Source organism: Bradyrhizobium cajani (assembly GCF_009759665.1).
Classification (GTDB): Bacteria; Pseudomonadota; Alphaproteobacteria; order Rhizobiales; family Xanthobacteraceae; genus Bradyrhizobium; species Bradyrhizobium cajani.
The window spans coordinates 1-115,343 of the sequence record NZ_WQNE01000024.1; the positions used below are offsets into that span (position 1 = coordinate 1).

83 protein-coding genes and 7 pseudogenes (1 of these 90 running past the window's edge) are annotated in these 115,343 nt (G+C 58.9%); 67 read left to right on the forward strand and 23 right to left on the reverse strand.

Features of this window, described 5'->3' with window-relative positions; all coding sequences use genetic code 11:
* Positions 1 to 122 precede the first annotated feature (122 nt).
* The 3 genes from GPL20_RS39645 to GPL20_RS25350 form a co-directional block, all read right to left on the reverse strand.
* Complete coding sequence (locus GPL20_RS39645) at positions 123 to 266, reverse strand: hypothetical protein (RefSeq protein WP_246250930.1); 144 nt, start codon at positions 264 to 266, stop codon at positions 123 to 125.
* Between the two features lie 270 nt (positions 267 to 536).
* Positions 537 to 893 (reverse strand): hypothetical protein, encoded by a 357-nt coding sequence (locus GPL20_RS39650; protein ID WP_246250931.1) that lies wholly within the window; start codon positions 891 to 893, stop codon positions 537 to 539.
* Positions 894 to 1,471: 578 nt separating this feature from the next.
* The gene (locus GPL20_RS25350) at positions 1,472 to 3,310 is read right to left on the reverse strand and encodes a hypothetical protein (protein WP_157332747.1); all 1,839 of its coding nucleotides are present in this window, start codon (positions 3,308 to 3,310) and stop codon (positions 1,472 to 1,474) included.
* 1,187 nt (positions 3,311 to 4,497) lie between these two features.
* On the opposite strand from GPL20_RS25350, the gene GPL20_RS25355 reads away from it, so the two are divergent.
* The 3 genes from GPL20_RS25355 (at position 4,498) to GPL20_RS25365 (ending at position 7,658) form a co-directional block, all read left to right on the forward strand.
* Positions 4,498 to 6,384: a UbiA family prenyltransferase gene (locus GPL20_RS25355; RefSeq protein WP_167533210.1), complete on the forward strand. Its 1,887-nt coding sequence runs from the start codon at positions 4,498 to 4,500 to the stop codon at positions 6,382 to 6,384.
* Between the two features lie 17 nt (positions 6,385 to 6,401).
* Positions 6,402 to 7,037 carry a class I SAM-dependent methyltransferase gene (locus GPL20_RS25360; RefSeq protein WP_157332751.1) on the forward strand — a complete coding sequence of 212 codons (636 nt, stop codon included), beginning with the start codon at positions 6,402 to 6,404 and terminating at the stop codon, positions 7,035 to 7,037.
* 276 nt (positions 7,038 to 7,313) lie between these two features.
* Positions 7,314 to 7,658, forward strand: a complete 345-nt coding sequence (locus GPL20_RS25365; protein WP_157332753.1) for a hypothetical protein — start codon at positions 7,314 to 7,316, stop codon at positions 7,656 to 7,658.
* Between the two features lie 1,787 nt (positions 7,659 to 9,445).
* Here the strand turns inward: GPL20_RS25365 and GPL20_RS40320 are convergent.
* The 3 genes and pseudogenes from GPL20_RS40320 to GPL20_RS25380 all read right to left on the reverse strand — a co-directional run bounded on the left by GPL20_RS40320 (position 9,446) and on the right by GPL20_RS25380 (position 13,804).
* Positions 9,446 to 10,860, reverse strand: a pseudogene (locus GPL20_RS40320) (MFS transporter).
* Between the two features lie 324 nt (positions 10,861 to 11,184).
* Positions 11,185 to 12,864, reverse strand: a complete 1,680-nt coding sequence (locus tag GPL20_RS25375) for an MFS transporter (RefSeq protein ID WP_157332755.1) — start codon at positions 12,862 to 12,864, stop codon at positions 11,185 to 11,187.
* 463 nt (positions 12,865 to 13,327) lie between these two features.
* The gene (locus GPL20_RS25380; RefSeq protein WP_254126412.1) at positions 13,328 to 13,804 is read right to left on the reverse strand and encodes an Lrp/AsnC family transcriptional regulator; all 477 of its coding nucleotides are present in this window, start codon (positions 13,802 to 13,804) and stop codon (positions 13,328 to 13,330) included.
* Positions 13,805 to 14,191: 387 nt separating this feature from the next.
* Here GPL20_RS25380 and GPL20_RS25390 point away from each other — a divergent pair, with 387 nt between their 5' ends.
* The 15 genes and pseudogenes from GPL20_RS25390 (at position 14,192) to GPL20_RS25460 (ending at position 34,505) form a co-directional block, all read left to right on the forward strand.
* Positions 14,192 to 15,472, forward strand: coding sequence for a DUF2817 domain-containing protein (locus tag GPL20_RS25390; RefSeq protein WP_157332761.1), 1,281 nt, complete (start codon positions 14,192 to 14,194; stop codon positions 15,470 to 15,472).
* Positions 15,457 to 16,773, forward strand: coding sequence for an NtaA/DmoA family FMN-dependent monooxygenase (locus GPL20_RS25395; protein ID WP_157332763.1), 1,317 nt, complete (start codon positions 15,457 to 15,459; stop codon positions 16,771 to 16,773). Before GPL20_RS25390 ends, GPL20_RS25395 begins: the two co-directional genes overlap by 16 nt.
* Before the next feature lie 100 nt (positions 16,774 to 16,873).
* Complete coding sequence (locus GPL20_RS25400) at positions 16,874 to 17,380, forward strand: flavin reductase family protein (protein ID WP_157332765.1); 507 nt, start codon at positions 16,874 to 16,876, stop codon at positions 17,378 to 17,380.
* 608 nt (positions 17,381 to 17,988) lie between these two features.
* A complete protein-coding gene (locus GPL20_RS25405) occupies positions 17,989 to 19,497 on the forward strand; it encodes an NAD-dependent succinate-semialdehyde dehydrogenase (protein ID WP_157332767.1) in 1,509 nt (502 codons plus the stop codon).
* 11 nt (positions 19,498 to 19,508) lie between these two features.
* Complete coding sequence (locus GPL20_RS25410; protein ID WP_373568292.1) at positions 19,509 to 20,909, forward strand: aminotransferase; 1,401 nt, start codon at positions 19,509 to 19,511, stop codon at positions 20,907 to 20,909.
* A gap of 650 nt (positions 20,910 to 21,559) precedes the next feature.
* Positions 21,560 to 22,426 carry a TauD/TfdA dioxygenase family protein gene (locus tag GPL20_RS25415; RefSeq protein WP_157332771.1) on the forward strand — a complete coding sequence of 289 codons (867 nt, stop codon included), beginning with the start codon at positions 21,560 to 21,562 and terminating at the stop codon, positions 22,424 to 22,426.
* Positions 22,427 to 22,795: 369 nt separating this feature from the next.
* On the forward strand, positions 22,796 to 23,935 hold the full coding sequence (locus GPL20_RS25420) for an ABC transporter substrate-binding protein (protein WP_157332773.1): 1,140 nt from the start codon (positions 22,796 to 22,798) through the stop codon (positions 23,933 to 23,935).
* A complete protein-coding gene (locus tag GPL20_RS25425; RefSeq protein ID WP_157332775.1) occupies positions 23,920 to 25,683 on the forward strand; it encodes an ABC transporter permease subunit in 1,764 nt (587 codons plus the stop codon). The genes GPL20_RS25420 and GPL20_RS25425 overlap by 16 nt, the downstream gene beginning before the upstream one ends.
* Before the next feature lie 66 nt (positions 25,684 to 25,749).
* Positions 25,750 to 26,835 (forward strand): ABC transporter ATP-binding protein, encoded by a 1,086-nt coding sequence (locus GPL20_RS25430; protein WP_157332777.1) that lies wholly within the window; start codon positions 25,750 to 25,752, stop codon positions 26,833 to 26,835.
* Positions 26,836 to 26,924: 89 nt separating this feature from the next.
* The gene (locus tag GPL20_RS25435; RefSeq protein WP_157332779.1) at positions 26,925 to 27,890 is read left to right on the forward strand and encodes a D-2-hydroxyacid dehydrogenase; all 966 of its coding nucleotides are present in this window, start codon (positions 26,925 to 26,927) and stop codon (positions 27,888 to 27,890) included.
* A 179-nt stretch (positions 27,891 to 28,069) separates the two neighbouring features.
* Complete coding sequence (locus GPL20_RS25440) at positions 28,070 to 29,800, forward strand: dihydroxy-acid dehydratase (RefSeq protein WP_157332781.1); 1,731 nt, start codon at positions 28,070 to 28,072, stop codon at positions 29,798 to 29,800.
* 50 nt (positions 29,801 to 29,850) lie between these two features.
* Positions 29,851 to 30,396: pseudogene (locus GPL20_RS25445) on the forward strand (allophanate hydrolase-related protein); the annotation flags it as partial.
* A 1,070-nt stretch (positions 30,397 to 31,466) separates the two neighbouring features.
* A complete protein-coding gene (locus GPL20_RS25450) occupies positions 31,467 to 31,922 on the forward strand; it encodes a cupin domain-containing protein (protein WP_254125808.1) in 456 nt (151 codons plus the stop codon).
* A 26-nt stretch (positions 31,923 to 31,948) separates the two neighbouring features.
* On the forward strand, positions 31,949 to 33,022 hold the full coding sequence (locus tag GPL20_RS25455) for a Gfo/Idh/MocA family protein (protein WP_157332784.1): 1,074 nt from the start codon (positions 31,949 to 31,951) through the stop codon (positions 33,020 to 33,022).
* A 424-nt stretch (positions 33,023 to 33,446) separates the two neighbouring features.
* A complete protein-coding gene (locus GPL20_RS25460; RefSeq protein WP_157332786.1) occupies positions 33,447 to 34,505 on the forward strand; it encodes an NAD(P)-dependent oxidoreductase in 1,059 nt (352 codons plus the stop codon).
* 298 nt (positions 34,506 to 34,803) lie between these two features.
* Here the strand turns inward: GPL20_RS25460 and GPL20_RS25465 are convergent, their stop codons facing one another.
* Positions 34,804 to 35,727, reverse strand: coding sequence for a LysR family transcriptional regulator (locus GPL20_RS25465; RefSeq protein ID WP_157332788.1), 924 nt, complete (start codon positions 35,725 to 35,727; stop codon positions 34,804 to 34,806).
* Between the two features lie 157 nt (positions 35,728 to 35,884).
* Here GPL20_RS25465 and GPL20_RS25470 point away from each other — a divergent pair, with 157 nt between their 5' ends.
* From GPL20_RS25470 to GPL20_RS25495, 6 genes are all read left to right on the forward strand, one after another.
* Positions 35,885 to 36,778, forward strand: coding sequence for an FAD binding domain-containing protein (locus tag GPL20_RS25470; protein ID WP_167533211.1), 894 nt, complete (start codon positions 35,885 to 35,887; stop codon positions 36,776 to 36,778).
* Positions 36,775 to 37,269, forward strand: a complete 495-nt coding sequence (locus GPL20_RS25475) for a (2Fe-2S)-binding protein (protein ID WP_157332793.1) — start codon at positions 36,775 to 36,777, stop codon at positions 37,267 to 37,269. Before GPL20_RS25470 ends, GPL20_RS25475 begins: the two co-directional genes overlap by 4 nt.
* Positions 37,266 to 39,674 carry a xanthine dehydrogenase family protein molybdopterin-binding subunit gene (locus GPL20_RS25480; protein WP_157332795.1) on the forward strand — a complete coding sequence of 803 codons (2,409 nt, stop codon included), beginning with the start codon at positions 37,266 to 37,268 and terminating at the stop codon, positions 39,672 to 39,674. Before GPL20_RS25475 ends, GPL20_RS25480 begins: the two co-directional genes overlap by 4 nt.
* A 101-nt stretch (positions 39,675 to 39,775) precedes the next feature.
* On the forward strand, positions 39,776 to 40,975 hold the full coding sequence (locus tag GPL20_RS25485) for a M24 family metallopeptidase (RefSeq protein ID WP_167533212.1): 1,200 nt from the start codon (positions 39,776 to 39,778) through the stop codon (positions 40,973 to 40,975).
* 74 nt (positions 40,976 to 41,049) lie between these two features.
* Complete coding sequence (locus tag GPL20_RS25490; protein WP_157332799.1) at positions 41,050 to 41,835, forward strand: SDR family NAD(P)-dependent oxidoreductase; 786 nt, start codon at positions 41,050 to 41,052, stop codon at positions 41,833 to 41,835.
* Between the two features lie 10 nt (positions 41,836 to 41,845).
* Positions 41,846 to 42,343 (forward strand): SRPBCC family protein, encoded by a 498-nt coding sequence (locus tag GPL20_RS25495; RefSeq protein WP_309143233.1) that lies wholly within the window; start codon positions 41,846 to 41,848, stop codon positions 42,341 to 42,343.
* A gap of 7 nt (positions 42,344 to 42,350) precedes the next feature.
* Here the strand turns inward: GPL20_RS25495 and GPL20_RS25500 are convergent, their stop codons facing one another.
* The 4 genes from GPL20_RS25500 to GPL20_RS25515 all read right to left on the reverse strand — a co-directional run bounded on the left by GPL20_RS25500 (position 42,351) and on the right by GPL20_RS25515 (position 48,052).
* Positions 42,351 to 43,340: a nucleotide-binding domain containing protein gene (locus GPL20_RS25500; protein WP_157332801.1), complete on the reverse strand. Its 990-nt coding sequence runs from the start codon at positions 43,338 to 43,340 to the stop codon at positions 42,351 to 42,353.
* Positions 43,337 to 44,347: a PdxA family dehydrogenase gene (locus GPL20_RS25505; RefSeq protein ID WP_157332804.1), complete on the reverse strand. Its 1,011-nt coding sequence runs from the start codon at positions 44,345 to 44,347 to the stop codon at positions 43,337 to 43,339. Before GPL20_RS25505 ends, GPL20_RS25500 begins: the two co-directional genes overlap by 4 nt.
* Complete coding sequence (locus GPL20_RS25510; protein WP_157332806.1) at positions 44,344 to 45,753, reverse strand: FAD-binding oxidoreductase; 1,410 nt, start codon at positions 45,751 to 45,753, stop codon at positions 44,344 to 44,346. Before GPL20_RS25510 ends, GPL20_RS25505 begins: the two co-directional genes overlap by 4 nt.
* Positions 45,754 to 47,182: 1,429 nt before the next feature.
* Positions 47,183 to 48,052 (reverse strand): LysR substrate-binding domain-containing protein, encoded by an 870-nt coding sequence (locus tag GPL20_RS25515; protein WP_157332809.1) that lies wholly within the window; start codon positions 48,050 to 48,052, stop codon positions 47,183 to 47,185.
* A 962-nt stretch (positions 48,053 to 49,014) separates the two neighbouring features.
* Between GPL20_RS25515 and GPL20_RS39190 the strand changes: the two genes are divergently transcribed.
* Together GPL20_RS39190 and GPL20_RS25525 are read left to right on the forward strand one after the other, a co-directional pair.
* On the forward strand, positions 49,015 to 49,557 hold the full coding sequence (locus GPL20_RS39190) for an aspartate/glutamate racemase family protein (protein WP_309143232.1): 543 nt from the start codon (positions 49,015 to 49,017) through the stop codon (positions 49,555 to 49,557).
* A gap of 276 nt (positions 49,558 to 49,833) precedes the next feature.
* Complete coding sequence (locus GPL20_RS25525; protein ID WP_157332810.1) at positions 49,834 to 51,009, forward strand: M24 family metallopeptidase; 1,176 nt, start codon at positions 49,834 to 49,836, stop codon at positions 51,007 to 51,009.
* A gap of 211 nt (positions 51,010 to 51,220) precedes the next feature.
* Here GPL20_RS25525 and GPL20_RS25530 read toward each other — a convergent pair whose 3' ends face one another.
* From GPL20_RS25530 to GPL20_RS25550, 5 genes are all read right to left on the reverse strand, one after another.
* Positions 51,221 to 52,264 (reverse strand): C45 family autoproteolytic acyltransferase/hydrolase, encoded by a 1,044-nt coding sequence (locus GPL20_RS25530; RefSeq protein ID WP_157332812.1) that lies wholly within the window; start codon positions 52,262 to 52,264, stop codon positions 51,221 to 51,223.
* Positions 52,265 to 52,577: 313 nt separating this feature from the next.
* Positions 52,578 to 53,414, reverse strand: coding sequence for an ABC transporter permease (locus GPL20_RS25535; protein ID WP_157332815.1), 837 nt, complete (start codon positions 53,412 to 53,414; stop codon positions 52,578 to 52,580).
* Between the two features lie 7 nt (positions 53,415 to 53,421).
* The gene (locus GPL20_RS25540) at positions 53,422 to 54,315 is read right to left on the reverse strand and encodes an ABC transporter permease (protein WP_157332817.1); all 894 of its coding nucleotides are present in this window, start codon (positions 54,313 to 54,315) and stop codon (positions 53,422 to 53,424) included.
* Positions 54,312 to 55,397: an ABC transporter ATP-binding protein gene (locus tag GPL20_RS25545; protein ID WP_157332819.1), complete on the reverse strand. Its 1,086-nt coding sequence runs from the start codon at positions 55,395 to 55,397 to the stop codon at positions 54,312 to 54,314. Before GPL20_RS25545 ends, GPL20_RS25540 begins: the two co-directional genes overlap by 4 nt.
* A 75-nt stretch (positions 55,398 to 55,472) precedes the next feature.
* Positions 55,473 to 56,579, reverse strand: a complete 1,107-nt coding sequence (locus GPL20_RS25550; RefSeq protein WP_157332821.1) for an ABC transporter substrate-binding protein — start codon at positions 56,577 to 56,579, stop codon at positions 55,473 to 55,475.
* 308 nt (positions 56,580 to 56,887) lie between these two features.
* Between GPL20_RS25550 and dctP the strand changes: the two genes are divergently transcribed.
* The 8 genes from dctP (at position 56,888) to GPL20_RS25590 (ending at position 67,231) form a co-directional block, all read left to right on the forward strand.
* A complete protein-coding gene (gene dctP / locus GPL20_RS25555) occupies positions 56,888 to 58,114 on the forward strand; it encodes a TRAP transporter substrate-binding protein DctP (RefSeq protein WP_246250934.1) in 1,227 nt (408 codons plus the stop codon).
* A gap of 924 nt (positions 58,115 to 59,038) precedes the next feature.
* Complete coding sequence (locus GPL20_RS25560; RefSeq protein WP_157332823.1) at positions 59,039 to 60,178, forward strand: ABC transporter substrate-binding protein; 1,140 nt, start codon at positions 59,039 to 59,041, stop codon at positions 60,176 to 60,178.
* Positions 60,179 to 60,437: 259 nt separating this feature from the next.
* The gene (locus GPL20_RS25565) at positions 60,438 to 60,914 is read left to right on the forward strand and encodes an Lrp/AsnC family transcriptional regulator (RefSeq protein WP_157332825.1); all 477 of its coding nucleotides are present in this window, start codon (positions 60,438 to 60,440) and stop codon (positions 60,912 to 60,914) included.
* Positions 60,915 to 60,970: 56 nt separating this feature from the next.
* Positions 60,971 to 61,165, forward strand: coding sequence for an ABC transporter permease subunit (locus GPL20_RS25570; RefSeq protein ID WP_157332828.1), 195 nt, complete (start codon positions 60,971 to 60,973; stop codon positions 61,163 to 61,165).
* Between the two features lie 66 nt (positions 61,166 to 61,231).
* Positions 61,232 to 62,317, forward strand: a complete 1,086-nt coding sequence (locus tag GPL20_RS25575) for an ABC transporter ATP-binding protein (RefSeq protein ID WP_157332830.1) — start codon at positions 61,232 to 61,234, stop codon at positions 62,315 to 62,317.
* A 392-nt stretch (positions 62,318 to 62,709) separates the two neighbouring features.
* Positions 62,710 to 63,849, forward strand: coding sequence for a M24 family metallopeptidase (locus GPL20_RS25580; protein ID WP_157332832.1), 1,140 nt, complete (start codon positions 62,710 to 62,712; stop codon positions 63,847 to 63,849).
* A 92-nt stretch (positions 63,850 to 63,941) separates the two neighbouring features.
* Complete coding sequence (locus tag GPL20_RS25585; protein WP_157332912.1) at positions 63,942 to 65,228, forward strand: NAD(P)/FAD-dependent oxidoreductase; 1,287 nt, start codon at positions 63,942 to 63,944, stop codon at positions 65,226 to 65,228.
* Between the two features lie 1,091 nt (positions 65,229 to 66,319).
* A complete protein-coding gene (locus GPL20_RS25590; RefSeq protein ID WP_157332834.1) occupies positions 66,320 to 67,231 on the forward strand; it encodes an alpha/beta hydrolase family protein in 912 nt (303 codons plus the stop codon).
* A 254-nt stretch (positions 67,232 to 67,485) separates the two neighbouring features.
* On the opposite strand, the gene GPL20_RS25595 is transcribed toward GPL20_RS25590, so the two are convergent.
* Positions 67,486 to 67,989 carry a MarR family winged helix-turn-helix transcriptional regulator gene (locus GPL20_RS25595; RefSeq protein WP_157332836.1) on the reverse strand — a complete coding sequence of 168 codons (504 nt, stop codon included), beginning with the start codon at positions 67,987 to 67,989 and terminating at the stop codon, positions 67,486 to 67,488.
* Positions 67,990 to 68,430: 441 nt separating this feature from the next.
* Between GPL20_RS25595 and GPL20_RS25600 the strand changes: the two genes are divergently transcribed.
* Positions 68,431 to 69,963, forward strand: coding sequence for a porin (locus GPL20_RS25600; protein WP_157332838.1), 1,533 nt, complete (start codon positions 68,431 to 68,433; stop codon positions 69,961 to 69,963).
* A gap of 233 nt (positions 69,964 to 70,196) precedes the next feature.
* On the opposite strand, the gene GPL20_RS25605 is transcribed toward GPL20_RS25600, so the two are convergent.
* Genes GPL20_RS25605 through GPL20_RS25615 form a run of 3 tightly spaced genes read right to left on the reverse strand, consistent with a single transcriptional unit; the run spans position 70,197 to position 72,623 of the window.
* On the reverse strand, positions 70,197 to 70,781 hold the full coding sequence (locus GPL20_RS25605; RefSeq protein ID WP_157332840.1) for an anthranilate synthase component II: 585 nt from the start codon (positions 70,779 to 70,781) through the stop codon (positions 70,197 to 70,199).
* Positions 70,778 to 72,172, reverse strand: a complete 1,395-nt coding sequence (pabB, locus tag GPL20_RS25610) for an aminodeoxychorismate synthase component I (RefSeq protein ID WP_205751204.1) — start codon at positions 72,170 to 72,172, stop codon at positions 70,778 to 70,780. The genes GPL20_RS25605 and pabB overlap by 4 nt, the downstream gene beginning before the upstream one ends.
* Positions 72,173 to 72,227: 55 nt before the next feature.
* The gene (locus GPL20_RS25615; protein ID WP_157332844.1) at positions 72,228 to 72,623 is read right to left on the reverse strand and encodes a Dabb family protein; all 396 of its coding nucleotides are present in this window, start codon (positions 72,621 to 72,623) and stop codon (positions 72,228 to 72,230) included.
* 646 nt (positions 72,624 to 73,269) lie between these two features.
* On the opposite strand from GPL20_RS25615, the gene bioB reads away from it, so the two are divergent.
* The 21 genes and pseudogenes from bioB (at position 73,270) to GPL20_RS25715 (ending at position 98,609) form a co-directional block, all read left to right on the forward strand.
* Positions 73,270 to 74,262, forward strand: a complete 993-nt coding sequence (gene bioB / locus GPL20_RS25620) for a biotin synthase BioB (RefSeq protein ID WP_157332914.1) — start codon at positions 73,270 to 73,272, stop codon at positions 74,260 to 74,262.
* A 51-nt stretch (positions 74,263 to 74,313) separates the two neighbouring features.
* A complete protein-coding gene (gene panD / locus GPL20_RS25625) occupies positions 74,314 to 74,667 on the forward strand; it encodes an aspartate 1-decarboxylase (protein ID WP_157332846.1) in 354 nt (117 codons plus the stop codon).
* Between the two features lie 232 nt (positions 74,668 to 74,899).
* Positions 74,900 to 75,906 (forward strand): annotated as a pseudogene (locus GPL20_RS25630) (8-amino-7-oxononanoate synthase).
* Positions 75,903 to 76,538: a dethiobiotin synthase gene (gene bioD / locus GPL20_RS25635; RefSeq protein ID WP_157332848.1), complete on the forward strand. Its 636-nt coding sequence runs from the start codon at positions 75,903 to 75,905 to the stop codon at positions 76,536 to 76,538. The pseudogene GPL20_RS25630 and the gene bioD overlap by 4 nt, the downstream one beginning before the upstream one ends.
* Complete coding sequence (locus GPL20_RS25640; protein WP_157332849.1) at positions 76,535 to 77,791, forward strand: adenosylmethionine--8-amino-7-oxononanoate transaminase; 1,257 nt, start codon at positions 76,535 to 76,537, stop codon at positions 77,789 to 77,791. Before bioD ends, GPL20_RS25640 begins: the two co-directional genes overlap by 4 nt.
* Positions 77,792 to 78,196: 405 nt before the next feature.
* Positions 78,197 to 79,068 (forward strand): annotated as a pseudogene (gene panB, locus GPL20_RS25645) (3-methyl-2-oxobutanoate hydroxymethyltransferase).
* Positions 79,069 to 79,081: 13 nt separating this feature from the next.
* Positions 79,082 to 79,919, forward strand: a pseudogene (panC, locus tag GPL20_RS25650) (pantoate--beta-alanine ligase); the annotation flags it as partial.
* Positions 79,920 to 80,422: 503 nt separating this feature from the next.
* Entirely contained in the window at positions 80,423 to 80,581 is a 159-nt protein-coding gene (locus tag GPL20_RS25655) for a hypothetical protein (protein WP_246250974.1), read from the forward strand.
* A pseudogene (locus GPL20_RS25660) lies at positions 80,539 to 80,865 on the forward strand (transposase); the annotation flags it as partial. The gene GPL20_RS25655 and the pseudogene GPL20_RS25660, both read left to right, overlap by 43 nt.
* A gap of 530 nt (positions 80,866 to 81,395) precedes the next feature.
* Complete coding sequence (locus GPL20_RS25665; RefSeq protein ID WP_157332852.1) at positions 81,396 to 82,721, forward strand: IS5 family transposase; 1,326 nt, start codon at positions 81,396 to 81,398, stop codon at positions 82,719 to 82,721.
* Positions 82,722 to 83,368: 647 nt separating this feature from the next.
* On the forward strand, positions 83,369 to 84,385 hold the full coding sequence (locus GPL20_RS25670) for an NAD(P)H-quinone oxidoreductase (RefSeq protein WP_157332853.1): 1,017 nt from the start codon (positions 83,369 to 83,371) through the stop codon (positions 84,383 to 84,385).
* A gap of 450 nt (positions 84,386 to 84,835) precedes the next feature.
* Positions 84,836 to 85,609: an SDR family oxidoreductase gene (locus GPL20_RS25675; protein ID WP_246250937.1), complete on the forward strand. Its 774-nt coding sequence runs from the start codon at positions 84,836 to 84,838 to the stop codon at positions 85,607 to 85,609.
* Positions 85,610 to 85,904: 295 nt separating this feature from the next.
* Positions 85,905 to 88,409, forward strand: coding sequence for a CoA transferase (locus GPL20_RS25680; protein ID WP_254125806.1), 2,505 nt, complete (start codon positions 85,905 to 85,907; stop codon positions 88,407 to 88,409).
* A 721-nt stretch (positions 88,410 to 89,130) separates the two neighbouring features.
* Entirely contained in the window at positions 89,131 to 90,735 is a 1,605-nt protein-coding gene (locus GPL20_RS25685) for an ABC transporter substrate-binding protein (RefSeq protein ID WP_157332855.1), read from the forward strand.
* 46 nt (positions 90,736 to 90,781) lie between these two features.
* Positions 90,782 to 91,738 (forward strand): ABC transporter permease, encoded by a 957-nt coding sequence (locus GPL20_RS25690; protein ID WP_157332857.1) that lies wholly within the window; start codon positions 90,782 to 90,784, stop codon positions 91,736 to 91,738.
* Positions 91,735 to 92,595 (forward strand): ABC transporter permease, encoded by an 861-nt coding sequence (locus GPL20_RS25695; RefSeq protein ID WP_157332859.1) that lies wholly within the window; start codon positions 91,735 to 91,737, stop codon positions 92,593 to 92,595. The genes GPL20_RS25690 and GPL20_RS25695 overlap by 4 nt, the downstream gene beginning before the upstream one ends.
* A 1-nt stretch (position 92,596) precedes the next feature.
* Entirely contained in the window at positions 92,597 to 94,480 is a 1,884-nt protein-coding gene (locus tag GPL20_RS25700) for an ABC transporter ATP-binding protein (RefSeq protein WP_157332862.1), read from the forward strand.
* Between the two features lie 423 nt (positions 94,481 to 94,903).
* Positions 94,904 to 95,602, forward strand: a pseudogene (locus GPL20_RS39660) (3-methyl-2-oxobutanoate hydroxymethyltransferase); the annotation flags it as partial.
* A 50-nt stretch (positions 95,603 to 95,652) separates the two neighbouring features.
* Entirely contained in the window at positions 95,653 to 95,895 is a 243-nt protein-coding gene (locus GPL20_RS40325; RefSeq protein ID WP_373568256.1) for a hypothetical protein, read from the forward strand.
* A 309-nt stretch (positions 95,896 to 96,204) separates the two neighbouring features.
* Positions 96,205 to 97,095 carry a beta-keto acid cleavage family enzyme gene (locus GPL20_RS25710; protein ID WP_157332865.1) on the forward strand — a complete coding sequence of 297 codons (891 nt, stop codon included), beginning with the start codon at positions 96,205 to 96,207 and terminating at the stop codon, positions 97,093 to 97,095.
* Positions 97,096 to 97,109: 14 nt separating this feature from the next.
* Positions 97,110 to 98,609, forward strand: a complete 1,500-nt coding sequence (locus GPL20_RS25715; RefSeq protein ID WP_157332867.1) for a 3-hydroxyacyl-CoA dehydrogenase NAD-binding domain-containing protein — start codon at positions 97,110 to 97,112, stop codon at positions 98,607 to 98,609.
* Positions 98,610 to 98,818: 209 nt separating this feature from the next.
* Here GPL20_RS25715 and GPL20_RS39995 read toward each other — a convergent pair whose 3' ends face one another.
* Positions 98,819 to 98,944: a hypothetical protein gene (locus tag GPL20_RS39995; protein WP_256557442.1), complete on the reverse strand. Its 126-nt coding sequence runs from the start codon at positions 98,942 to 98,944 to the stop codon at positions 98,819 to 98,821.
* Positions 98,945 to 99,825: 881 nt separating this feature from the next.
* On the opposite strand from GPL20_RS39995, the gene GPL20_RS25720 reads away from it, so the two are divergent.
* The 4 genes from GPL20_RS25720 to GPL20_RS25735 all read left to right on the forward strand — a co-directional run bounded on the left by GPL20_RS25720 (position 99,826) and on the right by GPL20_RS25735 (position 104,992).
* Entirely contained in the window at positions 99,826 to 101,922 is a 2,097-nt protein-coding gene (locus tag GPL20_RS25720; RefSeq protein WP_157332871.1) for an acetate--CoA ligase family protein, read from the forward strand.
* Positions 101,915 to 102,715, forward strand: a complete 801-nt coding sequence (locus GPL20_RS25725; protein WP_157332874.1) for a carnitinyl-CoA dehydratase — start codon at positions 101,915 to 101,917, stop codon at positions 102,713 to 102,715. Before GPL20_RS25720 ends, GPL20_RS25725 begins: the two co-directional genes overlap by 8 nt.
* 145 nt (positions 102,716 to 102,860) lie before the next feature.
* Positions 102,861 to 103,532 (forward strand): dienelactone hydrolase family protein, encoded by a 672-nt coding sequence (locus tag GPL20_RS25730; RefSeq protein ID WP_157332876.1) that lies wholly within the window; start codon positions 102,861 to 102,863, stop codon positions 103,530 to 103,532.
* A gap of 851 nt (positions 103,533 to 104,383) precedes the next feature.
* Positions 104,384 to 104,992, forward strand: coding sequence for a glutathione S-transferase (locus GPL20_RS25735; RefSeq protein WP_157332878.1), 609 nt, complete (start codon positions 104,384 to 104,386; stop codon positions 104,990 to 104,992).
* Between the two features lie 126 nt (positions 104,993 to 105,118).
* Here the strand turns inward: GPL20_RS25735 and GPL20_RS25740 are convergent, their stop codons facing one another.
* A complete protein-coding gene (locus tag GPL20_RS25740; RefSeq protein WP_157332880.1) occupies positions 105,119 to 105,286 on the reverse strand; it encodes a hypothetical protein in 168 nt (55 codons plus the stop codon).
* Between the two features lie 118 nt (positions 105,287 to 105,404).
* Here GPL20_RS25740 and GPL20_RS25745 point away from each other — a divergent pair, with 118 nt between their 5' ends.
* From GPL20_RS25745 to istB, 6 genes are all read left to right on the forward strand, one after another.
* On the forward strand, positions 105,405 to 106,193 hold the full coding sequence (locus GPL20_RS25745; RefSeq protein WP_254125804.1) for an enoyl-CoA hydratase-related protein: 789 nt from the start codon (positions 105,405 to 105,407) through the stop codon (positions 106,191 to 106,193).
* A gap of 202 nt (positions 106,194 to 106,395) precedes the next feature.
* Positions 106,396 to 106,590: a 3-hydroxyacyl-CoA dehydrogenase NAD-binding domain-containing protein gene (locus GPL20_RS40000; RefSeq protein ID WP_283812240.1), complete on the forward strand. Its 195-nt coding sequence runs from the start codon at positions 106,396 to 106,398 to the stop codon at positions 106,588 to 106,590.
* The gene (locus tag GPL20_RS39680; RefSeq protein ID WP_157332882.1) at positions 106,545 to 107,537 is read left to right on the forward strand and encodes a 3-hydroxyacyl-CoA dehydrogenase NAD-binding domain-containing protein; all 993 of its coding nucleotides are present in this window, start codon (positions 106,545 to 106,547) and stop codon (positions 107,535 to 107,537) included. Before GPL20_RS40000 ends, GPL20_RS39680 begins: the two co-directional genes overlap by 46 nt.
* A complete protein-coding gene (locus tag GPL20_RS39685) occupies positions 107,435 to 107,929 on the forward strand; it encodes a thioesterase family protein (RefSeq protein ID WP_157332884.1) in 495 nt (164 codons plus the stop codon). The genes GPL20_RS39680 and GPL20_RS39685 overlap by 103 nt, the downstream gene beginning before the upstream one ends.
* A gap of 587 nt (positions 107,930 to 108,516) precedes the next feature.
* Entirely contained in the window at positions 108,517 to 110,055 is a 1,539-nt protein-coding gene (istA, locus tag GPL20_RS25760) for an IS21 family transposase (RefSeq protein ID WP_167533213.1), read from the forward strand.
* 11 nt (positions 110,056 to 110,066) lie between these two features.
* Positions 110,067 to 110,810: an IS21-like element helper ATPase IstB gene (gene istB, locus GPL20_RS25765; protein ID WP_157332888.1), complete on the forward strand. Its 744-nt coding sequence runs from the start codon at positions 110,067 to 110,069 to the stop codon at positions 110,808 to 110,810.
* A gap of 1,479 nt (positions 110,811 to 112,289) precedes the next feature.
* Here istB and GPL20_RS25770 read toward each other — a convergent pair.
* A complete protein-coding gene (locus GPL20_RS25770) occupies positions 112,290 to 113,804 on the reverse strand; it encodes an ISNCY family transposase (protein ID WP_157332922.1) in 1,515 nt (504 codons plus the stop codon).
* Positions 113,805 to 114,444: 640 nt separating this feature from the next.
* On the opposite strand from GPL20_RS25770, the gene GPL20_RS25775 reads away from it, so the two are divergent.
* On the forward strand, positions 114,445 to 115,343 hold the 5' portion of the coding sequence (locus GPL20_RS25775) for an ABC transporter ATP-binding protein (RefSeq protein WP_246250969.1). 196 nt of this gene lie beyond the right edge of the window; only the first 899 of its 1,095 coding nucleotides appear in the window; it begins with the start codon at positions 114,445 to 114,447; the stop codon falls past the right edge of the window.

Genomic DNA, 115,343 nt, shown 5'->3' on the forward strand with positions numbered 1-115,343 from the left:
CTTGCTTGACGCAAGTGCTCTGTCGAGAGAGAAATTGTTGCCGGCTGCGTGAGGTCGGACATGAAATCTTTGTCGGACACCTGCCGCGACAAAGCACCCACTGTCAGCTCAAGTCCCTTCTTTTACACCTCGATCTTCCATCTCAAAGCATACCATTCGAGCTTCTCAATGACGTCGGTGCGGGAACCAACGGGCAGGTCGGTGATCAGCTTCCAATCGATCTTCTTTCTGTTTTTCGGCGTCCCGCGCTCTTCGGCATGGATCACCGTCAGGGTCAGAGCGGGATAGCGCTTCTGCTTTCCGATCGGCGGTAGGACGCGAATCTTGCGATACCTGAGTTCAAGAACGGCCTGGTCGGATCGCCGTTACTATCTTTGACTTCGATGCGATGGAGCCCTTTGACGGCGACCTCGTCCATTTCGTCCGCGATCGTGTGATCCCCATCTCCAGCCAAGCGGTGGACGCAGGTCCTGATCAGGAAATGAGTTCCGATCTCGTGTGCTGCGCAGAAGAGCTCATAGATGTCACTCTCGCGATCACCAATATGGATGCATCGTCCCGGATGATCCAAGAGTTGCGTAGACTGCTTGAAATTTTCCAACCACCGGACACTTTCCTTTTTCTCGATGGGAATCCGGCAACGCCCAGAAGGGCGCCACCGGCCTGACGCTCATCCACGTGTTGCCGGTCATCTTCATCCTGCTGCACTTAACGGCCGCCAACCCCAGCGGCACCCCCTCGATTGTAACCGCGAGGCTCGAATGCATCAGGATGCCGTAAACCGTGTGCGATCTGAGGCGACCTGCCTTATCTCGTCCACTGTTTATGCTCTTGGTGATGCCGATCGCTTCTGACTTCTCGCGTTGATAGCTGAACTCGGTATCGTGCAGCACAAGAACGAGACCTTCAGTGGCGGTTGCACGATCACGTGTCGATTGGAAATGGCCGGCCAGAATGTCCGCTTCGCTGACCCGGTCGTTAGAGAAGAAGCGGTAAGCTGCCTTGGTATTCGCCTAATCCTGGCAGGCGAGCGGAATGCTTTGTCCATGGCGCTTCCAATCTGCGAGAGCAGTTTGCGGAATCCGTCGCCGAGCCGCGCATCCCTAAACTCGCATCCACTACTCTCTCGATCAATCCAACATTCACCTTCCAAGGACCGCAAACAGCCTTTTGCCGATCGATCCCTAAATTCAGCCCCATAGAGCACCCCTCGCGGATCAGGTGCTCAGAAAGGAATCACAAGCGATTCTTTCGATTCAAGATTTCCCCGATCAGCGGATCAGCCCGAGCGGTCAAAGTTATGGGTAATTGAAAGCCGGCTTGGATGGATACGTAGAACAGGCTTTTTTGGCTATTTTGTATTGCTCAACGGACCGCCTCGCCATGGTGGCGCGGCCGTCTAAGATTTGCCTATAGCGCTTCCTTCGAGTCGTGCGGTCAGGATGCACCATCAACGCCCTTTGCTAAACGCCTAGTGCGCTCGCCAAAATGGCGGAATTTTTGCGCCATCTTGCTCGTTCTCATTATGATTTGCTGCTTTTATCCTGGCTTCACGGCAGGATTGCTCCGCCTGCACAGCCGGGCGGACGGGCTTGAGCAGAAACTGGGTCGGACCATTTGGATAAGCGGTCCCCTCAATGATAGGCGGCTCGAACGTAGCGGCGACGACGTAGTCCGCCTGCCCCGCGCCAAAGGAGGCCATAATACTGGGTTGGTCAAGATGACTCGGGGCACCCGGCTCGATTAGTACCCAGGCCTTGGCCAAATCGGCGCAGTTTTCAAGTCCGAGCGCTTGAACCGCGACCGCGTTACTGCCGGGATATCCTCCGATCAGCCATGGCGAACCGAGTGCCCGCGTCTCGAGTACATACATCAGGCTGGGCGCGAGGCCAGTAAGATAGAGGATCGGGCTCCCAACTTTAAGGCCCGCCGCACGAGCCAAGGCCTTAGCCGTGGTCAAATAGTCATGGAAAGATTGGGATAGGACTAACTTTCCGCCACCTGGCATGGGCATTACAGCGGTATTAGCGCGCAAATCTTTCACCTCACTCCATGGATTGAGGATGCCCGCATTGATGACTAGTGCAGTGAGCAACTGTGCGAACACTGTCAGGGACAATAGCATGGCGACGCCGCGCCCCCGTTGCGCTAGGGGGCTCAGAAACGCGACTACGGCGAGCATCCAGAACAAGGCGTCCATCGAACCGACGAGCCAATAATTGAGACCGGACCCCAGTGCGGACAGGTGCGGCAGCACTAAAAACGTTAGCGCCAAAGCAATGGTGGTGGGAGTCTGCGTGCGTAGAACCGATCCTTGACGATAGAACGTCGCACCAATGCACGTGAACGCCGGAACCAGGAACAGGGTCGACGGCTTGATGCCGACCGGATCGGTCCCCAACAGCGCAATTGCTATTGTTACGATTAACATCGCAGCAAAAGACAGCGAGAGGAGCAACCTATGTCTCCTCATGAGAACGCTTAGTAGAAGCGCTATGGCCGCTAACACATCGATAGCGAATTGCGCGCGGCTGGTGGGGAGCCGATCGATCCGAAACATCAGAGACAGCTCATGCCCGTCAGCCCTCAAGATTTCCATCGCAGAGCTATTGACGATGCGGGTCACGAACCCGGTGATGCCGCCGTCAATCATGTAGGCGGTACCACTCAGTAGAGTGAGAGCGACCAGCGCCGCGCCAAGCATGAGCAGCGGCGACCTCCGGCGGCAAACGGCGAAACGGAGGATAACGACGGCGGCAATAGCTGCGGCGGTGGGGGGCCTAGCCATGAAGCAACACCAGCCGCCAACGCCGACCAGGATCGACCCAACGCCCCTGTGGATGCGCCCTGGCCAATCCGCCAGCAGCAACCCGATCATCACCATTAAGATCGATTGGGAGGTTAGTGAGTAGTGGGTGGGGGTACGCCCCCAAAGCCCCCAGCTCGGACTAAAGTGGCATAAGATTAAGCTGGCGATCCCTGCCGATAGCACCGCCGACTCCAGCCAGCCCACTGCCCAGAGGCGCCGAATCACTAGCAAACTGAGAATCCAGCCCAGCACCATGTTAAGCGTGATGTTCGCCATACGGAGCACTGCGATGTCGCCACCCACTAACTCATAGAGCCAGTGATAGACGAAGCCGAAAAGGGACACTGAAACGTTGATTGCATAAAGGAATGGATTGGCAATAGAGAGGAGGTAGAATCCTTCGGTTTTGAGATCGAGACCGTAGCTGCTGTAGTATAGGAGCCGAGTGAAAAGGATTGCCGTGGTTCCGGCCGTCAGAGCCATCAGCGTGTGATCGAGCAAGACTGATAACTTCGTTTCCTTGGCAGAGTAGTTGTCTCTTCGCATAGGCCTTACCGTAGAGATGAGGCCACTTCAGTGATATCAGCCTCGAGGCGCTTCTAATTCACCGGAGCGTCGCGTTCGCCTCCCAAGATTGGTAGACCTCAGATCGGACTTGTGGCGCGGGGCGCTTCCTGCGCAGCATAGCGTCTGCGGAGATGATGAAGACACTAGCAACACCAACGGCGAGGATCTCGCCTGCGCGGCGATCCTACAGCCTACGAAAGTCGGTGCTAGACGGTGCGGGCGGGTAATCCCAAGGCTCCAACTGGTCGCTGCGGACGCTGACATTCCTTTGTGAGCATCACGACGACCGCACGAAGCTCCTGCGTAATGGACGCATCGACCAACGGCGAAGCTTCCGAGCAAGTGGCGTTCAAGCCAATGGTCGAGGCCCCCGACATGGTAATCGTCGGCGCGTCGCCAACCACAAGGAAAGACCGTCCTGCCGTGATCAGACGACTTGTTCCTGTATCCCAGGAAAATCGCGCTCTTGCGTTCGAATGAAGAAATGCCAAAAATTTTGCGAGAAGGAGACAGCAATTATGAGCACTTCCGCCGAAGACAAACCAGTGAGGTCCACGCTAGTGCCCGGGACTCCAACCGCTTGTCCGCAACCATTCACGAAAATCGGTGCGCAATTTTCTTCAGTCCGCCCTGATCCACTGGCGTTGCTTGCGCTACGGCGCGGAAACTCTTATCCGATCGGCTTTGTTACCGCTACTGCACTATCGTGAGATGTTTGGAGCTCTGTGTTCTGTACTTCTTCAGGATTGAGCAAAGGGACCACTAATCGAGATCTCCTCTGGGGTTTTGTTAGCGGGTAGCAAGTTTCGCCTGGGCAGTTGCGGCGACAAATCGCAACGACGTGATTCCGCGAACAAACGACGGCTGATGCTTGTCCGCTTTCTAACAAGATACAACGGCTGTCCGGTTCAACACACTGGCCGCAGCTTGCGACGTGCAAACTCTATTCAACGTGAAGCAGACGCTTAGTTGCTGGCGGCGCTGGCACGGCAATTGCTATCGAGATACACCAACATTGAGTGGCGATGCACGCAGACAAGACGGCTGATGCCCCCACTAGGTGCCTAACTCTGAGAGCGAGAAAGAGCTCAAGTTGCGTTGGCAATTCTTTGGAGAGCAACATGGTCCTCCGAACTGAGTCTCCGGCTCCTCCGATCAAAGTGGAGACCTGGCTGCGTGGTCAGCCTCTCACCAGTTTCCAACCAGGCAAGGTGTACATCGTCCACTTTTGGGCGCCTTGGTGCGGGTCATGTATGGCGACGATGTCCCATCTGGTACAGCTCCAAGAGAGGTACGAGGACAGCGGGCTACAGGTTGTCGGAGTTGCGGCTCTTGAACGCCCTCGAACCGCAGACGAGGACCGAACCGAGTTGGACGCCTGGCTGACCAAGAACTTCCCAAACCTAAACTATCGCATCGCTCTCGACGTAACGGGCGAAATGGACAAGCTTTGGATGGAGCCGAGTATTTCTTGCGAGAGTCCCACCTCGTTCGTTGTCGACCGTGCCGGCCGCATCGCATTTATCGGGCGTCCGACTCAACTCCATGAAATTTTACCGAAGGTGCTCAATCGCACATCGCGCACCGTCGACGATGATGGCAAGCCGTTGGTCGTAGATTTGGACGGATCTTTGCTGCTAACTGATGTGCTATATGAATCATTGTTGAACGTCTTGACTCTCGGATTGCAGCCGAATCTCGCAGCGATCCGCGCTCTGGCTCATGGCAAAGCCGCCGTAAAGCATCATTTTGCCCAAGCTTCCGAATTGGATTATACGACTCTGCCGTACAACAGTTGTGTGCTGCATCTCATCCAAGCTGCCAAAGCCCGGGGCAGAAAAGTCTATCTAGCCACAGCAGCCAATGCGAATCACGCGAAAGCCATCGCAGATCACTTGGCCTTCTTCGATGGCTGGTTCGCTTCCGACGCAAAGACGAACTTGTCGGGGTCTTTGAAGGCCAAGTTACTCACGGCGGCCTTCGGCAAGAACGGATTCGATTACGTTGGCAATGGCCCCTCGGATCTTCCGGTGTGGAACGTGGCCGATAAAGCCTATGGCGTCGACCTTTCTGATTCCGTAAAGAGTCGCCTCATCTCAATCAAGGGCACCTATGTTGCATTAACGGACGGGAGCGCGGGTCGGAAGGCGTGGCTCAAGGCTGTTCGAGTCCATCAATATGTCAAGAACCTGCTTGTGTTTGTGCCGCTGGTGACCTCGCATCAATTTACGCTGGCTAACATCACTGCAAATGTGACTGCCTTTCTAGCGTTTTGCGCTTGCGCGTCAGCCGTCTACACCCTCAATGATCTACTAGACCTTAAATCTGATCGTGCGCACTCTAGCAAGCGTGCACGACCGTTCGCGAGAGGCCTTATCCAACTTCGGACCGGCCTGCTCATGATTCCGGCGCTTCTCTTCCTTTCTCTGATACTGGCAACCACAATCTCAGCAGAGTTTACTTACGTATTGGTTGGGTATTTTGTGCTGACGAGTGTCTATTCTGTCTATTTGAAGCGCAAGATGTTCGTCGACGTTGTTGTGCTCGCAATCCTCTACACGATACGGATCTTCGCAGGTGGCGTGGCAGCTGACATTCAAATCTCGCATTGGCTCTTCATCTTCTCTATGTTCATGTTCACATCGCTGGCGCTGGTCAAGCGCTACGTTGAACTGTCGACAAGAATCGATCTCCGCCTTCCGGATCGTTCAGACCGCGACTACAGGATCGGTGACGTCGAAGTCGTTACCGCTCTAGCGGCTGCGTCTGGCTTGACCGCTATCACGATCTTTGCGCTCTATGTTGCATCACCAGATGTTCAGAGACTCTATCGGCATCCGAAGGCGCTTTGGCTGATCTGTCCAATTCTTCTCTATTGGATAGGCCGAATACTCATGATGGCGCACCGGCGTCTAATGGACGACGATCCCATAGTCTTTGCACTGAGGGACCATATCAGCGCGATTACCATCGCCTCGATCGCAGCCGTAGTTATAATCGCCATTTGAATCTCCCGCACACTGCCATGGCCCGAGCCCTCCCCGATATCTTGCCGGCCTATCCCACCGCAGGGTTTCTCCAGCGGATCATGATCCGGCATCGGCCAGACATCTGCCCGCCTTGGCCTCTCTATGAACACATACCTCAGGGAGCCTCCGTCCTTGATATTGGCTGCGGAACGGGGGCGCACCTGGTTACACTCGCGGCGCTCGGTCAGATCTCGATCGGTCACGGAGCGGATATTAGTTCGAAAGCTATTGCACAAGCTGCGCTGGCGGCAACAAATTACCCGCAATGCGACTTGACATTTCAGGCCATAAAATCGATCGACGACGTTCCTCAAAAGCAGTTCGATGTGACGATGATGATCGATGTCATGCACCATGTGCCGCTAAAGAACCGCATTGCTACACTTGCAGGATGCGTCAAACGTCTCAAGCCGCGCGGCTTCTTTATCTACAAAGACATGGCAGACGAGCCGTTCTTTGATGCCTTTCTCAATCGGTTGCATGACCTAGTCATCGCTAGAGAATGGATCCGTTATCTACCCCTCGAGGTCGCGGTGGAATGGGCTGCACACTTCGATCTCCAATTGATTCGTAGCTCCCAGTATCGGAAGTTGTTTTATAGGCACGAGCTTTTGGTATTTCGCAAACCTTAGATGGCCACGTTTGAGCGGCTTCCTGCCCGTTCAAGCATTGGGGCGAAGAATCAGATGACGGTCAGACGCAGATTACGCGTCTTCGCGCTGGCGGCGCGCTTTACCTCGAGATTGGTGAGGAACTCGCCGATGAACGTTGCATGCAGCTCGGCGAGCGACAGGGCCGACGGGGGACTTCCGCAGCCGCACATGTGTGAACATGAACAGCAGCCGGAACATGTTCCCTGTAAGGGGCGACCGTGTTCCCGCTAACATTACTGGCGCATGAGCCGGTCGGTGAAGAAGCGCTTGATCAATGTGACGACATTGCAGGCGGGTATCATCGCGTCACCCGCCGATCGAGACGCCGCGCCGCTTCATCAACTTGGGGCAGACCGCGGCGTGGTCGAGGTAAATGGACCGCACCGGGAGTTGGTGCTTGACGTCCTTGCGTTCGCGATACCAGTCGAGGAGCGTCCGGATGGCGGCGTGGTTATAGAAGCCGTGCGCGCGCGGTCCGGTACGATCACCATGGGCGCCGCGCCCGATCTCTCTCTCTCTCTCTCTCTCTCTCTCTCTCTCTCTCTTTCTCTATCTCTCTCGATCTCTCTTTCTCTATCTCTCTCTACAATCACCAGGTGACGCGATGAACGTACTGGTGCAGCAAGCGGCCTTCGTGCTCGACAACGAAGAAGGTCGAGCCGCAGCGTGTGGGATGCTACGCATGATCAGGTATTTATCGAGTGCGGAGCGCAGATTGGTAATTGCAGGCCTCCGAGCAGGGGCAGGATCGATGTTCTCAGCGTATCGGATGCCGAGGTGCGCGTAGATCGAGGTGGTGTGATGGTCTCTCGTGCCGCATCAACTGTACCATCTCCGACAAGCTCGTCCCAGCTCAGAGAAGCTCGGTACCGAGACTGTGTCGGAAGGTATGTTGTCCGCACAACCGTCGAGTCCACGCGATTGAGAGCGGCCTTGGCGATCATCGTGATCGCACATCCTGAAGCAAAGCCGACGTGTGGCACGAGTGTGCGGACGAACAGCGGTTGGCAGGACGATGTTGGGCGGCCAGTGCGCAGATATGCAACGATAGCCGCGCCGATGTCCCGCGGTATCGGCATTCATGCGCGCTGTCGGCCCTTGGCGCGAACGAGTATCTCGTTCGTGCGCCAGTCGATATCGTCGGGTGAGCGTCGCAATCTCGTCGGCCCGAGGGCCGACCTTGGCAGCAACAACAGAATGGGTAGTCGCGCCGTGATCACCGTCTCTCGGTCGCGACCTTCGATAGCCTTCCGTACCTGAGCGGCAGGCAGATAGGTCGGTAGAGTTGCGAGCTTCCATCGGCGCCTTGATGGAACGACAACCCACGAAGCGGCGCGCTCCTTCAGTTCCCGATGGGGGGTAACGGAGAAAGGCTCGGTACGATCAGCACGTCGCCTTGCCTCGTCCCGGGCTCCAGTCCCGGACGTGGCGCTCAACGTAGCAGATCTGTCCCCTTGCCTGATCTTGGACAGGGCGGCGCCGCCGGAGCACACCTCGTCCAGGAACCTGCGAAAGACCGTGAGATGGTGTACGGTGGCCTCCTGGCTAAGCCCCGCTCTGATCGCAGGTAGGCATCGACTCCTTGAAGATCCGTTTGTGCCGGGTGAGAAGCGGAAACGCAACGGCGCGATCGCGCCGTCCTTCGCGCGGCACTGGCAGGCATCGTTTGAGCGCGGCCCGGTCACCGGGTTGGATAAACCAGCTTGTAGTGACTGCCTGCGATCCAACTCAGGAGCCAGCCAACCACGTTGAGGCAGCCACGGCGGCTGGCTCGAGTGCCGCGTCGACTCGCGGGCACCCTCTTTGCGCAATCCACGCGGTGCCAGCTCCGCGGCTTCCACGCCTGTAGGCCCCTCGCTGCGCCCGCCTAGCGCCACACGCGCTTGCCTGCAGATGTAAATCGTCCATGACGGCGGGGCGTCAAACGAAATGTTTGCGATGAATTACACAGGCGGGAGCGCGCCTAAACGCGAGGCAGCGCATGCCAGGAAGGTCGACGAGGCGCTCGCGGCAGCTGCCGTCGTCATCCGGCGGCGCTTTCGCGTCCACCGCTCTGCCGATTGAGCTGCGCGGGCGCGATGGCGACCTGGGATGACGACGGGCTGAGGGTCTGTGACGGAACGACCACCTATCGACCGCCTCGCGTTGTTGTCTGACGTGCTTGAAATCTCTTCGGACAAGGTTCGGGTGATCGCGCTGCGCGATAGGCACTGCTGATCCGATTCGTACGATCGATCCCTCAAATGCCGGTAATATATGTATGAAGGTGCCGCTCTGCGACTGTTGAGAGCGCAAAGCTGTCACGGCGGGTACGCTCCGCGGAGGACTGAACAACGGCTGCGGGCTTCAGAGTTTCTTGTTAAGCAATCGAATGCTAGTGCATCCCATCAGGGCTGTAATGAGCAGGCAGTACTTTCCCTGGCGGCGAGGTCGGACACGTCGTCCTTCCAGCGCACCGATCCGAACGGGACGCCCAAGCATCCGTCGGATGCGCACGAGCTCAGGCCCGACATGAAAAGCCGCCGCCCAATTTCCAGTGCGCGCTCTGACTGCGACCAGCGGTTGCGCTGGCACAGATCGCCGAGCCATGTCGGGCAGTGATGAGCATTCTGTCCAAAGCTCGGGATCAGCAATATCGCGCGCAATCGACCAGCTGGAGGCCCATTGCGCTGACGTAAAGGTGCACCTCTTGCATAACGTTGTGGAAGGAACGGGCATGCTCCAGCACAACGCGGGTATTCGATCCCGACTGCGAACGGGCTGCTGCGGTAGCTGAGCGGGACGCACCGCGGGATCGTGCCGATCGCGATACCACCGTAAAATGCGAGCTGCCACGCCGCACGCGAGCGGCCGTCGACTCAGCAGGTGCGGAGTGCTGCACGCCAAAGTTGAATAGTGTCCACGTGAACTCCAGACGGAGCGGTCAGGATCGCCGCGGCAGCGGTCAAGATCGGCTCGCGTTGAGTGCGATCGCTGCAATTGTGCCGTTCATCGAGATAGTGCAGGCATGCACGGTAGCTTCGCCGCTCATACGCTTGCGCATTTCGCCGATGGAGAGTGCCCAGATCATCGAGCAAAATCCGAGCGCGCCAACGGCGTAGGTACGTGCCCTGCCATTTTAAAAGGTCGCGGGCGACCAGCGGCAGGGGCCCTGTGACCGACCCGCCGAGCATGTCTGCTACCAGGCTGCCAGCACTATCTTTATTAGAGCGGGAAAGTGATATACCGCACGCCCGAGATGATGGCGTGGCTCAGTTGCTCGCGCGGCAACCGCGCATTGCAACACGATTTCACAGGAATAGCGCCACAAGCAGCGGCACATATAGAAGCGCGTTGAGAGCAACGGCTGCGACTGCGCCTACAGTCGCCACCACGAAGCCACTAATCGCCGGCCCGTAGCTGCGGGCCATATTGCAGCTGATGCCACAGAGCGTCACCGCCGCTGCAAGCGATTCGGCGGGCACCTGCTCGGTTACGGAAGATTGCCAAGCCGGGCTCATCATTGCCATGCCACTGCCAACCACAAAGCAAAGTATCAGGAGTAGATTTGGCGTTGCAAGGCCGGAACGATCGAGAGCCGAGGGCCAAGTCGCCCCGCATAGAGCTACCGAGAATACATATCGCCGGCATCGCAATCAGCTGTATGGGAAGCATCAAGGCCATGTGGTCTAGCGCGATTTTGTCAGCCGACCTAGTCAGCTCTGTCATCGCTCGAGCCGCCCGACTCCCTGGATCTGGGTGCCGAGGTTGGAACAAACTCGCCAACAATTCGCCGGAACGTTGTATAGCGCGAGGCTTCCACCTCTGAGGGCTCAAGTTGGAGGCTGCTGTCATGTCGACTTCTGCCTCGCGTGCAAGGCGTTATTCTGATCCATTATAAAATGGACGAAAGACTGCTAGAAGTGGCCAATGCCTTTTCCAATCATCTTTACGGTACAAAAATGTGCTGCGCAGAACGAAGTTTCTTGAGCGGCACCCCGTTACGCCGATCCACCCATGTACTGCTGCGGATGTAATATTCACAACCAAAGCGAGCTCCTATCATTTCGCAGGGCAACTCTTACGATCCTCAGCAATGCGCTTCTCTCTTCAAGCAAACCTAAAATCTCTCTAATATTGGCGCCTGCTAATGCATCCCGCTAAATTTGGAATGGGCGGGCTCGAATTCGTTCGTCGCACGGTCGGACACCTCTTCTTTCCAGCGAACAGATCCGAAGGGGCGCTCCAGCATGCGGCGGATGCGCATTGGGCCAGGTCCGATATGGAAAGCCGCCGCCCGATTGTCCAGTGCGCGCTCTGACTGTGTCGACCGGTTGCGTTGGCGCAGATAGTCGAGCCATGTCGGGCAATGGTAGCGCTCTGTCCACAGCTCGGGATCGGCGATATCGCGCGCAATCGACCAACCATAGGCCCCATTGCGCTGGCGGTATAGCTGCACGTCTTGCATCAGATTGTGAAACGGCCGAGCGTCCTCTTGCGCGACACGATACTCGATCTCAACAACAAGCGGGCCGCTGCGCGCCTTGAGCGGAAGCTGCACCTTCGGATCGGCCAAAACCTCGGCGTCCTCATCTCGGGTGAGGATGCGCGGCATGTGCAGCCAGAATCCCAGCAGGGGCGAGGCTACCAACAGAGCGGCCGAGACCAGAAGCCCAGTATCGACTCCCGCAGCATCAGTCAGGTGTCCCCAAGCCCAACTTCCCACCGCTATCCCACCTGAGCTCGCTGTCTGGTAGGCAGCCAAGGCGCGCCCAGCAACCCATCGCGGCGCCGACAGCTGCACGCCGATGCTGAAGATCATCCACGCCATCATCCACACGGTTCCGGCCAAGATCAGCGCGCCCGCTGTCAAAACTGGCTCGTGGCTCAGGGCGACTGCCGCAACCGCTCCGCCCATGGATATTGAGCAGGCGCGTATGGCAGCCTCACCGCTCATCCGCTTGCGAATTTCGCTGATGGTGAGTGCACCTAAAACCGCGCCTAGACCAAAGGCGCTGAGCATAGCGCCATAAGTTTTCGCGCCGGAATGCAAGAGATCGCGCGCGACCAATGGCATGAGCGCTGTAATCGCCCCCCCAACTAAGCCGATCACCATGGAGCGGATCACCACGATCCTGATCGATGGCGAATTAGTAATGTAGCGCACTCCCGAAATAATGGCGCGGCTCAGCCCTTCAGGTGGCAGACGCGAGGGGCGGGAAGGGCGTTTCCAGACGAACAGCGCGAACATTAGTGGGAGATAGAGCAGCGCGTTGAGGGCGAACGCCGCCACGGCACCCCAAGCTGCGACAACGATCCCACCGATGGCCGGACCCAAGCTGCGTGCAATATTGTAGCTGATTCCATTTAGAGCAACCGCCGAAGCCAACGTTTCCGATGGCACCTGCTCGCCGACCGAAGATTGCCACGCCGGCCCCATCAGAGCCATGCCAGTGCCAACGGCGAAGCAGAGCGCCAATAAGATGTTCGGCGTGACCAGCCCCACCCAGGCGAGCACCGTCAGGACTGTTGCGCCGGCAAATGCAATGCCGAGCGAAACCAGGGTGACAATCCGGCGGTCATACATATCGGCGATAGCCCCAGCGGGCATCGCAATCAGCATCACCGGCAACATCAGGGCCGTCTGCACGAGCGCAACGTTGTCGGCCGATGGCGTCATCTCAGCCATCGCCCAAGACGCGCCGACGCCTTGAATCAGGAGGCCCAAATTGGAAAACAAGCTCGCCAGCCAGATCCGCCGGAACGTGGAATAGCGGAGCGGAGTAGTGAGGCGCTCGATGTTGAGAGTCTGAGGCTGCTCAGTCATGCGGGCTCATATTAGGTGCTCTTGCGTCCGTCGCGCTTGCGGGATTGCGCCTTATCGGTCCGTACGGCCTGCTGACGCCGAAATTCGGGAACGTCGCGGAATGAAAAACCGTGTCTCGTCGGCAAGGTTCAGGCGCTCCCGGCGCGTTTTGCTCATTGATACTCTCTGTTGCGCATCAATGGGAGGCAGGCTGTCGAATTGAAAGCCTCTGCCACAGCTGTGCTATCAAAGTCTCCCGGCGGAGACGTGCGCAACCGCTTAACCGCTTGGCCACGAGCGTCTGTCAACTGACCGGCATCAACTTGACGAGCGCGGCGCAACCCGCTCTCCCATGAGGTCTCTCGCTTAGAGAAATTAGAGTACCGGTACGGCTCTGCGGGTTTGTCGCGTTCTCATTAAATAAGCGATGAAAAAGTGCGCGAGCAGGGTGGCATGCGTTGTGAGACACCACTTTCGGCTCTCGTCAATCCTCGTCTGGGAGCTCCACGGGAATCGCAAAACCGGCCTTTACGCGGTCCATCACGACCATAGTCTTGAAGCCTTTGATGTCTGGGTTCTCATAAAAGAACCGGCGGGTAAACTGCTCGTAATCCTCCATCGTGCGCGCGGTGATATAGAGGACAAAGTCAGCGTCGCCCGTCACGTAGAATCCATTGACCACTTCGGCTGAGGCTTTGATGGCCTTCTTGAACCTGTCGATAATGTCGGCACGCTCGCGCTCCAGACTCACAAGTACAAGCATTTGAATAGGTCTTCCGACCATCTTCGCCGAAACAATCGAGACGTCGGCTTCGATAATGCCTTCCGAACGCAATCTCTTGAGTCGCCGTTGGCAAGCAGTCGCCGAGAGGCCGGCCAACTCGCCAATGACCTCTGAAGTCAGGCGGTTGTTCTTTTGTACGAGTTCAAGGATGCGGGCGTCTGTTCGGTCATATTGCACGGGCGGACCTCCGGTGAAATTCATCGCGAAACAGCGATTTGGCGTTCAAAGGCTGCGCCAGATCCGGCGAAAAGCGACGCAAATCTGTTTCAGAGGTGAGTATCTTGATTGCGGAGAAAATTTCAAGAAATCACCACGGCGCCCGGCCAATGATTGTTGAATAGCGTCGGAGGAATCTAAAGCTGTCGGCCATCTGGCTGCCAACAGAAGGGTTTTGGACGATGGGTCGTTACCCTGAAAGTCCGGCTAGAACTCATGCGGGAGCATTGGGCCAATTGAGGGGGGCATGCGCGTTATCCGGGTCGATGTTGATCGAGATGGAGGGCGGCTGTGGCAGGTTACCGATAGAAATGTTTCTGCGAAAGCGTGCGTCGAGGAGGAGAGATCTTGGTTTTGAGCCCTGAACAGAACGCTGGCGGCATCCGGCTAGCTGCTCGATTGAACGATGGTGAGTTGTTGGCTTCGGCCCAACGTTCATTCCCGGTCAGCTATAGACAAGCGAGAGGCGAGTTTCTTGCGATGCTGCCGCAGGCGCGTTCCTTCGTGCTGCCTGACCTCCGCGGCCCGGACGGAGAAGAGCTTTCCGTCGATGGCGGCTGGGTCGGGGATCCTCAAGCCGAGTGCGTCCTGGTGCTAATCAGTGGCACCCATGGCCCCGAGGGGTTCTGCGGTGCCGGGATCCAGATGGACTGGCTAGCGCTGCTGGAGGAGGGGCGTCTTCCGCAAGATGTTGCCCTTCTCTTCATTCACGGTCTGAACCCGTACGGCTTTGCTTGGGATCGCAGAGTAACGCACGAGGGGTGCGACCTAAACCGAAATTTTATAGACTTCACCATCGGTGCCCCAGCCAATCCTGGCTATGAAGAGCTGCGTGTCCATTTCGTGCCGCCGACGCTGGATGGGCCATCATTCGAAGCTGCGCGGCAGGCCATCCGGCAGTTCAAGAGCCTGCACGGCGAGCGGGCATTTCAGATCGCCCGGAAGGCTGGTCAATACACGGATCCCAATGGAATGTTCTTTGGCGGATTCGGGCCGTCCTGGTCGGCTGGAGCGCTGGATGCGATCGCTCGTGAGCACGGGCTGGCAACACGTAAATTCGTCGCGGTCATTGACGTGCATACCGGGCTCGGTCCGTACGGTTACGGCGAACTCCAGAGTGAGCATGTCGCGGCCAGCAAGTCGCAGGCCATTGCGGATCGCATGTTCGGGCCGAGCGTAACCTCCGCAGATCTCGGTACGTCCGCTTCGATCCCGATCCACGGCTCACTGCAGCTCTATTGGGAGCGTCTTCTTGGTGACGGTCGGTATCTCTATCTTTGCCTAGAATACGGTACGTTCGACACTGAAGCCGCCCAGCGGGTGCTTCTGGCAGATCAATGGTTGCACGTTCATGGTGGCGGCGATCGAACGGGAGCGTTTGGCCGCGAGGTTCGGGCGCGCATGCGGGCGCACTTCTGTCCCGACGATCCCTTCTGGAAGGAAGCAGTGCTGTTTCGGGGACGGCAGGTCCTGCGGGACGCGTTATCGGGCTTGCAGCAGATCGGAGAAGGCCGCTTCGCATTGTCGCAGGTTCCGGTGCTGGCCACCGGGCGGCTCCCCATCTCACCTCGGGCAAGGCGACTGAGCCGAATAGCCCATAAAGGAGATTCTCAATGTCAAAACGAATGATGAGCATCGGAGCGTCGATCCGCGGGCTTGGCTACAACGCATCCGCTTGGCGGCACCCTGACGTCGATCCCACCGTCCAGGAATCGATTTACTTTTATGCCGAGGCAGCGAAGAAGGCCGAAGCTGCCAAACTGGATTTCGTATTCCTTGCGGACAACCTCGCTGCCACTTCGATGGAGGATCGCCCCAAAGGGGCGCTTGGCCGCGGGCACGACAACATTACGCTCGAACCGCTGACCGCCATGGCCGCTATCGCCGTCCTGACCAATAGAATCGGATTGGTCGCTACATGCTCCACGAGTTATCAGCAGCCCTATCATGTGGCTCGTCAGTATGCTTCCCTAGATCATATAAGCGGCGGCCGGGCGGCGTGGAATGTCGTTCCTTCCTATCGGCAGACCGAGGGCGCGAACTTTGGCCTGGCGGCGCCGCTGTCCCATAGCGAGCGCTATGAGCGCGCAGAAGAATTTGTCACGGTTGTCCAAGGTCTGTGGGATAGCTGGGATCCCGACGCATTCCTCTACGATAAAAAGTCAGGCGTCTTTTTCGATCCCGCCAAAGTGCGAGCTTTGCATCACCGTGGAAAATTCTTTCAGGTGGAAGGACCGCTCACGGCCGCTCGGTCACCTCAAGGCAGACCAGCGATCTTTCAGGCGGGTGAATCGGGCGCGGGCGTTGAATTGGCAGCGAAATTCGCGGACGCGGTTTACACCGTTCCATTAGAGAAATCTGCCTCCATTCAACAGCGACAGCTCATTCGACAAACAGCGGCTAAGCACGGGCGCAGCGAAGATGCCGTCAAGGTCATTCCGGGCATTCAACCGATCGTTGCTGCAACAAGAAAAAAGGTAGAAGAGAAGCTGGAATTGCTGCGCTCGATAGCTGATCCTGTCAAGGAAATGGGACGGTTGATCATCCAATTCAAGGACATCTCGAAATTCGATCTCGACGAGATCCTTCCAGAATCCTTCGTTGAATCGTGCGTCACAAGTTCAGCAAGACCTCTTGCCGAGAAGGCCGTCGCGTCAAAGTGGAACGTCAGACGTTTATGTCAGGAGATGGCAATCGGGCAGCAACGGATTGTTGCGGGAACGCCCGAAGAGATTGCGTCGGACCTCGCTGACTGGTTTGACAGCGGGGCATGCGACGGCTTCAACGTTTCACCGTCGCACATGCCGGGCGGGCTCTTTGAGTTTTTGGACCAGGTCGTCCCGATCTTGCAAGATCGCGGCTCCTTTCGAGCCGAATACGCCGGGCGTACATTGCGGGAGCACCTCGGAGTTGCCCGCAATCTGTCGTGATCGTCGTCACTTCCGGTGCTTTCGCAACCATCAGCAATTCGCACGCCCTTAACCGCAGACGGCGTGCTCACGAGATTAACCGCACAAGGTCGAAGTCGCTATGCAGCAGGCCCACGTTTCATCGATTGACCCGCGATCGCTCCGGTATACGCTGAGCCGCTTTGCCTCTGGAATTACCATCATTACGGGGTTGGTGGACAACGTACCCACCGGGTTCACATGTCAGTCTTTTTATAGCGTCTCTTTGACGCCACCTCTGGTGTCTTTCTGCGTCATGAAGACGTCCAAGAGCTGGCCCGGGATCCGCTCGTCTGGTCGTTTCACCGTAAATGTTCTATCCGAAGAGCAGCAGGCCATTTCCGACGGCTTCGCCAAATCGGGCGCCGACAAATGTACACACGTTGACTGGGCTCGACGTCCCAACGGCAAAGTCGTCATTGCTGGAACTCTGATGTGGTTGGATTGTTCGCTTCATTCCGAGCACGAGCTCGGAGATCATTTCCTGGTTGTTGGCAAAGTCGAAGAGATGAGCCCTGTTGATTGGGATACGCAACGAAACCCATTGATTTACTTCAGGGGCCAATACCGCCAGCTTCAGAACTCTTAGATTCTTGTCCTCCTGAAAGGCTATTTGAGAAATCATCCCTGTTGCACAGGGCGCATCGCGCATTCCAGACGGCCGGATGCCAGCTCTAGCCATCTTCGTGGCGTCTTGCCTGAGCAGCGCGAAGAGTCGGGCTGCCGAGCTGCCGGTTTCCCTGAAGACGAAGCTCCTGCATCCGCAGCTGATGGTTAGGAGACTGCAATTTCGTCCAATCAGCCGGGCACCTTTGATACAAATGCACCACGCGCGAAATCATCCACTCTGACGTCTTCGCCTTTAGGCGGCGCGGGAGACCGATTGGAGTGGAAGAGAGCCGTTGTTCTCAGTCAGCGCCTCTACTCTTTTCCAAAATCTCAAGCCTTCGCCGCCCGCTAGCGTACGCTCGCCAAGTATGGCTGCGTCGGAGATGAGCCGCGAACACGCGCATCCATCCCCCGCATTCGGTCTCTAATCGAAAGGGGTGTAAGAGCTTGAGCCGAAATGTGGCGATAATCGCTGGACTAACGCAGGAAATCATCAGGACTGCACGAAAATGCGGCGCGAATGCATTCGCCATGCCTATAGCATGCAAGCGCAGGGCGTTCACGAACACGAGTTTCCGGGACTTTCAAATGACCTTTCACGGCTTTCGGTCTGCGACCACGACCGGTCTTGCTGCGCGGTGCTTGCAAGATTTGCGTCGCCGGGATTTCGTCTGTGGCGCGGCGTTGATTGATGGCTCGTGGATTGCAGGTCAGGAACGCGACGTCGTGATCGATCCGGCAACTGGCGAAGAGATAGCGGATGTCGCTCGTTGCAGCGCTGCAGATATGAATATTGCGATTGCTGCAGCCGAAAAGTCATTCGCTGCATGGCGAGGGCTGCTGCCAGCAGGGCGCAGCGCGATCCTCAGGTCCTGGGCATCGTTGATGCTTCATCATTCGGAAGAGCTCGCAATGTTGTTGACCTGCGAGCAAGGCAAGCCAATCACCGAAGCGCGCCACGAGATTGCTTATGGTGCTGGCTTCCTTGAATGGTTCGCTGCGGAGGGAGAGCGCGCATACGGAGAAACGATTCCTAGCCATAAGAGCGGGAGTCTGCTTCAGGTGCGAATGCAGCCTGTCGGCGTCGCGGCGGCAATAACCCCGTGGAATTTTCCGGTCGCTATGATTACCCGGAAGGCGGGCGCTGCTCTGGCGGCGGGTTGTCCGATGATCGTGAAGCCTGCTCCCGAGACGCCGCTCTCGGCGCTCGCGGTCGCTAGATTAGCTGAGCAGGCCGGCGTGCCGCGCGGCGTGTTTCAGGTTGTTGTCGGCGATCCGATCGAGCTTTCGGCCCCCCTGCTGAGCGACCCTCGGACGCGCGCACTTTCGTTTACGGGCTCAACCCAGGTTGGTCGGCTGCTTCTGGAGGGGGCTGCCAAAACCGTAAAGAAAGTCTCGCTCGAGCTCGGAGGGCATGCGCCATTTGTTGTCTTTGATGACGTGGCTGTTGACAAGGCTGTCAACGGTGCAATGGCTGCAAAGTTCGCGACGTCCGGTCAGGACTGTCTGGCAGCAAATCGCATCTATGTCCAAAGGAAACTCTACGACGCATTCGTCGAGGCCTTTGCTGCCGCCGTGACGCGGCTCAAGGTTGGTCACGGTCTAGATCTCGCAACAGACATTGGCCCAATGACGAAGGCCTCGGTTGCGGACAAGTGCAGGATGCAGATTGATGATGCCGTGACAAAGGGCGCGCGAGCTGTTTGTGCCAAACAAGATGATGTGCTGGGTCCAAACTTCGTTCTTCCGACGTTGCTGAGCGATGTCACGGAGGACATGCTCATTGCGCAGGAAGAAACATTTGGACCGGTGGCCGCCGTACTGCCGTTCGATACCGAAGAAGAAGTTGTCGAGCGAGCAAATGCGAGCGAAATGGGACTGGCCGGGTACATCTACACAGATAGCCTTCGCCGAGCGATCCGCATTTCTGAGCAACTCGAGTACGGAATGCTTGGCATCAATACAGCCTCGTTTACCGGGCCACCCATCCCCTTTGGTGGATGGAAGCAGTCGGGACTTGGTCGCGAGGGATCTCGGCATGGGTTGGCCGAATATATGGAACTGAAATACGTCTGCTTCGGCGACCTGGCCGCTTAGGAGAAATGAGCATGAACGAAACTAAATCCATAGCTGAAATGGATCGCTCGAGTGTTTTGCATCCTTTCACCCAGCTCAAGGAATTCGCCAGCGGCAAGATGGGTGATCCCACCATCGTGACGGGGGGGAAGGGTATTCGCATCCACGATGCGCGCGGGCACAGCTACATTGATGGCTTTGCAGGCCTTTATTGCGTCAACATCGGCTATGGGCGGACGGAGGTGGCTGAGGCCATCGCGCGGCAGGCTTATAAGCTTGCCTATTATCACACCTATGCGGCGCACACGACTGAAGAACTCGCGATCTTGTCCGATCGTCTCGTGCGAATGGCGCCTGGCAAGCCCAGCAAGGTTTTCTATGGGTTGTCCGGCTCGGACGCGAACGAAACCCAAGCCAAGCTTGTGTGGTACTACAACAATCTTCGTGGTTTGCCGAAGAAAAAGAAGATTATCTCTCGGGAGTGCGGCTACCACGGGTGTTCAGTAATTTCGGGCTCCATGACCGGGATGTCCTTCTATCATGATCACATGGACCTTCCATTTCCCGGCATTTTGCACACGGGCACGCCGCACCACTATTGGGGTGCTGAGCCCGGGGAAACAGAGGAGGCGTTTTCCCGCCGGCGTGCAGACGAACTCGAAAAGCTGATCCTGCGAGAGGGGCCGGAGACAGTCGGCGCATTCATCGCCGAACCTGTTTTGGGTACAGGAGGCATCACACCGCCCCCTGCCGGTTACTGGCGCGAAATCCAAGCGGTCCTCAGGCGCTACGACGTGCTTCTGATTGCCGATGAGGTCATTTGCGGATTCGGTCGGACTGGTGCGGACTTCGGCAGCACGCTGTACGGGATGGACCCGGATCTGGTGACGGTTGCGAAAGGTCTGACATCGGGCTACGTGCCTCTGTCGGCAGCGATCGTTGGTGAGAGGGTGTATGATGTCATGGAGGAAGCTGCCGATCGCGTTGGAGCTTTTTCGCACGGATACACGTATTCTGGACATCCGATTGCGGCTGCTGCCGCAAATGCCGTCCTGGATATTGTTGAAAAAGAGAAGCTGAGCGAGCGCGCGAGAAGCATCGGCTTGCATTTTCAAAGGCGGCTCAAGGAGCGCTTTGCACAGCTGGAGATCGTTGGAGAGGTCCGCGGCGTTGGCCTGCTTGGCGCTGTCGAGTTCGTCGCAGATCGCCAGACCAAGCGCCGCTTTGACCCTCAGCTGAAGATCGGTGCCCGCGTCTCGAAGGCTGCCCGCGATCGGGGACTTATTGCTCGAGCCATGCCACACGGAGACATTCTGGGATTTGCGCCACCTTTGGTCGTTTCCGAATCGGAGATCGATGAGATTGTTGATCTTGCGTATCGAGCGACGAAACAGGTTATGGACGAACTAGCGAAAGAATCGACGCCCGTCTAAGATTCGCCTCAGAGCATAGCTCGGTCTCCACAGCCTTCGAACGCTGGGACTTCCCAGTTCGGTGTGAGTTCGACCATGTCGATGCGTCGGAGGGGCGCCGGCAATTGCCGACGCAGCGGTGGGCGGGGAGCCTGGGGCTTGTCGATCATACCAATGCAGCCGCTTCCTGTATACCGATGACCGGCGTTTTGTGTGCGCTATAGATTATGAGCTGCGGCATGGGCGCGGGTCCCAGATACCTTTCGGGAAACGGCAGCGGGGCTCCGCTCGGCGAATACCGCGCCTATTGGATAGGCGGATGCCGCCCAAGAGCGGAGCCACTTCGCCAAATCGAGTTGGCGTTGATCGGTCCTGTTGATGCGCGGAATGCATTTCGAGGCCACTTTAGTGAGCGACAGTACCTCGCGTTCGTCGCCGGACGGTAGGTCACGACACGTCTGCCCTGAACTTTTCGCGTAGAACCGGCACGTCATCTGCCGATCGGGCTGGCGACGGCAGAAGACCGCGGAAAGCAACGTGATTACGCTGGATTTCGGCGCTACCGGGCGAATCATTGCATGTAATCCCTCGCCAAGGGGGATACCGTCGGGAAAACGGGCGAAAGCCCTCCGCCAGTGCGGACGGGGATATAAAGAACGAGGAGATCAGGGATGGCAACCTTCGTGGTCAAGCCAATTGTTCCGGACTTCGTTGGAGAAATCAGCGATTTCCCGATCCATGCCATTGACGAGCAGCTGGCCGCGGATTTGCGGAAAGCGTGGACAACATATCCGGTGTTGCGCTTCCGCAATGTCCCGATGGGCGATGCCGAACAGGTCGCGCTCACAAAGGCGCTGGGCCCCATCTTCCTTACCACAAATGTCCAGCACGGCCGGCGCGAGGACTCCCCGGAGATCTTTGTAATCGCGAACAAGAAAAATCCAGATGGATCTCCAATGGGCGATCTTGGAGACGGTGAGGTGCAATGGCACACCGATCACTGGTGGATCGAAAAGCCGCCTTCGGCCGCTCTCCTCCGTGCTTTGGAGGTGCCTCCAACGGGCGGGAACACGTACTGGGCCAACATGTACAGTGCCTATTCAGCGCTTCCGGAGTCGATGAAGGCGCGACTCCGTGGGTTGTACATTCACCATCAAGACGTGCTCGACATTTCCGGTGCTCCACGATGCGGCAAGGAAATGCCGACGTCTGAGGACTTTGCAACCTGGTCAGGCGTCGATCACCCGATTGTTGTCCGGCATCCGGATTCTGGTAAGCCTTGCCTCTATCTTGGCGCCAGTCGAGAGCGGCAGGCGATCGTCGGTATGAAGCAAGACGAGGCGAACAAGTTGCTGGAGCAGCTCTGGCGGCATGCTACTAGCCCCGCTCACGTCTGGCACCAGGAGTGGAAGCCGGGTGATATGATGATATGGGACAATCGTTGCCTTCTCCACCGTCGGGATCAGTTCGATCCGCAATCCGTTCGCCTAATGCACCGTACGACCGCCGGGGGTGAACGCCCAGTGGCGGCACTCTGAACAGGAGCATCCAGAAGCGCTCTGGACGCTCGCGTTTTAACCCCGGGCGACCAGTGCACTCATACGAGGCCGATTATCAGCTCGTAAGTACGGGGCGTTCAGAGGTGCAGGGGGGAATAGTATCGGTGCAGACGGAGGTCGGACGTAGAAGTCGCTGGCATATGTTGCCCGCAGCCCAGCGTTGGGCGACCGTCCCCTCGTTCGGTCTAGCGATGCGCGTTCATAGCGTATGCATTGCTGTCCCAATGTTAGTCGCGTCCGAACTTACGTCGACCGAGGAGCGCTACAAGATTACTACTTAGATTTACCTCGATCCGAGCGACTCCCTGGCGGGGCTCATCGGGACGGAAACCAGGAAGGGTGGTTGCCATGACTGATTTGATGAATAAAGGACTTCAGCATTCAGGCTTGAGCCGCCGCACTCTGCTGCGGGCTGCCGCCGCCGCATTGACCATCCCGGCGATCACGAAGACAACCATTGCCTTTGCACAGGAAAAGCTCGCCGGCAGTGGTGAAGTCGTGGTGTACAGCTATGGCGGCTCTTTCACCGAAGGCGTTCGGCGACTTGTCTATGAACCGTTCACGAAGGCCACAGGGATAAAGGTTGTAGATGTCGTGGCCGACCTCTCAGAACCTCAGGTCAAGGCGATGAGCCAGGCGGGCCGGATCGACTGGGATATCGCCTATGTGCAGCCGCAGAACTATCCAGCAATGCACGAAGCCGGGACGTTCGTGCCGATCGACTACAGTCTCTGGGATGAAGAGTCGCTCGCGGGCACGCCGGCTCGTACGCGTCTCAAAGACGCGGTCGCGATATTCTCCGTGGGATTGTTGCTGGTTTATGATGAACGCGCTTTCCCGAAGGGCGGCCCGCAAAACTGGGGGGATTTTTGGAACATCAAGGCGTTTCCGGGACCGCGAGGGCTTGCGGGCGCCGATCCCGTGCGCAACCTGGTGTCTGCGCTCCTCGCCGCCGGTGTCGCAAAGAAGGATATCTGGCCTCTCACCGATGACAAACTTGATCGCGCATACGAAAAGCTCAGTGAGATAAAGCCGCACATTACAAAGTGGTGGACGGCGGGAGGAGAGCCGATTCAACTCCTGATCAACCGCGAATACGCGATGACCAACGCTTTCGACGGCCGAGTGCTGGCGGCGATCCGGCAAGGCGCGCCGATCAAGATGGTCTGGGACGGGGCTTACCTCAGACCCAACTACGCAGTAGTTCTGAAGGGTGGTCCCAACACAGCTAACGCGCAAAAGCTGATCGCCTTTTTGAACCGCTCGCAGATTGCGGCCGGTTGGACGCAGGGCACCGGCTATCCCGGGCCGAATACCAATCAGCTCGATCATCTGCCGGCCGACTTGATCCCGCTGCTCAACATCAATCCGGAGAACGCGTCGAAAAGCGTCATCGAGGACGCCGCCTGGCTCACGACGAAGCGCCCGGACGGCAAGACGAATATAGATTATCTCCAGGAGCGTTGGCTGGCATGGCGGGCACGATGAGCTCAATTGCACTGAACGGTCGGCCGAACCCCGCTCGGGCCTCGGCGGCGCCTACACCGTGGGCTTGGCTGCTGCTGCCCGGAAGCATCTTCCTCGTAGTGCTCTTTGTCGTGCCGCTCGTGGGGCTTCTGTTGCTTTCACTTGGCATGCCAAACTGGACACTTGCGAATTTCATACGCATCACTGACAACCCTGCATATGTCAATGTGTTGCGCACGACGCTGGAGATCAGCGTTTCAGTGACTGCGCTCGCCTTCGTGCTGGGCTATCCCATCGCCTACGCCCTCACGACGGGCGGACCAACCCTGCGCACCTTCCTGCTCATTGCGGTCGTGCTGCCGTATTTCACGAGCGTTCTGGCGCGGACCTTCGCCTGGGTCGTCCTTCTCGGACGCAACGGTGTCGTTAACCAGATCCTGCTCGAGCTCGGCTGGGTATCTCAACCGGTCACGATGCTCTATAACAGGTTCGGTGTCATCATCGGCATGACCCACATCGTTATGCCGCTGATGATCCTGCCCATGTACACGGTCATGTCCGGCATCGATCGGAGGCTGCTGCGTGCCGCGAGATCGAATGGAGCCAGCCCGCTTGCCGCCTTTCTCACAATATTTCTGCCGCTGAGCCTGCCCGGTCTGATTGCTGGGGTTCTGCTCGTCTTCATCTACTGTCTTGGTTTCTATATCACACCTGCGTTGATGGGCGGGCTCTCAGATCTTACCATTACGATGGAGATCAGCGCCCAGGTTGTGGATCAGCTCAATTGGAACTTCGGCTCTGCCCTCTCCATGGTCCTTCTGGTAGCTGTGCTGGCCATACTGTGGATCGGCTCGCGCTTCTTCCCGATTGAGCAGCTCCTGGGATTCTCCGACGGCAAGGCCGCTTCGGAGACAATCTCGCGCCGGCAAGTGGGAACGCAGTGGCTGATGCGGCTCGGCGCTGCGGCGAACGTGCTCGATCGCTCGCTCCCTTCGTTGGGGGGGCGAAGTATCCCGGCCTTAGCGAGCTTCCTGGCCGTGCTTCTCCTACTGCCAGTACTGATCGTCGCCTACCTGTCGTTCAGCGCCTCATCCTATTTCGTCTTTCCACTGCCCGGGTACTCGCTGCGCAACTACGAGGCCTATGTTTCCGATACGCTATGGGTGCGCGCAACGTTCACCAGCATCCGCATTGCCCTGATGGCGGCCGGCATGGCGACCGCTCTTGGCAGCATGCTTGCGTTTGGCCTATCGCGGGGGCGCATTCGCGGCCGCGGCGCGATGGTCGCACTCGTGCTCTCGCCGATTATCATGCCGACGGTTGTAGTTGCGGTTGCGACCTATTTCCTGCTGGTGCGCGTGGGGCTGCAGGGCACCGAGTTTGGCTTGGCACTTGGTCACGCGGTCCACGCAATCCCCTACGTCGTTGTGATTGTGGTCGCCAATCTGCGTGACCTCAACCCGACATACGAGCGTGCAGCACGCAGCTTAGGCGCGGGCCCGCTGGCCAGCTTTCGAACGATCATCGCGCCGCTCGTCATGCCGGCTCTGATCGTTGCGAGCTTTTTTGCGTTCCTGGCCTCGTTCGATGACCTCGTGTACGTGCTGTTCCTCGGCATTGGAAAGATCACGACCTTGCCGATGCGCATGTGGGAAGGAATCCGGCAGGACATCAATCCCACCATTGCAGCTGTGGCCACGCTGCAGATGCTGTTCGCCGGGGTTGTTATCATCATCGGTGCCCTGCTTGGGCGACAGAGAAATACCTGACAGCTTCGAGTGAGATCACAGGTCAAACTAGAAATCACGAAATTCCGCCAGGGAGCCGAAATGTTGATGAGAGCCAAGGTGAGCGGCACGGATCTGAAGACCGGAGGCATTGCGCTGCACAACCTGCAAAAGCGGTATGGTAGCGCAACGGCCGTCGACGATGTCAGTCTTTCCGTATCGCCCGGAGAGTTCATTTCGTTGCTCGGTCCCAGCGGATCCGGAAAGACGACAACTCTGATGATGGTCGCCGGTTTCGAGCTGCCGGACAGCGGGCGGGTGCTGTTGGACGACAGGGACATTACGCGCCTGCCGCCTCACCGCCGCGAACTCGGCGTGATCTTCCAGAACTACGCTCTCTTCCCGCACATGACGGTCGCCGAGAACGTGGCGTATCCACTCCGGATGCGGCGGGTGGCAAAGGCGGAGGTCGAGGCCCGGGTTCGCCGTGTTCTCGATCAGGTGCACCTCGGGGCTTTGGCCTCACGCCGCCCGCACCAGATGTCCGGCGGTCAGCAGCAGCGAGTTGCGATTGCGCGCGCACTGGTTTTCGATCCGCCGGTTCTTCTTCTTGACGAACCGTTGGGCGCGCTGGACAAGAAGCTGCGCGAGCACCTCAGGGGCGAGATCAAGACCTTACACAAGGAGGTCGGCAAGACGATGATCTACGTCACGCACGATCAGGATGAGGCGCTCGCCATGTCCGATCGGGTCGCGGTGATGCACGAAGGACGGATCCGGCAGGTCTCTGCACCGCAGGAGCTCTATCGCAGACCGGCCGACTTGTTCGTGGCGAGCTTTGTCGGTGAGGTGAATCTCATCCCGGTCAAGCTCAAATCCGGCGTCGTTTACGGTGGCGCAGGCGAGAAGCTGCCTGCAGCGCCATGGCCCGATGCGGACGGCGATGCAACGCTTTGCGTACGGCCCGAGCATTTGCATCTGGACCCCAGCGCCGCCGGCTCGTCACATGGGGTTCCGGGGCACGTCGTCGGCAGAACGTTTATGGGAGATGCAACCATCTTCGAATTCCGCAGCGATTCCGGATTAAGGCTGACGTCGAAGGTACTGAACATCTCGGCTGAATCGATGCCCGATGTCGGGGATGCCTGTGCCGCCTCGTGGGCCGTATCGGACGCAACCGTTCTGACGGAATAGTCCGCCGGCATTAGACAACAGCATTTTCCGGCCTGCCGTGCCCTCAAACGGTGCGCAGGCGCCACCGACGCACAACCATAGAGATAAACATGACTCGCGAAAGCCAAGCACTTACCTTTGTCCTCAACCATCCTGCCGCAGAATCCTATGCGCGGCTTATAGGAGAGCGCTTCCCGCAAGTTCGTACGATCGTCGCCCCCGACTCTGGCCGGCTAGAGCAATACATAGGGGAGGCCGACGCGCTGCTCGCGTTCCGCTTCCCCGTCGAGGTGTTCGACAAGGCGAAGAAACTGCGCTGGTTCCAGTGTACCGGAGCCGGTGTCGATTCTATCCTCCCCGTCCGCGACCGAGCGCGTCACATCACGGTGACAAATGCACGCGGGATTCATGGAGATATCATTGCGGATTACGTCATGGCGGGTGCCACAATGTTGTATTGGGATTTCCGCAGGTTTTTGCGGGAGCAAGCGGAGCGGAGATGGAATCCACGCAGTATGGCTCCATTGGCCGACAAGTCGCTTGGCGTCGTCGGGCTGGGCTCAATCGGCGCGACGATCGCCAGGCGTGCGAAGAGTGCTGGAATGACCGTCCTCGGCTCGAAGCGTGACATATCTACGCCGGTCGAAGGTGTTGACCGACTGTTTGCTTCCGAGTCGCTCAAGGATTTGCTGCCGCTCTGTGATTTCGTTGTCGTAGCCGTGCCGGGAACGGCTGAAACGGTGGGTCTCATCGGCGCAACCGAAATCGCATGCATGCGGCGCGATGCTTTTCTGATCAACATCGCCCGCGGTAACGTCATTGCTGAGGCCGAACTGGTCAAGGCTCTGCAGGCAGGCACTATCGCCGGGGCGATGCTGGACGTGTTTGAGCGAGAACCGCTGCCGCAAGACAGCCCGCTCTGGGAGATGCCAAATGTGATCGCAACACCGCACGTGGCGGGAAGTCCCTCAAATTACACCGAACGCGTGTTCTCTTCCATCCTGGCGGACAACATCGAACGCTTTCTCAAGGGGCATCAGCTGAAGAACGTGGTGGATCTGGGACGCGGCTACTGATTGCGGCGTGTTCGTCCGCTAGTTCCGGATTGGAGCCGTCGCTCAACTGTTTCTAACCGATTCCCGGAGCGGCGGCTCATATCTATGTCGATCCATAGCGCAGCGATAAATGCTTCCGGCATGCGTTGGAGACGCAGGATTATCTGCCTTGGACCATCCTGGGCGCCAGGAGCGCAATAATGTCTGACAAGCCTCTCGGCCTGGACAACGGCCTGACGAATTATGGCGACTTCGACTTCGCCCGCTTTCTGCGCCGTTCCTTCGCGCGATCAATGGGGATCTCACGCGAGGGACTCGATAAGCCAATCGTCGGCATTGCGATGACGCCATCGGGTTTCAATAACTGCCATCGCTACATGCCTGACCTGGTCGATGCGGTCTCCCGCGGTGTGCTTGCTGCGGGTGCGTTGCCACGGCCGTTCCCAACCATCTCGCTCGGTGAGGTCTTTCTCAATCCGACGAGCATGATGTATCGAAATCTTATGGCGATGGACACAGAAGAGATGATCGGTGCTCAGCCGATGGACTCAGTCGTGCTCATCGGCGGTTGTGACAAGACGGTGCCGGCACAGTTGATGGGAGCCGCCTCCGCAAACCTGCCGTCCATCCAACTCGTCACGGGACCGATGTCAACGGGGCGGCATAGAGGCCAGAGGCTTGGCGCCTGCACCGACTGTCGTGGTTTCTGGGCCAGATATCGGGCCGGCAAAATCGATTCCGCCGAGATCGCGGCGGTGGAGGGGCGTCTCTCCGTGACAGCTGGCACGTGCGCCGTAATGGGGACGGCATCGACCATGGCTTGCATCGCGGAAGCACTTGGTATGTCTCTGCCGGGAACGGCCACGATTCCCGCCGTTCACGCCGATCGCTTGGTGGCGGCGGAACAAAGCGGTAAAGCCGCGGTAGGGTTAATCGCCAGCAAACTCACTCCACGCGACGTCATCACGCGCAAGTCCGTCGAGAACGCGCTGCGCGTTCTGCTGGCGGTAGGCGGCTCTACCAACGCCGTGGTGCATCTCGCCGCGATCGCCGGCCGCCTGGGCATCAAGGTCCCATTCTCGCGCTTTAACGAGCTATCCGACGAGACGCCTGTCCTCGTCGATCTGAAGCCGGCCGGCGAAGGCTACATGGAGGACTTTCATGCCGCCGGTGGAATGGGGGCCCTGTTGCACGAATTGCGTCCGCTCCTTCATCTGGATACTATCGATGTCGGGGGGCGCCGTCTGGGCGATCGTCTTGCCGAGCCCATCGATTGGGTTGATCGGGCTGTTATCCGTTCGCTCGATAACCCAATCTCAAAAGTCGGAGGACTCGTTGCGCTGACCGGCAACCTGGCGCCCGACGGCGCGATCTTCAAGCGGGCTGCCGCGACTGCGTCGTTATTCGAGTCCGAAGGACGGGCGGTGGTATTCACCGGACTTGAGGACCTGAGTAAGCGGATTGATGATCCGGATCTGGACGTCAGGCCCGACGACATTCTCGTCCTGCAGAACGCAGGGCCGCATGCCGCCGGTATGCCGGAAGCTGGTTATTTGCCGATCCCGAGGAAGCTTGCTCAGGCAGGCGTGAGGGATATGGTGCGAATTTCTGATGCGCGCATGTCTGGTACCGCCTTTGGATCCATCGTCCTGCACATCGCGCCCGAGGCGGCGGTGGGAGGACCCCTTGGGGCCGTTCGCAACGGCGACCGTATCCGACTCTCGATCGCTAACAAGAGTATCGACCTTCTCGTTGAAGAGGCCGAGATCAAGCGGCGTCTGGCGGGGCATCGCCCGCCGCCGGTACCCGCGCGTGGGTACAAGTCGCTCTATCGCCGCACGGTGCTTCAGGCGCCAGACGGCTGTGATTTCGACTTTCTGACGCCTTGTGAGCCCGCCCGCCATGGACGAACCCCTGGCGCGCTTGACTAAGAGGCGCGCCAGCAGCTGCAACTTGACATGACACTATTGCAGGACCGGCAGCGCCTTTCGGCATCACGCTGCTTGCGCCCGCCGGCCGCGATGGGGGCCTTGCAAGCATTGGCCGCGTCTTCCACGCCGACACCAAGCTCAGCGTCGGCGCGAAGGGCCTTGCGCAGCCTGCGCTCCCGACGCGGCCGGCCAGCAGCGGCGACGAGATTGCGATCGCGGTGGTCGGCGCGCATATGTCGGGTATGGCATTGAACGGCGAGCTGAGGGCGCTGAACGCACGGCTGATCGAAGCCACGAAGACGGCGCCCGACTACAAACTCTACGCGCTCGACACCACGCCGCGGAAACCCGGCATGCTGCGCGTTGAGGCCGGCCGGGGCGCATCAATCGAGCTGGAGATCTGGTCCTTGTCGGCGTCTGCCTTCGGCAGGTTCGTCAACGCGATCCCACCGCCGCTGTCGATCGGCACCATCAAGCTCGCTGACGGTCGCGGCGTGAAGGGCTTCATCGTCGAACCGGAAGTGCTTGGCGGCGCCCGCGACATCACCGCATATGGCGGCTGGCGCGCCTTCATGGCGGGCCGTGCGGCATCATAGCGGCTCTCTTGCCTCGGGCGCAGCGCAGCGCGAAATGGTGCGCTGCTGACCCAGTGACCCAGCGGCGCATCCTTACAAATAGAGCCCGCCCTCTGCAGTGCAGCGCTGAAGTAGCGCTGCACTGCGTCAGGAACACGGAGTGTGAACTCAACGAAGCTCGCTCTCAAAAGTCGCCCGTCAAAATGCCCATGCCCAGCCATTGAGGGTGGCGATTTTTGGCTCCCTGGTGTGAGATTGCATGCGCTTGACAAGTGAAAATGTCGAACCTGCTAAATCCGATTTGAAGAGCCCTCGAATCAGCGGTCATGATTCCGTGTTCGCAGCGGAGGGAACGATGCGACCGAAGAAGTTTAGAGGCGAGAAGGCGATCTCTTTCGCGCCAAGCTGGATGCTTCTGCACCTTTTGCGGGCACGCGATCTGCATCAGCTCCAGGTTTTCATTGTTTTATTGAGCCGGTGACGATGTGCGCCTCGCGCGATTCACTGCCTGATGCGCCGAACTGCGCGGTCGCAAGCCCAGGCCTGCAGCAGGTCACGGGCTGCTGGATGAAGAGGTCGTGAACGTCTGGATATCGAGCAATCCGCTGCACCTGATGCGGCTTGTAGGTCCCATAGGCCAGAGCTCATTCACGCAGGCCCGACAGTTCGCGGGTGGTCACCTATCCGCGCCCGCCGTACACTTGTTGCGCGTCACTTGCGCCAACGCTTTTTGGACGATCCTGCGCCCCACGGCCATCGAGTCGGAATCCTGCGTTGTCTGGCGAAAATGGCTGAATTTGTGCGTGTTTCGGCCTTCCGCATTATGATTTGCAACTACTGTTTGATTAGAAATCAGGCAGTGAAACGGTCACCTTGAGGCCGTTCGACGCCAACAGCCTGATCGCAGAATGGAGAGAGACACTATGCCAGTTTTCAGAAGCGGAGAACAGCCACCGAGCTGGTGCGAACTCAGAGGTTTCGAGTTTGTGGAGCTTAGCGGACCACCGCGGCCGATCTCGGTAGCTGACAAGAAGCAACGTCTCCTCGTTACGCGCGGAACCTGCCGGCTGACGAGCAAGAGGGGGGCGAACGTGCTCACCGAAGGTCAGTTCTGGGACATGGATGAGGCGGACGGTCCGTTTACTGCGGACGCCTGCGACCGATCCGCCCAGGTCCTCATCTTTTTCGGCAGGTGGGGCGCTGAGATCGGGGGCTGCGGCGTTTTCTTCTCGAATTACCCAAGGACGGCAAAGGGAGATCCGGTTAGCTATCCCAAGTCGACCAACTTTGACGCCCACTATCACGATAATGACGAATACTGGGTCATCATCAAAGGATCGGGCACTGTTGTGGTCGGATCGCGCACCTACGAAGTTGAGCCGGGCGATTGCATTCCCATCGGAATGGGACATCATCACGATCTCCCTCAGGTACGCTCGGACATTACGGGCGCCTATTTCGAGACAACGCTCGAAGGCAAGAAGCGATTTGGGCACCTTTGGGAGCACACGCACGGACCTGCTGATGTCCGCTCCGATCGCGTCTAATTCTCACTCAAGCCCATCTGGAAAAAATGACACGTAAAGTTCTGCATATCGGAGCTGGTGGCCACGGAGCGCGCTGGTGTGAAACGTTCTTGCCGCCGAACGTGGCGGACGGGACCATCGAGGTGGTCGGTTTGGTCGATATCAATGCGGAAGTCTTGGAAAGAGGACGGAAGCAACTCGGTTTAAAGCCGGAGCAGTGCTTCAGCTCGGCAAAAGAAGCTTTCGATTCTGTGGCCGCAGACTTCTGTACCATCGTGACTCCGCCCGCCCTGCACGAGTCCATCGTCGATCTAGCCCTCCCTCGCGGGATGCATATCCTTTCGGAGAAGCCGATCGCCGATACTATGGAGGCTTCCGTCCGGATCGCTGATAAAGCGAAAGCGGCCGGCTGCAAGATGGCGGTGACCATGAGCGTGCGGTTCGATCAGGATAAATCGACACTGCGACACGTTGTAAGTGGCGATACGCTCGGACGTGTCAATACGGTTTCGTGTCGACACTCTAGTGACTATCGCAAATACGATTCCTGGCGGCGTTTTCGTCATGAGATGGCTTATCCTACGCTCATCGAGGGCGCAGTGCATCATCTCGACATCATGGCCGATCTGGCGGGGGCGCCCTGCACATCTATTTTCGCCCGCAGCTGGAAGCCGGAATGGGCGGAATACAAAGGCGACACAGACGTCATAGCTTTGATGGAATTCGCAAACGGTGTCCATGGAGTTTACGAAGGATCCGCCGCGCAATCCACAGGGCTCAACGATTGGCATTTTGAGTATTTCCGAGTGGAAGCGGAGTCGGGCACGGCTATCCTCGACCATCGGGAGGTCGAGGTGTTCCATCGCGACCCGAAGCGAATTTATCAAAGAAACCGGCAAGGGAAAGGGCAACAGGTCTCCTTGCTTACGGGCAAGAAGTGGAATCATTCGCTGTTGATCGAGCAGTTCTGTCATTGGCTCGACGGCGGTCCGGCTCTGGCCACCAATGTCGAGGATAACCTGCAGTCCGTGGCTATGTTATTCGCCGCCATTGAAAGTGCGCGGCTCGGCCGGCCTGTCAAAGTACAGGAATTCCTGCAATCCTTCCGAAAGGGTATTTAAATTGCTTCTCAGGCCGCACCTGCGCTGCAATGACCATGACGTCTGGTCGGACTGTTGCTTCGGCGGACTAAACGGCGGCAGCCTGCCGCCGGTTCGACAGATACCTTGACCTGAGACTGCGGAGCGCATCTCCATCGGAATTTGCGGTGATCGGTTTTTGGACATGTACCAGCCCGACTGCAATGGCCTGGATAGGACCTGGGCTCAGTAACAGGCGCCTATTGCACGACAAACTTGGTGCTCCGTCTCGATCAGCTTTCTGCGCGAGCGTCAGCGGATTTTTCCAATATCACACTCTGGCGACATTGATCCCTGCACACATCAGAGAAGAATCGGTCCCCGTCGAAAAGGCGCCCTAGTTCAGCCAAGTCGACGTCTCCTCTAGCCGCCCGAGAACAAAACACCGACGGGGAAAGTCATACAAATGATACATCAGAATCTTCAAGCCATCATCTTGTCTGACGACTTGCGCGCGGATTGGGTTAAACGTGGCAGGACCTTGCTAGAGAGCAAGGTCTCGACCATGATCATCATGGTCGATAATCCGACTTGGAAAGAGGACCTGCGCGCCAATCTGCCTAGCGCTGATCTGTTGCTGGTCGCGCCGTGGTTAACACCGGACATGTTCATCGATGAAGAACTACTCGACGTTGCGCCCAAGCTGCGCGCGATCGCCGGCACATTCGATAACCGCTTCACCAGCTTCGTCTCGATCGAGTCGCTGCGGCACCGCAGAATCCGGCTAATCGACACCTCGCGTTCTATGACACCTAGTGTAGCCGAATTCGCCCTTACCCAAACTTTGAACCTCTTGCGCGATGTTCCCGCTGCGATCGCGCTGATGCGTGCCGGCGGCTGGAGGCGTCCGTGGGACACCTTCGGCTATATCTATGGCGACCTCGCAGGCAAGAAGGTCGGGCTCGCCGGCTACGGCAGCATTAACCGTCGCTACCATGAGCTCCTCAGGGGTTTTGGGTGCCCGACATCCGTGTATGATCCAACGCTAGACAACGCCGCCGCGCAAAGACTCGGACTTACATATACGTCGTCGCTCATTGAGCTCGCCGCTGCCTGTGAGATCTTCGTTGTCGGAATCCCACCACTCAAATCCTCGCTGCGCCATGTTAACAAGGCAGTGTTTGATGCCCTGCCGGTGGGTGGCATTTTCGTGCTGGTGAGCCGTATGGCGGTCGTCGACGAGCCTGCGCTGTGGGATGCAGTCAACACACGAAAATTGCGGGCGGCAATCGATGTATTCTCGACGGAGCCAGTTCCGCCCGACGCACACTACCGGTTCCATCCAAATGTGTTGACCACCCCGCATATTGCTGGAGGTGCAGTCTACTGCCACGAGCGCTGCTTTGCTGATGCCTGCATCGACGCACTCGCCGTCATCGCGGGCGGCGAGCTCCGCTTTGAGGCAGCGCCGGTGGACGCATCAATGTACAGCGGAGTCGATCAGTCCGGGAGGGCACAGCAGTAGCTGCGGCGTACTGCGGATGGCGCGAGTCGCCGCAGCGGAACATCGTGGTCGATCCTAAGAGGGATTTTCACAATCTGCGACTAGCTCGAAAACTGTGCTAACGCGGCTCTGCGTCAAGGGTGGCAAGAAGATTCGATGCTTCGTGGAGAAGATTTGCAGCCGAACGCCAATTAGCGGAACTAATGCGGACCATGGCTGTGAGGACGTGTTCCGGCGCAGCGAGACCGATGCGCCGATCGATTATCCTCCGTTGGTCTACGTGCGCCTGTGTCTCAACAATGGTGGCGGCATGGAGTTATCAGACATCAACCGTTGCTGTCGGAAGGTCGCCCTGTCGAATGGCGGCCAGGCATTCCTCGCGTACCGTCGCCGTCATGCGCCGGGCCGCAACCGTCAGCGGGCGCGTTCTCGCTGTAGCGACCTGCCAAGTTATGCTTACGTCTTCAATAGGGGCCGCGGATATTCCGTGAGTCGTGATGCGGCCTTGAACACCGCTAGACGGGAGCACTGTGTAACCGTAGCCGTCTTCAATCAGAGCGAACATCAATCCACGGGTATTCACCTCGATCACCGGTCTATAGACGAGATCGCTACGGCCCAGCGCATGTTCAACGATCCGTCGGAGGCTGTTGGTGCGCGTCGTCGCGATCTGCGGAAGGTCGGCCAGCCTTGTGGCAGGTACCGGCCGGTCCGGCGACAGGTCGCTGGAGGCCGGACCAACCAGCATCAGGGCTTCGGTAAACAACGGGCTGCAGTAAAGGTCGTTTGGCCTTTCCATGGTCGAGATGACCCCGACATCGACATCGGCCGCGATGATCCGCTCGCGCACTGCGGCCGTGGTGCCCTCGTAAAGGCGGATCTGAACCCGTGGGTAGGCCTCCTGAAAACGGCGAAGCACGCGTCCAACCATCAGCGCTGTAAGCGACGGCGGGAAGCCCAGGCTGATTTCGCCGGAGGGCTCCTCCTTCTCTTCTCGGATTTCCTCTCGGATATGGTCAATTTGCGAGAGCAGTGCGTGGACTCGCGTCCGCAACAACACTCCTGCTTCCGTTAACTGAACGCCACGGGCATGGCGGTCGAACAGCTCGGCCCCAAGCTCGGCCTCCAAGAGGCTGATCTGCCGGCTCAGAGCCGATTGGGAAACCAGCGCCACATTGGCCGCACGACTGAAGCTACGTGCGTCCGAAACAGCCAAGAAATACCGCAACCCCTTGATATCCATGTGGTTCGGTTGATCCTCTTCGGTATCTAATAGTGAGATAGTGTTTGTGCAAAGTATGCATTTGTCAAATGCCTTGGTCTCCGCTCAGCTTGCTGTAGGGCAGCAAAGCTGCCGGCGATCAAGCGAGATCCCGGACAGCAGAGCGAAGGGAGGACGCATGTTTCCAGCACCCATTCTCGAGTACTTCAGGCCCGCTTCCGTAGGCGAGGCAACACGGCTCCTGTCTGGAGGCGCGGGCGAGAATGCCCATATCATTGCTGGCGGTCAGAGCCTTATGCAGGCGATCAAGTCGCGGCTGATTTCGCCAGATGCTTTGATCGATCTTCAGGATATCAAAGCGCTCCGCAGCATTCATTTCGACAAGAATGGCTTGGTGATCGGTGCCATGACGTCCTATGCGGACATCGCATCAGACAAACGCATTCCAGCGGCTTTCGCCGCGCTTTGCGACGCAGCAGGCCACGTGGGCGATCGGCAGGTCCGCAATCGCGGCACAATCGGCGGTTCGCTATGCTGGAACTATATCGCGGCTTGTTTGCCGCCGACCTGCCTTGGTTTGAGCGCGACGCTCGAACTGCAGAATGCCGCAGGCAGACGGCGTATGGTCGAGGCCCGTGCCTTTCTAAAAGGTCCGCTCGAAACCGACCGTTCAAGCGACGAACTGCTGATCGCCATCCATCTCGGGCCAGCAGCCGCTCGTACAGGTAGCGCCTACCGCAAATGGGGACTGGTCACCGATGCGCTCCCCGTTGTCAACATCTGTGTATCACTTGAAGTCGGCGCCGATCACATCTGCAGGGAAGCGCGTGTAGCGCTGGGCGCGCGTAGCGAAGGACCGACGCGTGTGGAAGCTGCCGAGTTGGCGTTACGTGGAGTCCGCAAGGGGGACGTCCGCGCGATCGACGCGGCACTGGACGCAGCCGCCGAAGCCGCGGACTACCAGTCGGATCTATGGGCTGATGCCCCATACAAGAAAGTTCTTTTGCGCAAGATCGGGCGCGAGGCCGTGACTGTTGCCTTCGCGCGGGCAAGCGGAGAGGTGGGCAAATGAAGCGGGCGATCACGATTACAGTCAACGGCCAGGAGCATGAGGAGATGGTGGAGAATCGGCTGTTGCTAGTCGATTTCCTGCGTGACGTGATCAATCTGACCGGCACCCATGTGGGCTGCTCGTTCGAGGGGGTATGCGGCGCTTGCACGGTGCACTTGGACGGCGTGCCGGTCAAATCATGCCTGATGCTCGCTGTGCAAGCGGACGGACGATCGATTACTACCGTCGAGGGGCTTGCCAAGAATGGCGTTTTGAGCATCCTCCAGCAGAGTTTCACCGAGCATCATGCCTTGCAATGCGGTTACTGTACGTCCGGCATACTTATGAACGCGACTGAGTTCCTGCAGTCGAATCCATCGCCGAGTGAGGACGAGATACGGGCTTCGCTAATTGGAAACATCTGCCGCTGCACTGGCTACGTGCACATCGTTGCGGCTATCAAGACCGCGGCGCAGCGTTTGGCGGCAACAAGGCTTGAGGTGGCGAAATGAACGCGCATATTCGCAATGAGGGCGACTGGGTTGGCGCCAGCGTCAATCGCAAGGAAGATCGCCGGTTGACTACCGGTCAGGGTCAATATTTTGCAGACAAGAAAATTCCGGGCACGTTGCACCTTGTGTTCGTCCGCAGTCAGCAGGCCCATGCCCGGATCGTGTCAATCAACACCGACGCAGCACGTGCGCTGAAGGGCGTCGTGGCCGTGGTCACGGGTGCGGATATCCGCACCCAGATCAAGGGACTGCCTCAACCTGTGGTGGTGCCATCCTTCGCCGCGAATTATCCGGACTTCTGGCCACTCGCCGTAGACAAGGTGAAGTTCCACGGTGAACCCGTCGCCGCCGTGATCGCCCGCGATCGCTATGTAGCAGAGGACGCGGCTGCGCTCGTTGAAATTGTTTACGACCCACTACCAGTCGTGACCGACATGGAAGCTGCGCTTGCTGAAGGTGCGCCGATCGTCCATGACGGCTGGGCTTCAAACGAAATGTTCGCCATGAACTATACAGGCGGCGGCACGCCTGAAAGCGAAGCAGCGCATGCCAGGAAGGTCGACGAGGCGCTCGCGGCAGCTGCCGTCGTCATCCGGCGGCGCTTTCGCGTCCATCGCTGCGGTGTCACGCCGCTCGAGCCGCGCGGCGCGATGGCGACCTGGGACGACGACGGGCTGACGGCCTGGATTACGACGCAGCGACCACATATCGACCGCCTCGCGTTGTCTGACGTGCTCGAAATCCCTTCGGACAAAGTTCGGGTGATCGCTCCCCGCGATCAGGGCGGAGCCTTTGGCGTGAAGGCGCCATTCTACCGTGAACCGATCCTGGTGTGCCACATGGCGCGTGTGCTCGGTCGACCAGTGCGCTGGCTCGAAACCCGCGAGGAGCACCTGATGTCGGTCAGCCAGGAGCGCGACCAGATTCACAATATCGAGATCGGTGCGGACGCCAGCGGCAGGATCGTGGCCTTGCGCGACAACGCGATCGCGGACAATGGCGACGGCTGCGAAGGCGTCTACTGGGGCTTCGTCATGCCGTTCTTCGGCGCGGCTGTGCTGACCAACGCCTACGACATTCCGCTTTGCGATATCCGCATTAGGGTCGCCTGCACCAACAAGGCCGTGCTGTCACCGGCGCGTTCCTTCGGCGCCTTTGCTGCTCGCTTCGCGCTCGACCGGGCAATCGACCTCCTGGCGCGGGAGCTGAAGATTGACCCGGCTGACGTGCGCCGTCGCAACTTGATCGCCGAACTGCCCTACACAACAGCCACCGGTGTGCATCATGACAGCGGTGACTACGCCAAGGTGTTCGACCATCTGACCACCCTCGTGGACCTGAAGGGTTTTCGCGCGGAGCAGGCAAGGTCACGCGCCGAAGGTCGGCACATCGGAATCGGCTTTTCCGTCGGTGCCGAATTGTCGGGCGTGTCCTCTGCCGTGCTTGTGTCGATGGAGAACCAGCCCGGCTTCGGCGCTGCGACAGTGCGGGTCGACCCGCGCGGCAAAGTGCAGGTTTTTGAGGGCGATGCACCGCAAGGGCAAGGTCATGAAACGTCGATGGCCCAGGTTGTCGCACAGGAGTTCGGCATACATCCGGCGGATGTGTCGTTGACCACCGGCGACACCGGTACGACGCCCTTCGGCTCGGGCACGATCGGAGCGCGCGGCGGCAGTTACACCGTCAGCGCGGTCGCCAATGCCTGCCGCGCGCTGAAGAGTAAGATGGCCACAGTGTTGCTGCATGACCTCAAGGTGGAGGGTGTGCCAAGCGACGTGAGTTTCCGCGACGGGCGTGTCTTCCTGACCGCCGATCCCACCCAAGGGAAAAACTTCGCCGCATTGGCCGAGCGGATCGTCATGGCGCCTCTGGGGCTGCCTGCTGGCATGCAAGCCGGACTGGACCAGACCGAGTTCTTCGAAGCCGACGTCCCGATGCTGACGTTCGGCGCTCATGCTGCGATCGTCGAGGTCGACCCGGAAACCGGCATATTCAAGATCCTGCGCTATGTCGCATCGGATGATTTCGGCACGGTAATCAACCCGATCGTCGTGGCTGGGCAGGTGCACGGTGGCGTGGTCCAAGGCCTCTCGAACACCATGTTCGAGGAGTTTGTCTACGACGAGAACGGGCAGCAGCTGACCGCGACGCTCGAGAACTACAAGATCGCCAACGCCGCCGACATGATCAACATCGAGTCTCATCACGAAGCCGGATCCGCGTGTCCTCATACACCGCTTGGCTCGCGCGGGCTGGGCGAGGGCATCCCTGGTCCGGTGCCGGCCGCGCTCACAAACGCGGTTTGTGATGCGCTGGCGCCGTTCGGGATCGAGGTGAACCGTCTCCCGCTCCGCCCCAACACGATCTGGCGACTGCTCCAGGACAAGGCCGCAAGCAAAGGCTGAAGCTGTCCTGAGCATCAATGCACCCATCCCTGGCGCGACCGCGCCCGAGGTTTAGCGAGCGCATGCCCGCATCAATCCCACGAAAACGAGGAATGAGACATATGATCGACATCGAACCCGAAAAATTGAAGCGCATACGCGCCGAAATGGCTCGTGACAATATCGACGTTCTGGTGTGTCGCCTGGCCGAAAACGTCGTCTTCTTGAGCGGTTTCTTTTGCGTGCTAGGCTATGCCGCTGTGGTTTTCCCGCGCGAGGGCGATCCTGTCCTGATCGCGTCGAGCCGCGAGGAAGAATGGTACGGCCGGGGATGGGTGTCGGACGTGAGGACCTTCCCGATGTGGGACGCCCGCGATACGACGACGCCGCAGGCAACGCATTTCAGCTCGAGCGAGCACATCAACCGATTGCTTAAACAGATTGGCGACGAGCGCAAGTTCCCGGCCAAGCGCGTCGGCTACGAGGGCAGCTTCGAATTCATTGCGCCGCCCGTGATTGTGCCTGAGCCTGTCGTGCCGGGCGAGCCCTCAATGCGCGGACTACGAGCCGCTTTCCCGCACGCCGAATTAGTCGATGCAACGGGCGCGTTGAACCGCGCACGTGCCTTCAAAACGGCGCGCGATGTGAAGATGCTGCGCCGGACGCATGAGGTGACGGCGATGGGCCTCGAAGCCTGGAAGGCGGCGTGCCTGAATCTGTCGACGGAAGCCGAGGCCGCGGCGGCATTTCAGTCCGCAGTTACGGCCAAGGGCATTGGCCACGATGGCGCGATGTTCGCGATGGGGTGGCCCCAGGTCTTTTCGGGCCCTTACACCGAGCAATGGGTCTATCGCCCAAGTTCAACGCGTCGGATCCGCAAGGGAGATTTCGTCATCATCGAACTCGCAGTCTGCGTGGATGGCTACTATTCCGACCTGACCCGAACGCTCGTCGTGGGCGAACCAAACGACCGGCAAGTTCATTTGTTCGACACCACGCATCGGGCGCTCAAGGAAGGCCTCGCATTGGCCAAGCCAGGAGTAGCCGCAGCCGACATCGACCGCCACTGCAAGGCCACTCTCGGCGAATATAGTAAATATTTGCTGCACCATTCTGGTCACGGACTTGGCTGGAAGTATCACGAACCGATCCCTACACTAACCGGCAGTTCGAGCGATGTGCTGGCCGAGGGCATGTACTTCGCCATTGAACCTGCCGCCTACGTTCCTGGCCTCGGTGGAGTACGCAACGAACACAATGCCGTCGTGACGAAGACGGGTGTGGAAGTCCTGTCGAACATCTTCCCGGTATCAATCAACTGAGCCCTGCACGCCCCGGGGCCGGCGGCCCATAGTCCGCCGGCCCTATCTGTTCTGCATACATTGGGATACCCACGATGACCTCAGCCGGATCTATCTTCTTGCCGAGTTTCCGGCTTGATGGGCGCCAGGCGATCGTCACGGGGGCGTCTCAAGGTTTGGGGCGGCATATCGCGCTGGCGCTAGCCGAAGCCGGGGCGGACTTGGCTCTCGTCGGCCGAAGCTTGGGAAGCCTAGAGTCCGTCGCCGCAGAGGCGCATGCGATGGGGCGACTCGCGGTGTGTGTCACGGCCGATCTATCGCAGATCGACGAGGTGCGCAAGATGACGGCCCAGATTGCTGAAGTCCTGGGAAGGATCGATATCCTTGTGAACAATGCCGGCACCAATATCCAGCAGTTGGCCGTCGACGTGACCGAAGAGGCTTGGGACACGGTCATGAATATCAATCTCAAAGGCGCCTTCTTCACAGCGCGCGAGGTTGGTTTGAGGATGATCGCCCAAGGAGGAGGCGGCCGGATCGTCAACATCGCCTCGCAGATGGCCGCGGTGGGTTTTTATAAGCGCTCGGCCTACTGCGCGAGTAAGGCTGCGGTGGCGGCCTTCACCAAGGTGCTAGCACTCGAATGGGCGGCGGAAGGTATCCGCGTGAATGCTGTTGGGCCGACCTTCATCGACAGCCCGCTCGCACGAAAAGTCTTCGAGGACAAGGAGATCCACGCGGCGGTTTTGCAGCGCCTCCCGATCGGACGGCTCGGCAGAATGGAGGAGGTGGCCGCCGCCGTGGTCTACCTGGTTTCCGACGGGGCGGATCTGGTGACGGGACATACACTGATGGTGGACGGCGGGTGGACGGCACAGTGAGGCGCGCGCAATGATGAACATTGAGGGCACCCATTGCATTGCCGCCAGTCGAGAGGTCGTTTGGGCTGCACTGAACGACCCCGCCGCACTCTGCGCTTTTATTCCCGGCTGCGAAAGCATCGAAGCCCATGGGCCGAACGACATGGCCGCCGTCGTAGTCGTGAAGGTCGGTCCGGTGAGGGCGCGCTTTACGGGCCGGGTGAAGCTGGCGTGCGTCGATCCGCCGAACAGCTACACAATTGTGGGCGAAGGGCAGGGCGGCATAGCTGGGCATGCAAAGGGCGAAGCGAAGGTCCGCTTGGTATCAAATGCCGCGGGGACGGTCTTGACTTATGTCGTGACCTCGCAAGTCGGCGGCAAGCTGGCACAACTCGGCCTCCGTCTGATCGAAGGTACGGCGCGCAAGCTGGCGGGCGAATTTTTTGCGAGGTTCGCCGCGCGGCTTGAGCCCAAAGCATCAGCTGCACCACGCGAGCCGAATGGCGAGAGCCCGGTGTCCGCGCGGTGACGGCAGGTCAGCCCATGGCGGCACGCAACTGAACGTGCATGGCGATGCGCACAAGGGCGTCCGGTCCGCCAAAATGGCCTGGCTTCGTAACGATCAGGCCTTTCGAGAGAGCAGGCAAGGCGGCGCGCAGAAGCGGCGCGCCGTCGATAACCGATCGCCCGACAAGGTCCAGCCGGCGCACATCCAGAGCGCGCAGAACCACGTTGGCCGTATGGCCGCCAGTCAGAATCAGCCCGAAGGCACGATCCATCAGATGCGGCGCTAGCAGTGCAGCACATTGTCGAAAGGCGGCATCGGCATCGGCCGTTGCACCTGGGCTTGTGGCGGCCGGCATGGTTTCGATGACGACGGGACGACACGCTGACCAGGCGGAGCCAAGGCGTGCCGCCAGTCTGTGTTCATTCAGCTGCAGGACCAGCGCCCCCAGACCGCGCATGGCTTCGACCTGCGGGGCGATATTTGGCTGGTAGGAGCCGACCACGGCACCGAGCGGCATTCGATCCGTAATGCTGGCCCAGAGCAGGACCGTCATCAGGCCGACGCCGCCAACCCACAGTGTTTGTCCGGTGCTGTAACAGCTCGCTATTTGCGAGGCCGCCAGATAGGGGTTTGCCTCCTCAATGAGCACCGCGCCATGCGGGAGGTTCGAGGGCGCTGCACCGCTGACGATGACCGGTCTGGCTTCCGTAGCGGCTGCAGCGACGAGCGCCATCGGATCCCCACGCCCACGCGAATCGATCTTCAGGAGCAGGTGATCGGCGCCCCAGTCGCGCATCCGACCGATCCCAGCGCGGACGAGCGCTTGGCTTTGCTTGCTGCCGGAGTCGCGGCTGGCAAGATCGATGCCCCAGACGTCGACGCGTTCGGGCACACCGTCTTCTTTGGCATCGGTGACGATGCAGCGCATTCCCAGCTCGGCCGCCTCCGTTACGACCGCGTTCACGCCGGTCAGATCGTCCCCCAGAACGCCAATGCGATATCGAGAAAACCCAGTCATGCTCGGTTAGTAACCAGATCGGCGGCCAGATCGGCCGCTCGCAGGAAGAGGTCCGGCCGCACAACGCCCTTCCAGGCAATGTCGAAGGCCGTGCCATGTCCGCATGTTGTACGCAGGAAGGGTGCGCCAGCGATCACAGTGACATATCCGTAGCGCTTCAGGGGAATAACGCCCTGGTCGTGGTACATTGCAAGCACGGCATCATACCTGCCCTTTTCCGCTTCATAGAAAAGCGAATCCGAGGGTCGCGCTTCCGTGAAGCGCAGACCCTCCGCTCTGAGTCCAGACATAACCGGATCGATGGTGTCGATTTCCTCGCGACCGAACAGCCCGCCGTCGCCGGCGTGGCAATTCAGGCCCGCGACCCCGATGACAGGATCGGGAATATGAAAGAGCGAGCGAAGCGTCGCGTGGGCCTGTCGGGCGATACGGTCGACGCGGTCACGCGACAGCTTGTGTAGAGCATCGGCCATTGAACAATGGCCCGTCACCAGAGAGCACTTGATCTGACCGCCGATCAGCATGATATGAGCGTCTTCGGTGGTCATCCCCCAACGTTCGAGGAACATTTCGGTTTGACCGGGATAATGGTGACCCGCCAAGTTAAGGGAAACCTTGTTGGCCGGCGCCGATACGACTGCTGACACGGCACCTGCCCGCACAAGATCCGCAGCCGCAAAGATCGCACGCGCGGCTGAGCGCCCGCCTTCCGGGGTTGCGGTGCCGATCTTGAGCTCCTCCGGAGCGAGCCCGCCGACGTTCATGACCGGCACAGCGTTCAGTGGAAGCTCATGGGCCTCAAGCGGGTCTGTGATGATGCTGATAGGCCCATCGGCACCGGATGTTGAGAGCGCCGATGTCATGACGTGCGCGTCTCCCAGTACAACAAATCGGTACGTGGGAGCCGGCTGGCGGCGGAACAGATGCGCGACCAGCTCAGGGCCGACGCCCGAGGGGTCGCCCATGGTCACTGCAATAAGCGCGGGCGAGGTCATGTCTGCCTTCACTCCTTTCTCGTGAAGCCAAGCTTCCCAGGGTTGAGAATGCCCTTCGGGTCAATAGCGCGCTTCACCAAATCAAGCAGCAAGGCCGACGATCCGAGGGAGCGGTGTACGTAGCCGGTGCGCACCAGACCAGTGCCGTGATGATGCGAAATGGCCGCCCCGGACTCCAGCGCCGCCTCCATCGCCACTCTCCAGATTTCGTGCAGCCGCGCCTCGGCGGCGGCTGCATTCGCGGCCTTCCCGAGTAGGATGATGTAGAGGGAAACGCCGTCGGCGTAGGCATGGGAAAAGTGCCCGAGCACCTCGTCCGCGAGCGGCGCCATGCGCCGCTTCAACGCCGTGTAGATTTCGCTGATTCCGGACCAGCTGTGCGATACTTCGATCGTCTCTGCCACTCCGCCTGGGGTATTGAGGATCCGCTCTATCGTGGAAAAGTCGAACCGGCGCTCCATCCAGGCCAGCACGCCGCGCTCGCCGATCCTTGCCCCGCCGTGGCGCAGGCAGATGTCAAGGCACTCATTCATTTCGAGTTCCGACATCGCCCGTGAGCCGTCGGTGCCCAGGAACATCGCCGGTCGGGCGAAACTGTGGTCGACCATGGCGTGGCGCGCCTCCTCGACATCGTAAAGGCGCAGCAAAAAGGGACGCAGTCCAGACTGCATGATATCGCGCATCGCGGCGATACCCCCATCCAGCGCATCGAATGTCAATGTCTGGAACCGACGCGCCGGCGACAGTCGGAAGATGCGCAGAGTCACTTCGACCACAATTGCGAAACATCCTTCGGAGCCGATCAGCAGCTGGCGCAGATCGGGGCCTACCGCCATGCGCGGAACAGTGCCGGTGTCGAGAAGGCGGCCGCCCGGAAGAACGGCCACGAGACCGGAGCAAAGCTCCTCGATCCCGCCGTACCGGCTCGAGAACTGGCCGGTCTCCCGCGTTGCGACCCATCCTCCGATTGAGGAGCGGTGCAAGGACTGGGGAGAGTTGTTCAGTGTGTAGCCATGCTCGTTCAGGTGCGCCTCGAGCTGACCCGCATTCAGCCCCGCTTGGGCGGTAACCAGAAGGTTCTCGTGGTCGATCCGGAGAACCGCAGTCATCTTGGACAGATCGAGACTGATCCCGCCACGGATCGGAATAGGGCCGCCCACGACGGAGGAGCCAAGGCCGCGCGCGGTGACCGGAACACCATTCGCGTCGGCCCAGTCCATCACCGCCGCAACATCGGCAGTGCTCTGCGCCATTACAACCGCGTCCGGGCGATACGGTACGCTACCCTGCTGGCGCCATTTGGTCGTGACTGGCCAGCAGTCGTAGCTGTAGGCATCCAGCCTCTCCCCAGGCAGGTCGTGGATCTTGTCCGCTCCCATAGCGGCTTTGAGTTTCGAAAGTCTGGCGGCGTCGATCATTTGTGCTCCGACCCGTGCGCTTCGGGAAATCCGCCCGGACAAGCCCGAACAGACCGGGATGGCTTAGCCACATTGCGCTTGATTGAAAAATTGATTTTTGCCGGTCAGAAAATAGATCACATCACTATCCGATCTTGCCCGCGTTCGATGCGCTCGCCGACCCCCGGCAGTTTTGCGAAACGCGGCTGAAGTTTTGAGGGGAAGTAAAAGTCCACGATCATCGCTCAAATCAAGGTGCTGGGACCAACCGAGTTGAACTCCCATGCGAACAGTCATACGTGGATGGCCCCGCGTCTTTCAAGACAACTCGGCAGCTCCTTGCAACTGGAGAAAGATGCGATGCCTCTGCTCGACGGCACGGCGTCAATGAGATCGGGCGTCCTGGTTCGGGCGCCACGGGCGCTTTGTCGAAGATTCACCCAGCAGTATCGCAGTGTCGACGGCATTCAACTGTAATCGGCCAAACTCCTCTTATGTGCTGGAGCGGATAGCGAAGTGTTCACTGGTCTTCCCGTTCTCGGCGGGCATGAGGACCTGCAAGCCTGCAGGACGCCATTTCTTTTCAGGTCCCGAAATCGCACTAATCGCGGATCGCGATCATCCGCTCCTGATGTCTGCTGGTATTGCTCGGCAGGCGTTCTCACAAATCTGCCTTCACTGAAGACGATGCTGCGTGCCAGACGAGCGGCCCGCTTTGCTGTGGAGGTGCAGGCTCAGGCGAAAATTCGTTACCGAAAGTTCAAACTCTCGATCAAGATGCTCGGCACGATCGGTTCGTACACTAGAAACGCGGAGGATTGCCGGACCACTCGAGCAACAGCTCGCCGACGTGGAGGGGACGCCGCACAAGGTGAGGCGCAAAGCGCAAATGGCTGCAGCCGAAAAAATCGCGGTCACATGGTTTGAGCGGTAGCGGCTCGCCCGTTGACTACCGCTGAGCGTTGGCGCAGGAGCGCCTTTTCCGCGGCACTTGCAAACTGTCGCTACTGCGGTGACTCGCGAGTGCGCGGGATCGGGGAGGGGAGGCCCGAGATGCTGGAGCTCATTCCGCGACAGTGGAAAGTGATGGAATCGTCCGGTGAGGACCCCCACCGGAGGGCGCTGTGCGCGAGAATATGTGCAGGCGGTCGCGCCCCACACCCGATTGCGCGTGGATGTGCGACCCCGAAGCTGCTCGCTCTATCTTGGCAAGTAGGATTGGAATCTGCCGGTCGATCGTTAGAGCGCATCTGTTGCGCGGGGCGTCGACTTGATGTATCGACGCTCGGCAGAGTGCCCAGGCGCATCCTCGTGAACTTGGACGTACTTAGCGGTGGCACACGGCCAAGCTCAGCGGCCAAACTTTGCGACCCGGGACGTTTGGAATGTGGTCGCACTTGTACAGCTGATTGTGATCTACAGTTAAATGGCTTTCCAGGTATTAGAATTGCTACCGCACTTCACCGATGATCGTGGTCAACAATTCCCGAATAAGCGGAGAGTGTCGACGCTTCTTGAGACAAACCAGGCGAAGCGTTCCAAAGACTCGAAAATCCGAAAATCTAACAATCTTATATTCTTTTCGCGGCTCGATTTCGTCAGCCGACACAATTCCGATGCCGATCCCAGCAGCTACCGCGGCGCAAACGCCTTCCCGACTGCCAATTTCAAGAGCGCGACCCGGTACATAGTTGTGACGATGCAGCTGTTCTTCTGCTAGCTGGCGCGTTTCCGAACCCGGTTCACGCATCAAAAGAGTCTCTGACTTGAACGCTGCCCGGTCGATAATGCCCGCCCGGTGAATATGGTGCCCGCTGTGCGCAATAAGAACAATTTCGGGCGAGGAGAGTGGATACATATCGCATGCCGGATGGTCTTCATGAGCGCCAAGGAAGCCTACATCAATTCTGCAATCGATGACAGCCGACAGGATTTCCTCGGAATTAGCAAACGTTAGCTTGACATCCACGTTCGGGTAACGCTGATGAAACTTGCCAAGCATGTTTATCGCACTACGCGGCGCGATGGCGCCGATCCGTATGATGCCGTCCCGAAGCTTACCAGCACTCGAAAGAAGATTGCTGGCATCTTCTTCAAGTTGAAAGAGAGCCTGCGTGATCTCAAAGAGACGCTCTCCCAGTGGCGTCAGTTGAGACGTGCGTCCCCGGCCGCGAAAGAACAGCTCGACATTATAGCGGCCCTCGAGATTCTTTATTTGCGCTGTAATTGTAGGCTGCGAGCGATTCAAGATCCCGGCTGCGCGAACAAATCCGCCCCCCTTCGCAACGGCTGTGAACGCTCTCAATTCGACCAAATTCATGGTTCTGCCCCATAGAAGCGATCTACCACTACCCCCGAAATTCAATTTCCGTCAATTCGCACGACCACTGCATTGTTGGACGTTTGCCCGAGGCGAAGGACTTGGTGCGGCCCCAAGTTGGAGACGAATGGAAGGAGGGGGCAATACAATCCAACATCCAAATCGGCGATCAGTTTCTGGCGGCCGATACGCAACTCCAGCGCGCGTAAGCGGCGACCGGCCCCGTCGACGTGGCGTTAGGCCGCGGCTGACGAGCCTTTGTATGACTGTCTCCCCCGTTCGACCACGTCAAAGACCCGTTCCCGGCGCCTCAAGGACTACGAACTTGCAGGGCGGGCACATATCCTGAAGTGGGTCTGGCAACAGCTTGTCGCAACGCCTTCGACCGGAGCAGAGATGACACGCGTCGAGCCGACACCCGTCATGCCAGGGCCATTCCCGCCCCGGGGGCGGTGGTCGCAGCGATCGAACCGACCCAATCGCTCTTGTGGTCAATGGAGGCACATAGCGAGGATTCCATTACTCCTCCAACTGTTTTTTGACGCATCACGAACCGAAATGATCTCGCCCTTCGATTGGCTACGGTCTTCAGTCCCAAGCGTGCCTCGGTTCGCGTGGTCGGTTTAGGGAGTTCCCAAACAGCGGGTGAACCCCACAGCCACCGCATGCCGCGAACTGCATGAGATCGCTCAATACAGCTGAGCATTCTCTCCTGTTGCGGGACAATTCGCACAATTTCTGCATTACAAAGCGTCAAATGGGAGGAATTCGGCGGTTGGCCGAGCTATCCTCCGTCCATGGCATCGCAAACTCCAAGCTCTCTCGGGATCCTGCACCTAGAACGCGGGTTGCGGCCTGGCGCCAAGCCGCCGACGCCAGTGCCCGGGTCAATGCTGAGCCCCGCTACTTTCACCTTCCCGACCATCTCGGAGACCGTTGCGGGAGCTTGGGTGGAGAACGTCGTGCGAGGAGATCCGGCGCTCGAACCGGCCTACATCGCAGCCGCCCAGCGGCTGGTCGAGCGAGGCGCCGTTGCGATCAGCTCGACCTGTGGCTTCTCCATCCGCCACCAGCGGGCGGTCGCCGCATCGGTGAATGTACCCGTAGTAATGTCCAGTCTGCTCCTGCTGCCAGCGCTGCTCCGCCAGTCGGCTCCGCAGGCCAAGATCGCCGTACTGACGTATGATTCGGCGCATTGCGGAGAGGATCTGCTCGGGATCGATGATCCGGGCCAGCGGGCGAGGATCGTGATAGGTGGCATTGAAGGCGGCAAGTTCTGGCATGATGAGTTAAAGCGTCCGGCGCCGCCGACCGACGTCGCTGCCATTCAGGCGGATGTCGCGGCCTGCGTCGCGCGCCTCCGCTCCGCGCATCCAGACATCGCGACCATCCTTTTCGAATGCGCCGCGTTCCCAGCCGTTGCGCCGGCAATCCGCCGTGTCGTGAAGCTGCCTGTCTACGATATTACGGATCTCTGCCGGATGACGATGGCGTCCATCGCCTGAGGCCGTCGTTACATGCACCCGAAAAGGCGGATTCCGAACACGAGCTCAGGCAGATGTCCGCAACGGAGTCGGTTCGCCAAAGAAACTTCTGCGGGCACGCAGACACAATGCCACACATTGCCGCTGCGAATGTCTCCAACTGAACTCCGGAGAACCGCTCTTGCCCGCATTTGGTCAACAGAAATCTCGCGGATCGGGCTCCTCGGCTGCGCAAGTCATCGCGCGCAAGAGGAAAACAGCAGAGAATAGTCAATTGTCAATTGGAGATCCAAGCTCATGAAAAAAGAACTGCATTTCGAGCGGGCTGAGTTCGCGGCACGCGTGGCGGCCGTCAAAAGCGAGATGGGCAGGCGGGGCATCGATATTCTGCTCCTCTCGGAGCCGGCCAATCACAACTATCTGACCGGCTACAACGCATACTCATTCTATACGCCACAAATGGTGATCGTCGCGCTCAATCACGACGAGCCAATCTGGATCGGGCGGTTCATGGACCGCATCTCGGCGCTGATGACCACCTATCTTACGGACGAGAACATCAGGGCCTACTCCGACCGCTATGTACAATCGGCCTTGTCGCCGTACGACTTTGTGGCTGATGTTGCAAAGGAACTGGGCGGCGAAAAAGCGCGAATCGGCGTCGAGATGGGAGGCTATTATTATTCCGCGCGGGCGCATGCTGATCTCGTCCGGGCGCTGCCGCTCGCTCAGTTTGTAGATGCCGACGTGCTGGTCAACTGGATCCGGATTGTAAAGAGCCCGGCTGAAATTTCCATTATGCGCCAAGCCGGCCGCATAGCCGATGCGATGATGGAGAGGGCCATCGACACGATCGAGCCCGGTGTGCGCGAATGTGATGTTGCAGCTGCCGTCTACCACCAGATGATGTCGGGGACGCCCGAGTTTGGGGGCGCCTACGCTTGCACGCCTCCCTATCTTTGCATCGGCGAACGTCAGATTGCGCCACATGCCGCCTGGACGGACGAGCCGCTGCCAGCTTCAACGACAATCAATCTCGAACTTTTTGGAAACCGGCATCGGTATCAAGTCAACCTCAGCCGTTCGATCTCGGTCGGAAAGCCTGCGTCCAGCTATTACAAGCTCGCAGACGTCGTAGTCGAGGCTTTGAATGCTGGCCTTGAAAGTGTCCGGCCCGGGCGGACATGCTCGGAAGTCGAAGACGCCTTTCGGCATACGCTCGCCCGCCATGGATTTGAGAAGGAGGCGAGGCTCGGCTATTCGATCGGGGTGGGCTTCCCACCTGCGGTCGGCGAGCGCACCGCCAGTCTGCGCAAGGGGGATCAAACTCTCCTCCGTCCCGGCATGGTTTTCCACATGATGCCAGGCCTATGGCTCGATGACGTTGGAATCACCATCACCCAATCCTTCGCTGTGACTGACCGTGGACACGAGCCGTTGACGTCGACACCGCGCAAGCTGTTCGTCAAATAGTCGAAGCAGGCGGCTGAGTCTGCCCGACTACGCGCCGGCAGTGCGATCTGCACTGCCAAAGGAGCTGACAATTTGAGGCGCAAGAACTCGTCGGCTCGGCGCAGCCCTGCTGACGTACCTTGCTCGTGGGATGAGCCCCACCCAATCGGGTAGAAGCGGCTCTCGCTTATGCCGCGCAGGCAGCCGCTGAGCACCTAAAGTTAATTTTAGTTCAGAAAACTTTCGGCAGAAGAACTCTGCGATAGCTGCTAACGGAGGGCCGGCCGGAAGCGAGATGGATTTCACCGTGACCGCAATCCATAATGATCGAGAATGCTGTCTCGGTTGGCTCCTCCGGCGAGGCGGTCTTGCAAACAGCATTGGGTGCCCCCGTTTCGTCGCAGAGCACTCGCTTTACGCCCTCTACGCTCAGGCTCTCGCGTGTAAAGGCGCATTGGAGGGCCGCAAGGCGTGCAGCCGATGACGGGTAGATACCGCGTAGCGCGTCCTGATTTTCCTGTCTGCGCGTTTCGGGCAGCAATGAGTTGTTCGTGTGCAAGTGGGCCTCTGCAGCTGGCAGGAAATACGCCCCTCCGTTGGCCGACACTTCCGCGGCGGCGATCTCGCCCCTCCGATCGCCGATCAGGTAGGAACGGCCACCCATGTGAGGCAGAGCGGCAAGCGCAGCGGCAGCGGATGCGACGTCGGCCATGGCGAACACGATGCGGCGTACGACCTGGCTTGGAATGCCGGCCGCGCACCCGTTAAGGATGAGATCGTTGTTGACCAGCGCGAGACCTGCGCTGTTCATTCCGGCCCAGCCAAGGCCGCCAAACGAGGCGACAACCGCAAATTCGAAGGCGCTCCGGGAGAAGTGCAGAAAGAGAGCAAGTTCGGAGTGCTTGTGAACGGGCGCGTCCCAGTTCTGAGCGGCAATAGCTCCCGCCTTCGTCTTCAGTGCGATAGCGCTGCATCCACTGTCGCTGTTCGGTTTCAATAATTCGAACCCACTGCGCAGGACGATATCGGGCACGGACTGACATGCACCTTCGGCAATTCCCTCGATTTCCTCGGCTGTCTCAGGTGATGTCTCGCGAATTGCATCAAATGCCGCAACGGCCCGCCGGCCCGCCGCGGATCGCTCGGCTGCTGGAAGTGCACCGACATCGTGCGCAAGAACACGCGCGATGTGATCGCGGAACCTGATGCCGTGGGCGACGCCTCTTTGGTGAGGCGTGCCGGTTAGAATCACGACTGGGATTTCTGCTTTCTGCACCTAAAATCCTCCATAGTACCGCAGGTTCTGCTTATAGTATAAATTCAGCTCGTTCGTGCAAGTGCGTTTTTTTCATTTAGTGAAAAATCCAGCCGAGTCGTGTTTGCTGCACCCGCGCGGATGGGCGCCGGAAGCAATCCTCTCCAGCTCCGGGCCTCCGAGCGCGAGAAACGCGCGAAGAGCTCCGCAAGCTTCGGCGTATCCGTGTGAGCTTCGCGCGTGGCGAGTGTGCGGGCGCGGCGGCCGCAGGATGGCTGCTGTTCTGCAAGATCGCGCGTGATGCTCGCCGGCGCTCCGGCCCGGATCTTACGGCCTAACTCCGAATGTGTGCGCCACCGCGTTTCCCAACAATCGCGTCGACCGTCAATATGATCCCGATGTTGAAGAAGATCGTCAGCGCAGAAACTGCAAAAATCGCTGGACTAAAGGAAGTATTGGACTGCTGAAACAACCAGATCGACAGGGGAAACACATCAACAGTGTAAAGGAAATAGCTGAGCGTGAACTCGTTGAACGACAGAATGAAAACCAGCAGGACGCCCCAAGCGATGCCGGCCCGCATCAGCGGCAGGACGATCTCAACGAAAGTGCGCAACGGCGAGGCGCCCAACGTTTTTGCGGCCTCCTCAAGTTCCGGATCGACTCCCTTCAGCGCGGTGATGCAGTTGCGCATCGTGAAGGGCAAGAAGGTAATCGCATGCGCAGCCACGATCTGCCATAAGCCAAATTCAATGCCGCTGACGCTGACCAGAATGAGCAGCGCAATGCCGAGCACTACGGCCGGAAACACAATCGGCAAACCGAGGAGTTCTTCGACAGCCGAACGGCCCGGAAAGCGATAGCGTACTAGCGCATAGCTTGCAGGTACACTTGCCAGGACGCAAAGGAAAGCGGTCAAAGCGGCAATCGCAACGCTGACCCGAAACGACTCGGTGAGCCGCGTGAGGCTTGCGGCGTCTCCGGTCGCCATATGCCAGACCTCAAGATACCACCTAAGAGAAAAGCCGGGCGGCGGAAATTGCAGGGTGCTGGCGGCCGTAAACGACATCACCACCACAATGGCAATCGGCGCCAGGATCAGCGCGATGAGGATCGCGGTCACCGAACCGATCAGCGCCGATTCCGCGCCATGTCGGCCAATTCCTGACATTGTGCAGCTATCTCTCAAAACGCGATCTGGAGCCCATGTGCCGGTGGGCGACCTGGACCGAGAGCGCAATGAAAATCAACGCCATCGAAAGCGCGGCGCCCAGCGGCCAATTGGAAAGCGTGCCCATTTGATCGCGGATGATCACCGCGATCGTAGAGACTCGCGAACCGCCAAGAAGGAGCGGCACCACGAAAGCGCCGGTGTTAAAGCCAAACACTAGGATCGTGCCGGCGGCGATACCTGGCATAGCCATGGGAAGGATGACATGGCGGTAAGTCTGCAAACGCCTTGCCCCGAGCACGCTCGCAGCTTCCTCGAGATCGGACGGAATCACGCTAAGCGACGAGACCAGCGGCAGCACCGCGAGAGGGATCGTGGTTTGCACAAGGCCAAGCAATACACCGGTGGTGTTGAACAGGAGGCTGAAGGTGCGCGGCTCACCGGTTATCAAAAAGGCGACCTGATTGATCAGCCCATCCGGGCCCAGGATCGCAACCCAGCCGAAGCTTTGCACCAGAAGACCAACCACCATGGGCAACATGATGCAAATCAGCACCAAATCGCGCGCCAGTCTCGAGGAAGTCCGCACCATGAAGAGTGCGATCGGGAACGAAACTACCGTTGCAAGAACTGCGCTGACAAGGGCAAGCCAGATCGTGTTGAGAATGATTGACAAAAAATATGGGCTGAAGGCCTCGACAAAGGCTGCGAGGCTCCATCCATTCCACTCGGCATAGCGCGGACCGAAGCTGATGCGCAATAAGGTGAGCGTACAAACGAGCAGCAGCCCAGCCAACAGACCTGCAGGCAGCAGCAGCCAAATAATCGGACGCCGAATGGGGCTCGCTATCGCCGACGCCAAAGGCGCTGCAGCGGCTTCGCTCGTGCCGACTGTCGTCATGCCTCTACCACACGCGTGTGCTCGGGATCGACAGACACCCAGACAGATTGGCCCGTACTTGCGCTTGCCAAGTAGTCTCTGGTTGATCCGGCGGAGAGCGAGGTACCATCAGGCAGTTCCATTTGCCAATGGTAGAACCCGCTGTTGAAGCTCACCGAAACCAGCTTCGCCTGCATCCCCCCTCCTGGGTCGGCCACATCGACTTGCGTCTGGCCAGGCCGGAAGATGATTTTGCCGCCCTTGGTGAGATGCTCGCAAGCTTTCACCCTGAGCCGGCAGCCTGCTTCAACCTCGACTTCTGAGATATCCCCGTCGACGCTCAAGACCTTCCCCACCGTCAGGATGTTTGCATCTCCGACAAATTCGGCAACGAAGCGATTGGCTGGTGCATTGTAAATATCCGGCGGTGGGCCGACCTGCAGGACCTTGCCGCCGCTCATTACCGCAATCCGGTCAGACATCGTGGACGCGGTTTGCTGATCATGAGTAACGTAGACGGCAGCGATACCCATTTTTTTTTGAATTGCACGTAATTCCACGGCCATATAGTCGCGAAGGCGGCGATCGAGTGCAGCCATGGGCTCATCAAACAGCACGAGGGCAGGCTGGGTCACGAGGGTACGTGCCAGAGCGACGCGCTGCAGCTGGCCCCCGCTTAATTCGTTCGGCCATCGCGCCGCGAAATTGGCGGGCGGCAATTGCACTAGTTCAAGTACGTCCCTGACCTTGGCCCGAATAGTTTCGGAAGCGACGTTCCGCATCCTCAAGCCAAAGGCGACATTCTTTTCGACGGTCATATGCGGGAACACGGCAAGAGACTGAAAAACGAGCCCCACATTGCGCTGCTGCGGGGTAAGGCCTGCTACGTCACGACCGTGAATGCGAATGTATCCCTGGGTCGGCGTCTCAAGACCAGCAATCATCCGCATGAGAGTCGTCTTTCCACAGCCCGAAGGGCCGAGAATGGAAAGGATCTCGCCCCTCGGGACACTCAGTGAGACGCCGTCGACAGCGCGCACCTTTCCCTGTGCGAAATGGCACTTCACGTCTCCGAGCTCTAAGGCGTTGTCTTTCTCGGTCATGGCTGAAACCTTATGGTTCGGGACGAGATGCCATCAGGCATGGCAATAGGTACGTTGCTTTCCGTTCCAGGCCATCTACCCTCCAACCGCCTGAGCGTATCGGCGCACCCAGTCGTCTCGCACGGAGGCAAGAAACTTGGCGTCAAGCGTGATTGCGCGTTTGGCAATCAAGTCCGGCGATGCAATATACGGGATGGCTCTTGCTTTTTCTGAAAGCACCGCTTGCGCGTTGGTGGGGCCATACCAGACGTCTTCAGCCATTTTTCCCTGCACTTCAGGGGCTAAGGCTTTGTTCATGAGAGCATGTATCGCCGCCCGGTCACCAGGGGCCCCTCTCGGGCTCACCATGAGTTGCAAGTCCACGAAGAAGCCCTCGGCTATATCGTAGGTGCCGCTCATGTTGTATTGGGGATCGGGAATGTACTGGGTGTACAGTAGCGGAGAGTACGGCGCAGCCAAGCGACCTGAGTTGGTACGAAATAGTTCTGCTACCCGCGCTGGATTGTTAGTGATCGTAAGGATCCGATCCTTCAACTTCGCCAACAGCGCAAATCCTGCGTCCGGATTGTTCGCATCACCGCCCGCCACCTTGGCAGCAGCAATGACCAACTCCATCGCTCCGCCGCTTTGCGGGGGCACTAAAATGACTCCCCCTTTGCTTTCCTCCGTCCAAAGGGCCTGGTAGGAGGTAGGCGCGCGACCATAGACGTTCGTGTTGTAGAGAATTCCGTCGGTCCACAGGAAGTAGCCGACGCCGTATCCGTCTGCGCCAGATCGGTACTGTGGAAGCAAGCTTCGCGAATTGGGAATCTGTGCCCAATCGGGCTTTTCGAGAAGATTTGCCTCTCCTAGCGTCGCTGCACCATATCCACCAAGAATGACCAGATCGTACTGCGGACGAGAGGCAGAGGCCCTGATTTTGGCAATCATGTCCGAAGTGGTCCCTGTAAGATCAGGTATCACTTTTGCTCCCGTCTCTGCTTCGAATGGCCGCAGAATATTGCGAACCGCTGCCTGCCCGGTGGGATCGGACCAGGTCAGGACCCTCAGCACCTTTCCAGCGAATTCTTGCGCCGACGCGGTTTTGACCCACGGCATGGAAATGACGCTTCCCACCGCAGCGGATGCAGCGCCCCTCAAAAAAGCCCGGCGCCTCAGAGCAGTCTTCGGAATGTTATCCATAATGGCCTCTCTTACCTGGTTGCTTCCCCTGGCTCTACCGCGGGCCTGCAGGCGCTCCGGCACTCAAATTGTGCAACGGCGGCGCTGCGCTCCCGAAGTACCAGCCCGAGCGCGGTTCGCTCGCATTTCTTCATTGGTTCCAATTTGAGCCGATACATTTTTTTCTTGTCAAGAAAAATATTAAAGCGACCTGGTCTGGCATTATTCTTCTGCTGGGACCAAATCGGTTTGCAGCCGGCACGTACATGCCGGTCAGGCGGCAAACCAGGAGGCCTCCAAGGGGCGCTTGTTGATGAAGCAGGTGGGGTATGGCAAAGTCGAGCCACACGATTGTTAAAGCTCAGAATTTGAGATCCGAGGCGGCTGAGGGCAAGGCGGGAATGAGCGCGCCGTTAGAAGGCGATATCAGCCAAGTCGTGGGGCAGCGCATTCGCGAGGCGCGAAAGGCTGCCGGGCTCAGCCTCGAGGTAATGGCGCAATCGGTTGGCATTTCCGTACCGCAGCTTTCTAAGCTGGAGAACGGAAAGAGCACAGCAACCATCCGCTCATTGGCCAAGATAGGCCTGGAGTTGCAGCGGCCCCCGAACTATTTTCTGCAAAGCGACCAGCAGATGGCTCGCTGCCTCGGTACGCTAGTTCCATCGTGGGATACCGAGGGCCGCGCGATTGAGAAGTTTGCCGAGCTGGTTGGTAAGAGGACCGGGTCCCGAGTGACCGTGGCCGTGTTTCCGGCTGCGCAGCTTGGATCGGCTGCTACCCAGATTCAGGCGCTCATGAATGGCGTGCTGGATCTATTTGCAGAAAGTATTGGTTTTTTTGAGAGGTTCTCTCAGCCGCTGCGGCTGGCATCGCTTCCTTTCTGCTTCGTTAGCGAAACCCACTACGAGCGATTTCAGACGAGTAAGCTGTTTAACACGGACGTGAGAGACACCCTCAGGGCAAAATCTGTTGAGCTCCTGAATGCCAATTGGAAGTGGGGCCAGGCTCCGTCGGTGGTGCTAATCTCGAAGAAGCTCATCACATCGCCGGATGAGTTGAAGGGCTTACGCGTCCGATGCCCGGAGAACGAGACTTTTCGCGCCTACCTGGAGCGCTTGGGCTGCGAGCCGGTCGTGGTCCCCTGGGCGAAGGTTGAAGCTACCTTTCAAGCGGACCAGATCGACGCGATGATTTCCAAACTCAGCCACGTTGTGAGTATGCGCTTCACGCGCTACGCGCGCTTCATGACGCAGCTTGACTACCGGCCTCTCGATCTATCCTTTGCCATAAACCGGCAACTATATCAGATGCTCTCGCCCGCGCTGCAAGATGGCCTCAATCAGGCCGCCGCCGAAGCCGGACAGTACTGCATCAATCTAATGACGCAGACTGCGGATCAGCTGCCCAGACTGCTCAATGAAGACGGCGCCGTCCTGGTGCAAGCCGCCGCGGGCCCGTGGCACGCGAGATCGATGGCGATTTTTGATGATCTGGAGCGGGCAGGTTGCTGGGATAGGGGCCTTGTCGCCGAATTCAGGGCTTTGGCGAACAACTGAACATCGCCGGGCTCAAGATAGCGACGTGAAACAGATCAACATCCGCATCGAGGCCTTGCCGGGCTGTGGGGCGACCCGGTTGAGACCGCAGCCGCCTTGCTGCTCAACATCGAAAACGACCCGCGCCTGACCGCAGCTCTGCTGCCAACGTTGATCTGAACCTGCTGACCGGCGATGTAAATGGTCAGCCTCCGCTCTCGTCTTTGCGCTGGGTTGCCCTTGTAACCGATCGCCCTGCTGGGCGAAATCGGCGGTGATGTGAATGAATGCATGGGCCTCTTTTGGACCCTGATTTCCAAAAAGAGATAAATCCTACAGCAGGCCGTTGGCGGCATTCAAAGCAATCCGGGGGAAGACAACGCGAAGGCGCGCGATTCCCCCTCGCCGTTAGAGGTGGGCCCGTTCGGAAGCGCCAGAGGATTTGCTCCCTTCTGCACACTTGGCCGCTTGGCCTGAGCGCCTTCGAGGCCCGGTTTCCGCATTGCTTTGGCTGGCTTCGGTGTGCTCGAAGCTACGCCCGCTAGGGCGTTGGGAGGCGGGTCAAGAGCCTTCAGTACGCGCCCGCTCAGAAAATTTTTGAGCTGCATCTTGGTTGTAATTTTTCTTGACAAGAAAATTGGCGCCTGTTCTCATATCGTGCAGTGAAGGAGGTAAGCGGCTTCCAGCCGGGTAGTTTTGCCCGATAGCGGCTCCGCTTCCGGTGGCGCGCTGCCGGGTTAGCAATCCGACCTGGGTGAGTGGGGCACCGCTGCCAAAAAGGAATACGTGGGTGGGGAGTTCATGAGCGTAACCAAGCAGGCTGGGCCAGGACGGCAGGGACCGTGCTCCGCGCTGGTATCGTCCTAGGTATCGAGCGTCCCACCCGGTTACGGCTTTTTCGAAGCATCGCGGAACACCCAGTTCTGCGTAAAGGAGGAGGGCGTCATGACCAAACAGGATTTCGCGGCCCATTCATTCAAGGATCGGAGCCGCCGCTCACTGCTGCAGTCAACGGCGGCCTTACTAAGCGTACCGTTCGTCGCCAAAACAACTGCAGCGTGGGCAGTGGAAAAGCTCGCCGGCAGTGGCGAAGTGGTCGTTTATAGCTACGGTGGCTCCTTCACGGAAAATGTTCGGCGATATGTCTATGAGCCGTTCACGAAAGCGACGGGGATAAAAGTCATAGATGTGGTGGCCGATTTGTCTGAGCCCCAGATCAAAGCAATGAACCAAGCCGGCCGCATCGATTGGGACGTCGCCTATCTTGTGTCACATAACTATCCAGCAATGCACCAAGCCGGAATGTTTGTGCCGATCGATTACAACCTGTGGGACCAAGAGTCGCTCGAGGGCACACCGTCGCACACGCGCCTCGAAGACGCAGTCGTAATTTTTTATTCGGGGGTCGGCCTCGCTTATGATCAGCGCACGTTTCCTAAAGGCGGCCCAAAAAACTGGGGGGATTTTTGGGACGTCAAAACGTTTCCCGGACCGCGGGGGTTCTATGGTGGTTCCGAGCCTGCGCCCAACATCGTGTCTGCGCTCCTCGCCGACGGTGTCGCACCCAAGGATGTTTGGCCGCTGAGCGATGACAAACTGGATCGCGCGTTGAAAAAACTCGGGGAGATCAAGCCCTACATTACCAAGTGGTGGGTAGCCGCCGGGGAGCCGATTCAACTCCTGATGAACCGAGAATACGTCATGACCAACGTTCACAACGGCCGTGCCCTCGCCGCGATCCGTCAGGGCGCGCCGATCCGATTTAGCTGGGAAGGTGCCTCGTTGGGCTATACCTACGCAGTGATTTTGAAGGGCGGGCCTAACACAGCCAATGCGCAAAAGCTGATTGCCTTCCTGAACCGGGCGCAAATTGCGGCCGGGTGGACCCAGGGGACAGGCTATCCTGGGCCGAACACAAATCAGCTCAAGTATCTCCCAGCCGAGTTGATACCGCATCTCAGCATAAGTCCCGAGAACGCGCCAAAGACGGTCCTCGTTGACGCAGCCTGGCTGGCGGCGAAACGATCCGACGGCAAGACCAATGCAGGTTACATGCAAGAGCGTTGGCTGGCATGGCGGTCATGATGAACTCGATAACAATCAACGGCTCGCGGCTTCGACATCGTTGCAGCTGGTGTTGAGCTCCTGCAACGCCGCCGCACGGTGTGTTGGATCGCATACTGATCGAGACCGGAGCTCGCGCAGAGGCGATCTCAGGACAAGAGCCGGTACGGCCTAGCCGAGGCGGCCCAACATTCACCTCGTACAAGTCCTTCAGGATAGCCTTAACGTGACATCCTCGGGGCAGAATTCTCGACCTCTTCGATCAACCAACAACCTAGCCATGGAACTCGACAGAATCGATGCTCGTCTTCTTGATCTTCTGCAACGCAACAATCGACTGAGGAGTGAAGAACTCGGCGCGAAGATCGGTTTATCTGCATCCGGAGTTCAGCGTCGACTGAAGCGCCTACGATCGAAAGGCGTCATAGAAGCAGACGTTTCGATCATTTCTCCAAAAGCAATCGGACGGAACGTGACCGTGTTGGTTCTCATTTCATTTGAGCGCGGCCGGACCGACATCGTTGATCGCTTCAAGCGCGCAATCTGCAAGATGAGCGAGGTAATGAGCGGATTCTACGTTACCGGCCAGACCGACTTCGTCTTGCTAGTCACAGCAAATGATATGGAAGATTATGAGCACTTTACGCGGCGCCTGGTACGCGATAATCCAGACATAATGCGTTTTGAAACGATGGTCGTTCTAGATCGGGTCAAAGCCAGCTTCACATTACCAATGGCTTCTTTCGCGTGCTGGTGACCAATCTTGGCATGGGATTGGACAGGAAGAGAACCGATTCAACTCCTGAGCCTCCAATGGCCTCGTTCGATGACCTCGTGTACGTGCTGTTCCTCGGCATTGGGAAGATCACGACCTTGCCGATGCGCATGTGGGAAGGAATCCGGCAGGACATCAATCCCACCATTGCAGCTGTGGCCACGCTGCAGATGCTGTTCGCCGGGGTTGTTATCATCATCGGTGCCCTGCTTGGGCGACAGAGAAATACCTGACAGCTTCGAGTGAGATCACAGGTCAAACTAGAAATCACGAAATTCCGCCAGGGAGCCGAAATGTTGATGAGAGCCAAGGTGAGCGGCACGGATGTGAAGACTGGAGGCATTGCGCTGCACAACCTGCAAAAGCGGTATGGTAGCGCAACGGCCGTCGACGATGTCAGTCTTTCCGTATCGCCCGGAGAGTTCATTTCGTTGCTCGGTCCCAGCGGATCCGGAAAGACGACAACTCTGATGATGGTCGCCGGTTTCGAGCTGCCGGACAGCGGGCGGGTGCTGTTGGACGACAGGGACATTACGCGCCTGCCGCCTCACCGCCGCGAACTCGGCGTGATCTTCCAGAACTACGCTCTCTTCCCGCACATGACGGTCGCCGAGAACGTGGCGTATCCACTCCGGATGCGGCGGGTGGCAAAGGCGGAGGTCGAGGCCCGGGTTCGCCGTGTTCTCGATCAGGTGCACCTCGGGGCTTTGGCCTCACGCCGCCCGCACCAGATGTCCGGCGGTCAGCAGCAGCGAGTTGCGATTGCGCGCGCACTGGTTTTCGATCCGCCGGTTCTTCTTCTTGACGAACCGTTGGGCGCGCTGGACAAGAAGCTGCGCGAGCACCTCAGGGGCGAGATCAAGACCTTACACAAGGAGGTCGGCAAGACGATGATCTACGTCACGCACGATCAGGATGAGGCGCTCGCCATGTCCGATCGGGTCGCGGTGATGCACGAAGGACGGATCCGGCAGGTCTCTGCACCGCAGGAGCTCTATCGCAGACCGGCCGACTTGTTCGTGGCGAGCTTTGTCGGTGAGGTGAACCTCATCCCGGTCAAGCTCAAATCCGGCGTCGTTTACGGTGGCGCAGGCGAGAAGCTGCCTGCAGCGCCATGGCCCGATGCGGACGGCGATGCAACGCTTTGCGTACGGCCCGAGCATTTGCATCTGGACCCCAGCGCCGCCGGCTCGTCACATGGGATTCCGGGGCACGTCGTCGGCAGAACGTTTATTGGAGATGCAACCATCTTCGAATTCCGCAGCGATTCCAGATTAAGGCTGACGTCGAAGGTGCTGAACATCTCGGCTAAATCGATGCCCGATGTCGGGGATGCCTGTGCCGCCTCGTGGGCCGTATCGGACGCAACCGTTCTGACGGAATAGCAAACGGCACAGCTTAGATGCCTTGCGAAGCACTGCAGCGCCGTTTGGAGAAGCGCGGGGCTGTCTTCGCATAGCTGCGCATATCGCCAGTTCGTGCCTTTCAACAGCACTCCTAAGTCGCTCTCTTTCTGCACTTCTCCCGCAGCGCCTAGCTCGACTTACCACCGAGTTCCTCTTGAAGGCTTGCCCCTCGCGGCAGCGATAAGGTCATGAAAAGAAATCCTAGGTCGTGACGCCCCTCAGTGCTTCGCTGAGAAAATACGACCTGCGCCGAGCGTATTATTTTTTTCTTGACAGGAAAAGTTGGGCCTGTTCATAGTCGATGGGAGCCGCGAAGTGCTGTCAAGACAGCAACTCCGAACAGGAGGAGAGAAGCTTTGGCTGGAAGAAATATGGCCTTTTCGCCTCAGGAGTATCGAGAGAGGCTTGAAAAGGTTCAAACTGCGATTCAACAGCGCGGCATGGTGGGCCTGGTTGTGAATTCGCCGCATAACATCTGCTACCTGACGGGCTATCACACCTCCGGTTATTTTGCTTACCAGGTGTTTCTTGTTCCGGCCGAGGGCGAGCCACTGTTGTTAGTTCGCGAATTGGAGCGGCCAAACGCCGATGAGTATTCATGGCTCGATCGCGATCAACAAGCCGTCTACCTCGATAACGAAGATCCGCCGGTCGTCACGGGCCGGTGGCTCGCAAAGTTAGGTTGGACCGAAGCAGGCAAACCAATCGGCATTGAGAAGACCTGTTTCACACTCGCTGTAGCGGATTTCGAGAAGCTTTGTGGTACTGCATCACCAAATACAGTAGTCGACGGATCGGGCATCGTTGACCGCGTGCGGCTCATCAAATCTCCGCAGGAGATCGCTTATGTGCGCCGCGCTGCGGCAATAACCGACATAGGGATGCGAACAGGTTTGGCCGCACTAGCAATCGGGAAGAAAGAACTCGAAATTGCGGCTGCCATTCAGCAGGCGCAGACGCTGGCAGGCTCTGAATATCCAAGTCTGCCGAATTACTTGTCGTCTGGCTATAGAATGACACTCGGTCATGCTACTGCAACCGAGAAAGTCATTGAAGCCGGCGATGTCCTGAAGTTTGAGATCACCAGCAGCATCAGGCGTTACACAGCCGCAATGATGCGCACTGCAGTGATGGGCAAGCCCACCGGCAAAGTCGCGGAAGTCGCTGATCTTTTGATTCGCAGCCAGGACCGAGCCTTCAGCATGATGAAGCCGGGGGCAGTTGCAGGCGAAATTGACGCCGCCATACGCCAGCCAGTTCTAAAAGCAGGACTGCGCAAGACGTACTATTCTCGTGTTGGATACTCCCTGGGCATCGGTTTTCCTCCCTTTTCCGGGGAATGGGAGACATGCGACTTCATGGAAGGTGACACCTGGCTGCTGCAGCCGGGCATGATCTTCCACATGATCGTCAATGCCAATGGCATCTCATTCAGCGAAACCATTCTGGTGACAGAGACCGGCTCGGAACGTCTGACGTCTTTACCCCGCGAGCTCTTCGTTGCGGGATAGCCGCTCCACCTTCATTGGCAGGCCACGGCGCATACTGGCATTCGCGGCATCGCTGGTCCACTATCAAAATGGCTGGAGAATCCATGAGCGGAATGAGATATTCTGGACCAGGACATGGGCGGCGGGCCGTCGTACTCGGCGCTGGAATTGTCGGGGTCACGGCTGCTCGCGCGCTGCAACGCGAGGGATTCTCTGTCACGATCGTTGATCAGGGCGAGCCCGGCCGAGGCTGCTCCTATGGAAACGGTGGGGCAATAAGTCCCGACTTCTGTGTCCCCATCGCTATGCCGGGCATGTTAAGGCGCGTTCCGAAGTGGCTGTTCGATCCTAACGGACCTCTGGTCGTTCGGTGGTCCGATCTCCCAAGTTCAGCTCCCTGGCTGATGCGCTGGATCCGAGCCGGACGCCTCGATCAACTTGATAGCCTTTCCAATGCGTTGAGGCAGCTTCATGCAACGAGCTACACGCGATACCAGCAATTACTCGGTTGCCGAGCTACTGGGCTGATAGAAAGGACCGGGCAGCTGTATGTCTGGGCAACGAATGCGCCAAACGCAACAGAAGCCTTGGCCAATGAGATCAGGAAAAAATTCGATATCGAAACGAGAGCCCTCGATCGCGACGAGATCCGCGAAATGGATGCCAACTTGGCTCCGATTTTCTCTCGCGGGCTCTACTTTCCGGACAACGGCCATACCGTCAATCCTTTGCGCCTGGTTCAGACCATCGCCGATATGATCACTAGTGAGGGCGGCGTGATCCTCAAGCAGCGTGCCATCCGGTTCGAGTTCGATGAGCGGCGTGCGAGGTTTTTACGCTGCGACGGCGATCTCCTGGAAGGGGACATCTTTGTTGTCGCAGCGGGTATTGCATCGAAAGATTTTGCCAAGGGGCTAGGAGATGAGGTGCCGCTTCAGGCCGAGCGTGGTTACCACGTCATGCTCCCGAACCCTGGTGTCTGGCCGCGCGTCAAGGTTAGCAACCGCGATTACATGTTCGGCATGACTTCGATGGAGCACGGCGTGCGCATCGCTGGGACAGTGGAGATCGCGCGCGCGGACGCTCCGATCGATGAACGGCGCCCGAGAGCAATGCTCAAGATGGCCAAGCGAATGTACCCGAAGTTGAATGACGATGGCGCTGAATTCTGGATGGGCTGCCGCCCATCTACGCCAGACAGCCTGCCGGTAATCGATCGTTCCCGTGCTGCCACCAACGTTATCTACGCGTTCGGACACGGGCATACCGGCCTTACAGGAGCGCCAATGACAGCTGAGATCGTGGCTGCTTTCGCCGCCGATATCCAGCCGCAGATCGATCCGAGCCCATACTCATTGAAGAGGTTTGGCCGATCATGCTTCGCGCGAATATTAGGCTAGCGCCGCGCGGCAAACGCGTCTCAACCAAAGGCTGATCGAGCATATCGCGGGCGGATATCGAGCACCCGCTGAAGCTGCGGGCTCGACCGGGTTGCTGCGGCACGACTTTATCAAGATCTTACGTACCGCGCCAAGCAGGATCACAAGCTATGTCCTGCCGAACAATTGTATCGTCACCTGACAGTTATACGTTCTAGCCGGAGATTGGCCAAAGCCATCTCAAAGCTGGTGATGTGGACCATGCGCTCGCGCCCGCGTACGCCCGCTATTGCGATGCGCTGGACGCGCCCCGGTTGCGAATTGGCTCGGCTCGTGCCTCAATGGCGCGTGAACACTCACGATGGAAGGTCGAGGCGCAGTCGTCCTTGTTAGGATAATGTCGCAATCGAGGTGTGGATAGGGCTTCTCGGGTTGCGACATCCCAAGTGAAATCAAGCGCTTTCTGTATTTGCCCTCGCGGCGAACCGGGCAGATCATCTCACGGGCGCGATTTGCATCCACCATGGTTCGATTATCGCGCGCCATGGAAAACTGCCCGGGGGGCGACATCGATGTTTGAGGCTTCTTTAGCAGACGTTTAGCGCGCTCCACGATCGTCGATTACTTACTTCAACGCGCACTGGTCACACTGGAGTCTACTGCTGTCATGGTGACATCGATGGCTGGTTGTCGATTAAAAGCCTAGAACGCCTCGACCGTGTTGCCTACTCCCGCATCTCGAAAGGCGATGTCCACGCCTTCGAAAATCTGCGAATTTTGGCGGAGGAAGCAGAATTTCGGCGGAGATGGCCCTACATTGGAGAGCTTTTGCTTTAAGGCTCGCTAGTATTTGGAAAAGATTGGAATAAGCAGCTGCTGAGCCGGCTATTGTAAATCCGAGCGCGCGCCCAGCGTCATGGTACGAGAAGGTTGTTTGGAAAACCCAGGCGACCGGTGAGGAATTGCACCAGGGGGCGAATGGGATGTTGTGCGCGACTTGGCCTCAATTAAGGGGTAACCTTGCATCCACACGGCGCGAGGCCGAGCTGTTCTTAGATGGTTTTCATGACATTCGTGAGTCTCCGAGCCGGTCGCATTGGGCGGCAAGATGGATGAATATCGGAGATGCTCACTGCCTTGTAGGAGAGTTCAATTTCGAAAATGGGGTCTTTAACAAGGCCACCGAAGCTTGGCTTTGTGCGCTGACTGCGTTTGAAGTTGCCAGGCGGCTAGTCGAGGAAAGTGACCACGAAGGCGCAGACCTTTCCGCGAAAGTCGAGGCGAGCATTCAGCGGTTCGGCTCTCTGGAGCGGAAGGTGGAGCGAGTACGAATTGCGTTCTGTGACGAGCTCAAGTATGCCTACTACTTAACCGCTGGGGACCGCCATTTTAGCGCTCCGGCGATCATTTGCGTTAGCAGCGAAGAAGAAACGGATACGACACTGTTCGCAAGGCTCTTGCCAGTGGCCATTGGCCGCGGCACGTCGGTTCTCGTGGTCTCTCACGACGATGTCTCCAATCGCTTGCGCGGTCAATCGGAAGTGTTCTTGTCCTGCTGTTTGGACTACTTAACCGCTCGGCCTGGCGTTGATGCCACACGGATAGCTATTTTTGGCGAGGGACTATCGGCAGCCCTATGCACTGATTTCGCGGTATCTGACCGTCGTGTTGCTGCGGCCGTTTGCGACGGCGGGCTGTGGAGTTGGGCTCGCACTCGGGCGACCGTTGGATGGATGACGAGCACCCCTGATGTGACGGACGAAAGCGTGGTCTCGATGCGTCGTTCGCGATTGGTACGACAGCTAAAATGTCCGGTTCTCGTGGTTGCGGGCGGGCGCGGGATCGTCAGCGTGCCGGAGGCGGTCAAACTAGAATCGGATTGTACGGCGGAGGGTATCGATATCGAGCTGGCCTTGCCGCGCACGACAAAGACTCCGATGGGGGGGCTCGAAAATTTTGTTGCCGCCGACGAGCACATCTTTGGATGGCTGGAAGGTAAGCTCGCGCGCAGTGTCGCTCCATAGAGACTGTCCGTCAGGACGGTCGGGAGACTCTCGTGGGCGCCAATATTGCGTGGAAGGGATTTGAAGGTGGCGATGTCGAGACCGCAATCCTCCGCCGTTATATTATAGCCATTCCAGAGGCGCAGACGAGGAAATATAGGCACGCGTCGGAGCTAGAGCGGTGGTACGCTACGTAGCGTGGATCACTCGTTCGCCATCTCCCGTGACTTATCAAGGAGCTAGCAGCTCTCGACTAGCTTCCAATCTGATGGTTCTTACACCAAGCCTATGTTTAGTTTTTGAGATGCCAACCGGCTATTCTTGGCAATCGAGCTTAGTCGCTTGTTGAGGTAATCCAGCGACTGCTCGTCCAGATCGCCAAAGATTGTTGCATAAATTGCTCGTCTCTTCTGAGCCAGCTTGGTGATTTCCGCCCGCGCCTTTTGAGTAAGGGATATCTGCAGAAATCTTGCATCTTCCGGCGAAGTCGTGCGCGCCAGCAGCTCCATTTGCTCGAGCTTCTTGGTTTGATTCGTGACGAAGGCGGGGTGGATGCGCAGTTTAGTAGCAACCGCGATTCCCGAAACGCCGCGGCCTTGGTCGAGTTCATCAATGGCCATCAGGATCAACCATTGTGGCTCCGTTATTCCCAAGAAGTCGGCCCAACCCTTATGTATCGCGTCAAGCTGAGAGTGAATCTCGACAACATTCCAGATAAAGTCCCTAGCTGCTCTATCCAATTGATCTTGTTCAGACTTGGGCTTTTCGCCAATGCTCATTGTTGGTTCTCTCGGCCTCAAAAGAGATTCGTCGCTCGACGATGCATCCTATCCTCGGTCCATCTTCCAAAGAAGTCAGCGAAGCACATACTCGCCATGTAAATTATCAATTGACAAATGCAATTAATTTCGGTAGTGTCGGCTCGATCGTTTAGGCTCTTTGGTCCGACGATCTGGCAAAACCTCCAATCAGAACCCCTGGGATGCCCCCTGGGGGTTCTTTTTTGCGCTAGGATTGGCCGTCTGCGAGCGTGAGTTGCTCAACTGCAACACGGCACGCCAAATATATAGCGCTCTAAATTAATTAATTGAAACAATTTACGGACGGAACTAAGGATTGGGCGACAGCGAGGGGGTCCTCGAAGTCGTTCCGTCGAGCACCTCTGGAGTGAGGCTCGCAGAGGCGGATCGAAACGACGTTTCCATCTTGGAGGTTCATCGATGAAACTGACAAAGAGTCTCATCCTCGGTTCTGCGGCAATGTTCGCTGGCGCCGGGGCACAGGCAGCGGATCTGCCCGTCAAGGCCAAGGCGATCGAGTACGTGAAGATCTGTTCGCTGTATGGTGCGGGGTTCTATTACATTCCGGGCACCGATACGTGCATAAAGCTAGGGGGCTACCTGCGTGTCGATACCACGATCAACACGAACGCCGACTTTGAGGGCCAGGCAAACTACCTGAGCGGCGCCCGCAACCGCCTCAGCAACTACTACACGACTCTCGCCCGCCAAGATCTGCAAATCGATACGCGAACCGCGACCGAATACGGCCTTGTCAGAACCTTCTTCGAAGGCCAGTTCACTTGGATTTCAGGCGGCTATGCGGGTGCCGGTACGACTAACGTGAATGGTTCGACCGCCTATGACGGCAGGAATCCCGCAGGAAGCGGTGGCGGCCAGGTTGCCGGGGGTAAGCTCGCCGTCTACTACGCCTTCATCCAGTTCGCCGGGTTCACATTTGGACGGGCAGAATCACAGTTCAGAACGCCTTGGGCCGAGTATCCGGCGAACAACTATGAGCTGCCGGGCAGCGCGGGCTGGGAGCCGGTGAGCCAGGTCACGTATACAGCCGACTTCGGTCAGGGCATTACGGCTTCGGTCTCAGCCCAGGATCAGGTCACTAACTACCAAAGCAACGTCTGGAACGTAAGTGGCGCAACGGCCGCCGGTCTGGCTACAGGCACGTACGGTGCCAACGACATCGGCGGTTCGCGAGCTCCAGACCTAGTCGCCAAGATTCGTGTTGACCAAGCCTGGGGTCTCTTCCAGGCTTCAGTCGCCGCGCATGATAACCATGCTGGTTACTATGGTGCGTCCGAAGTCACCGGCCATCCGAGCGATAAATGGGGCTGGGCAGCTCAGCTGGCCTTGTCGATAAAGAATCTCCCGACTGGCGCGGGTGACTCGATCAACTTGACGGGCGTGTATACGAACGGCGCGAGCCGTTACAATTTCCACGACTTCATGTCGAGCACGTTCGCGGTGTATGGCGGCACGGGCGTGGGAGGTGCTTACCAGAGTCTGGGCCTCGCTGGTGTCTCTGACTCCGTGTTCGTCGCCGGTGCCGACCAGGAGCTGACCACGACCTATGGCTTCAATGGTGGTTACACGCACAACTGGGACCCGTACTGGAACACTTCCATTTTCGGTGGGTGGGCAGCTGTGCGTTACAATAACACGGCGAAGGGATATATCTGCGGAGCCTTCGTTACGACCCTCGCGCTCTCAAGCGGTACTGGTGGCTGCAACCCCGACTTTAACTACGCAGTTGTTGGTACCAAGACGGGCTGGACTCCGGTCAAGGGTCTGACCTTCACGGCAGAGCTCGCGTACATGATGCTCGACCAGAAATACGCCAGCGGAAGCACGGTGACCCTCCCGCTGCAATCGACCATCGCAAAGCCAGCCGCGACTTATGAGCTGAAGGACCAGAACAGCCTCGTGCTGCTCCTCCGCGCTCAGCGCAACTTCTAAGTCCTCTGTAATCCAACGGAAGGAGAGATAACTAACGGCTCTGATGATCTAAAGTTTAACCTCCAAAGAAGGCCCCCGGTATGCCCACCGGGGGCTTTTTCCGCACGTCAGATCCAGTTTTCGAGTCCCGCTCCATGGTCCTGTTGGACTTAAGCGGCAATCGATACGGCCTCGTTTGATCAGCCAAATCGACGAGAGGTTTCCTGAGCTCTCGTGTCAATAATCTCCGATTCTTATGGTCGCGGAATCTCTGCACGCCGCAAGAAGTTCGTAAGCAGCGTATGCCCTTGTTCGGTAAGGACCGATTCCGGATGGAATTGCACGCCATAGGTTGGGTGGCACCGATGTGAGAGTGCCATGATCTCGCCTTCGTCCGAGCGGGCTGTCACCGTGAGATGCGGCGCGCATGCCTCATCAAGCTCAACAATGAGCGAATGGTAGCGTCCAACGCATAGTGGGGATGGAAGCTTGTCGAACAGTCCTTGGCCCTCATGCAACACGTGCGAGGACCGGCCGTGCATGGGACGGCGTGCCCGCGCCACGCGTCCGCCAAATACGCTTCCAATACACTGGTGCCCGAGGCAGATGCCGAGAATTGGGACGCGACCGGAAAGTTCGCGCACAACGGGAATTGATATTCCGGCCTCGAGCGGGGTGCAGGGGCCGGGTGAGATGACTAAGGCGCGAGGCTTGAACCCAACCAGATCGTAAACTCTGACCGCGTCGTTTCGGATAACCTCGGTTTTTTCACCAAGGTTGTGAAAATACCGCGCAATGTTGAAGACGAAGGAGTCGTAGTTGTCGATGATGACAATCAAGATGCAGCCGAGGGTGCGGGGTCAAATGCATCGAAGATTCGCTGCGCCTTGACGAGCGTTTCCTCGTATTCGGCCGCAGGGTCTGACATCGCCGTTATCCCGCTACCTGCATGAAGCACAGCCAGATCGCCGTCGATCATCACCGTTCGTATGGCAATATTCGTGTCCATGCAACCGTTGAAGCCAATGAAGCCGATTGCGCCACAATAGACCTCTCGCGGGAAACGTTCGATTTCGGCGATAATTTCCATCGACCTCACCTTTGGCGCCCCGGTAATTGAGCCGCCGGGGAAACAGGCGCGAAGCAATGCAACGGCATCCTGGTCTGCTGCCAGTTCACCCGTAACAACAGATACGAGGTGGTGCACCGAGGCGTACAATTCCAAACCGCACAACACGGGAACATCGACGGACCGTGGAGTGCAGACTCGCGATAGATCGTTACGAAGGAGGTCGACGATCATTGTGTTTTCGGCACGGTCCTTTTCGGATGTCACCAGGAGTTCAGTGCGGCGCTGGTCTTCTTTCGAATCAGCGGACCGGGCGATTGTGCCCTTGATGGGGCGCGTTTCGACGCGTCGTCGGTCGAGCTTTAAAAACCGTTCTGGTGAGCTCGATGCAATGGTCAGCTTGCCATAGCGCAGCAGGGCCGCAAAGGGCGCCGGATTCAATAACCTCAGCCGGCAGTAGAAGGCAACCGGATCAAATGAGGCTGATAGCCGCGCACTGAAACGCTGCGCAATGTTGGCTTGGAAGACATCTCCAGCCAGAACTAAACCGATGACGCACTGTACCGCCGCAATGTAGCCGTCACGGCTGAAATTGGAGCGCCAAGGTCCTGCCGTGCCCAAATATTCGTCCGGGGTCGCTTTTCGGCCGGCAAGAAGAGCAGCAAACTCATCGGACCGGCGGCGCGCCCGCTCGCTGCGGCGTGCCGGATCCTGCTCCGGCCATCCGGTCGAGACGATCCAGCATCGGTTGTGACGGTGGTCGAAGCTGATGACTACATCGTAGAGATGCAAGATGGATTGTGGCAGACTTAGCCCCGGAATTGTCGGCGCCGGCAATCGCTCCAATGTCCTGTTCAAATCGTAACCCAGGAACCCGGCCGCGCCCCCCTGAAATGGAGGAAGATGGGGACGAAGCTCTTGCGGAAATCTGGCGAGAAGGGTGCGAAGCCCTTCCCATGGATCGCCTTCCAGAGCCGCACGGTTGCAACTCAGCTGCCCGTCCGCGATGACGCAAGTGCCGAACGGGTCGCACGTCAGATATGAGTAGCGACCAAGCAACTCGTGTCCTGCCGCGCTATCGAGAAACGTAAGGTGCGGCCGGTGCGCCAGACCTCGCAGGACCGTGGCAGGATCAATCCACTGCAGTTCGCGAACATGCATCGGGCTATCTGTCAATCACCGGTAGGACGCCCTGCGAGATCCGCTTCGATTGTGATCACCATCCGCCCCCGAAGATCTTCAGATTCTCAGGTTGATCTTCGGGCCAGGCGCACGAAGAGACTAGTGACTGTCTATTTGAGGCCGTTTCCGAAAAACCTGGGCTGGAGGCCGCATCGTAGTCAGCCGCGAACCGCAGCTCCCGGAGTGGCCGGACCCGCTTGATCGACTCTTGGTATAGATTGTGCGCCTTATATGCCGCGAGTTCAGTCTCGTTCTCGAACTCACCGTAGACCACGACGTCAATCTCGTTGCCGAGCTGGTCGGTCTTGCGATTGCGAGCGACCTCGAGCCGGCGTGAATGCGGGATTGTGGTGAGTAAGGACAGACCGTCGACCATTCGGTCGATATGAGCTTCGTCCTTGGCGGTGAACAAGACGATATGACGGATCATGGATTACCGTAGAAGTGAGCTCGGGAAGCAGTTCTTCATAGCTATCTGGAGTTCGTGTCATTCGCAACGTTATCGCCGCATGTTCGCCATTCCGCAAGACAGGTCGGTGTTCGATGTGCAACACTTTGCTGCAACTGAACTCGCCAGACGTTCAAATCAATCAACGATGATCCTGATTGAAGCACGGTCGCCAGCTCGCACCTGTGTTCTCGGCCAGTGGTGATTTCGCAAGGTGCGTCGGCCCTGGCTGGCGAGCAGGAGACCATCGCGACCGCGCCAGCCGTGTCATAGACGTGATTTTGTTCTGTGTCTCGCCAGAGATCGCCAACAAACAAGCAAGCGTTGGGTTCGAGGCGGTGTATTCAGATGAAGCAGTCGGCAACGCTAGCCAAGTCTGCGTGAAATCGCAAGAATTGCCGAATGGTTGCAGGCTTTCTGCGTTGTTGTGTGGCTTTTCGCTCCCTTTACGCGCTGGCTAGCCGTTACAGCTCTCGTGAGCATCAGTTGGGCGGCAAAGGTTGCACGCCTGGAACGCTTTCCCAAAGATCGCGGCCTCGAACGTTCGGCTGGTGCCGATCCGTGAACCGCTACTTCGATCACTGCAGATGGTCTCTATGATCGGCTCGTGGCTCTGGAAGCAAACCTGATGATGGCCGCTATGCAAGTGGAGCGCCACCACGGCGCCAGCGCGCCGGTTCGGACTGATTGGAGGCGCGCCGAGGCTGAAGCGCTTTATGGCTTGCCCTTTGCTGACCTGATCTTTCAGGCGCAGACCGTCCATCGCGGCAACTTCGATCCGAACCGCATCGAAACCGCGAGCCTGCTCAGCATCAAGACCGGTGGTTGCCCTGAAGATTGCGGCTACTGTTCGCAGAGTGCGCACTACGAGACCGGTGTGAAGGCCACTCGGCTGATGGATCGGGCCGATGTTGTTGCCAGCGCGCAGCGCGCCAAGGACGCCGGTGCGACCCGCTTCTGCATGGCCGCAGCCTGGCGCAGTCCCAAAGATCGCGATCTCGATCAGATTTGCGAGATGCTGAGCATGGTTAAAGGTCTCGGCATGGAAACCTGCGTCACGCTCGGCATGCTGACGATGGAGCAGGCCGAGCGGCTCTTCGCCGCCGGCCTCGACTTCTACAATCACAACGTGGATACCTCGCCAGAATTCTACGGCAAGATCATTACCACTCGTACCCTGCAGGATCGCATTGACACACTCGCGCACGTGCGTGAGGCCGGCATCAAAGTCTGCTGCGGCGGCATTATCGGCATGGGCGAGCACGTCGATGATCGCCTGGGAATGCTCCTGCTGCTGGCCAACCTTCCGAACCACCCAGAAAGCGTGCCGCTCAATTTGTGGAATGAAGTCAAGGGTGTGCCCGTCAACGACAGCGCAAGCCCTCACGATCCGATCGCGGTGGTGCGACTGATAGCGACGGCCAGGATCATGATGCCGAAGAGTGTCGTGCGGTTGTCGGCGGGACGGCAGTATATGACGGACGAGTTGCAGGCGCTGTGCTTTTTGGCCGGCGCCAATTCCATCTTCATCGGCGATGTGCTGTTGACGACCAGGAACCCGCAGCGAGACCGGGATGCGAGTTTGCTGCGCCGACTCGGCATCGCGTCGAAGCTGGCTTAGACGAAACGGAAGCAGCCTGCGCGCTGCTCGCAAATCCGGCCTGGATGAGAGATGCAGATTACGGTGATGAAAGGCAGGGTTCATCGCGCAACGGTGACCGAAGCCGATCTCCACTCTGAAGGATCAGTTTCGATCGATCGTGAGCTGTTGGACGCTGCAGGATTTCTGATCAATGAACGGGTAGAAATCTACAACATGGAAACCGGAACGCACTTTTCTACCTATGTAATAGCAGCCCCTCGAGGATCTGGCTCCGTGGACGTGAATGGCGCGGCTGCGCGGCTCGCGCTACCCGGAGACAAGATAACTATAGTTGCATATGCCTCTCTCGATGAGGCGGAGGCTAAAGTCTTTTCACCGCGCGTTGTTGTGGTCGGTCGAGAAAATCGCATCTTGCGAGATTAGAAGCCAAAGGCGGATACGGTACACTCTTGTTCTTGCTGGTGGCCAGAACTCTTGTGCAACAGATCGCCGCGGTACGGGTAAAAGAATGAATTCGATCCATGCAGCAATGCTTGCCGAGTATGCCTCATCCTTGTATGCCCTGAACGAAGATGGCCGGCTGCGCGGCCTGAAGCAGCATGCGGGCATCGATTTCGTATCGAACGATTATCTGGCGCTTGCTAATGCGCCGCGCATGAGAAAGGCCGTTTCTGCTGCGCTGGAGGCCGGCACAACCATCGGAGCTGGCGGATCACGGCTTCTGCGCGGCAATTGTGCAGAACACGAAACTCTCGAAGCGGAGGCGGCTCAGTTTTTTAGGGCCGAGACGGCGCTCTTCTTCGGCGGTGGGTATATGGCGAATTTCTCTGTCCTGACAACGCTACCGCAACGGGGTGATCTGCTCGTTCTCGATTCTCTCGTGCACGCGAGCATTCATGAAGGTGCGCGCGCTGGCCGGGCAGATTTTCGGATAAGCAATCATAACGATCCCGAGTCCGTCGTAGACACGATTCGAGACTGGCGATCGAAGGGCGGAACGGGCCGCATCTGGATCGTGGCCGAGAGCCTGTACAGCATGGATGGGGATTTCGCGCCCCTGGACGACTTGGTCGCAATCGCGGACCGTCATGACGCATTTCTGATGGTGGACGAGGCGCATGCCACTGGTGTTTATGGTGAGCAGGGGCGAGGGCTCACCGCGGCTTATGAGGGGCGCGAGAACCTCCTGACTGTTCATACCTGTGGCAAGGCGCTGGGTGCTGCTGGTGCGCTTGTCACAGCCTCAGTTGTGTTGCGTGATTTCATGATCAATCGCTGCCGCCCCTTTATTTTTGCCACTGCGCATCACCCTTGATGGCTGTTGCCGTGCGGGAGGCACTCTTGATCCTGCAGGAAGAGCCGGAGCGTCAGCAGCGCCTGTGCGAGCTGGTCGCGTTCACTCATCGCGAGATCCGTCAGCGCGGCGAGTGGAGTACTTCGGAATCGCAGATCATCCCCTACATCGTTGGCGATAATGCCAATGCGATGCAGCTCGCCGCAGCACTGCAAAGTCGCGGCTTCGATATCCGTGGAATCCGGCCACCAACCGTGCCGGCGGGAACGGCTCGCTTGCGGATTTCATTGACACTCAATGTAGAGGAGGATGACGTGCGTGCAATGCTGGATGCGCTCCTTGAAGAGACGAGGGGCATGTCTCGATGAGCCGGCGGATCGTGGTGACAGGCACGGATACCGGGATCGGAAAGACCGTATTTTCCGCCGGCCTCGCCGACCTCCTTGGCGCCAGCTATTGGAAGCCAATTCAGGCCGGTCTTGAGGGACAAACCGATTCGGAATCCGTCGCCCGATTGAGCGGTCTATCGCCCGATCGCATCGTTCCAGAGCTTTACCGACTCCGAACGCCAGCCTCGCCGCATCATTCCGCGGAAATCGATGGCGTTCGCATCGACGCGGGCTCGCTGCGCGTGCCGAACACCGGAGCGCGGCCGCTCGTGATTGAGGGCGCCGGCGGGCTGATGGTGCCAGTCAGTGGCGGCACGCTTATTATTGATATTTTTGAGCGATGGCAGCTTCCGGTCGTGCTTTGTACGAGGACGGCCCTTGGGACCATCAATCACTCGCTGCTTTCCATCGAGGCTCTCCGAAAGCGTCAAATCCGCATTCTTGGTATAGCATTCATTGGCGAAAGGAACTCTGCTACGGAGAGCGCAGTTTGCGAGATCGGGCGAGTCCGTTGGCTGGGACGATTACCCTGGATTTGTCCTCTCACGGCAGACACTCTCCGGGCGGCGTTCAAGGAATCGTTCATCGGCGATGATTTCTTGGATTCATGATGCCAAAGAAGAAGTTTCCGATTTGGCACCCGTTCACCCAGCATGCCCTCCAGGGCGAAATAACAAGTGGTGACGGTGCTTATCTTTACACCGCGGATGGCCGCCGCATCATAGACGCAATCTCCTCTTGGTGGGTCGTGACACATGGCCATTGCCATCCCCAAATTGTGAGCGCGATTCAGGAACAGGCAGGCAAGCTTAACCAGATCATTTTTGCCGGTTACACACACGATCCCGCTGAGGAGGTGGCGGAGATGCTTTTGAAGGTCGGCCCCCGCGGCCTCGACCATGTCTTCTTTTCCGACAGTGGTTCGACAAGCGTCGAAGTTGCCCTCAAAATGGCGCTCGGCTATTGGCGCAATATCGGCGAGCGGCGAACGAGCATTGTCGTTCTGCAACATTCTTATCACGGCGACACGATTGGGGCGATGTCGGTCGGTGCCCGCGGCGTATTCAACGCTGCGTACCGTCCCCTTTTGTTTGATGTCATCTCCATCCCGTTCCCTGCGAAAGGTCGCGAGCGAGAGACGCTGAATGCGCTCTACGCCGCATTTCAAGACGAATTTCCGGCGGTTTTAGTTGTGGAGCCTCTGATACTGGGGGCAGGTGGAATGCTGATATACCCAGCCTGGGTACTCAGAGAGATGAAGCGGATCTGCGAGAGCTTTGGCGTCCTGTTCATTGCTGATGAGGTCATGACGGGTTGGGGCCGCACCGGAACACTATTCGCCTGCGAGCAGGCCGACATCACACCTGATATCGCCTGCTATTCGAAGCGTCTCACCGGAGGCGCGCTTCCATTGGCGGTGACACTCTGTCGCGCGGAAATCTTCGAGGCACATTATTCGAAAGACCGTGTGCGGACGTTCTTCCATTCGAGTTCATACACGGCGAATCCGCTAGCCTGCGCCGCCGCAAAAGCCAACCTGGATCTCTGGCAGGATCAGGAATCTTGCAAGCGCGTGACGACGGTTGCAGCAATGCAAGAGCACGCAATCGAGCCATTTCGGGCCGATGCGCGCTTTGAAAACGTTCGTCGCACCGGGACCATCACTGCGCTCGATCTGAAAGCGAGCGATGGTGGCTATCTTGCGAGCATAGGTCCGAAGCTTCAGGCCTTCTTTAGGGACCGGAATCTTTTGCTGCGTCCGCTCGGCAACACGATCTATGTGATGCCGCCTTATTGCGTCGCGGCGGCGGATCTTGATGAAATTTATGGCGCCATTCGCGCTGCCGCTGATGCGGTGACATGACTTGAGCGCGCAAGAACTTATTGCGGAAAGACCACGCATGTCTAATCACTTTCGTGAGGAGTTCTTACAACAGCGCGGACGATTGTGGTCGGTTTGTACGGCCGAAGGCTCTTTGATCATGGCCGGGTTCAAGAACCAGCCGGCCTGCTGCCGCTACCAAGCAGACGGGTCGCTTCTTCTCTGCTGTTCAGCGCGCCAAGTGGTCGCCGCTATCAGCTGTTGTGCGCCAATACGAGCGGAAGAGGCTCCGCCGACAAAATAACGGCTGAGACGTTCCTGCCTGAAAGTTGCGCGTTCACCGGTGTTGCTTTGCGTCCATTCTCTGGTTTTGGGAAGGAAAGAGTCTTCACCTCCACGCGGTCGACAGTTTTCTGTCGGCCAAGTACAAACTACAGGAAACAAAGCATGAGCCACAGCGTAGACCGGCCCTGTGAACGCGTCACCATCCGAGTTCTGCAGCAATGGAAAGAGGAGGGGCGCCGCGTCGTAATGACGACCGCTTATGACGCGGTTTCAGCGCGCATTGCGGATGCAATTGTGGATGTCATTCTTACCGGCGATAGTGTTGGAAACGTCTGCCTTGGTTCGAAAACACGCTGCCGGTCAGCATGGCCATGATGAATCATCACTTGGCGGCGGTTGCGCGCACAAAGCCGCATGCTCTCCTCGTCGCTGACATGCCCTTCCTTAGCTTTCATCTCAGTCCCGCGGAGACGATACGGAACGCCGGAGGCTTCTTGAAGCGCGGCGCCGACGCCGTAAAGCTGGAAGGCGGTGCCAAGCGTGCTGAGATGGTGCGTGCCTTGGTGGATTGCGAGATTCCCGTGATGGGCTATCTTGGCCTCACCCCGCAAAGCGTCAATGTCATAGGCGGATTCAAGGTGCAGGGCCGGAAAACCGATGATGCCTTACGTCTGCTCGAGGACGCGCACCGCCTACAGGAAGCCGGCCGCTTCGCGTTGGTCCTTGAAGGCATTCCGGCGGAGCTCGCTGCACGAGCGACTGAATCTCTGACGATACCGACTATCGGTATCGGGGCGGGCCCCAATTGCTCCGGTCAGGTGCTCGTACTCCATGACGTTCTTGGTCTGATCGAAGGTCATCATCCGAAATTTGTTCGTGCCTATGCAAATGGTTTCCAGCTGCTGCGGGAGGCGCTAGCGTGCTGGGCGGCGGATGTCCGCAGCAGTGGATTTCCGGCACCACAGGAGTCCTACCTGCTTCCAGATGGACTGCGCGACGCGATAGCAAACTGGGTGCCTTCCGATTCAATCTGAGGTCAAGCTCAAGATTCAAACACTTAGTACGGTCGTTGATCTGCGTCACGTTCTGGCAAACGCCCGCAAGGCCGGTAAACGTATCGGTTTCGTGCCGACGATGGGTTACCCTGCACGATGGTCACTCGGCGCTAGTTGAGGCGAGCCGGGCGCGGAGCGATCTCACAGTCGTAAGCATATTCGTCAATCCAACTCAATTCGGAGCGAATGAGGATCTCAACGCCTATCCGCGGGACTTCTTGCGCGACGAAAAGCTATGCCGTAACGCTGGGGTTTCAATCGTCTTCGCACCGGATGCACGAGAGGTCTATCATCCATCTCGATTTGAGACCTTTATCGAGCCGGGCGAGCTTGCGAACCAGTTGTGCGGAGCTTTCAGGCCTGGGCACTTTGGCGGCGTTGCGACTGTGGTCTGCAAGCTGTTCAATATGGTACAGCCGGACGTCGCCCTTTTCGGCCAAAAGGATTTTCAGCAGTGCGCTGTCGTGCGCCGCATGACAGCTGATCTCAATCTTCCAATCGAGATTGTCACTATCCCAACTGTTCGAGACCCTGACGGACTCGCGATGAGCAGCCGCAATAAGTATCTCTCTGCGGAAGAACGCGGGCGAGCCCTTGCTATCAGCCGCGGTCTGTTCGCTGCAGGGGATGAGTTTCGCTCGGGAGGGCGCGATGTCGGGAAGCTGATTGCGATCGCAAAGAGGCATTTTGAAACCGTTGATCGACTGCAGTACCTTGAGCTGGTCGACGCCGATACACTCAAGGGCGCCGAGAGCCCTCTGCGGCGCCCAGCGGCGCTGTTTGCTGCAGCGTACGTTGGTTCAACACGGCTGATTGATAATGTGATACTGCAGTTGCCTGCCTATCATGTCGCACACCCGAACGACCGAAGTTGCCTAGGGAAGGATGTGGTCGGCCTCTCCCTGCTTGATGCCTGCGTCCATCTAGCAGACCCTACGCAAAGCCACGGCGTGACCGGGCAAGCGTTAAGTGGCCCAGCCATTCGACGGATCGCTGGCTGTCTACGGAAGCCGATGTGAACAGCGGCGGAGCGATTGGCTGTTGGGCGGGACGAAACGATGCGACCCTAGGAGGCAAAATCTTCCTCGTTATCGGCGACGCCCTCGCTCTTGAGGAGTCGTCGGCTCATGCGACATCGTGCATTCTCAGCGCCCCGCCGCAGATTTCAGGCTAGCGGCCGATGCCTCTGCGCCTAACCTGAAAAGTCCACCTCGTTTTGCAGAATTTCCCTAACTCTTGGCCGGATTGTGAGTTTTTGTACATCGGCAGCCCCTTACGATCTCATCAGAAGGACGCGCACAATAGTACTGCGTCGTGTGGAGAGGGCGAACGGATGGCCGAGCTGAATGAACAGCAATGGAAGAAGTGTGGCTACTCTCTCGATGGCCGGGTCGCGCTGGTGACTGGAGCGGCCGGAGGGCTTGGGAAAGCGATCGTGGCCGAGCTGCGCGAGCGCGGTGCAAGGGCGAAAAGCAGTGCATCCTCGTGCTGATCGGTACGAAACCGGAAGACCGCAAGGAACTGGTCGGCTTCACCGATGGTGCCCGCGAGAGCGCGCACGACTGGATCTGCTGCTCGATCTGAAGCGGCGCGGGCTCGACGTGCCGCCGCGGCTCGTCATCGCCGATGTCGCACTCGGCTTCTGGAAAGCCGCCGGCGAGGTCTGGCCGAAAACGCGCGAGCAACGCTGCTGGCTGCACAAGACTGCAAACGTGCTCGCCAAGCTACCGAAAGAGCCAGCAGCCGAAAGCCAAGCGCGCGTTGCAGGAGATCTGGAATTGCTGCTTCGTCGATCGGGAAGCAACCGCGGGTCGTGATGATCTTGCGCAAGACTGCGATGCAACGCCTCGACCGCATTGGTGGTGTAGATCACTTTGCGGATGCATTTTGTTGAGGCTCGGCAATGGTCATTGCTTTCCGCCTGCTCGCCGATTGGATGGCCAGCTTCTTCAGAAAGGCGTCGTGAGTTCCGGAACTTTGTTGCTTTTTCACAACGCCTTCTTGGAACGACCCAATCCGTGCATAACAGTGCTCGTATTCTTCTCGGGCACAGTGATGCGAGAACCGTGAATCAGTCTCCGGCCCGGACGGCTCAGACCGAAGGAAAGACTTGCCGCGTCATCGACATCCTAAATGGTCCACCGTGAAGAATGCAGATCCACCTGAAAGATAGACAGAATTTGTCTCGGTAAAGTATTCGATTTTGCAGGAAAGCTGGGTGTTGTACCTGGCTTTCTTGCGTTTTGGGATTTTGCTCTTGAGCGATTCGTGATTCCCTGACGGCGTCGTCGACATTGGGGAATGCGATGAGCAAACCGCGGGATGATCGTCAGAAAGACCTGCTGCTTCCGGCGCTGGATCAGATCATCGACATGGGTCATCCGCTGGTTCGGTTGGCGGCGCTGATCGACTGGAAGTTTCTGGATGAGCGCTTTGGTTCGGTGTGCCAGGCGGGGTCGGGGCAGCCTGGCCTGCCGACGCGGCTTGTCGCCGGCCTGTTCATTCTGAAGCACATGCACAACCTGTCGGATGAGGTGCTGTGCGCCCGCTGGATCGAGAATCCCTACTACCAATACTTCTGCGGCGAATTGAGCTTCTGCCACCGGCTGCCGTTCGATCGATCGTCGATGACACGCTGGCGTCATCGGCTCGGGGAGGAGCAACTCGTCGCGCTAATCCAGGAAAGTCTGTCGGTGGCGCACAAGACTGGCGCGATCGGCGCCAAGGACCTGGAGCGGGTGGTGGTCGATACCACAGTGCAGCCCAAGGCCGTTGCGCATCCGACCGATGCACGGCTGATGCATCGGGCCATCATCAAGCTCGTCGGGCTCGCCAAGCGCAACCGTGTGCCGCTGCGCCAGAGCTATCTGCGCCTGGCCAAGCGCGCCGCCATCATGGTCGGCCGCTATACCCACGCCCACCAGTTCAAACGCGCCCGGCGCCAGCTCAAGTTTCTGCGGACACGGCTTGGCCGGATCATCCGCGACATCCGCCGCAAGATTGATGGCGATTCGGTGCTGGAAGCGCGGTTCGGCCCGCTGCTCGGTTTAGCGCAGCAGGTGCGCAGCCAGGATCAGCATCAGCGCGGTCCGAAGGTCTATGCGTTACATGCCCCTGAGGTCGAGTGCATCGGCAAGGGGAAAGCCCGCGCGCCTTACGAGTTCGGGTGCAAGGTCAGTATTGCCACCCCTGTGACGCCTCCGAAGGGCGGGCAGTTCGTGTTCCATGCCAAGGCGCTGCATGGCAATCCCTTCGACGGGCACACGCTCGGCCCTGTGATCACCGATATGGAGAAGCTCACCGGCGTGGAGGCCCGCCGCATCCACGTCGACAAAGGGTACCGCGGCCACAACCACCCGCATCGGTTCAGGGTCTGGATCTCGGGTCAGGTCCGCCGCGTTACGGCTGCCATCCGGCGCGAGATGAAACGTCGCGCGGCTGTCGAGCCTGTCATCGGCCACGTCAAGGCCGAGCACCGCATGGACCGCAACTATCTCAAAGGCCGCGCTGGTGACCGCATCAACGCTGTTCTCGCCGCAGCCGGATACAACTTCGGACTGCTGCTGCGATGGCTCGCAGGACTCTTACGTGCCATCATCCTGGCGCTTGCCCCGGCTCAAAAGATCGCTTGAAACGCCATTCGGCCGCGTTCTTCACGGGGGACTAAATGGTCGGCAGATGAGCGCGCATCGGCCAACGCCTCGCGCCACCGCGCCTTCTGTAGCCGGTTCACGATGAAGCCCGATTTTTTGCGCATCATGAGCGGGTGCATGACCGGCGATCGGCGGACTTTCGCCGCTCGCTCCAGCAGCGCGGGTCCGGGCAGCACCCTCCACGCACTTCTATCAGCGGCAACAGGTAGACGGAATTGAGGGCTGACCAACAAGTACACGCGCCAGGCTGCTTCGCCTTTGCCGGCCGCAGCGAGGGAAATCCGATATTGAGGAACAGATCACGGTTGCCGGGCTGGAGTCGGCAATCATATGCTACTTGAGCTCGAGAAGCTCGGGAGCAGAATCCTGTACGAACTCTACATCGCGAACCGCCTCCTCCGCTCTGTAATCGCGGCATTGCGTACCGGTTGAGCTGTCTGGGAACGGTCGAATACCATCGGAGGAGCAATCCTCTTCCCTACTCCACGATGAAAGCCTGCGGCATCAGCGCGCATTCGGCGGATATGGGCGCCTCTGCCGCCAATCTTGCAATTTTTCTTCGTCGTTCCCATGGAAGGTATAGGCCGGTTCAACGCCTGACTAGTTCTGCCGCTCAATAGGTCGTCATGACAACGCTCCCCGATATTATGACCGCGATTGAGATCAGTCGCCCTGGTGGCCCCGAGGTGTTGGTCCCGACTAACCGTCCCGTGCCAAAGCCGCAACGGGGCGAGGTCCTGATCCGGGTCGTTGCGGCGGGCATCAATCGTCCCGATTGTTGGCAGCGCCAAGGCGGCTATTCGGCTCCGCCTGGCTCGTCTGACCTGCCTGGCCTCGAAGTCGCGGGAGAGATTGTTGCCGTGGGGCCTGCGGGTCTAAACTCCACCCTGCTTGGTCGCGCTCCTTGGAAGGTTGGCGATAGAGTCACCGCGCTGCTGGCCGGCGGCGGCTATGCCGAATACGTCTGCACCCCCGGTGTGCAGTGTCTGCCAATTCCCGGGCGACTGACCTTAGTCGAAGCGGCCGCGCTTCCGGAAACATTCTTCACTGTCTGGACTAATGTCTTCGATCGTGGCCGTCTAAAAGCGGGTGAAGTCGCGCTGATCCACGGCGGCTCAAGCGGCATTGGCACGACTGCGATCCAACTCGCGCGTGCCTTTGGCGCGCGGGCATTCGTCACCGCCGGCAGCGACGAGAAGTGCAAAGCGTGCGCCGCGCTCGGCGCCGAGCGCGCCATAAATTACCGAAACGAGGATTTCGTCGAGGTGGTGAAGCAGACGGCGGGCGGCGCCGATGTGGTGCTCGACATGGTGGGCGGCCCTTACGTCTCGCGCAATTTGGCGGTGCTTAACACTGAAGGAAGATTGGTACAGATTAATACTGAGCAAGGCGGTAAAGTCGAGTTTGACCTTAACCTAGTCATGCGCAAACGGCTCTTCGTTACCGGCTCCACCTTGCGGCCACGCACGCCGGAGCAGAAGGCTAAGATCGCCACCGCATTACTTGCACAAGTCTGGCCCCTAATAGCCGACGGCAGAGTGAAGCCGCTAATCCATAAAACGTTTCCACTCAATGAAGCGTCCAGCGCACATGCTCTGATGGAATCAAGTGAGCACATCGGAAAGATTGTGCTCACTATTTAGCGGGAAAGCGGCGTCTTCCTGTACGGTGCAAATTGATCATCAAGCAAGAGCAATCGACGGTCACTGCGCCCCGTGCTGGAAGCGATATTGCCATAGTCTATGATTATCTAGCACTCAAAGCAGGGTGAAATTATCGAAAAACGCGAGCGTCCACCCTGTGCGCGAACAAGCCTGAACGAAAAGGCTTCATGTCGGTAATAACCGCTTCAGCTTTCATGGTATATGGGATTGGCCTTTGAGGTAGGAGCATCCGTCTCGTATGAACTTCAAACGCACGATGAGGAAGGCAGGATATCGAGCCAGAAAGAAACTGCCCTTCCTCAGGTCCTTAGTGAAGCGGCAAATTTCTTAAGCAATCCGCCAGATAGGACGCTGCCTCGAAAGGACAGCTCACGAGGCTGCTATCGATCGAAGTCACCGCCTGTTGGACACTGTGAAAAGAAAGGACAGATGGCCGACTTCATGAACTACGAACAGCAATCCCGAGCACGCGGATGGTCACTTAAGGGGAGAGTTGCGCTCGTAACCGGGGCGGCAGGCGGACTTGGAAAAGCCATTGTAGCCGAACTGCGCCAACGCGGGGCTAACGTGCACGGCGTTGATGTCTCTGGTGAGGACTTGTTCCACGTCGATCTTTCCACTCCGAGTGGGAACCGGGATATGGTCGCGCATGTACTTGCAACCGCAGGGCGACTCGACATCCTCGTTTTGAACGCTGGATGTCAGTTTCTCGCGCCGCTCGCTCAGTTTCCAGACGCCGAATGGGAGCGTCTCAGATCTGTGATGCTGGATGCACCTTTTTACGCGCTAAAGGCTGCATGGCCAGCTTTGACAAGCTCGCGGGGTGGCAGGGTCATTGTCACGGCATCGGTCTCCAGTTTTAGCGCGACGCCCAAAAAGGCTGCATACACTGCTGCAAAGCATGGCGTTCTTGGTCTCGTCCGCGTTGCAGCTTTGGAAGGAGCTGCGCATGGCCTTACCGTGAATGCAGTCGCGCCGGGCTGGATGGATACCGGATTAATGCGCGGTCAAGTCGAGGCTCAGGCGGCAAGCCGGGGCTTAAGCGCCGACCAGGTCATCGCGCAGTTTCGAGCGTGGCAACCGGGTGACCGGTTCATCGAGGTTAATGAGGTCGCTGCGGTCATTGGTTTTCTTGCGAGTCCCTCTGCTTCCGGAGTCAATGGGGAGTGCGTCACCATCGATCTTGGTGCAAGTGTCGGCTGACCAAAATGAGCGATATACCCGAGAGTGCTATCACCGTTGCCCATTCACGATGAGAAACAAAACGAGCGCAACTCATGAGACACACGAGGCGAGAGACGCCGAGAGGCAATACCTAAGCGTGTGCTAGGAATAGTGCGCTTTGCAGCGCGCGCCTCGTGCCGGCGACTTCTTTGCCGAGGCAGTGCCAATGCACACAGCGCTAAACTAGCCAAACTCACGTCTCGGACACCCCTACCATCATCTGTTTGCGACACAGCTTGTAAACTGCACAAACGGTCGCCCGGAGGACTATAAAGTGATAGCAACGCAATGCGCGCCCCTTCCTCTCTTCGGCGTCAAGGTTGTCGATCTCGGCCAGTACATTGCCGGGCCGGCAGTGGCGATGATCCTCGCAGATCTTGGGGCCACCGTCGTGCATGTCGACCCGCCGTCTGGGCCTCTATGGGACAGTCCGGCGAATGCGACCCTTAATCGAAACAAGCTGATCGTATCAATCGATTTGAAAACCGATACGGGCTTACTGCAAGCGCAGACTCTTATTAGTGAAGCTGACATCGTAATTGAGAACTTCCGTCCAGGTGTGCTGCGCCGTCTCGGGGTCGACTTCGCAGCCCTACGCGAGGTGCGGCCGGACCTGATCACGGTATCAATTCCCGGCTTTGCATCTAATGACGAATTGCGTCGCGAGTGGCGCGCGTTCGAAGCGGTGATCGAGGCTTCTTCCGGCGTTTTTGCGGATATGGGGCTAAGCCGCGTGCTGATGGGCCTCAATCCATCATTCTCGCCACTACCCTTGGCATCCGCCTATGGCACTATGCTGGCCGTGTCGGCCGTTGTCTTGGCGCTCCAAGCGCGGGAGCGCACCGGGTCCGGCGATCAAATCGAGGTACCTCTTGCATCTGCTGTTATGGAGGGCCTCGCGTACAACTCTATCGCCATTAACAACCTTCCGCTCCGCTACAAATCCGCACGCGAGCGCGAGATAGAGCGACGGAGTGAAGCGGGCTTGCCCATGGATCTCTCTTATGGCTCCTCGCAGCAGTTGCTTTCTCCATTTAGTCGCAATTACAAATGCAAGGATGGGCGCTGGTTCTATCTATTCTGTTCCACGAGCCACAAGCGTCATGCCCGGCGTTGTTTGCAAGTTCTGGGGCTCTACAATAACCTTGTCGCAGAGGGGCTTGCGGACGAAGAAGATATCTATCTGCCTATTCGCGATTGGCAGTCCAGCGTCTCGCTGGCATCGTTGCCGAATGCATGGGTCAACAAAATAGCCGACCGGATGACGACCATATTCATGACCCGGACCGCAAAGGAATGGGAGCGCATTTTCGGGAAAGCAGGCATACCCGGTGCCCCTCAGCGTTGGTTACAGGAATGGATCAGCGATGATCACGCTGAATGCGGGGGGCTGATGATTGAGGTCGACGATCCAGTGTATGGTCCGATGACTCAGCCCGGACCTGTAGTGTGGCTGCAGGAAAGCGGGGAAGCGATGCTCAACCCGGCGGGGCGTAAATGGGTCTCCTTCGACCAAGCGGTTGCCGCGCTCTCGGCTTTGCCTAGCCGGTCGTGGCGGCCGGCAAAGTCGTCCGCCGGATGGCTCGACGGCGTGCGGATTCTGGACCTGTGCAATGTGATAGCTGGCCCGCATTCGGCATTCTATCTCGCTCGTTTCGGCGCTGAGATTATTAAGATCGACCCGGTGACGCCGCTTTACGATCCATTGTGCACAGTCATTTACGGATTGACGCATATGCGCGGCAAGCGCTCAGCTTTGATAGATATTGCCTCTTCGGGTGGCCGGGAGATCTTCGCCAAGCTGGTGAAGTCCGTTGATGTCGTGATTTGGAATGCAACCGATCGCCAGGTTAAACGTATGGGCCTCAATCTGGACGGCCTGAAGTCGCTCAATGCGGACGCAATTTTCTGCCAGCTTGATTCCTTTGGTGGCGTTCGTCACGGCCCACGCAGCGACTATCTCGGCTACGAAAACACAATCCAGGCAACCACCGGAATCATGTTGAGGTCCGGAGGCGACCCGGAGACGACCGAGGAATACGCGCACGTCGGTACACTCGACGTCATGGGCGGCTTTGCTGCGGCGCTAGGTGTTGCTGTTGCGCTTTATCAAAAGGCCAAGACCGGCCGGACGGGCCGGGCCAGGACTTCGCTCTCCGCACTCTCCGGTCTCTTGCAGATCCCATTTTGCTATGACTATGCAGGGCGCGCACCGTTCGATGAGCCATCTGGTTTGAATGCTAAGGGTTACGGCGCGCTAATCCGTCTATATGAGACGGCCTCCGACCGGAGCCTCTTGCTCAATGCTCTCGAAAGCGATCTCCCTCGATTCGCTGGTGTTGAAGGGCTTCGAGACCTCGCCAATGTACCAAAAGAGGAGCGATCTGCGTTCCTTGAGGCCGCTTTTCGGAGAGGATCCGCAGAGGAATGGTTCCGCAGGCTCAGCGCAGTCGATATTGGTGCTGCAATCTGTGAGAGTGTCGCTGCAACACGGTCAGCAAATTCGAGGCCTGGCGACGATGTTCCGGGGCTTAGACAGGGCAGCTATTCCTTCTCAACATTCCGAAATCACCCCAGCGGGCATATCGTTACGCAGGTTGATCCTTGCGCAATCCGCACGACTCATGGAACAATCTGTACGCTTCCCCCAGCGGAAAAATATGGTGCCTCGACCCGGGAAATTTTGCGGCAGTTGCGGTACGCAGAAGCTGACATTGACGCGTTGCTAAGCATGGGCGCCATAGGAGAAAGCTGGAGCAAAGAGTATTTGCCTAGCTAAGGCACCTGCTACTCGCTTTGGCCCCGTATTGATCCCAAGCTCGCGCTGATGGAGGGGCAAGCGGCCACGCGAGCAGATGCAAGCCAAGATCAAGCATACTCGCCAAAATCTCTGCGTCGCGATTGTCTATGTGACGCATGAGCAAGTCGAGGCGCTGACCATGTCGGCCCGCATTGCATTGTCTAAATTGTTTAACGACGTGCTAACGAAACAGGTACCACGCCCGCCGAGCTTTACAATCGGCCACAAAACGCCTCCTGGGCCTAAGACGCCGAAGATCAGCTCGTCCGCATCGTTCGGGAGGCGTCTGTGTTCCCGATGATCCCGTGAAGGTGACTTCGCAATGGCCAGGGCAAGGCGGATTACCGGCCTGACAGCGGACTGTTCGGGGGCTACCGCGACCGGTGGGCTGTGGAAAACTAGAGCCGACTACTACCCTCCGTGTCATCATTTCAAGGAAAACCAGCAGCGGAGCCGTTGTGTGACGAAAGCGGACGGAATTCCTTATTTCCTTGCCGATGAACGAAAGCGGCGTTCGAAGCCGTTGTTTTGTAAATCGACGGCGCTTCCTCCCCCATTTCCGCGGAAATACGTGTGCCTCCCGTTGTTATCCTTTCGGATGCACAATGAGGAGCTCAAGTAGTTGCTGAACAGCAACGGCAAGCCGCGGACGGCGACGGTGCCACACGCGACAGAGCATACCAGATAGGGGAGGGAACGAATGAAAAAGGTGGATGTCCGTACTAATGCGCCCGGACTCGACGAGCATTTCCGACGCGGCGCATCGCGCCGCGAAGTTATCAGCATGCTGATGGCGGCTGGCATGTCAACTGCCGCCGCCGGGGCCGTTACGATGTCGGCCGATACCGCCTACGCACAAACACCGCGCCGGGGCGGCAGGATCAAGGTAGCCACAAACCAGAGCTCCACCGCAGACACGCTCGACCCAGCAAAGCCTAACACTCCAAACGATAGTGCGCGTCACACGATGTTCTACAATGGGCTGGTGCGATTCGATAGCACCCTGACGCCCCAGCTTGAGCTCGCCGAAGAAATTACGCCGAGCGATCGAGCAACGATATGGCACATCAAGTTGCGCCAAGATGTGCGTTTCCACGACGGCTCCTCGTTGACTGCTGCTGACGTTGTATACTCTCTGCAGCGCCATAAAGATCCGGCCGTCGGCTCTCTCGGGCGCAGCCTCGCCGAGCCGATGCAAGAGATCAGCGCCACAGGGCCGCGCGAGGTGCGCGTCCGGCTTTCCGGGCCCAACGCCGACTTACCCGCCGTCCTCGGTATGTCGAATTTCTCGATCATCAAGGCTGGCACAACCGACTTCCGCTCGGCAAATGGCACCGGCCCCTACAAGTGCCAGGAATTTCAGCCAGGCGGCCGCTCCATCGCCTTGCGTAACGACGAGTACTTCAAGCGAGGCAAGCCTTATCTCGACGAGATCGAGCTTTTTGGCATCCCGGACGAGTCGGCGCGCGTCAATGCGCTGCTCTCGGGAGACGTTCATTTTATTGGCGCGGTGGGCGCGCGCACAGCGCAGCGCATCGCTTCGGCTCCGAATCTTGCCCTATTCGAAACCAGGGGTGGAGGCTACCTCAGCTTCGGTATTCGTCTCGATCAAGAACCCGGCTCGAATCCTGACTTCGTGCTGGCGGTCAAGCACCTCTTGGACCGTGAGCAGATCCGCCGTGCAGTCTATCGCAATTATGCCGTCATCGCAAACGACCAGCCGATCGATCCGACTAACCGCTTCTACGATCCAAGCCTGCCCCAACGCCCGTTTGACCTTGAGAAGGCGCGTTTCCACCTGCAGCGCTCTGGCTTTGCGAACCAGACATTGCCGATCGTCGTCTCCCCGGCAGCCGGAGGCTCAGAGGAGGTCGCGCAGTTCCTACAGCAGGCCGCCGCGCGGATCGGCCTCAACTTCAACCTTCAGCGCGTTCCGGCCGACGGCTATTGGTCGAACCACTGGATGAAACATCCGCTTGGCTTCGGCCGCATTAATCCGAAACCAAGCGCAGATGTCCTGTTCTCGCTTGGCTTCAAGTCGGATTCGCCATTCAATGAGAGCGGCTGGCGCAACGAGCGTTTCGACCAGCTGCTTCTCGAGGCCCGCGCCGAAACCGATACCGACAGACGTCGCGAGATGTACGGCGAAATGCAGCGCCTCGTGCACCGGGGCTCCGGCGTATGCATCCCAGCGTTCGTCACTATTCTAGACGCGCACGTGAGCAATCTGAAGGGTTTGAGCCCAATACCGATCGGCGGCATGATGGGGTATAATTTCGCCGATAGTATTTGGCTGGACCAATGAGCGTTGCCACAACCGCCCCTAAGTGGTGCGTTTTGGGGAGGAGACCATGAATACGGCCGTGGTCCGTCTCATCGCGGGCAGGATCGTGATTGCGATCCTGACGCTCCTTTTCGTCTCGCTGGCGGTGTTCGTCGGCACGGAGATCCTGCCCGGAGACGTCGCTCAGGCGGTGCTTGGGCAGAACGCCACACCGGAGGCAGTCGCCGGCTTACGACACGCTCTGCACCTCGATCAGCCTGCCTATATCCGCTACTTTCTCTGGCTTGGCAGCTTGCTGTCTGGCGACCCAGGCCGGTCGCTCGTCAACGGTTTGCCGGTCGCGACGCTGATCGCGAGCCGCTTGCCGAACTCGCTGATGCTCGCTTTCGTGACGGCGGTCATATGCGTACCGATTGCGCTGATGCTCGGCATCCTCTCCGCGGTCTGGCGTGGCAGCCGTTTCGACCGTGCAGTTAGCTTCGTCACCATGTCCATCATCTCAGTTCCGGAATTCATGATCGCAACCCTGCTCGTGATTGTCTTCGCGGTGAATCTACGCTGGTTTCCAGCCCTGTCCTATGCAGCGGGGAAGGTCTCGCTTGATCAGTTCTTTCGATTGTTCGCGCTGCCGGTGCTAACGCTAACATGCGTGATGATCGCGCAGATGATGCGCATGACGCGCGCGGCAGTGATCGACACGCTGCGCTCGTCCTATGTCGAGATGGCGGTGTTGAAGGGCGCCAGCCCGATCCGCGTTGTGCTGACCCACGCCTTGCCGAATGCGATCGGTCCAATCGCCAATATCGTCGCTCTGAACCTGTCTTTCCTTCTCGGCGGTGCAATCATTGTCGAGGTCATCTTCAACTATCCGGGGTTGGCACGACTGTTGGTCGATGCGGTCTCGACTCGCGACATGCCGCTCGTCCAAGCCTGCGTGATGATCTTCTGCGCGACTTATCTCTTTCTCGTTATGCTCGCTGACATCAGCGGTATCCTCTCGAATCCAAGGCTTCGTCACCGATGAAAAATGATCAAACGATCACGGTTATCGACACGTCCCCTCCGCGTCGCCTGCGCCTGCCGGTCGCCGGCATGGTCGGAGCCGGGATCATCGGCTTTTGGATTCTGATCGCGATCATCGGGCCTTACATCGCCCCGCATGAGGTCGGCGCGCTGGTCGACGATGACCTGTTCGGGCACATGCGGTGGTCGCTGCCGCTCGGCAGTGATTATCTCGGGAGAGATGTGCTGAGTCGTATCCTCGTTGGGGCGCGCTACTCGATCGGCGCCGCGGGCGCGGCGACATTCCTTGCCATCCTGATGGGCGGTACGCTCGGCATGTTGGCGGCCGTCTCACGCGGCGCGATCGACATGGCGCTGAGCCGCTTCTTCGACGCGCTTATCTCGATCCCTAGCAAGATGTCTGCGCTCGTCGTTATCGCCGCCCTCGGCTCCTCAATTCCGGTGCTGATCAGCACCGCCGCGGTTATCTACACTCCTGGTGCCTTCCGCATCTGGCGCGCGCTCGCGGTCAACGTGAACGAGCTCGACTTTGTTGAGGTCGCGCGCGCGCGGGGGGAGGGCACTCACTACCTTATCCGCGAAGAGATCCTGCCGAATATTGCCGGGCCGGTGCTGACTGATTTCGGTCTGCGCTTCGTCTTCGCCGTACTGCTGCTGTCGAGCCTCTCGTTCCTTGGTCTCGGCGTGCAGCCGCCGAACGCTGACTGGGGCTCGCTCGTGCGCGAAAATATTGATGGACTTGCAGGCGGCGCCCCGGCCGTCGTCATGCCGGCGGCTGCAATCGCGACCCTGACCATCGGCGTCAGCCTACTGATCGACAACTTGCCGGGGCGCTGGTCCTCGACCGGGGAGCACTGACATGGCGCCCGTCATCAAAGTCGAAAACCTGCGAGTCACGGCCCAAGACGAGTGCGGGCGCACCAACATAATCGTCAAGGATGTGAATTTCGAGGTTCAGCCCGGCGAGGTCGTCGCGCTGATCGGTGAATCGGGCTCCGGAAAGACCACTATTGCGCTGTCGCTGATGGGCTATGCCCGCTCGGGCGCAAAGATTGCCGGTGGCCGGATCGCTTTCGGTGGTCGTGACCTGCTTGAGATGAGCTCGCGCGAGCTAGCCTCCTTACGCGGGCGGGATGTCGCCTATGTTCCGCAGAGCGCGGCGGCCTCGTTCAACCCGGCGCGTGCACTCCTGAAGCAGGTAATCGAGAGTTCGGAGATCCACCGCGTCATGCCACTTGCCGATGCCGAAGCTAGGGCGATCTCGCTCTTCCGCGAGTTGGTGCTTCCTAACCCTGAGCATATCGGTGACCGCTATCCGCACCAACTTTCCGGCGGTCAGCTGCAGCGGCTGCTTGCAGCAATGGCGCTCGTTACCAACCCGAAGCTGGTTATCTTCGACGAGCCGACGACGGCACTCGATGTCACAACGCAAATCGAGGTACTTCGCGTCTTCAAGAAGGCAATCAAGGAACGCGGCACGACCGCAATCTATGTTTCGCACGATCTTGCTGTTGTCGCGCAGATGGCCGATCGTATCATCGTCTTGCGTGACGGCGCAATCCGCGAGGTCGATGAGACCGGCCGCATCCTCAAAGAGCCGAAGAACGATTACACCAAGAGCCTACTCGCCGCTGCCGAGCCGCGGGTGCGCGCGGCGACGGATGAGGCGCTGCGGGAAACGTCCGCACAGCCGGTGCTCGAGGTGAGAAGCGTTGACGCCGGTTACGGCGCGCTGGACGGTGAAGGTTCCCCAGCATTGACCGTGCTGCGTGATGTGAGCCTCACCATCAAGCCGGGTACGACCCTTGGCGTCATCGGCGAATCCGGCAGCGGCAAAAGCACGCTTGCCCGCGTCATCGCTGGGCTGCTGCCGGCTGCGCGGGGGGAGGTGCTGCTCAACGGGGAGAGGCTGCCGCGCAGCGCCGCTCAGCGCACGCGCGACCAACTGCGGCGCATCCAAATCGTCTTCCAAATGGCTGATACCGCGCTCAACCCGGCGCGCTCGATCGGCCGCATTCTCGGCCGGCCGCTCGAATTCTACCACGGACTTGGCGGCGACAAGCGGCGCCGCCGCGTCGCCGAACTCCTTGACATGGTGCGGCTGCCGGCGACCATGGCGGAGCGGTATCCGAGCGAGCTCTCGGGCGGACAGAAGCAGCGCGTCAACCTAGCAAGGGCGCTCGCGGCAGACCCTTCGCTGATACTGTGCGACGAGGTGACCTCAGCGCTGGACACCGTAGTCGGCGCTGCGATCCTGGACCTTCTCGCCGAGCTGCAGCGCGAGATCGGCGTTGCCTACCTTTTCATCAGCCATGACCTCTCGACAGTTAAAGCCGTTTGCGACGAGGTGATGATCCTCTATGCCGGACAGATGGTGGAGCACGGCAGCCGCAGCGCCCTGCATCAGCGTCCCCTGCATCCTTATTCGGAGCTGCTGATCGCGTCGGTGCCGGAACTGCGCGAGGGCTGGCTGGATGGTATCAGCGAGTCGGTGCTGAAGGAAGCCTCGGCCGGCGTCGCCCTGCCAAGCCGCGGGGAAGCCTGTAGCTTCTTCAACCGCTGTTCAGTGCGCATTCCGGGCCGCTGCGATGTCGAGCCGCCGCCGCTGCGGCGCCTCACGAAGGGGGCACACATCCGGTGCCAACGCACGGAGCAAGAGCTCGTCCAATTGCCTGCGGTGGCCATTCAAAAAGACGAGGAAAGACGCGTCGGGACCGGAACAGCGAAGACGGTCGCTGGATAGTTTGCTTTGGCACCGATCGCCATTTCTCGGACGCGATGCAAGAGTGCACCAAGTGACCTACGGCCGCCTAGTTGTCTGCGCGACATGCTTGGAAGCGGCGATGACCTCAGGGTTTGAGGAAAGCGGGGCCGGTTTGGGCGGCTTGAAGCGGAAAGTGGCCAGTTCGGACTCGCCAGGCGGACAGTTTGTTTTGGGTATTAACTTCCGCGCAACTGAACAGGAGCTGATGGACGACCGCACACCGACAGATGGGTGCTGCTGGCGAGACCGCAAGACGCGGTGCACATCTCGCTCGGTCTACTATTGTTGGTACGCGCAGGATCGTCTGCGATGTAGTTCCTCTCCTATTGACAGCTTCCTCCCTTTTTTCCTGGGAGGCGCTTCCCGAATGTGCGGGAGAGCTGAAGGACCAACAATCGCAAGATGATCTACATTTCTGAGCGAGATTTTGAGCGGATCACAATTCCAACGCTGAATCGGTGGGAAAAGGAGAGAAGACCTGTCGCAATGACGACAGCTTACGACGCAGTGATGGCGCGCATCGCCGCCCCAATCGTCGATATCCTCCTGCTTGGAGATAGTGTTGGCAACGTCTGCCTCGATTAGACAATACGCTGCCAGTCAGTGTGGCGATGATGAACTATTACTTGGAGGCAGTCGCGCGCACGAAACCTCGCTCCTTGCTGGTCGCCGAGATGCCCTTGTTTAGCTTTCAACTCAGTCCAAGGCGGCGATACGCAACGCCAGTGGCTTCTTGCAACGCGGCGCCGACGCGTAAAACTGGAAGGCGGTGCCAAGCGGGTTGAGATGGTGCGTTTGGTGGATTGCGAGATTCCCATAGGTCGCTTTGTACCCCCCAGAGCTCAATATCATGGGCGGATTGACCGGAGAGCCGTGACTGCCTTACGTCTGCTCGAGGATGCGCACCGCCTGCACGAAGCCGGCTGCTTCGCGTTGCTCCTTGAAGGCACTCCTGCCGAGCTCGACAGACGCGCAACCGAATCTCTGAGGATACCGACTATCGGGATCGGAGCAGAGCCCAATTGCTCCGGTCAGGTCCTTGTATTCCATAACGTCTCAGGCGTGCTGGAAGCCTATCGCACGAAATTTGCTCGTGCCCACCAACTCAATTCGGAGCAAATGGGGATCTCAACGTCTATCCGCGGAACTTCTTGCGCGACCAAAAGGTATGTCGTAACGCCGGGGTTGCAATCGTCTTCGCACCGGATGCACCTTTGCGCAGGCGGGCCGTCGTTCGACCGCTGCGGCAATCCACAATCGGTTCTGATGCGATACTTCCGATGTCCGTAGATCGGCGAAGTACTGAAGAGTCCTTGTCTGCTCGGTTTCCGGAGATTGTCTCTGACGGAGCGATCCAGCCTGCACTTGAGGCGGATCGCATTTTCCAAGAGTGATGCGGCTTGAGCATCAACCCCTAAATAATCAACTCCTTCTGAAGAATTGGAGACGCTCCGTACGCGTCCGGCAGCCAGGTGTCCGCTTTGAAGGTTTTCTTTGACTTTCCGCACTTTGCTCGCGCGCAAGACAAGCTGAAGGTAAAACTCCACGTGCAGGCGTTTAGACGCAGAATTACTGCTCAAAAGCTGTAGATATTGCTTAATCCGGGATCGTTTCCTCGGTACTTATTTTCATCCAGCCGAAACGTATCTGTGGTCTGGCCCCAGCTTCGGGCTGGACGAACTTTCGCGAGAGGATAGGGTGCGATGATTTCCGAAGTGTTCATCACCTGTGCGGTGACCGGGGGCGGGGATGCGCCTCGCCAGAAAAATGTGCCCGTAACCCCGGAGCAGATCGCTGACTCAGCGATCGAAGCCGCGCGTGCGGGAGCGGCTGCGGTGCACCTTCACGTGCGCGACCTCACGACGCAGGAAGGGTCGCTGGATCCGGCGCTATGGCGATCCGTAGTTCAGCGGATTCGACAGTCCGATGTGAATCCGGTGCTCAATCTCACCACTGGCGAGGGCTGCGGCATCGTGGTGGGTGGGCCGGAAGCTCCGCTGCCCTTGGCAACCGGGACCTGGATGGCGAGCTTGCGTGAGCGGCTCGTGCATATTGAGGAGCTCCGCCCCGAGATTTGCACGCTCGATTGCGGCTCGAAGAGCAGCAAGGGCAACGTAGAGGGCGTCATGGTCAACACCGTTGGAATGCTGCGGGCGATGGCTGCGCGTTGCAAGGAAATCGGTGTAAAACCTGAACTCGAGGTATTCGATACAGGCCACGTCGTGTTGGCGAACGATCTCGTCAAAGAGGGGCTTGTTGACGGCGTCCCATTGTACCAGCTCTGTATGGGTACAGGCAACGGCGCGCCGCCAGATGTCTCCACGCTGATGGCGATGGTTAACCTGCTTCCGCCGGATGCTGTCTATTCAGCCTTCTCGGTCGGGCCGATGCAGCTTCCGTATGCTGCCCTGTCACCGTTGGTCGGCGCGAACATACGCGTGGGGTTGGAAGACAATCTGTACTTGTCCCGTGGGCGGTTGGCTACGAACTCTGAGCTCGTGCGGCGGGCGGTCGAAATTCTTGAGCGTATGGGGGTGCGGGTGATGAGCCCGGATCAGATGCGGGACAAGCTGAAGCTGAAAGTTCACGCCTGAGGGAGGCGATTGTGGTGCCTGAGAATCCAAACTCCATCACAGCGCATCCGCGGGCCGTCGGGCTGCTGGGTGGCGGTGTCATCGGTGGCGGCTGGGCCGCACGATTCATCCTCAATGGCGTGGATGTTCGGCTGTACGACCCGGCCTCCAATGCCGTCGAGTATGTTCAGAAAATCCTCGCGAATGCGCGCCGGGCGTATCGACGGCTGACGGATGTGCCGCTGCCGGCCGAAGGCGCGCTCACCCTTGTCGACTCGGTCGAGGACGCTGTGCGCGACGTGGATCTCGTGCAGGAATCCGCGCCGGAGCGCGTTGAGCTTAAGCAAAAACTGCTGGCTGCTGCCAGCCGGGCAGCCGGGCCTAGTGCCCTGATCTGTTCGTCGACCTCAGGATTTCGTCCTTCATTGCTTCAGGCGGAGATGGATTATCCCGAGTGCTTCCTCGTGGCGCATCCGTTCCAGCCGGTCTACATGCTGCCACTTGTCGAGCTCTGCGGCGGCGAGCATACAGCGCCCAAGATGTTAGACCGGGCGGCGGCGATTTTCCGATCTATCGGCATGCACCCACTGGTCGTTCGCAAAGAGGTGGATGGCTTCATCGCGAACCGGCTGGGAGACGCGATCTCGCGAGAGTCGCTGTGGCTCGTACACGACGATGTTGCCACGTTGCAGGAAATCGATGATGCCGTCCGCTATTCTTGGGGGCTTCGGCGCGCAGTCATGGGTGCTTACCGCATGGCCGATGGCGGCGAGGGCATGCGCCAGACAATCGAGCAATGGGCTTTCAAGTGGCCGTGGTCAAGGCTCACTGAAAAGCCCAACATGGATCAGGCATTCCTGGACAGAGTAACCGAGCAGGCAGATGCGTTGGTTAAGGCCGACCCTCTTGACATTCCCACAGTGCAGAAGCGCGACGACCTGCTCGTGGCTGTACTCCACGGGTTGCGCTCACAAGCGTACGGCCCGGGCGAGACGCTTGCGCGATGGGAGCAGGGGCTGCGCAAGCGCGTACCGGGACCTCAGCTGCGTGATGGTTCCGCCCCACTGTTGACGCTGGAAATTGCTGTTCACTCTGACTGGATTGACCTCAATGGACACGTCGCCGAGAGCCGCTATCTTCAGCTATGCAGCGATGCGACCGGCACGTTGACGAGTTATATCGGTATTGACGCCGAGTATCGAGTTAGGAGTGGTGCTTATTACACGCTAGAGACACACCTGTGCCATTTAGGGGAGCTCCATGCTGGCGACCTCGTTAAGGTAAGCACTCAGGTTCTCGGTGTCGATGACAAGCGCCTTCACCTCTTTCACGTGATCACGCAAGAGGGGCGTGAACGGCCGGTGGCGACCGGGGAGCAGATGCTGATTCACGTAGATGCTGCTACCAAACGAAGCGGACCCGTGAAGGGCGATGTGCGTGAGCGCCTCCGGGGGCTGGCGCGAGCGCACGAACAGCTTCCTCGTCCCGAGCGCGCAAGCGCAAGCATCCGCTCGCCCCAAAGCGCGGCAGGCTAGGGCCGGGCCTTCGTATTCGGTTACACAGGCGATCGCTGTCCTAAAGAGGAAGGATACGCATATCCACGAGAATCTCGGCCTCGCCCTGGTCAATATGCGCCAGTGAAACGGCATTTGCGGCCGGACCTACCACGCATATTGCAGCGGAGGGCTTTTTGAGGCATTGATGGCTACTTTTCGCGGCATGGTAACAGCCGCGGTCGGCAGGCTCATGGCACGAGGTAATCATGCGAGCCGCCGGCCGGAGATTGATGGGTGTTGTTCAGCACGTTGGTGAGATTAGCGCGCAGCACGATGCCGGCGAGCTTGCAAGTCTCGATCCGCCGCGCTGGCACGCCTAGTTCTTGGTGCGGAGCACAGGTGCGATCATCTGCGACCTTGTGCGGAAACCAAGATGAGCGCAAGCGGCTGTTTAGCCGCCGCTACCGAGTCACGGAGCAATATGCGAACCATGCTCAATAATCTCTGTTCGCGCACGAGAAGTGGCGGGCATTCAGTCCAACCAGTCGCGATGCCCTTGAGAGTCAGCGTCTGGACGAAGCTACCCCGTGCCGAAGGACCGCTGTAAGCAACAAGATCGGCCTCCTCGAAACCGCGCGCAGGATCTCGCCAATCCGCTGAAGTACGAGCGGGACGCTGGGTCGCAGAGCACTTGCAACAGAGCTGCCGGCCGCGTTGTCACGAATGCTTCGAAGCGCCCGATCGATCGTTGCCGCACTCAGCGGCAACAATTCGGCGAACCTATGGCGTCAGGTCGATATGGCCATGACGCTTCATCGATTCAATCAAGATCGGAAGCACGGCCTTCAGACGCTTGCCGCACACCCGGCCTGCGGAGGAAGGCGACGCGCACCACATCCGAATCGTTTTGAAAGCGCTACGCGTGATCGGAGCTCGCGAAGGCACAGGTGGTTTGGGTGGCCAACGGCATATGAGATTGGACTTGGACATGCGCGCTGGATATTCCTGCGGTGTTTTTCCCTGGATCGCAGCGAACTTGCGCAGAAATTCTGCATCGAGGCGTCGTATTTGAAAGAACTAAAGAGCTGGGGGTGAGTATTTTGCGCACGCTTTTGAGCGAGCGGCAGATCCGAATAGCGGGAGACAAGCGGCCATGATTTCAGAACCGAATGCGCCGGTTTCCCCGGAGCAGATCGCGGGCTGGGCGATCGACGTGTTGCAGGTATTGCTGCCGCACGCGATTGGGGTGTGATCAATGCATGCACTGGAGCGCCTTTTACGTCCGAAGTCGATCGCCGTGTTCGGTGGCCAGTGGGCCGCAGCTGTGGCCGCGCAATGCATCGAGACGGGTTTTACCGGCGAGATCTGGCCCGTCCACCCGACGAAGGAGCATGTTGCCGGTCGCAAGGCTTATCGTTCGGTGGCCGATCTGCCTGATGCGCCGGATGTCGCCTTTATCGCCGTCAACCGACGCCTTACTATCGAGGTGATCCAGGCTCTAGCTGAGCGCGGTGCGGGCGCCGCCGTCTGTTATGCTTCTGGCTTCCTTGAAACAAAGTCTTATGATGAGGATGGAGAGAGGCTGCAGAGAGAACTCGTCGCCGCGGCTGGTGAGATGCCGTTCATCGGCCCGAACAGCTTCGGAGTAATTAACTATGCCGATGGTGCGCTTTTGTGGCCCGGTCGGCATGGCGGCGTCCGACTGGCACGAGAAGGGCGTGGAGTTGCCGTCGTCACACAGTCAGGAAGCATTGGTGTCAATTTAACCATGCAAAGGCGAGGGCTACCCATTGCCTTTCTGGTGGCGGCCGGCAATCAAGCGCAGGTCGGCCTTTCCGAAATCGCGCTCAACCTGATTGAAGATAGTCGCGTCACCGCCATCGGCCTGTATATCGAGGCCTTTGATTCCGCGGGCGGCTTCGAAAAGCTCGCGGCGCGATCACGGGAGCTGAAGAAGCCAATCGTCGCGTTGAAAGCTGGTCGTTCCGAGCAGGCGCGACAGGCCACGGTATCGCATACAGCTTCGCTTGCGGGTTCCGAGGCTGCTTCCGGTGCCTTCCTAAAGCGGCTCGGCATCGCGCATGTCGATTCCATTCCCGCTTTCATTGAGACGCTGAAGCTGTTGCATATCTCCGGGCCGCTGCCCGGATACCGACTCTCGTCCATGAGCTGGTCGGGCGGGGAAACCGCGTTGATGGCAGATGCTGCGGAAGGGCGCTTACCGCATTTCCCAAAGCTAACTGAGCAGCACCGCGCTCGGGTCGAATCCGTGCTCGGGCCACTGGTGGCTGTAGCCAACCCGCTGGATTACAATAACTACATAGCGGGCAACGAACCGGCGTTGACTGAGGCTCTTACTGCTATGGTGTCGGGTGGCTTCGACCTCAATATGCTTTTGTTGGATATCCCGCGCTCCGACCGCGACCCAAACTCAGAAGAATATGGCCGGCCGAACGTACGCGCTTTTGAGACGGCATTGAAGTTAAATGGCGCGCGAGGCGCGGTGGTGTCCTCGCTGCCCGAGAACATGCCGGAGGCGTACGCAATCGACCTAATGGCGCGGGGCATAACGCCGCTGTGCGGCGTTGTGGAGACCATGGATGCAGTTCAGGCAGCCGCCTCCATTGGAGCGGCTTGGCGCGCGCCGAAGGCTCAGCCGATCTGCGTCGCGGCTGCTGGTACTGCCCGAGGCTCGCACGTGACGCTAGACGAATGCGAGGCCAAGGAACGGCTAATTAAGGCCGGTTTGCCGGTGCCCAAGGGCGCTCGTGTCAATAACGCAGCGGAGGCAGTATCTTCCTCCAAGGCGCTCGGCTTCCCGGTGGCGCTGAAGGCGCTAGGCGTCGCTCATAAATCGGAAGTTGGAGGGGTGCATCTGAACCTGAAGGACACTGTGGCCGTCATGCACGCTGGCCAGGATCTATCGCGGCTTGGCAGCGCGCTCTATGTCGAACGCATGGTGAGCAACGGCGTCGCCGAATTGATCGTCGGCTTCACTCGCGATCCGATCCTTGGTCCGGTGATGACGCTGGGCACTGGCGGTGTGACGGTCGAGCTTTTGCGCGACATCGGGACCCTCCTTCTGCCGGCGACCCGCGATGACATTGAAGCGGCGCTGCGCGCTCTGAAGCTCTACCGACTGTTAGATGGCTATCGTGGTAGGCCCAAGGCAGATGTCGATGCGGCAATCAATACCATCGCGCGTATCGCCGAATTCGTTCGGATGAATGCCGACGAAATCGAGGAACTCGATATCAACCCGCTGATCGTTTGCGCAGAAGGCCATGGCGCCTGGATCGCCGACGCCCTACTGGTCCTTCGGAATAGGAATGGAACAAAGAACAATGACTGACATCATCTCCACACGACGAGAAGGTTCGATCCTTGAGGTCACGCTCAATCGACCGAAGTTCGCCAATGCCATCGACTGGGAGACGTCGCGGCTGATGAGCAAGACGTTTAAAGGGTTTCGCGACGATCAAGATTTGCGCGTCGCCATTCTCAAGAGCGCGAGCGACAAGCACTTCTGTGCAGGCTGGGATCTCAAAACGACGGCTGCCGCGGAGATCCCTGGCGCCGCTCCGGTCAACAAGGACTTCGGCGTCGGCGGCTTTGGAGGAATCCAAGAACTGCCCCACCTGAACAAACCTGTGATCGCTTGCGTTAATGGGGTGGCGCTGGGTGGCGGCTTCGAGCTCGCGCTTTCATGCGACCTGATCTACGCCTCGGAGCACTCCTCCTTCGGCTTACCAGAGATCATCGCTGGAACGCTCGCCGACGCAGCATCATCCAGATTGCACAAGCGCATGCCCTGGCACATCGCGATGGAATTGCTGTTCACCGGACGCAGGATGGACGCCGCCGAGGCGCATCGTTGGGGACTCGTCAACGAGGTGCTTCCCAAGGAAAAGCTCGAGCAACGGGTCTGGGAAGTCGCACGATTGCTCGCAGCAGGCCCGCCTCTCGTGTTTGCCGCCATCAAGGAGACGGTGCGCGTAGCCGAGGCGCTGTCCTTCCAAGACACCATGAACCGGGTGAAGCGACGCCAGATTGCAACGGTAGATACCCTTTATGGCTCAGATGACATGCTTGAGGGAAGTCGGGCCTTCGCCGAAAAACGCAATCCAGTTTGGAAGGGGAAATAGCGTCGCGTGAGGTCCTGATCGAGTACTAAAGCACAACGCCTTGAGACGATCGAGAAAGCAATCGTGCTAAGCACAAGCCCGCAGACAACTCTCGAAATTAGCCGATGCCCCTCTGGGGCTCGCAGGAAAGTCGCCGGAGAAGAGCATGGGAGCCATCGTCACTTTTAAGCGTCCCGACGGTAAGGATGCCTCAGGTTATCTGGCCAATACGCCGAGTGGCGACGCGCCGGGCGTGGTTGTTATCCAAGAGTGGTGGGGGCTGTCCGACCAGATTAGAGGGCTGTGCGACCAATTTGCGCTGGAGGGCTTCGAGGCCCTGGCGCCGGATCTCTACAAGGGCAAGATTGTGCCGTATCACGATCCGGACTCTGCCGATCGTGAAATGAACTCGCTTGACTTTATCGATGCGACCACGCAGACGGTCCGCGGCGCGGCGCAATATCTGGCGCGCAACCGAGTCAAGGTTGGCCTGACTGGCTTTTGCTTGGGCGGAATCGTGACAGTCATAGGCGCGGCCACGGTCCCGGAGTTCGCAGCGGGGGTTGTGTTCTACGGTATCCCGCCGGAGCATGTCACGAAGCCCGCCGATGTGAGGGTTCCTTTACAGGCTCATTTCGCCAACAACGACGTGTGGTGCACGCCGAAGATGGTCGATGACTTCGAAAGAAGCATGAAAGCGGCCGGCAAATCGCTGGAACTATTCCGCTACGACGCGGACCATGGCTTCGCCAACGAACAGCACCGGAACTATGACCGCGGTGCCGCCGAACTCGCACTGGGGCGTGCTGTCGAGTTTTTCAGGAAACACTTGGGGTAGCCTATGCACATAGTTCGCGATTTCGCTCCATTCCGCGAACTTAACACGCATTGAGCCAGTTCGGGATTCTTTAGGACGAGGCAGCGGCAAGGAGTTGGTCGCGCGCGTCTCAGCATCGACTGTTGGAGATGTTGCAGCCAAGCATGTGGCCACTAAGTCGCACCGCGTCGAACAAGACGCGCGCTGGAGATGCTATTTTCTGCGTTGCCTTTACGGTTGAGCCACGTGTTCAAACCAGCGAGGGTTATCGAGTCAATCCGCCATCGTATCGGCTTCGCTACCGCGAAGATGCTCCGGGAGTTGGGAGAATGGCGTCCTGAACTGCTGAATCGGGTCCCGAGCGGCACAGCAGGAGCGACCGACAGCTCATCGTCGTGTTGGCAGGGATCCTGTTCGCGCGGTACCGCGCCAACAACTCGGTTCGAAGTGGTTTCGGTTTGACTCTCGAGCGCTGCTGCCTTTAGCGTCTTAGCCGAATTAGCATCGACATGAGCCGCTTGTCATGTCGTTTTACCTGCCGTCGTGAGGTTCATATCTCCGCGAAACGACGAGAGCGCCGACAAGCCTCGCAGCGCGCGCCTCCGGTGAGCAGCAAAGGACTCAAGAAACGCGTTGATCAAGAGCCATTGTAGGCCATGAGGACCAGCAGTTCCAAGCTGGACTTTGATGCACTTCCGCGCATGGTCCCGGCGCGTCCCAGACGGCCGCGCAGCGGAGTGATTAATTCAGTCATGTGGCCAGAACGCCGGATTTAGGCGCGAACACATCGCCAATTGCAGAAAGGAGGAACTGAAGCTGGATATATTGTTCAAACACTTTCAACGTCGTTCCGCCGTAGGAAAGCCTTTCGCATGATGATCCTGCATTCAAATGCCACCTCGCCCTATGTGCGTAAGGTACGCATCGCCATTCAGCTACTTGGTCTCTCCAATCGCATCGAAGAACGTGAAGTCCGTTTCCGCGATCCCACCGACCCGTTCCACCAGAATCCGCTCAGTAAGGTTCCGGTTTTTGTGGGCGAGAATGGCAGCCTCATCTACGACTCGCCCGTCATTCTTGAATATCTCGATCATCTCGCGGGTGGCGGATGCATCATTCCGAGGGATCCCGACGCGCGGTTCGCCGCCTTAACGCTGCACGCTTTATGCGATGGGGCGCTCGATGCGTGTGTGCTTGTCATGTCCGAGACCTGGTTCAGGCCTCCTGACCTGCGCGTTGAGAGTTGGGTTGATCGCCAGTCAGGAAAGATCGAGCGCGCGCTTACCGTGCTTGAAGCCGCGCCGCCGACGCTGTCGGACGTGCCTGATGTTGGTCAAATCGCGCTCGCCTGCCTGCTCGGTTATCGCGATTTTCGCTTCGACGGTACTTGGCGCAAGGCTCACCCTCGCCTGCATGCGTGGCACGACGCCTTCGCCGCAAAGGTGCCGGCTTTCGCAGCCACCACGCCGGTCGATCCGTAGGCTACTTCGTCCTAGATCGATCACCTTGTGTGTGGCCGCTGCCGTCTAACGATCAAGGGTGCCCTCAGAGGTCGTGACATTGCAAAATAATGGCCTTTCAAGCAATCCAGTCCGGCCTGAAGAACATCAATGGGAATAGATGTCCGGCACGCCAGCCGGATCTTGGCTCAAGCGCTTCAATCCCGACAGAAACCAGGCATCCGGCTCGCACTGAAACAAATGCTGGCTTGGCGGCTTTGCAATCGTGATTTTTTCAATAGCGAGGGACCGGAGCCTGAGCGTAACCGCCTTCATGGAAGGCGGCTCGGAGGATCGACGCGCTCCAGCCGGCGGCCGACGTCCTTCAGTAAGATGAGCCGCTTGGGCCATCGTAGTCTCAGCCCACCTCGAGACGCAATCGAAAGGAGTGTTCGTGTACAGAGAAATTCTTTATTCGATCGCCGACTACGTTGCGACGATTACACTTAACCGCCCAAGTCGACTGAACGCTTGGACTCCCCAGATGGCGGCAGAGGTGCGCGACGCAATGACTGCGGCAGCTGCTGATAACAGCGTTCGAGCGGTCGTGGTCACGGGGGCCGGACGTGGCTTTTGTGCTGGGTACGACATGTCGCTTCTGGGCCCCGAGCCCAGCAGCGCTGACGGGGTGGATTTAGCTGGAAGCTCCGACAACTTTAACCAGCAATTCTCCTACCTGCTGGCCGTGCCAAAACCGATCTTCATGGCGATCAACGGTCCAATCGCAGGAATCGGGCTGGTCTTTGGGGTGTTCGGTGATTTCCGGTATATGGCCGAGGGGGCAAAGCTCACAACTGCTTTCGCCAAGCGCGGCCTGATCGCTGAGTACGGTGTATCCTGGCTGCTGCCTCGCCTGATTGGCACCATGAACGCCCTCGATCTCCTCTGCTCGGCTCGCGTCATCGAGTCACGGGACGCGGAGCGTCTCGGGCTGGTGCGCACATTGCCAGCAAAAGGCTTTCTTGAGGCAGTGCAAGGAATCGCACGCGAGATGGTGACGACGGCCTCACCGCGCTCCATCGGGGTAATCAAGCGGCAGGTCTATGATTCGCAGTTCCAGTCGCTCGCTGAAGCTTGCGTGCTGGCCGACAAAGAAATGAGGGCTTCCGTCAAATCGGAAGATTACAGGGAGGGAGTCGCGCATTTCGTGGAGAAACGAGCGCCAAACTTTGCCGGGCGCTAGACGAAGCATCAAAGCAGTTCGACAAGGCGAGAATTCGACGTCGGGGTACGAGCTTGAAGTTCAGCCGTCTCAATGTGGCGAATGCCATTGATGCGAAATAGTCGGGACTGAGTGCTTAGATGTTCAGGCCGTTGGGCAACGACCCGTATCTGCGCGTCGTATCCTCGCTAAACAGCCGCGCGCTATAAGGAAATGAAGGTTCATGGCGCTGAGTTCAAAGACGACATTCCGAAACCGACCGCGGGTCGTGGGGTTACTGGGTGGTGGCATCATCGGCAGCGGCTGGGCCGCGAAGTTCATTCTTGAAGGCGTCGACGTTCGACTCTACGACCCGGCTTTCGCTACACCCCTGTGCAGAAGACGCTGGCCGCCGCGCGCCGGGCGTATCGAGGGTTGACTTTTTCCCCGCTGCCGGCCGAGGGATCGTTCACGATTGTGGGTTCGGTTGCGGAGGCAGTTTGTGATGTAGAGTTCGTACAGGAGTCCGCTCCGGAGTTGCTCGAGCTCAAGCAGCGATTGATTGCGGAAGCCAGCCGGGTTGCTGCGCCTGAAACCCTGGTCTGTTCCTCGACATCGGGGTTTCTGCCGTCGCTTCTGCAGGCGAAGGCGGAGCACCCCGGACGCGTGCTCGTCGGCCACCCCTCGAATCCCGTGTACTTGCTGCCTTTGGTAGAAGTTTGTGGCGGGCAGCTCACGGACCCGCGCGCGCTGGAGCGGGCGTGGGAAATTTACCGATCGTTGGGCATGCACCCGCTCGTCAGGCGCAAGGAGGTTGATGGCTGCACTGCGAGCCGGTTGCAGGAAGCGCTGTGGCGCGAGGCGCTCTGGCTGGTGCACGATGATGTGGCGACGGTTCAGGACGTCGATGATGTGGTGCGTCTTTCCTTCGGGCTGCGCTATCCGGCCTTGGGCCTAATCCAGGGTTCACGCATTACTGTAGCCGAGACTAACACCCGCACTGCCATGCAGCGATTAAGCCTTTCGTTCAAGAAATACTGGTCGAAACTCACCGATGTGCCGGAATTCACTGATGCGTTCCTCGACAAGTTGACCGTCCAGTCGGACGAACAGGTGGGAAGCATGAGTCTCGCCGAGCTTGAAAAAAACGCGACGACTGCATCGTCCGCACACTGCGGGGTCTGCGCAGGCAGAACCATGGTGCAGGCGAGACGCTTGCGCAATGGGAGCGTGAGCTGGCTGAACGCGGTCCGGTGCTCGCCAACCTCTCCGACCCGCTGCAGATGCCGACGCTCGAGTTATCGACTGCTTGGCTGGACTTCAACGGCCACCTCACGGAAAGACGCTTCCTCCAGCTCTGTGGTAGTGGCACCGAGTACCTGTTGAGCCATCTGGGAATCGGCAACGAATACCGCGGACGTGGGAGTTTCTACACGCTCGAAACTCACTTGTCTCATCTGGGGGAGCTGCACGCCGGCGACCGCGTCGTGGTGACGACGCAGGTCCTCTCGGCAGACGAGAAGCGCCTCCATCTCTTTCATGTGATCAGGCGAGAATTCGCAGAGAAGCCGGCGGCCACAGGCGAGCAGATGCTGATTCACGTCGACGCACCTACCGGACGCAGCGCGCCCGTGCAGGGCATGGTGCGTGAACGCATCCAGGAGCTGGCTGAGCTGCACGCGCACCTACCCCTTCCGATGCAGGCCGGTGCCGGCATTCGGATGCGGCTGAGCAGGACACCGACTTCAGCAACCACTCGAGAGCAGGTAAGTAGATAAGCAAGAAACGACCGTTTGTCGCACTCGACCGACACGTCGAGATTGTGGTCCGCGCCGGCCTATGCAACGGCTGTGGGATGTTGGCCGAATTAGCAGCTTGGTGATTGAGGATGCCAGATTCGTGCCGCGCAACGCGCACCGAGGACCTTCCGCCTCGCTACCGAAATCATCCTGTTCGCGAGATCGCCCGGCGGCGCGAAGCAGGCTTGAGATGAATCTTCCTTGCGAGTCCGTGCAGGATCTTCTGGACTCTTTTTAGCGGAATCCGGGTTATTGTGCGAGGACGGGCGCGTGTTCTCAGTTGCCTACTCCGGCCAGAAGCATCATCTCAAGCGCTGCTTTCAAGCTCTCAACTCTACGACGAGCTCGTATCCGAAGGGCTGGTTGCTGATTCCGATCGATGTCGCCCACCATTCCGGAATGATCTCGCCCACCGTTCCGATTTGATGTCGCCCACCATTCCGAGATGATCTCGCCCACCATTCCGGGATGATGTCGCCCGGGTGACGAGGCTTCTTCTGGCTCCGATACGGTCCCGTCTTTCGGCTTTGCGAAGGGGGACCTGGATGCCGACGGAGAGGCTTGCGATGCGCCACGTGCGCGAAGTGATCAGATTGAAGTCGGCTGGGATGCCGACCCGCGAGATTGCGCGGCGGTTGGGGACGGCGCCTTCGACGGTGCGGTTGACGATCCGCCGTTTTGAGGCAGCGGGGCTGAGCTGGCCGTTGTCTGGCGATATCACCGACACTGATCTGGAGGCCCGGCTGTTCGCCAGCGCCGGTGCGGGTTCCGGCACGCGGCGGGGCCATCGCCGGCAGGCGGAGCCGGACTGGGCGGCGGTGCACCGCGAACTCCGGCGCAAGCACGTGACGCTGTCGATCCTGTGGGAAGAGTACATCGCAAGCGAGCCCAGCGGGTATCGCTATTCGCGTTTCTGCGAGCTCTACCGCGCCTGGGAAGGCCGGCTGTCGGTGACGATGCGCCAGTCGCATGCGGCCGGCGATAAGCTGTTCGTCGATTATGCCGGTGACGGCGTTCCGGTCGTGATCGACCGGCTCAGCGGCGAGCAGCGCGCCGCGCAGATCTTCGTCGCGGTGCTCGGCGCTTCCAGCTTCACCTACGCGCAGGCGACCTGGACGCAGGGGCTCGCCGACTGGATCAGCGGCCACGTCGGCGCCTTCGAGGCGATCAACGGCGTGCCGGCGCTGCTGGTGCCGGACAACACCAAAGTCGCGGTGATCAAGGCCTGCCTCTACGATCCGCAGATCAACCGCAGCTACGCCGACATGGCGGCGCATTACGGCTCGGCCATTCTGCCGGCCAGGCCGCGACGACCACGAGACAAGGCGAAGGTCGAGCAGGCAGTCCTCATGGTCGAGCGCTGGCTGCTCGGGCGGCTGCGCCACCGCACCTTCCACAGCCTCGCCGAGGTCAATGCGGCGATCGCCGAGTTGCTCACCCGGCTCAACGAGGAGCGGCCGATCCGGCGGCTCGGCGTGACCCGCCGCAAGCTATTGGAGGAGATCGACTGGCCGGCGCTCAAGGCCTTGCCGGAGGACCCTTACGTGTTCGCCGAGTGGCGGATCTGCCGGGTCAGCATCGATTATCACGTCGAGGTCGAGGCGCATTATTACAGCGTTCCGCATCGCTTCGTCCGCGCCGAGGTGGAGGTGCGCTTCACGGCTCGCACCGTCGAGATCTTCCACAAAGGTGAGCGGATCGCCGCGCATCAGCGCATGAGCGGCAACCACAAGCACACGACCGTGCCGGAGCACATGGCCTCCAGTCATCGGCGCTACGCTGGCTGGACCATTGAGCGCATCCGTAAGGACGCAACCTCGATCGGGCCGGCCACCGCGGCGCTGTGCGACCTGATCCTCGACGAGCGCGCGCATCCGGAACAGGGCTTCCGCGCCTGTCTCGGCATCATCCGGCTCGCCCGATCCTACGGGCACGAGCGGCTCGATGCCGCCGCCATGCGGGCGATCGATATCGGCGCGCGCACCTACGGCTCGGTCAAATCGATCCTTGCCAACAATCTCGATCGGCGTCCTTCACCCAAGCGCTCCGCGGACGACGCGCCGATCCTTCATCCCAACATCCGCGGGCCGCGCTACTACAATTAGGAGATCACGTCTTGCTTACGCATCCGACCCTCGATCAACTCTACGCGCTCGGCCTGCATGGCATGGCCAAGGCCTTCGCCGACATCGAAGCCGGCGGCGAGGCCGCAAGCCTCGGCCACGCCGAATGGCTTGCGCTGCTGCTCGAACGCGAAGCGTCATTGCGACGCGACAAGCGGCTGTCGAAGCGGCTGCAATACGCCAAGCTGCGCCAGGAGGCCTGCGTCGAAGACATCGACTACCGCACCCCACGCGGCCTCGACCGCAGCCTGCTGACGATGCTGGTCGAAGGCCGCTGGATCGATGACCACGCCAATCTGCTGCTCTGCGGGCCCTCCGGCGTCGGTAAAAGCTGGCTCGCCTCAGCGCTCGGCAACAAGGCCTGCCGCGACAATCGCTCCGTGCTCTACCAGCGCGTCCCGCGGCTGTTCAGCGAGCTCGCTTTGGCGCGCGGCGATGGCCGCCACTCCCGCCTGCTGCGCGCGCTTGGCCGCGTCGATCTCCTCATCTTCGACGACTGGGGTCTCGAGCCGCTCGACGCCGCAGCCCGCCACGACCTCCTGGAGATTCTCGAGGACCGCTACGGCCGCCGCTCCACCATCGTCACCAGCCAGCTCCCGGTCGATCAATGGCACGCGCTGATCGGCGATCCCACCTACGCTGACGCCGTCCTCGACCGCCTGGTCCATAACGCCCACCGGATCAATCTCAACGGCGAAAGCATGCGACGAACCCGCAAACCCGACCGAAAGGCCTGAGCCTGTGGCGCTGTGGACATGCCGCTACGCTTGGACAACGCAAGAGCGTTGCCCACATGCCCACAGCAGCAGCAACAGAAAAACCCGCCCGTCGCGCCGCGATTCAAGATTGACCACGCGGCTTCGCCGATGCCAGAAACCAGACAGCCAGAACGCCTCGCGCCCCGGGCGACATCAAATCGGAATCGTGGGCGAGATCATCTCGGAATCCTGGGCGAGATCAAATCGGTACACCCGGGCGAGATCATCGGAATCAGCAGGCTGGTCGAGCAAGCTGATTGCTACCTTCCGATCCGCGAATGGCATATCCGACGTCGCTCTCAGCGCTCCTCCCTTGCCAAAATATCCAGGACAAGATTACGGCGCGAATGACGGCTGTCTTCGTGACCCGGACTTCGGAGGGATGGGAGCGCATCCTCAGGGAAGGCCTGGTTGAGGTCGACGATTCGGTGTATCGGCGAATGATTCAGCCCAGCCCAATGGACTGGCTGGAGGAAAGCGGGGAAATGATGTTGAGCCCCGTGCCCCGTAAATGGGTATCATTCGACGAAGCGCTCGCAGCACTTTCGGCGGCCCCGGCTTGGCGGCGGTCGGCCAGAACGGCGCAAACCCCGGGACGGCTTGCCGTACGGACCGTTGACTTGTCGAACGCATCGCTGTGCGGGTTGAGGGGCTTGCACAGGCGCCGGCGGAGGACCGAGCCACCTTCCTTTCCAAGGCCGCAGCAGAGGATTGGTTGTCGAGACTTGTTGGTAATATCGGCGTATGCGAGAATATTGGTGCCATACGTTCGGCAAATTCCAGGGCTGCCGACAGTACTCCAGAAACCGACCAAGGCAGCTACTCCATCGATATATCGTGGCCATCCGATGGCATGCCGTAGCGTAGCTTGATCCCTACGCCGTCCCCTCGGCGGTCGGACAGATTTATGCACTGTCCCCGGCGGAAAAATACGCCGCATCAACCCGGCGCGTCGTGCGGAGCTTGCAATATACCGAGGCCGAAATAGACGCGTTGCTCGCGCGGGTCCATAAGCGAAAGCGGGAGTCGCGAATACTTGCCTAGCTGAAGACGTTTGTCCAAATTTCAACTAGCTAATTCCTTTGGGTTTGAACATCGATGATACATGTTCTAAGTCAAACAGCGCTCCTAAAAGTCTGCGCGCAAGGGCAATGAGCGAGACCGACGGGCTCCTGATCGGCGCCCCAGTGCGCGCGCGAGCTTCAAAAAGCGCAATCGGGTGCTAATGGACCGATGATGTTCAATGCGGCCCGTGATGATACGCTATTGGTGCTATGGGATCGCATCGAGCATCCGCGCCTGCCGATAAGGTGGTCCGTATTGCCTCACATATCGATGCTCCCGAGTGCGATCGGTTGCCTCATTTATTTTGCTCCCGGCTTGGGTTGAGGAGGAGGCCGGGTGCGGAGATGGCCGGGGTTTCGGAGCGCCCGGCCTCCTCCGCTAGCACCTGGCACATCATTGGGTTGTTGTGCCCTCGTGCCCCAGCAGCGCTTTCTCTGCAGGAACGAACAATAACGCGTTCGCTTGCTCGCTGCGCCAGCATTTAAGGCGACGTTGAAGCGTTCGAAGAAGCTTGTTCGGATAGGCTCCAGGATATTCTATCTGCAACCGGGAGAGCAGTTCGCTACCAGTCCGCCAGGGCTCGGCTTCAAACCATTTTCGCAAATCTGGCGTTGCCCGGATGAGCGGGTCGGGACGGCGCCGGCCTCTTTTCGCCTTCACGATTGGCCGATCCGTCGGTCGCATAGCTCCGTCCTTCCAGGCGGTTCGTAGGCTTGCCAGAAAGAGATCGATCGATTGCGATGCCGCAGCAGGATGGGCGACTGGCTGGGTCTCCGCGAGCGCCGCGAGGCGTTCCTGCGCGCCGCGGATGTCGCGCAACAACGCGACCGGGTCGAGAGCGGCATAGATTTCCTGGAGATGGTGACGAACCGCGTCGGGCGTGCGGGCGTCGGCGGCCAAGCGCTGGTGTGGCGTTGCCGGCGCGCTGTATGTCTTGCGCACACGAGCGCCGTCGCGCTGCTTGGCTATCAATTTAAACGAGGGTTGGAAGAAGTTCACGAACAGCCGCGCCGATCGATAGAGTTCAGCCAGCAGCCTGGCCGATTCCAGGCCCTCGAACCGACGATAGCCGACCATCCTGCGTACGACGGCGCCGTTCTTCTGCTCGACGAACGCCTGGTCGTTCTTCCGGTAGGGCCGGCAACGCGTGAAGACGATGTTGGCCGCATCGCAGTAGGCTTTCAGCGTCTCATTCATGAACACCGTATCATTGTCCGTATCGAGGCCGACCAGCGCAAAGGGCAATTGTTTGCGCAATTCCGTCAACACCGTGCTCAACAGCGTTTGTTCGCGCACGATCAGAGGAGCGCACTCCGTCCAGCCGGTAGCAATGTCAGTGAGCACGAGGGTCTGGATGAAGCTGCCGCGCGCCGATGGACCGCTATGCGCAACAAGGTCAGCCTCGACGAACCCCGGCGCCGGATCGTTCCAATCTACTGACGTCCGAATTGGAATACTGCGTCGCAACGAGTGCGTCGCGTACCGTCGGCGCTTGCGACCTAATCCTTCTCGGACCCGCGCCAATGCGCGGTCGATCGTCGCAGCACTCATTGCCAAAAGTTTGTCGCGGACCTCGGGGGCAAGGCCGAGGTGGCCGTGCCGTTCCATCGCCGCAATCAGCGCAGGCATTAACGCCTTCAGCCGCTTCCCGCAGATCCGGTCTGACGCCTCCCAAAGGAGCACGAGCGCGTTGTGTTCTGCCTCGTTATAGACCCGGCGTCGCGCCCGCCGGCCTGGGCGTCTGTCTTCCTGACCTCGAAGAAGCCGCATCGCATGCTTGCGATGGAAGCCGGTGATGTCGACGAACTCGTCCAATATCCGCGCCTTCTTCGCGCGATCCGACGTCCGATAGCGCGCGCCTGCCGCCGCCGTCAGTTCCTTCCGCGTCGCCATGCTTAGCCACCCCATCTTCGCCCCCGCTCGTTCCCGATCCAAGGGAGCAATCTACGTGAGGCAACGGCTCAGCATCCGGTAACAATTAAGGCGAGGCAATGCGTGGTCAAGCGACAAGTAGCAGGGCTTAGGTCTTTGTGAGCCGCGCCTCATGCGCACGTTGCCGAAGGCGCTTTTCCGGCGACAGTCCGAGATACGGGACAGATCTGCGTGGCTGCCAATCATTATGACGTGTTCGGGACCGTTGCGGAAAGGATAAAGAGCTCATTTCAAGCAGTGGCACAAGCCGTCATCGGAGATCGAGCATGGCAGCCAAGCGTAGATGGCAGCTTGCGGTTGTCGAACATTCACCCTCGCGTTTTGCTTAATAGGCGCAGGATTTCGGCGGTCTGAGCGGCCACATCAATGAAATTCGGCTTTCGTGCTCCGATAATATTTACGTGAAAGATAAATCGTATGTCGGGCCGAGCGGTCGCAGGGCGAAGCGGGAGGACGAGTGCGTCATCTGATTGCTCGCAGCCGCCTTATGCAGGCATGGCCATGCGGTTTCAACCGCGAGCTCAACACTATGCAATCCCTCAAGATGCAACATCATGCTCTGCCAGTCGGCGGCGGCGCGTTAGCGAGACAAGCGTCGGAGCCGGGGAGGGCGTCGCTGTCGGATTCGGGCGATGCCTTTGTGAGGTTTTCTGACATCCAAAAGACGTACGACGGCGAAGCGCTGGTCGTTAAGAACCTCAACCTGGATATCGCCCGGGGTGAGTTCTTGACGATGCTTGGGCCCTCCGGCTCCGGCAAGACCACCACCCTCATGATGCTGGCCGGGTTCGAGGTACCCACGCAGGGCAATATCTTTCTGGAGGGGCGCTCGATCCAGAACGTGCCTCCACATAAGCGCGACATTGGCATGGTGTTCCAGAACTATGCGCTCTTTCCGCATATGACCGTGGAGGAGAACCTAGCCTTCCCGCTCAAGGTCCGCAAACTCGCTAAGGCCGAGATTGAGACCAAGATCAAGTGCGCGCTCGACCTGGTCCGGCTCGGCGCGCATGGAAAACGCCGGCCCGGCCAGCTTTCTGGAGGGCAGCAGCAGCGCGTCGCGCTTGCTCGCGCCCTCGTCTTTGATCCCAAGCTCGTGCTGATGGACGAGCCGCTCGGCGCGCTGGATAAGCAGTTGCGCGAGCAGATGCAGCTTGAGATCAGGCGCATCCACGAGGATCTCGGCGTCACCGTAGTCTACGTGACGCACGACCAGGGCGAAGCGCTGACCATGTCGGATCGCATAGCGGTGTTCAGCGATGGGGTCATCCAGCAGATCGCAGCGCCCGCTGAGCTCTATGAGCGGCCGCAGAACGCCTTCGTCGCCCAGTTCATCGGCGAGAACAACCGGCTCCACGGCAAGGTAGTTGCGATGAATGGTGCAACTTGCAAAGTGGAAATTCCGGGTGCTGGCAACGTGCAGGCACTAGTCGTCAATGTCGAGGCGGTCGGTCTGCCGACCGTGTTGTCGTTGCGGCCTGAGCGCGTGAGGCTGAACCCGGCGCCGGGCTCGTT

What these genes read in the sequence shown, in the direction of transcription:
- GPL20_RS25355 (WP_167533210.1), top strand. Translation starts at nt 4,498, where the DNA reads ATGGTCCTCCGAACTGAGTCTCCGGCTCCTCCGATCAAAGTGGAGACC.
- GPL20_RS25360 (WP_157332751.1), top strand. Translation starts at nt 6,402, where the DNA reads ATGGCCCGAGCCCTCCCCGATATCTTGCCGGCCTATCCCACCGCAGGG.
- GPL20_RS25375 (WP_157332755.1), bottom strand. Translation starts at nt 12,864, where the DNA reads ATGACTGAGCAGCCTCAGACTCTCAACATCGAGCGCCTCACTACTCCG.
- GPL20_RS25395 (WP_157332763.1), top strand. Translation starts at nt 15,457, where the DNA reads ATGTCAAAACGAATGATGAGCATCGGAGCGTCGATCCGCGGGCTTGGC.
- GPL20_RS25400 (WP_157332765.1), top strand. Translation starts at nt 16,874, where the DNA reads ATGCAGCAGGCCCACGTTTCATCGATTGACCCGCGATCGCTCCGGTAT.
- GPL20_RS25405 (WP_157332767.1), top strand. Translation starts at nt 17,989, where the DNA reads ATGACCTTTCACGGCTTTCGGTCTGCGACCACGACCGGTCTTGCTGCG.
- GPL20_RS25410 (WP_373568292.1), top strand. Translation starts at nt 19,509, where the DNA reads ATGAACGAAACTAAATCCATAGCTGAAATGGATCGCTCGAGTGTTTTG.
- GPL20_RS25415 (WP_157332771.1), top strand. Translation starts at nt 21,560, where the DNA reads ATGGCAACCTTCGTGGTCAAGCCAATTGTTCCGGACTTCGTTGGAGAA.
- GPL20_RS25420 (WP_157332773.1), top strand. Translation starts at nt 22,796, where the DNA reads ATGACTGATTTGATGAATAAAGGACTTCAGCATTCAGGCTTGAGCCGC.
- GPL20_RS25425 (WP_157332775.1), top strand. Translation starts at nt 23,920, where the DNA reads ATGGCGGGCACGATGAGCTCAATTGCACTGAACGGTCGGCCGAACCCC.
- GPL20_RS25430 (WP_157332777.1), top strand. Translation starts at nt 25,750, where the DNA reads ATGAGAGCCAAGGTGAGCGGCACGGATCTGAAGACCGGAGGCATTGCG.
- GPL20_RS25435 (WP_157332779.1), top strand. Translation starts at nt 26,925, where the DNA reads ATGACTCGCGAAAGCCAAGCACTTACCTTTGTCCTCAACCATCCTGCC.
- GPL20_RS25440 (WP_157332781.1), top strand. Translation starts at nt 28,070, where the DNA reads ATGTCTGACAAGCCTCTCGGCCTGGACAACGGCCTGACGAATTATGGC.
- GPL20_RS25455 (WP_157332784.1), top strand. Translation starts at nt 31,949, where the DNA reads ATGACACGTAAAGTTCTGCATATCGGAGCTGGTGGCCACGGAGCGCGC.
- GPL20_RS25460 (WP_157332786.1), top strand. Translation starts at nt 33,447, where the DNA reads ATGATACATCAGAATCTTCAAGCCATCATCTTGTCTGACGACTTGCGC.
- GPL20_RS25465 (WP_157332788.1), bottom strand. Translation starts at nt 35,727, where the DNA reads ATGGATATCAAGGGGTTGCGGTATTTCTTGGCTGTTTCGGACGCACGT.
- GPL20_RS25470 (WP_167533211.1), top strand. Translation starts at nt 35,885, where the DNA reads ATGTTTCCAGCACCCATTCTCGAGTACTTCAGGCCCGCTTCCGTAGGC.
- GPL20_RS25475 (WP_157332793.1), top strand. Translation starts at nt 36,775, where the DNA reads ATGAAGCGGGCGATCACGATTACAGTCAACGGCCAGGAGCATGAGGAG.
- GPL20_RS25480 (WP_157332795.1), top strand. Translation starts at nt 37,266, where the DNA reads ATGAACGCGCATATTCGCAATGAGGGCGACTGGGTTGGCGCCAGCGTC.
- GPL20_RS25485 (WP_167533212.1), top strand. Translation starts at nt 39,776, where the DNA reads ATGATCGACATCGAACCCGAAAAATTGAAGCGCATACGCGCCGAAATG.
- GPL20_RS25490 (WP_157332799.1), top strand. Translation starts at nt 41,050, where the DNA reads ATGACCTCAGCCGGATCTATCTTCTTGCCGAGTTTCCGGCTTGATGGG.
- GPL20_RS25495 (WP_309143233.1), top strand. Translation starts at nt 41,846, where the DNA reads ATGATGAACATTGAGGGCACCCATTGCATTGCCGCCAGTCGAGAGGTC.
- GPL20_RS25500 (WP_157332801.1), bottom strand. Translation starts at nt 43,340, where the DNA reads ATGACTGGGTTTTCTCGATATCGCATTGGCGTTCTGGGGGACGATCTG.
- GPL20_RS25510 (WP_157332806.1), bottom strand. Translation starts at nt 45,753, where the DNA reads ATGATCGACGCCGCCAGACTTTCGAAACTCAAAGCCGCTATGGGAGCG.
- GPL20_RS25515 (WP_157332809.1), bottom strand. Translation starts at nt 48,052, where the DNA reads ATGAATTTGGTCGAATTGAGAGCGTTCACAGCCGTTGCGAAGGGGGGC.
- GPL20_RS25525 (WP_157332810.1), top strand. Translation starts at nt 49,834, where the DNA reads ATGAAAAAAGAACTGCATTTCGAGCGGGCTGAGTTCGCGGCACGCGTG.
- GPL20_RS25535 (WP_157332815.1), bottom strand. Translation starts at nt 53,414, where the DNA reads ATGTCAGGAATTGGCCGACATGGCGCGGAATCGGCGCTGATCGGTTCG.
- GPL20_RS25540 (WP_157332817.1), bottom strand. Translation starts at nt 54,315, where the DNA reads ATGACGACAGTCGGCACGAGCGAAGCCGCTGCAGCGCCTTTGGCGTCG.
- GPL20_RS25545 (WP_157332819.1), bottom strand. Translation starts at nt 55,397, where the DNA reads ATGACCGAGAAAGACAACGCCTTAGAGCTCGGAGACGTGAAGTGCCAT.
- GPL20_RS25550 (WP_157332821.1), bottom strand. Translation starts at nt 56,579, where the DNA reads ATGGATAACATTCCGAAGACTGCTCTGAGGCGCCGGGCTTTTTTGAGG.
- dctP (WP_246250934.1), top strand. Translation starts at nt 56,888, where the DNA reads ATGGCAAAGTCGAGCCACACGATTGTTAAAGCTCAGAATTTGAGATCC.
- GPL20_RS25560 (WP_157332823.1), top strand. Translation starts at nt 59,039, where the DNA reads ATGACCAAACAGGATTTCGCGGCCCATTCATTCAAGGATCGGAGCCGC.
- GPL20_RS25565 (WP_157332825.1), top strand. Translation starts at nt 60,438, where the DNA reads ATGGAACTCGACAGAATCGATGCTCGTCTTCTTGATCTTCTGCAACGC.
- GPL20_RS25570 (WP_157332828.1), top strand. Translation starts at nt 60,971, where the DNA reads ATGGCCTCGTTCGATGACCTCGTGTACGTGCTGTTCCTCGGCATTGGG.
- GPL20_RS25575 (WP_157332830.1), top strand. Translation starts at nt 61,232, where the DNA reads ATGAGAGCCAAGGTGAGCGGCACGGATGTGAAGACTGGAGGCATTGCG.
- GPL20_RS25580 (WP_157332832.1), top strand. Translation starts at nt 62,710, where the DNA reads ATGGCCTTTTCGCCTCAGGAGTATCGAGAGAGGCTTGAAAAGGTTCAA.
- GPL20_RS25585 (WP_157332912.1), top strand. Translation starts at nt 63,942, where the DNA reads ATGAGATATTCTGGACCAGGACATGGGCGGCGGGCCGTCGTACTCGGC.
- GPL20_RS25590 (WP_157332834.1), top strand. Translation starts at nt 66,320, where the DNA reads ATGAATATCGGAGATGCTCACTGCCTTGTAGGAGAGTTCAATTTCGAA.
- GPL20_RS25595 (WP_157332836.1), bottom strand. Translation starts at nt 67,989, where the DNA reads ATGAGCATTGGCGAAAAGCCCAAGTCTGAACAAGATCAATTGGATAGA.
- GPL20_RS25600 (WP_157332838.1), top strand. Translation starts at nt 68,431, where the DNA reads ATGAAACTGACAAAGAGTCTCATCCTCGGTTCTGCGGCAATGTTCGCT.
- pabB (WP_205751204.1), bottom strand. Translation starts at nt 72,172, where the DNA reads ATGCATGTTCGCGAACTGCAGTGGATTGATCCTGCCACGGTCCTGCGA.
- GPL20_RS25615 (WP_157332844.1), bottom strand. Translation starts at nt 72,623, where the DNA reads ATGATCCGTCATATCGTCTTGTTCACCGCCAAGGACGAAGCTCATATC.
- bioB (WP_157332914.1), top strand. Translation starts at nt 73,270, where the DNA reads ATGATGGCCGCTATGCAAGTGGAGCGCCACCACGGCGCCAGCGCGCCG.
- panD (WP_157332846.1), top strand. Translation starts at nt 74,314, where the DNA reads ATGCAGATTACGGTGATGAAAGGCAGGGTTCATCGCGCAACGGTGACC.
- bioD (WP_157332848.1), top strand. Translation starts at nt 75,903, where the DNA reads ATGAGCCGGCGGATCGTGGTGACAGGCACGGATACCGGGATCGGAAAG.
- GPL20_RS25640 (WP_157332849.1), top strand. Translation starts at nt 76,535, where the DNA reads ATGATGCCAAAGAAGAAGTTTCCGATTTGGCACCCGTTCACCCAGCAT.
- GPL20_RS25655 (WP_246250974.1), top strand. Translation starts at nt 80,423, where the DNA reads ATGGCCGAGCTGAATGAACAGCAATGGAAGAAGTGTGGCTACTCTCTC.
- GPL20_RS25665 (WP_157332852.1), top strand. Translation starts at nt 81,396, where the DNA reads ATGAGCAAACCGCGGGATGATCGTCAGAAAGACCTGCTGCTTCCGGCG.
- GPL20_RS25670 (WP_157332853.1), top strand. Translation starts at nt 83,369, where the DNA reads ATGACAACGCTCCCCGATATTATGACCGCGATTGAGATCAGTCGCCCT.
- GPL20_RS25675 (WP_246250937.1), top strand. Translation starts at nt 84,836, where the DNA reads ATGGCCGACTTCATGAACTACGAACAGCAATCCCGAGCACGCGGATGG.
- GPL20_RS25685 (WP_157332855.1), top strand. Translation starts at nt 89,131, where the DNA reads ATGAAAAAGGTGGATGTCCGTACTAATGCGCCCGGACTCGACGAGCAT.
- GPL20_RS25690 (WP_157332857.1), top strand. Translation starts at nt 90,782, where the DNA reads ATGAATACGGCCGTGGTCCGTCTCATCGCGGGCAGGATCGTGATTGCG.
- GPL20_RS25695 (WP_157332859.1), top strand. Translation starts at nt 91,735, where the DNA reads ATGAAAAATGATCAAACGATCACGGTTATCGACACGTCCCCTCCGCGT.
- GPL20_RS25700 (WP_157332862.1), top strand. Translation starts at nt 92,597, where the DNA reads ATGGCGCCCGTCATCAAAGTCGAAAACCTGCGAGTCACGGCCCAAGAC.
- GPL20_RS25710 (WP_157332865.1), top strand. Translation starts at nt 96,205, where the DNA reads ATGATTTCCGAAGTGTTCATCACCTGTGCGGTGACCGGGGGCGGGGAT.
- GPL20_RS25720 (WP_157332871.1), top strand. Translation starts at nt 99,826, where the DNA reads ATGCATGCACTGGAGCGCCTTTTACGTCCGAAGTCGATCGCCGTGTTC.
- GPL20_RS25725 (WP_157332874.1), top strand. Translation starts at nt 101,915, where the DNA reads ATGACTGACATCATCTCCACACGACGAGAAGGTTCGATCCTTGAGGTC.
- GPL20_RS25730 (WP_157332876.1), top strand. Translation starts at nt 102,861, where the DNA reads ATGGGAGCCATCGTCACTTTTAAGCGTCCCGACGGTAAGGATGCCTCA.
- GPL20_RS25735 (WP_157332878.1), top strand. Translation starts at nt 104,384, where the DNA reads ATGATGATCCTGCATTCAAATGCCACCTCGCCCTATGTGCGTAAGGTA.
- GPL20_RS25740 (WP_157332880.1), bottom strand. Translation starts at nt 105,286, where the DNA reads ATGAAGGCGGTTACGCTCAGGCTCCGGTCCCTCGCTATTGAAAAAATC.
- GPL20_RS40000 (WP_283812240.1), top strand. Translation starts at nt 106,396, where the DNA reads ATGGCGCTGAGTTCAAAGACGACATTCCGAAACCGACCGCGGGTCGTG.
- GPL20_RS39685 (WP_157332884.1), top strand. Translation starts at nt 107,435, where the DNA reads ATGCCGACGCTCGAGTTATCGACTGCTTGGCTGGACTTCAACGGCCAC.
- istA (WP_167533213.1), top strand. Translation starts at nt 108,517, where the DNA reads ATGCGCCACGTGCGCGAAGTGATCAGATTGAAGTCGGCTGGGATGCCG.
- GPL20_RS25770 (WP_157332922.1), bottom strand. Translation starts at nt 113,804, where the DNA reads ATGGGGTGGCTAAGCATGGCGACGCGGAAGGAACTGACGGCGGCGGCA.